This is a genomic window from Pseudoalteromonas sp. GB56, from assembly GCF_054923835.1.
In genome coordinates, this window is the sequence record NZ_JBPCHK010000001.1 from 355,001 (window position 1) to 470,343 (window position 115,343).

A 115,343-nucleotide genomic window follows, 5' to 3' on the forward strand; every position below is an offset into this window, starting at 1 on the left:
ATGTTGAATTTATGACAATATCCCATGTTTGTTCCTTTTTGGCTTCCAAACCCGCATAAGTCACATTTTGATACTGGCGAATATTGGCGACTAATTGCTGTGCTTTTTCAGCAGTTCTATTTACAACATGCAGATGTGCAATACCTGCTTCTAGTAAAGGAAGCGCTGCGCCTTTTGCCGCGCCACCAGCGCCAATGAGCAAGACTCGTTTTCCGGCAATGCTGCCATATATCCGCTGCAAATCAGTAACCAAACCAATGCCATCGGTGTTATCGCCCAATAATGTTCCATCTTCGAGCATAACTAAGGTGTTCACCGCGCCTGCTAAGCAAGCTCTTTCACTTAGTGTGTTCGCCATTGCAAAGGCTTGCTCTTTAAATGGCAGTGTGACATTTGCACCACAGCCGCCTTGCTCAAAAAATGACTTAACACTGTCAACAAAGCCATCTAGCGGTGCTAAAATGCGCTCATATTCAATTTGCTCACCAAGTTGCATTGCAAACGCTTGGTGAATCAATGGTGATTTTGAGTGCGCAATGGGGTTGCCAAACACCGCGTATCTATCCATTGTTCTTTCCTTTACTTAGGCACGTCATGAAGCAGTTACTAAAACGCATCTTTAATAAAGATGCAAAAATTTCTCAGCCCGCTGAGGGTGAACACCCGACAACGGATCGCACTCCTTACGAAATAATGGGCGGCGAAAAAGGTGCTCGCGCACTTGCAAATAGATTCTATGACATTATGGCCAGTGATGAATACGCTAAACCCTTATATGATATGCACCCACAACCATTAGATAGAATCAGGCAAGTATTCTTTGAGTTTCTATCCGGCTGGTTAGGTGGACCTGACTTGTTCGTAGAAAAGTATGGCCACCCAATGCTTCGAAAACGCCATATGCCTTTTGCAGTCACACCTGCTTTGCGAGACCAGTGGATGTATTGCATGAATAAAGCATTGGATATCGAAGTAGACAATCCCGTATTACGCGAGGGTTTAAGGCAATCACTGACCCAGTTAGCAACACACATGATTAATTCGGATGATTAAAAAACGCGGCTAGTTGCCGCGTTTTTTAATCAATTTAAGATAGCCACTGTTGAGGCTTTAGATAGTGCGTATAAAGCTCAGCTTCTGGCGAATTAGGCTCTGGGTTGAAGTCATACTCCCAACGCGCTAATGGTGGCATCGACATCAATATAGACTCAGTCCGCCCACCTGTTTGCAAACCGAATAAGGTTCCTCTATCCCATACTAAATTGAATTCAACGTAGCGACCACGTCGATAAAGCTGGAATTGGCGTTGTTCGTCACCATAAGGTGTATCTTTGCGTTTCGTGATGATAGGTAAATATGCATCAAGGTAACCATTGCCTACCGCTTGCATAAACGCAAAACTGCGCTCAAAACCCCATTCGTTAAGATCGTCAAAGAATAAGCCTCCTACCCCACGCGTTTCACCCCGGTGTTTTAGGTAGAAATATTCATCGCACCACTTTTTATATTTTGGATACACATCATCACCAAAAGGCTCGCAAAGATCATGTGCAACCTGATGCCAATGTTCCACATCTTCACGCTGAGGGTAGAACGGCGTCAAATCGAAACCGCCACCAAACCACCAAATAGGCTCTTCTCCCTCTTTTTCAGCGATGAAGAAACGTACATTAGCGTGACTTGTAGGGATATGAGGGTTTTTAGGGTGGATTACTAAAGACACGCCGCAAGCATGAAAACTACGCCCTGCGAGCTCTGGACGATGCGCAGTAGCAGACGCCGGCATGGATGTACCAAAGACATGAGAATAGTTCACACCGCCTTGTTCAATCACATTGCCATCACGTATCACTCGCGTACGACCACCGCCGCCTTCTTCACGCTGCCACGCATCTTCAACAAATTTGGCACCACCATCTGCTTTTTCTAACTCAGCGCAAATTTTATCTTGTAGCGCCATTAAGTATGCTTTGACTTGAGTCAGTAACTCAGAATGCATGGTTATCCTCTTAGAATTTGGCCTGTCATTGCATCTTTGATAATGCTTGGTTGCTGCGCACCACCCAGTGGCTCGTCGACATAAAATCCAATTTGCTCACCAAACACTTCTTGCCCTTGGGCAATACTTGTTACTGGGTCTTGACCACTCAAGTTCGCACTCGTTGAGACAATAGGGCCACCAAATTCTTGGCATAGACGTTTCACCGTTGGATGGGCAGTCACACGTACAGCGATTGAATCGAACGCACCTGTTAACCATTTTGGTGTAGTAGCAGCTGCGGGCATCACCCATGTTACGCCACCAGGCCATTGAGAGAAGATATCTGCACGCTTATCCATCGGGATTTTGTGATCGGCAACATACGGTAGTAACTGACCATAGTTATCTGCGATAAGAATCAGGCCTTTTTCAATAGGGCGTTGCTTAATGGCTAACAGCGCTTCAACTGCTGCTTGATTCATTGGATCACATCCCAAGCCATACACAGCTTCGGTTGGATAAAGAATTACGTCGCCTTGCTGTAAACTGCTTAGCGCGGTTTTTTCTTGCACTGAGTCGCTCACTCTGAGGTCTCCAAATTATCGGGCTGCTTGTGCCCACAGGTCTTTTGCGGACATTGTAACATAGGTCCTTCGGCAAAGTTGCGCTTCATCATCACCGGCCATTGGCACTGCTCGCAAGTTACTGCAACAGGCGGATAATTAATACTGTATTTGCATTTAGGGTAAGCGTCGCACGAATAGAATGCTTTACCATACTTACTACTGCGCTGCGTTAAGGTGCCTTTGTTGCACTTCGGACATGTCGGCAAGGTGACTTCATTCTCTTCTTGCTCACGTTGGTCGGCAATGTAGTGGCACTCAGGGAAGTTTGTACAACCAATGAACATACCAAAACGACCGTTTTTAACAGCTAATGGGGCTTGGCATTGAGGACAAGGGTTATCATCCAAGACTTTGATTGTGCTGGTATCATGCTGATGCAGAGGACGAATAAAGTGACATGTTGGATAGCTTGCGCAACCCAAGAACGCGCCCGACTTTGAATGACGCATGACCAGTTCACTGCCACATTCGGGGCACACCTCATACTCTTTTTCTAAAGCATGCTTATCAGCATTAAATAATGAATGGTCTATTTTCGTCATGCGCGCCCCCTGATGGGATACCTTTTAGGACAACCTATTGGCCAATGTGGGCCAATATACTGACAGCGCAGCGAAGATCAAGCTTAATGCAATGTTGGGTTTGGATCGTCAAAGATGAGATCTTCCATTTGCGCGTAGGCATGCTCTTTTCCGGGTACACTCAGTAGTACCATCAACACTACCCATTTAAGATCATCCAGCGCTATTTGAATGTGATCAAGCGCCATTGCTCTATCAATCACCATTTCTCGGGTGGTCGCATCGACTACGCCCACTTGTTCCAAGAACAGCAAGAATCCTTGGCATTGTACGTCCAATTTAATGTTTTCTTCGTCAGTGTATATGCGACAGGCCGTTGTCGGCGATGTATGCAGGTAGGGACTTTCGTCACTGTATTGAAGTTGAGCGAGCTGCTCCAACCAATCCAATGCTTTGTATATTTCGGGGCTATTAAAACCCGCTTTTAGTAGCTCATCTGTAAGAGCATTCTCTTCAACGAATATCTCACTTTCACTGTGGATATAGTTTTCGAACAAATACATTAGGATATCAAACATGTCACCCGCCCCCTATTTTCGTATACCCGCCCGAAGTACTCATAATTAAGCCCTCGAGTTCTAAGTCTATTAATAGCGTTAATAATTGCGCGATTGGAATGTTTGAGCTGATAGCAATGTCATCGATGCTGGTCGGCTCAAAACCAATATGGCGAAGTAATGGTTTGTCACCCTCTTTTTGTTCAGCTTGTTTATTAATATATAGACCCTTTTGCACTGAACAACCTAATTCATTGAGAACATCTTCACTATTTTCTACCAAAGCAGCTCCTTGCTTGATTAAAGCATGACATCCACGGGTGTAAGGGTTATTCACCGCCCCAGGCACCGCCATGACTTCTCTGTTGTAATCCATTGCCAATTCAGCAGTGATCAAGGAACCACTCTTTTGCTCCGCTTCAACAACGACAGTTGCCAAGCTCAAGCCAGCAATGATGCGATTTCTACGTGGGAAGTTTTGTGCTTTGGCTGCGGTAGATGGCATAAATTCACTGACCAACAATCCTTGCTCAACGATTCGCTCCCACACACTCTGGTTTCTTTTTGGATAACAGATATCAACGCCAGTACCCAACACCGCAATGGTTGCACCTGATTGTGATAGAGCCCCTAAATGGGCCTGAGTATCAATTCCTACTGCCAACCCTGATGTGATTACCAACCCAGAAGAGCATAACTCGGAGGCAAGCCTAAAAGCCTGTTGTTTACCCCCTACTGATGCGCCTCGACTCCCCACAATCGCCACCTGCTGTTGCTCTAACAAAGTTACGTCCCCGCGACAAAACAGCAGCAGGGGTGGGTCAGGTAATTCACACAGTAAACTGGGGTAAAATGGACTAGCCATACTGATGATATTGATACCCGAATCTCGATATCGACAAAGGCGTTGCTTCACTTTATCTAATGAAATTGAAATCAACTTTTCGATGGTATCAGTGGCTAATCCAATATCTCTGAGATGTTGAGCATCATTACAAAATAGCTCAGCAATAGAAAAGCGCTTTAGAAGCTTGTTTGCGGACTTGAGGCCGAGACCTCTCACTTCAGACAGCGCAAGTAAGCACATGTCTGCATAATGTAAATCGGCCTCAGAAGAGGCCGATGGAACTGGATACCTCTGCGTCATGCTCCCTCCTTGAGCACAACCCAAAATCTTTAGGTGATAAGCGTTGCTTTACTCAACGCTTACTACATCGCCAACACGAATGGGCTGCATTGTCTTCGTAATAATTGCATAACTCACTCGATCTTCGACTTTCAGAATCATAAGTTCGCCGACTTTTTCCTTTGGCATGTGCCAAGTACGATTCTCAGCGTCATCTTCCATACCTAGTGTTTCTTCCATGTTTGACATAAATTTTTCGTATGTGCTTGAATCTTCCTTGTATTGTGGTCCATTACGGCCATCAACAACTGTTGGTGACTCACGGCGTATATCGAACATATGACCAGCTTTAAGTTCATCAACTAATCCGCGGTTTACAACCACTATGTCCATTTTACTGAACTCACGCATCTCATTAGAAGAAGCGATGATTTCGCCTTCTACTTCTGACTCAGGGCGTTTCATGGTGAAGCTTGCAGGTAGACTTTGTCCTTGGCTCACAGGCATAAGGAAGTCACCAGCATTGATTTCACGCTTAACACCGTCAACAAAGACGGATGAAGGCACACCAGAGTCAATGTCTCCGCTTCTAAATGCTTTGGCAGTCGCAACCAGCTTCACTTCATATCCCAATACTTCTTTCGTTTCAGGGTCGATGTACGGTCTGTTTTTGTGATATATCGCGTAACTACGATTGCGCTCTAAGTTTCCTTTAACGTATAAAATATGGTCCTGAGTAGAACGTTTGACGTTCTCATCCGCACCTAACACATAGGGTTGCGCATTAATTTCGTCTTCACTTAACGCTTGCTCGTACGTTAAAAACGGACGCAAAAGCTCGAGTGAGATAGTTGGAACGGCATCACGTTTGAGCGTTTTACGACCATGAGGAGATAATTTTTGATAGTTATCAGGACGTTTACCTACAAGACGCGGTCTGCCCTGTGCATCGTACACAAGGTAAAGCGTATCACCCGGGTAGATAAGGTGTGGGTTGTCGACTTGCGGGTTCATTTGCCAAAGCTCTGGCCACAGCCAAGGCTTATCCAAATAGATAGCAGAGATATCCCAAAGTGTATCTCCCTTTTTCACCACATACTGTTCCGGAGCGTCTTCTTTGACGGCTAAGACATCTGCTAATGATGGAAAAGCAACCGCAAGAGCAAATACGGCAGCTGATAGCTGTTTAATCATTGTAATGAGCTTCCTAAAGCTTGTTTTATTATAATTATTACCCAATAACCTGTTAAAGGTGCACACGAATGGCTAAAATAAAAACATAACACAATACCTGATATTTAGCACAATTTTTAATAAGGCAATTATGGCACTTTTAGAAGTACTTAGGTTCCCAGACGAACGTTTACGCACAATAGCAGAGCCTGTTGAACAAGTTGATGACAGCGTGAAAGAAATCACGAAAAACATGTTAGAAACCATGTACGACGAAAATGGCATTGGCTTAGCTGCGACCCAAGTTGATATTCATCAACGCATCGTGGTTATTGACGTATCAGAAGATCGCAATAAACCAATCATCCTAATAAACCCTGAAATAACACATAAAGATGGCTCCACGGTTAGCGAGGAAGGCTGTCTATCTGTTCCCCACTCATACGCCAAGGTGGATCGAGCGGAGACAGTGACGGTAAAAGCGCTAAACGAAAACGGCGAAGAATTCTCTTTGGATGCAGATGGCCTACTTGCTATTTGTATTCAGCACGAATTAGATCACCTTAAAGGCACGCTGTTCATCGATTACTTGTCGCCTTTAAAACGCCAGCGCATTCGTAAGAAGCTTGAGAAAGAAGCTCGACTAGCAGCCAAAGCTTAAAAGGAATGACCGTGACACACCCCCTTCGCATCGTATTTGCCGGTACTCCGGATTTTGCTGCACGCCACTTACAGGCCTTAATTGACTCAGAACATGAAATTGTTGGTGTATATAGCCAACCAGATCGCCCTGCTGGGCGTGGAAAAAACTCAAAGCCAGTGAGGTAAAAGAGCTCGCTCTTGAGCACGGCTTACCGGTTTTCCAACCAGAAAGCTTGAAAAGTGAAGACGCGCAACAAGAGCTGGCGTCTCTAAACGCAGACATCATGGTAGTGGTTGCGTATGGCTTGCTGCTACCTAAAAGCGTTTTAGACACACCCAAGCTAGGTTGTATCAATGTTCACGGTTCAATACTGCCTCGATGGCGTGGCGCAGCGCCGATTCAACGTGCAATTTGGGCGGGGGATGAAGAAACGGGTGTGACTATTATGCAAATGGATGAAGGGCTCGACACTGGCGATATGCTGTCAATTAGTCGCTGCCCTATTGCGAGCGATGAGACATCTGCCTCATTGTACGCGAAGCTCGCTGAGCTTGGGCCTCAAGCGCTTATCGAAACACTGGCAAGCATCACAAGCATTCAAGCGCAAAAGCAAGACGACGAATTAGCTAACTATGCGAAGAAGCTGTCCAAACAAGAAGCTTTGTTAGATTGGCAACTTGATGCAGTGCAACTTGAGCGCAATGTTCGTGCATTCAATCCTTGGCCAGTAAGCTACACGGAAATGGCTGGCAACACCGTCAAAGTGTGGCAAGCAAAAATTGTTGCTGAAAGTGGTGTGCCAGGCACAATATTGCGAGCAGATAAAAACGGCATCGTCATTGCTTGCGCGCGTGATGCGCTTTGTATCACCCAACTGCAGCCCCAAGGCAAAAAGCCGATGTCGTGCCAAGATTTTCTCAATGGCCGTGCGTCCTGGGTCGAAGTTGGTTCATCTTTAGTGCCTGTCGAAGGCACCAACGATGAGTAATGTGCGCGCCCAAGCGGCGCACACCTTGTTTCAAGTAGTCGATAAAGGCATTTCGCTTTCAGTGGCACTGCCGCGCTATAGCCGTGACTTAAGCCCCCAAGATAAAGCGTTAATGCAGCAAATGTGCTTCGGCGTATTGCGTTATTTACCGAGCTTGGAGTTTTACTGTCAGCAGTTACTAGAACAACCTCTTAAAGGTAAAAGTCGCGTCTATCAATTCCTGTTGTACGTTGGTTTATACCAGCTACAACACATGCGCGTACCTGAGCACGCCGCAGTAGCAGAAACTGTTAACGCATTGAAATCGATGCGTGCGCCAGGCTTAAAAGGCTTAGTCAACGCTGTTTTACGTAACTTCCAACGCCAGCAAGATGAGCTCGAAAAGCAAGCGAATGAAATTGACGCATGCAAATATAACCACCCAGGTTGGTTTATTAAAAAGCTCCAACGCGATTATCCCGAGCAATGGCAGACTATTATTGAGAACAATCAGCAGCAAGCGCCCATGTGGTTGCGTGCCAATAATCGACTCAATGACCGTGAAACCTACGCTGAAAAACTCAGTAAAAAAGATATTGAGTTTGTTCTCGAAGCGCAATTTTTAGATGCAATCCGTTTAACCAAAGCAATGGACGTATTTGCCCTACCAGATTTTGAAAATGGTGCATGCTCAGTACAAGATGCAGCAGCACAGCAAGCGGCTAGGCTTTTGGCTCCAAAGGACGGTGAGCGAATTTTGGATGCCTGCGCAGCGCCGGGTGGAAAAACGTGTCATATCCTAGAATTAGCGGATGCCAACGTTGTCGCTTTAGATGCCGATGCACAACGTTTAGAGCGCGTGCGTGACAACTTGAACCGTATTAACTTAGATGCGGAACTCATCTGTGCACAGGCACAGGACACACAAACGTGGCACAACGGCGAACTATTTGATCGTGTACTTCTTGATGTTCCGTGCTCTGCTACTGGTGTTATACGTCGTCACCCTGATATAAAGTGGTTACGTCGTGCATCAGATATTGACGAATTAGCCAAGCTACAAGCACAAATACTTGAAGCTATTTGGCCATTGGTAAAGTCAGGAGGTGTATTGTTGTACGCAACATGCTCAGTGCTTAGTGAAGAAAATCAGGATCAAATTAGGTCTTTTCTTGCAAACCACACTGACGCAGTACACGTACCTTTGCACGATGCTGACACAACAGAGCAACCAGGCTGGCAAATGCTTCCAGGGTTAACCGACGGCTTTTACTACGCAAAAATAATAAAACAGTGATATTGCCATGAAAATTATCATCTTAGGTGCAGGCCAAGTGGGCGGCACGCTGGCAGAAAACTTAGTTGGCGAGCAAAATGAGATCACCGTGGTCGATATCGACGGTGATCGCTTAAGGGAACTGCAAGACAAGTATGACTTGCAAGGGGTTAACGGCCACAGTGCCCACCCCGACGTATTGCGCAAGGCTGGCGCCGAAGATGCTGATATGATCATCGCAGTAACCAGCTCCGACGAAGTCAACATGGTCGCGTGCCAAGTTGCTTACAGTATTTTCAATACACCAACCAAAATCGCCCGAATTCGCTCAGAGCAGTACTTAAGATACCGCCAACAGTTATTCCACAATGACGACTTACCAGTGGATCACTACATCGCTCCTGAGGCTTTGGTTACTAAATATATTCGCCGCCTCATTGATTATCCGGGTGCACTACAAGTTTTACAGTTCGCTGATGGCAAATTGTCGCTCGTGGCAGTAAAGGCCTACTACGGTGGGATGCTGGTGGGTTATGCATTGTCTGCGCTCAAAGAGCACATTCCTAATGTTGAGACTCGAGTGGCTGCGATTTACCGCCAAGGTAAAGCGATCAAACCTCTTGGCACAACAGTGATAGAAGCGGATGATGAAGTGTTTTTCATCGCAGCAACAAAGCATATTCGCGCGGTGATGAGCGAACTGCAAAAACTCGAGCGCTCTTACAAGAAGATCATGATTGCCGGTGGGGGTAACATTGGAGCAGGTTTGGCCCGTTCTTTGGAGAAAAACCACAGCGTAAAACTCCTGGAACGCAACCCGAGTCGCGCAGAGCAGCTTTCCGAGATGCTTGATGACACCGTGGTGTTCTGTGGTGATGCTTCTGACCAAGAGCTGCTGTCTGAAGAGCATATTGAGCAAGTGGACGTGTTCATTGCCGTAACGAATGATGATGAAGCAAACATCATGTCGGCCATGTTAGCTAAACGCATGGGCGCACAAAAAACAATGGTACTAATCCAGCGTGGGGCCTATGTAGACTTAGTGCAAGGTGGTGAGATAGACATCGCTATTTCGCCGCAACAAGCAACTATTTCGGCGCTTTTGACCCACGTTCGCCGCGGAGATATTGTTAACGTTTACTCGCTTCGTAAAGGTGCAGCTGAAGCCATTGAAGCCGTTGCACATGGTGATGAAAACACCTCAAAAGTTGTCGGACGAGCAATTTCGGACATCAAACTACCGCCAGGCGCAACAATTGGTGCGATAGTCCGCAATGACGACGTATTAATTGCTCATGATGATACGGTTATTCAAAGTGGCGACCATGTGATCATGTTCCTTATCGACAAGAAACATATTCATGTTGTCGAGAAATTGTTCCAAGTTAGCGCGATGTTCCTGTAAAAAAACTCATCGGAAACAGCATAAAAAAAGCAGTCTTAGTAATTAACTAAGAACTGCTTTCGTTGCTCTGATGGGTCTGGTTCTTATTCAGCGTGAGCAAACTCTTCTTTTGATAGCTCACCATTGCCGTCAACATCAAGCTCATCAAATTTAGTTAGCACTGACGCTTGTGCTGTTGCTTCTTCTTTACTGATGCTACCGTTGCCATCAACGTCTAAAGTTTCAAAAGTCGTTGCCTCTGTTGCAAAAGCTGCTGAAGAAGAAGCAAGGATTGCCATCGCTAATAAAGTGTTCGTTGTTTTCATAATGTTCTCCAAAAATAGGTTTTTAAGATTATTGAGCGCCAGCGAACTCTTCTTCGCTTAGTTCGCCATCTTTGTTAGTGTCTAGGTCTTTAAATTGCTGCATCAATTCTGGGTATTTTGCAGCTTCTTCCATGCTGATAGCACCGTCACTGTCTACGTCCACTGTATTGAATTCTAAATCCATAGCGAATGCTGAAGACGCGCTTACTAGACCCACTAATGCAATTGCTTTTGCCGTTTTGCTCATTACCATCTCCTTATTCAGCCGCCGCGAATTCGTCGCGAGAAAGTTCACCGTCAGTGTTTACATCAAGCTCTTTAAACTGGCTCATAAGCTCTGGAAGCTTTGACGCCTCTTCCATGCTGATGCTGTTATTGCTGTCTAAATCGACACTCTCAAAAGTAGCGTCTAAGGCGAATGCCGCTGTAGCACTTGTTAATGCGACAAATGTAATTACGTGATTGACCTTTTTCATAACAGTCTCCTCGTTAACAATGGATGGACTAATAGTTACTCAGCTTTCTCGAATTCAGCTTGTGAAAGCTCACCGTTACCGTCAGTGTCTAATTGTTCGAACTGCTCTGCGATTGTCATGTCAGCTGCCGCTTCTTCAATCGAGATTGCACCGTTGCCATCTGCGTCTAGTGCGCTGAAATCAGCAGCAAATGCTGCGCTTGATGCTGCAAGAGTGATAAGAGCTAAAGTTGAAGTGATACGTTTCATAGTTTTTACCTTCCTAATAATGAGTGTGAACTCGTGACGAATCATTTCGCCTCACATATTTAAGTCACAGTCACTATTACAAAAGCAGTGCCAAATTTTTAAAAACCATAAAAAACAATGTGTTATATTGAAATTCGGTCAAATTTTGAATTTTCACCTGGAATTTTTGTTGCTGTTTGGCAACACAACCCATGAAAAGATTAAAAAGTCACTAAAAAACAAGTGATTATGTGAGTGCGGATTGCTGTTTCTGACTAACCAAAAGTGAGTAACTAGGTCAGTAACTGACAAGTAACTGAACACCCGCCGATATTGAGCAACAATGAGAAATAAAAAAAATTATTAAACCATTTAAAATCAATGCATTATTAAAAACATTAGAATTTAATGGGGCATTATCTCGGCGAAAAGGCCGGTTATTTGTTGATCTGTTGCTTTTTGGCAACAAACGGCACAAGGAGCCTATGAAATCCTTTCATGGTGTATTGAAGTGTATTTATTTTGCAAACACGGGCCTAGGTTTAACGAGCAGTTCGACACTCTAAGAGTGAGCTCTGTAGTACGCGAAGTGGATGTTAGTGATAACAAGTCTTCCTGACGTTTGAGCCCGGCTCGGGCATCCACGCCCTCGCGTTCGACACTCTAACAGTGAGGTTAAGTCACTCTTAGTCGCATAAGCGACCGTGCCTTACCCACGCCAGAATGTTGGGGTGAAGAGCACGAGTAATGTGAAGATCTCGAGTCGGCCAAACACCATGGCCAATGTGAGAATCCATTTAGCGGTATCGCTAATATCGCCGTAATGAGCAGCGACTTCTCCTAAGCCTGGACCTAGGTTATTTAAGCATGCTGCGGTCGCAGAAAACGCAGTGATATTATCAAGACCGGTGCCCATGAGGCTGATCATAATAATCACGAATACAAGAGCATACGCAGAGAAGAACCCCCAAACTGCCTCAACGACTTTATCTGGCAATGCTTTTCTGCCCAACTTAATTGAGTAAATTGCGCGCGGGTGTACTAAACGGTTGAGCTCACGAATCCCCTGAAGATAGAGTAAAAACACCCTCACTACCTTCATGCCGCCCCCTGTTGACCCCGCACAACCACCAATAAAGCTTGAGAAGATAAGCAATATAGGCAGGAATAATGGCCACGCTGAGAAGTTATCAGTCGCGAAGCCAGCGGTCGTACTAATGGACACAGCTTGAAACATAGCTTGGTCTAGGGTTTCGTCGCCATTCGCGTAGATGTTGTTGGACGACAGCACAGCGAAACACACAATAACCAGTGCCGCCTGAATGAGTAAGAACGCTTTAAATTCTGGATCTCGCAAATATATTTTCGGGCTACGTGAGGCCACCGCAGCGTAATGCAGCGAAAAGTTAACTGCCGCTATAAGAAGAAAGACCACGCAAATGATGTTGATCACCGGACTGTCGAAATAACCCATCGACGCATCGTAAGTGGAGAAGCCACCAATAGCGATGGTAGAGAAGGCATGACAAATAGCATCAAACCAACTCATTCCTGCAATCCAATACGCAAAAGTACACGCTAAGGTTAACGACACATAGATATACCAAAGATGCTTTGCTGTATCGGCTATTCGGGGCGTCATTTTTGAATCTTTAACTGGGCCTGGAGTTTCCGCACGATAGAGCTGCATACCACCAACACCAAGCATGGGCAGGACGGCAACAGCAAGTACAATGATACCCATACCACCAAGCCACTGTAGCTGTTGGCGGTAAAACAATACTGACTTCGGTAAGTATTCGATCCCTGTCAGCACGGTCGCGCCAGTGGTAGTTAAGCCTGAAAAGGCTTCAAAAACAGCATCTGCCAACGATAACTTCGGCGCATCCAAGAAAATAAGAGGTAAGGATGCAAACGCACCCAGTACCAACCAGAACAATACGACGATTAAGAAGCCTTCACGGGCTTTTAAGTCCCCGTGCTCACGGCGGTTAGGATAGTATGCAAATAAACCAGCGATAACACTAAATATAAACGCAAGAATAAAGGGTAAACCACCACCGTCTTTGTAGATTAATGAGACGAGTGCCGGTGGAACCATAGTGATACTAAATAAGGCAACAAGTTGACCGAGTATCTTTATTATCGTGCGGTATTGCATTTAGCGCATCATCATAGTTTTTATATGCATGTTATTGTCTTACTGTTTTATTTTTAACTCAACAGTACCATGGCTTAAATCAAAAATATCTTTTATTGCTTGTTGCGCTTGGCGCTCATCAATCTCGATGCACCAAGCAATATTACCGCCATATTCTTTATCAATTTTTAAAACTTGGTAGTTGGAGTTAAGGCATTGTTCTATTTGCCCTTGTAGAGCATAGTCACTGTCACCCATTAACTCCACACTCGGTACTTTGATACATGTTTGCAGCTGCGCCAGCGCATTATTGAGCGAGCCACCATAGGCACGAACTAGGCCGCCTGTGCCTAACTTTATACCGCCAAAATAGCGCGTTGTCACAGCACATATTTCGCCAAGCCCACTGCCCTGCAGCACATTTAACATCGGCTTACCCGCAGTGCCATTTGGTTCACCATCATCAGAAAAGCCATAAACATGACTGCCTCCGGGCGCCCCAGCTACATAGGCCCAACAATTATGTCGAGCGTCTGGGTATTGCTGATTGATGTGGGCAATAAACGCTTTTGCACTGTCGACATCAGGGGTGTGTGCAATATGCACAATAAAAGTACTTTTTTTTATTTCTTCTTCATGGCTCAGGGATTGAGCAGGATAAGCGTATTCAGACATAATGCATTGATTGGTAAAGACGGAGCATAAAAGCTCCGCCAAAAACAGTAGGTTAGCCTAGCGATAACTCGCGGGTCATATTTTCTAGACTGTCGGCATGAACAATAATATTGTCTTCAATACGGATACCACCGTAAGGTTTCAATTCGGCAATTTTATCCCAATTGAGGTATTGCTTATTGTCTGTTGCAGCCAAATCACCAAGCAGTGAATCAATAAAGTAAAGTCCAGGCTCTATTGTGAACACTTGATTTGCTTCAATTTTACGAGTGCAACGTAAGAACGGGTGCCCTTCAGGTGGCGCTTGATGCGTACCAGACTCATCTGCCATAAAGCCGCCCACATCATGCACCTGCAATCCAATGTGGTGACCAAGACCATGCGGGAAGAAAGTTGACGTAATGCCCTTTTCAATAATTTGATCCGCAGGCAACTTAACAATATTAAAATCACTCAATACTTGGGCAACACGTTGATGACATTCTAGATGCAGTTCACCGTAAAGTTTACCTGGCGCCAATAAATTGCACAGCGCAATTTGGTGATCATTCATAACGTTAACCAATTCGGCGAATTCGCCTTGGCGAGCAAAGTCATAAGTGCGCGTAATGTCTGCTGCATAGCCATTAAAGTTTGCACCCGCGTCAATTAAGAACGAGCGATGTTGCTCAGGCGCACGCTGGTCAAAGTGGGTGTAATGCAAAATCGCACAATTTTCATTGAGCGCAACGATATTGCCATAGGGTGTGTCGTTTTCACTATGTTGCGTTGCCAATAAGTAAGCATGCTGAATTTCGAATTCTGACTTACCCGCATAAAATGCATCACGCGCGGCCTTATGCCCAGCCACTGCCAATTTGTTGGCTTCACGCATGCACGCTAGTTCGTATTGGGTTTTATATGCTCGATGGTAATGCAGGTAGTTCATGACTGGCTCTGGATTCATCAATTCAAAACCCAGCGCTTGTGCTACTTCTAAATATTCGCCGATATAAGCGTAACGCGCCTTGTCATAAGGTAATAATTTCTCAACCTGCTCGGGCTTAACCAACAACTCAATATCAAAGTAGTCAGCCCAATATTCACTTGGCTCGTCAGGCACTTTGTGCCAAAAATCAACAGGACGATAAAAAATCAGTTTGGGCTTATCCGTGCCATTGGCGACAATCCAGCAGTGCGGATTATCAATCACTGGCAACCATGCTTTGAACTGTGGGTTCACTTTAAATGGATAATACATATCATCCAAAAACTGACGCTTTGCTTGGCCAGAATGAATAACCAATCCGTCTAAATTCTCACGTTCAATAATGTCACGAGTGCGCTTTTGCAGGGTCGCAATGTGTTCAGCGTATAAAACCGCTAATGTATTCATGTATCACCCACTTTGGTATTTATTATTCTGACCAGTCTAACATAGCCCTTACTCGGGGGGCTAACCGCCAATGCTCATATCCAAAATCGTGGCAAGGATATTCTCCTCTTTGCCTTGTTTCGCCAAGTAAACTTGACGATATGCGAAGACATTCTTCACGTAATTTCGGGTTTCTTTGTAAGGAATTAATTCAATCCACAGCTCGGCGGGCATAGCCTCATCGGGTATCCATTTTTTTACTTTATGGTAGCCAGCGTTATAAGAAGCGGTCGCCAATATTTGATTGCCACGATTTTTTTCTTCCAAATAATTTAAATACTTAGTTCCTAAATTAATATTGGTGCTCGGATCATAGAGTCGATTCGAGGAAATAGAGTTGCGATTAATGTATTTGGCGGTACTCGGAAGCAGTTGCATCAACCCCCGAGCATTGGCGCTTGACCTCGCATCAGAAGCAAATGAGCTTTCTCTTCGCGCTATGGCAATACTCCAATCAAGATCAACCTTATTGCGGCGGCTATAACGCACAAATAGATCCAAATAGGCTTCAGGGAAACGTAAATCAACATAATCCCACGCTTCCATACGTGCCAAAGTAAAAATTGCGTTGTCATGCCAGCCCTGCTCGTTCGCCAACACAGATGCAGCAAGCTTCTCTGCATTGCTGGATGTATCGACGAGATAATTCCACTCTCTGCGTGCACTTGTGGTACGTTCGAGCTCGTAAAAAGCTCGGGCTCGTTTAAACCCTGGCGCTTGTTCTACCTTTTCTTTAAGCCCAGGAGGCAACGTTAATTTTTGATTGTTTAAGCTAATAGGTAAGTCCAATCTAGCAGCAGCCAAGAAACCATAATAGTCACGTTCTTGAGCTAACTTTAACCAAATATCATTGGCCAGCTGCATGTTGCCCTGACGGTAATAGCTATAAGCTAACCAGTACTGATGGCCTGTGCTCAAAGTGCTTTTATCTTTTGGGGTGAAGAATGCAATAATACCCGGCCAGTCTTGCTCTCGAAGCATATTTGCGAGATGCCATTGGACTAACTTTGCATCTTGCTTGTCGTGAGACACTTTATTCAGCCAAAATCGCGCTTCATCATGGCGTTTAACGGCGAGCGTGTAAGCAAATGCATAATGAACTTCGCTTTGCTGTTCACTAGAGAAGTCGAACATGCGTACCAACTTCACCCAGGCACGAATCGCTAAATCAGGGTCTTTCCAAACTAAACGCTTCACGCCATATAGAGCTATTTCAGCCTCTTGGGGGGATTTATTTTTGAAGCGATATAAGCCTGCCGCTGCACTAGGATCTCTTTTTACTTCAGAGTACAAGTCTGCTAAGTAGCGTTGCTTTGCTGGCAGTTGTGTTTTTAAGTAGCCAACTAGGCGGTGTTGACCCCCTTGCGCTGCCAAGCCTAGTCTTTTCCAAACAAGCTCGGGGGTTTGCTTACCCGCTTTGCGCCAGTGAGAAAATAGATTATCACACTCTTTGGGCTGTGATTTACCGGCTACCCAAATATCATCCACCTGCTTCAATATGGCATTTTTAGGTGCCCCAAGTTGCCATTGATAATCCAAGTATCGGCAGGTCAGTTCTGTATTCTCTGTCTCTACATAGTTGGCTACATATTCCGCTTTACGACCTGTCGCAGCTAAATAATTTAACCACGCTTTACGTACAGGCCACTCCAAGGGGGTATGTTGATAAACTTGAAGAAATTGCTCAATTTCCTTTTGGTATTTGATATGCGGGTGATATTTATAAAAAGCCAATTCGACATATGGCTTTAAAGGATGGTCTAACTGCCCATTAAGTTTAGAAAATTCTCTGTAATTCCCAGAACGGGCCACTTTTTCTGCAGCCAAAAAGGCATCATTGTCACTGCTAGCAAACACTGCATTAGGCAAATGCAAGAAGGAGACGGCCAGCAAGCTATGAAGAATTCGTTTCATGATATCCCTAACTGTATTTCGTGAAACATCAACAGTGAAAAAGCCAACAAGGACTAAAAAGGCGCACTGTCATAAATAAGTCTGTGACTCCTTACTAACTGTACTATATATGAGTATGTTTTGAGCTTTAATAACCGCGTATAAACGTGTTTTTATCGCATCCTTTTTCCAAATTGAGTTTAACCGTATGTAAATTTTAACTTTAAATTTTCATTGCAATTTGCATTTAAAGGCGCGACACTGATCTGACAACCAACTCATCGTACCAGTTTCATGTGAAACAAAGGGAGATACCCATGATATTTCAGAGCGATTCCTTTGTAGTCTCTTTTATAAAGGACCAAATTGCTGAGTTTAAGTTCACTGTACCAGGTTCAGTAAACAAGCTATCTCAGCAGACGTTAACTGATTGCCACCAGGCAATTAAAGAATTAGCCCAACGTGAAGACATCAAAGGTATGGTGTTCACAAGTGATAAAGATCACTTCATCGTTGGCGCTGATATTTTCGAATTTTTACCTACTTTCCAGCGTCCAGAAGAAGAATTAATCGGGTGGATCAAAAATGCTACTGACGTTTTTGACGCACTGGAAGACTTACCTTTCCCTACTGTGAGTGCCGTAAATGGTATGGCTCTCGGCGGTGGCTGTGAATGGATTTTAGCAACAGATTTTCGTGTTGCCAGTGAGACAGCAAAAATCGGCTTACCAGAAACTAAACTGGGTATCATGCCAGGCTTTGGTGGCACAGTACGCCTACCTCGCTTAATCGGCGCTGACAACGCAATGACGTGGATCACGACAGGCCAAGAAAACCGCGCTAATGATGCATTAAAAGTCGGTGCTGTTGATGCGGTTGTTGCAGGTGACAAACTACTCGATGCCTGTATCGGTATGCTAGAGCAAGTTATCGCTGGCAAAATCGATTGGCAAAAACGTCGAGCGCAAAAGCAAGCTCCACTAAAAATGAATAAAGTAGAGCAAGGTATGAGCTTTGCTATGGCCGAAGGTTTGGTCATGGGCAAAACCAAGGGTCATTACCCTGCTCCAGTGATGGCCGTTAAAACCATCAAAGCAGCTGCAAACATGAGCCGTGACGAGGCAATGGCACTTGAAAATGCGAACTTCGCTAAGCTAGCTAAAACCAAAGAAGCTGCAGCCTTAACGGGTATTTTCTTAAGCGACCAATACATCAAAGGCAAAGCTAAGAAGCTTGCGAAACACAGTGATACCGAAATCAAACAAGCCGCAGTGCTAGGTGCGGGTATCATGGGTGGCGGTATAGCTTACCAATCAGCCTATAAAGGCACGCCTATTATCATGAAAGACATCAACCAAGGCGCACTAGACCTTGGCATGGGTGAAGCGGCTAAGTTGCTGGGTAAAAAAGTCCAACGCGGCCACATGAGCATGGATAAAATGGTAGGCGTTCTGGGCAAGATTAAACCGACACTTAACGATGCAGATATAGCCGCAGCAAATATTATCGTTGAAGCAGTCGTCGAGAATCCAAACATTAAAAAAGCGGTATTAAGCGACCTTGAAAAATCAATGCCAGCGGGCACTGTGCTTACTTCAAATACCTCAACTATTCGTATTGATGAGCTAGCAACCGCTCTAGAGAAGCCAGAAAACTTCTGTGGTATGCACTTCTTTAACCCTGTTCCGCGTATGCCTTTAGTGGAAATCATCCGCGGTGAAAAGACTTCGGAAGCAACCGTGAATGCAGTTGTTGACTACGCATTAAAGCTTGGCAAGTCACCAATTGTTGTGAACGATTGTCCTGGGTTCTTCGTAAACCGCGTGCTATTCCCTTATTTCGCGGGCTTCAGCAAAATGGTTAGCGAAGGTGTGAGCTTCAGCAAAATCGATAAAGTCATGGAAAACATCTTCGGCTGGCCTATGGGCCCAGCTTACCTACTCGATGTTGTGGGTATTGATACTGCTTTCCATTGCACAGGTGTGATGGCTGATGGCTTCCCTGAACGTATGGCGCGCCAAGAGAAAGACCCTGTTACCATCATGGCGAACGCTGAGCGTTACGGTCAGAAAAACGGTAAAGGTTTTTACAGCTATGCGCCAGATCGCCGTGGCCGCTTGAAGAAGAACCAAGATGCACAGGCACTTGAGTTACTGGCACCATTGTTCGACGGTGAAAAAGAGCTGGATAAACAAGAGATCATTGACCGCTGTATGGTGCCAATGATCAATGAAGTACTTCTTTGCCTACAAGAGAACATTGTTGCATCACCACAAGAAGCTGACATGGCACTTGTATACGGTATCGGCTTCCCTCCATTTAGAGGTGGTGTATTCCGTTATCTAGACCAAATCGGTTTAGCTAACTTTGTTGCTGCAGCTGATAAATACGCGCATCTAGGCGCGATTTACCAAGTGTCTGATGAGACACGCAAGTGGGCTGAACAAGGCCGAGTGTTCTATCAAGTGGAGGGACAATAATCATGAAAAACGCTGTTATTGTAGATTGCATTCGTACACCGATGGGCCGCTCTAAAAACGGCGTGTTCCGTCATAAACGTGCTGAAGATTTAAGTGCACACTTGATGAAAGGCCTACTTGATCGTAACCCTGCTGTAGACCCAGCATCGATTGATGATATTTATTGGGGCTGCGTACAGCAAACACTAGAACAAGGTTTTAACGTAGGTCGTAACGCGGCCTTACTTGCAGGTATTCCACACACAGTGCCTGCAGTGACGGTAAACCGCCTGTGTGGCTCGTCGATGCAAGCGCTTCATGACGCCGCTCGTGCAATCATGACTGGTGCAGGTGATACTTACATCATCGGTGGTGTAGAACACATGGGCCACGTGCCGATGACGCACGGTAATGATTTCCACCCAGGTCTTGCTACTTCGGTAGCGCAAGCAGCTGGCGTAATGGGCTTAACTGCTGAATACCTTGCAACACTGCATGGTATTAGCCGTCAACAACAAGATGAGTTTGGTGCCCGTTCACATCAACGCGCTCACGCGGCAACCGTTGAAGGTCGCTTTAAGAAAGAAATCTTACCGATGGAAGGCCACGACGAAAGCGGTGCACTCACATTGGTCGAAGATGATGAAGTGATTCGCCCAGAAACAACTGTAGAAGGTTTGTCACAGCTTCGCCCTGTGTTCAACCCTGCTTCTGGTAGTGTGACTGCCGGTACCTCTTCAGCACTATCAGACGGCGCATCAGCTATGTTAGTGATGAGCGAGGACAAGGCCAACGAACTTGGATTACCAATTCGCGCTCGCGTTAAATCGATGGCTGTAGCGGGTTGCGATCCTTCAATTATGGGATACGGTCCTGTACCAGCGAGTAAGAAAGCACTACAAATGGCCGGTATCACCATTGATGACATCGACGTAGCTGAACTGAACGAAGCGTTCGCAGCGCAGTCGCTACCAGTACTCAAAGATCTTGGCTTGCTTGATAAAGTAGACGAGAAAGTGAACTTAAACGGTGGTGCAATCGCACTCGGTCACCCACTAGGTTGCTCAGGTTCACGCATCAGCACCACCCTAATCAATCTCATGGAAGAAAAGGACGCGAAATACGGCCTAGCGACTATGTGTATTGGTTTAGGACAAGGTATCGCGACGGTTTTCGAGCGCCCTTAAAAACCATTTTTGGTGACAAAAAGGCGGGACGCACACTGTGCTCCCGCCTTTTTTCTTACTCTGAATTTGGGTAAAATAGCCGTTTTACTAAGCAAGCAACTTTCATTATGACTTTCGATAATGCCGATCACGTTTTAGATGCTATGGGTCTGCGCTGCCCTGAGCCCGTTATGATGGTTCGTGGTACAGTGCGTAAGATGAACGATGGTGAAACCTTGCTTATCACCGCAGATGACCCATCTACGACTCGAGATATCCCAAGCTTTTGTCGCTTTATGGACCACACCTTAGTGGCGCAGCAAACAGAGCAACTACCGTATCAATACTTGATCAAAAAAGGGCTTTAACAGCCCTTTTAAGTTAAATTCATATTGTTATTCAAACACTTGGTTTATCGTTACCAATGGCTTGCTGAAGCGTGAAAAGTTAATTGACACCTTGTACCAACCTTCTTCCGCTGGAGTAAAGCTAAAATAGTTATACACGCTGTTGCAGTCTGCTTGTACAGGTAAGCCCACTTCCAACTGCTTGTCTAGCCCTTCATCTAGATAACCACAGTTGTAGTTTTCACTCCAATCAGCATCTGCAATTTTAAATTCGTACGCTTTACCTGGCGTTGATAACTTGATTTTAGTTTCATAGATAGCCGGCGCAACTTTCTGCATTTGGTATTCAGGTTGAGCATCCCACAACGAAAAATCACCGCGCAAGAACAAAGGTTTTTGCACATCCTCTGCAGGCACAATGTCGTTGATACTTACAGAGCTTGAACATGCGCCCAACATCAGGGTCGCTAATACGAGAGAAATTCTTGTCTTCATTATTATTGTTTCCAAAATTGACGCACTTTTCACCAGTCTAAGAAATTAGTGCAATCGCTTCAATGGAAAAAGCCAGCTTTATGCTGGCTTTTGCGTTAAACGTGAGAAATATTCACTATTTCTGTAGCACTGAGATATCAGCTACTTGTAGGAATAACCCTTGTAACTGAGACAATAGTGCTAGACGGTTGCGTTTAATCGCTTCATCGTCAGCCATAACCATCACGTTATCGAAAAAGTCATCAACAGTTTGACGAATATTCGCAAGTTCACTTAGCGCTTGCTGGTAATCACCTTGCTCATACATAGGAGCAAGTTTGGCTTGATAAGATGCCACTTCCTGCGCCAACGCTTTTTCAGGTATTTCCACCAATATGCTTTGATCGATTTCACCCGCTTCACGCACATCATTCTTACTAAGGATGTTGCCTACACGTTTGTTCGCGGCTGCTAATGCTTCTGCAGGCTCAAGTGTGCGGAAGTGACTTACTGCTTTAACACGTAAATCAAAGTCCAAAGGCTTTGAAGGACGACGCGCGAGTACCGCTTGAATAACGTCCACTTCAATCCCCTGCTCTTGATACCAAGTACGGAAACGACCTAGTAAGAACTCGAAGACGTCTTGAGCAACTTTTTCATTGCTTAGCTTATCGCCGAATAAGGTTTGCGCTTTAGCAACCACATCGAGCACATCAAGAGGCAATTGCTTTTCAACCATAATACGAAGTGCACCGATAGCAGCACGACGAAGTGCAAACGGGTCTTTGTCACCTTTTGGCGCCTGACCAATACCAAAAATCCCTACAAGTGTGTCGAACTTATCGGCAAGTGCAACAGCACAACTGATCAAAGAGTGAGGTAAAGCATCGCCAGAGAAACGTGGCATATATTGCTCGTTCATCGCAACAGCAACCGCTTCATCTTCACCGTCGTAACGAGCATAGTGCATACCCATCACACCTTGTACGTCTGTGAATTCCATGACCATTTCGGTCATTAGATCAGTTTTGCTGAGAAGACCTGCACGCTCAGCTAACGCTTTGTCGGCACCGAGTTGCTCAGCAATGTAGCCAGACAATGCACTGATGCGCTCAGACTTATCTTTCAGGGTACCAAGCTGCTTCTGGAACAATACTGTGCCCAGTGATTCTAAACGACTCTCTAGCGTCTTTTTCTTATCGGTTTCGAAGAAGAACTGTGCATCCGCTAAACGAGGACGTACCACTTTTTCGTTACCTGCGATAACTACGCTTGGATCTTTACTTTCAATGTTGGAAACGAATAGGAATTTATTAATCAAATTACCGTCTTGGTCTAACAGAGGGAAGTACTTTTGGTCATCCTTCATAGTGTAGATCAAAGCTTCATCAGGCACGGCTAAGAAGCTTTCTTCAAAAGATGCAGTCAGCGTTACTGGCCATTCCACTAATGATGTTACTTCTTCAAGTAAATCTTCATCCATCGCTACTACGGCACCTAATTGCGCTGCTGCAGCTTCGATTTGATTGCGGATCATAGCTTTACGCGTTTCATAATCAGCGATTACATACGCCTTTTTCAGTTGCTCCAATGCTTCATTTGCATTGTTAACCGTTACCTTTTCAGGGTGGTGGAAACGGTGGCCTTGCAGTTGATTACTCACCTGCTTACCAAGAATTTCACCTGCCACCAACGTATCACCGTAAAATACCGTCGCTGTATGCACAGGTCGAATAAATTGCGTTTTGTTTGCACCCCAGCGCATCGGTTTAGGGATAGGAAGCTTTGCAAGAGCAGCTGTAACAGCGCCAATGATCAGTGACTCTACATTTTGACCTGGTACATTCGCAGAATGCATTAACCACTCGCCTTTGTCAGTAACATGGCGACCCGCTTCACTTACGTCAATACCACAACCACGGGCCCAGCCCATTGCTGCTTTAGTTGGATTGCCATCAGCATCGAACGCGGCTGCGATAGCTGGACCACGCTTTTCGACCACTTTATCGGCTTGCTTTTCGTCAAGCTGTAATACCATCAAGCCTAAACGTCGTGGTGATGCATACCACTGCACGCCTTCGTGAGATAAGTCCAGTTCTTCAAGTTGGTCTCTCAGCCCTTGCGCAAATGCTTCTGCTAACGCACGCAGTGACTTTGGTGGTAATTCTTCCGTACCAATTTCTACTAATAGATTTTGCTTTAACATCTTAATTCTTAATCCTTACACAGCGGGAAACCAAGCGCTTCACGCGCCGCGTAGTAACTTTCAGCACATGCTTTTGACAATGCGCGTACACGTAAAATGTAACGCTGACGCTCTGTTACAGAGATAGCATGGCGAGCATCCAGTAAGTTGAATGCATGTGATGCCTTCATTACTTGCTCATAAGCAGGCAGTGGTAAATTTGCCTCAATCAACTTTTGGCTTTCTTTTTCACACTGATCGAACTGTTTGAATAACGCATCAACATCTGCATATTCAAAGTTATATTTAGATTGCTCTACTTCATTTTGGTGGAAGACATCGCCATAAGTCACTTTACCCATTGGGCCATCAGTCCACACTAGATCATAAATACTATCTACGCCTTGGATATACATGGCTAAACGCTCAAGACCATAGGTGATCTCGCCAGTCACCGGTGAACACTCTAAACCACCGACCTGTTGGAAGTAGGTAAACTGTGTTACTTCCATGCCGTTTAACCATACTTCCCAACCTAAGCCCCACGCCCCTAACGTTGGTGATTCCCAGTTGTCTTCTACGAAGCGAACTTCGTGCTTGAGGGTATCGATACCCATAGCAGCTAAAGAACCTAAATAGAGCTCTTGAATATTGTCTGGAGAAGGTTTCAACACGACTTGAAATTGATAGTAATGTTGCAAACGGTTTGGGTTCTCGCCATAACGACCATCAGTTGGGCGTCGGCATGGTTGAACGTAAGCGCTCGACATTGGCTCAGGGCCAACTGCTTTTAAAAATGTCAGTGGGTGGAAAGTCCCGGCGCCCACCTCAAGGTCAAGTGGTTGGGCAATGACACAGCCTTGCTGCGCCCAATAGTCTTGAAGTGCAAGGATCAATCCCTGGAATGTTTGTAAGTCGTATTTTTGCATAATGACGTTAAATTCTGCTGCTAGAGTGCGGTTTTATTGCTCACAGTATACCCGTTGCTAGAGCTGGTTTTAAGCAGTTTCTGCGTTTAGCACAGACTTCTATGCCCTTTTACTGACGAGCATGCCTAATACAGTAAATAGTAAATAGTTGGATTCTTTTTTCGCTATCTAATATTTAGTTCGTATTTTTATCTTCTAGGATTTGCTTTTTGTATCATTTGGCCTAAATTGTAAACTCAGTGTTAACAAACACTGAGTTTAAAAATAACGATTATAAAGGAAAACCAATGAACAAAACTCTCATCGCAACTGCTGTACTCGCAGCTTCAACAGGTTTCGCTCAGGCACAACCGGCTCCAGACTTTTCAGGAATGGCCGTGGAAATGGAAGTGGCTAATACTTGTATCGTGCGTTTCAATGATGACATCTCAAAATTCGACGTTGAAGGTAAAGCCCGTGGCATGCTGATGAAAGCACAGGCACAAGCAAAGCACATCTACTCTAATTCTATTAAAGGTATGGCTGTAAACATGAGCTGCGATAAAGCTCGTGCAGCGTTTGGTGATAACGCTGATATTATGCGTTTTACAGATGATGGAATTGCCTATGCCTCGCCTTCAGCTAAAAAAGGTAAACCAGGCAGTGGCGGTGGTAGCCAATCACAACAAACTCCTTGGAGCGTAACGCGTGTCGGTGGCCCAGTAGACGGTTCTGGTTACACAGCTTGGGTGCTTGATACAGGTATTGACCTAGAGCATGCTGACCTCAATGTCGATACAAGTAAGGGTTTTAGCGCGTTTACCAGTGGTCGTAATGCGGGCATGGATGACAACAATGGTCACGGCACTCACGTTGCAGGAACTATTGCTGCGCTTAACAATGGTATCGATGTAGTTGGTGTAGCAGCTGGCGCCACTGTAGTGCCAGTTAAAGTATTAGATGCTCGCGGCTCAGGTAGTTGGTCAGGTGTACTTGCGGGTATCGATCATGTTGGTGCGAATGCTTCTTCTGGCGATTGCGCAAACATGAGTTTGGGTGGAGGCTTCAACCAAGAGCTGAATGATGCTGTTGAAGCAGCCTCACAGCAATCAGGTGCATACTTCGTTGTAGCAGCAGGTAATGAGAGCCAAAACTCTAACAATGTATCTCCTGCCAGCGCAAATGGCCCACGTGTCTATACAATCTCAGCAACTGATAGCAGCGACCGATTTGCTAGCTTCAGTAACTTCGCTAATCCACCTGTTGATTATGCTGCGCCTGGTGTGAGCATCCTTTCTCTACGTGCTGGCGGTGGCACAACAACTATGTCAGGTACCTCAATGGCATCACCGGCTGCGTGTGCTGTAATAATGATGCGTAATGGCAACCCTAGCACTGATGGTAAGGCGATCAACGACCCAGACGGAAACGCTGATAGCATTATCCACCTGTAAGGTTTCTATACTTTGATGATATAAAAAAAGCCCTCACTATGTGAGGGCTTTTTATTTGTAGTAATTACTTACTATACGTCTAGATTCACTACTCGCAGAGCATTTTGTTCGATGAATTCTCTACGAGGTTCAACTTGGTCACCCATTAGAGTTGCGAATAATTGGTCAGCGGCAATCGCGTCTTCAATGGTGACGCGTAACATGCGACGAGCACCTGGGTCCATTGTCGTTTCCCACAACTGATCAGGGTTCATCTCACCCAATCCTTTATAACGCTGTGTATATAAGCCTTTCTTAGAATCCGTGATTAACCATTCTAGCGCTTCAACAAAGCTCGAAATTGGCTGTGTCTTCTCACCGCGTTGCACATAAGCGCCAGCGCCGATAAGACTACCGACTTTTTCACCCGTAACGCAGATACGTTGATAATCTTTCGACGTCAGGAAGTCATGATTTAGCACGTACTTCTTATCAACACCGTGTTGGCGAATATTGACCATTGGGTAATAAAGCTTACGCTCGTCGTCATAGTGCGTATGAGCGCTATAAATTGCTGCATCTTCATCACGTACAATCAAATCTTTAACCAACTCTTCAGTCCATTGCTGTACTGTTGATTCATCGCCGAGATGATCTTCATTGATACACGAACGATAGATTAAGCTGTGCATCATTGCCGAAGGATATTTACGAGATAGACGTTCAATTACCTTTTCCGTACTCTGGTAGTCACGTACAAGGTTTTCTAACTCATTACCTTCAATGGCGTTTGCACCTTCACTTGCGTAAAGCATTGAGCCATTAAGCGCTAATGATGTGAGGTATTCAACAAGCGCATTGTCATCTTTAATGTAACGCTCTTGCTTACCTTTCTTAATCTTATAAAGAGGTGGTTGAGCAATATACACATAACCACGCTCGATAATTTCAGGCATTTGACGGTAGAAGAAAGTCAGTAACAGTGTACGAATGTGAGAACCGTCGACGTCAGCATCCGTCATGATGATGATTCGATGATAGCGAAGCTTTTCAGGATCATATTCATCACGGCCGATACCACAACCCAGTGCAGTGATAAGCGTTGCAACTTCTTGTGAAGAAAGCATCTTATCGAAACGCGCTTTTTCTACGTTCAGGATTTTACCTTTTAAAGGCAAAATTGCTTGGTTTTTACGGTTACGCCCTTGCTTTGCAGAACCACCCGCAGAGTCACCCTCCACTATGTATAGTTCTGATTCTGCTGGGTCTTTTTCCTGACAATCAGCAAGCTTACCTGGTAAACCAGCTAAATCCATCGCCCCCTTACGGCGAGTCATTTCACGTGCTTTACGTGCTGCTTCACGCGCACGCGCTGCATCAATGATTTTACCTACAACTGTTTTTGCATCCACTGGGTTTTCAAGTAAGAACTCAGTTAGCTTTTCAGCCATAGCTTGTTCAACTGCAGACTTAACTTCACTCGATACAAGCTTGTCTTTCGTCTGCGATGAGAACTTAGGATCAGGCACTTTAACGCTAACAACTGCTGTCAAACCTTCACGAGCGTCATCACCCGTGGCATTACTGGTTGTTTTTGCTTTTTTGTTAAAGCCTTCTTTTTCCATGTAGTTGTTAAGCGTACGAGTTAATGCTGCTCTAAAACCAGCAAGGTGTGTACCACCGTCACGTTGTGGAATATTGTTGGTAAAGCAAAAGATGTTTTCTTGGAAACCATCGTTCCACTGCATTGATACTTCAACGCTAATGCCATCTTCCTCACGCTCATGTGTGAAGCTAAATACATTTTGATGAACTGGCGTTTTCTTACGGTTTAGATATGCAACAAATGCTTCGATACCACCCTCATATTTGAAGTGGTCACGCTTATCTTCCTCACGCTCATCGGTCAAAATAATTGAAACGCCTGAGTTTAGGAATGACAGCTCACGTAAACGTTTAGCTAGAATATCGTAATGGAAGTTTGTGTCGCTGAATGTCTGAGCGCTTGGCCAGAAACGAATCTCTGTGCCCGTTGAGTCTGATTCACCTATCTCTGCTAATGGCGCATCTGGCTCACCCATTGAGTAGGTTTGCTTGTGAAGTTTACCGCCGCGGCGAATTTCCAGAGCCAGTTTTTCTGACAGTGCGTTTACTACCGAAACACCAACACCGTGAAGACCACCTGATACCTTATATGAGTTGTCATCAAACTTACCTCCTGCATGGAGTACCGTCATGATAACTTCTGCAGCGGATACACCTTCCTCAGGGTGTAATTCTGTTGGGATCCCACGGCCATTGTCACGTACTGACACTGAGCCATCGGTATGAATCGTGACAAAAATATCGTCACAGTATCCCGCTAACGCCTCATCGATAGAGTTGTCGACAACCTCGAATACCATGTGGTGTAGGCCAGTGCCGTCATCGGTATCACCGATATACATACCTGGTCTTTTTCGTACAGCGTCTAGTCCTTTTAGTACTTTAATACTGGATGAATCGTAATTTTCAGACATGGTTCTTCCATTTATCTTGTTATTAGTTCGCCATGTTTCACGTGGAACAATGCGGTTGGTTTATCCAAGGCATCTAACACAGCGGAGACACTTTCTGGTTCAATCGTAGTGATGAATATTTGCGATTCGCAATGAGCAAGAAGTTTACCTACTTTGCCTTTTGTATCTTCACTTAGCTCTGACGGTAAGTCGTCAATGAGCAAAATAGACTGTTTACCTGTCTCTTGTTCTATTAGGCTATTTTGCGCTACTTTGAGCGCATATAAAAGCAATTTTAACTGCCCTCGTGAGAAGGCATTTTCTACCAAGCCGAGCGATGTTTTTATCGTTAGGTCGGCCTTATGTGGACCTTTCGAGGTGTAACCCCTCATCAAGTCACTTTCCCTATTTTGATTCAATACTTCAAGCAGGGATTCACTAGTTTTCCAACCTCGTTCAAAGACGATTCTCGAGGTCAGTTAGTAACTCTAATTCTTTACACAGTCTATCAAAAAAAGCGCCTTAAACCTCTCTATATAAGACTCCCTTAACTGCGATATTTTCTCGGCAAGTCGAACAAACTCTTTATCCCACACATTTAGCATGGTGTGTAGATCTCTGGGTTTACTTTTTAACAATGCGTTACGTTGCTTAAGGACTTTATTAAAGTTTTGCCAATGCACGAAAAATTCGTGTTCCACGTGGAACACCCCTAAATCAACAAATGCTCGTCGCTCTTTAGGGCCACCGAAAAAAAATGAATAACTGTCAGGAGTTATAACCTGCACAGGTAATACTTGTGCTAGATTTGAAATGCGACGACTGGGTTTTCCCTGAATTTTTATCAGCGTTTCACCTTGCGCACTTTTTTGTAAGCCAAGAGGAATCGTTAAATTATTAGCGCGTTTTTTTGCGTGGAGGACGAATTTATCCGAGCCGTCACGGATAACTGTACGATGTTTACTGGTTCGAAATGAACGTCCGTGGGAAAGAAAATAAATGGCTTCAAGTAAACTGGTTTTACCGCTGCCATTCTCGCCGAAAATGATATTGATAAATTCCGGCGAAAATGACGCAGTCTCAATATTTCTAAAACTATTGAGACTAAAAGAAGTAATGCTCATCGCAACCTACAGGCGCATAGGCATAACTACGTATAGCGCTTCGCTATCACCCGCCGCTTCCATAAGCGCACTGCTATTAGAGTCAGCAAGCGTAATCGACACGTCTTCAGTCTTAATAGTGTTAAGCACATCAAGCAAGTATGACACGTTAAAACCAATTTCCAGGTCATCACCCTGATACATGACTTCAATTACTTCTTCAGCTTGTTCTTGCTCTGGGTTGTTAGCACTGACTTTGAGCATGCCCGAACGCAAGTTTAAACGAACACCACGAAACTTTTCATTGGATAATATAGATACTCGATGCAAGGCGTTACGCAACCACTCGCGATTGGCAATAATCACCTTGTCTCCACCTCTAGGTAAAACACGACGATAATCAGGGAAACGACCGTCTACCAATTTACTGGTAAATGTAAATTCAGCGTCTGTAATACGAATATGATTCGCACCGAATTGAATTGTAACCGGCTGATCGTCCGCAGGCATCAAACGCATGATTTCCTGAACGCCTTTACGCGGAACAATTAGTTGGCGCTGACTGTTTAGCGACTGAGGTAATTTCTTTTGTGCCAGGGCTAGACGGTGCCCATCTGTCGCCACAGTTTTAATTTCATCATTTTCCAATTCAAAAGACATACCGTTTAGATAATAACGGACGTCTTGGTTGGCCATCGAGAAATGTGTGCTTTCTAATAGCTTTCTCAATTCTAAACGGCTCAACTGGAATTCGACTTCACCATCCCACTGTTCCAGATTTGGAAAGTCTTCTGCGGCGAGTGACAACAATGCAAATCGGCTTTTTCCTGAGGTGAGAATCACTTGGTGTTCTTGGGAGCTGAGCGTGATATCACTGCCATCTGGTAAGCTTTTACAAATGTCTAAAAGCTTCTTCGCTGGTAACGTGATTTTGGTATCTGCACTAGGTTGCTCTAAAACAACCGACGCAACCAACTCAATTTCCAAATCAGTTCCGGTCATGAACAGCTGCCCGTCACGCACTTCAAGAAGTACATTAGACAATACTGGCAAAGTGTGTTTACGCTCAATAGCGCCAGACACCTGCATTAACGGTTTTAAAAACTGATCTCTTGCGATAGTAATTTGCATTAGGGTGACCTTAAGATGACAAAGTTCTTATTAGATTTTGGTAGTCTTCTTTTACTTCATGACTTTCATCACGCAGCGATTTTACTTTACGGCATGCATGTAAAACCGTGGTGTGATCACGCCCACCGAAGGCATCGCCGATTTCCGGCAGGCTATGGTTAGTTAATTCTTTTGATAGCGCCATGGCTACTTGGCGAGGACGAGCAACAGAGCGGCTACGACGCTTAGACAGTAGATCAGAAACGCGAATACGGTAATACTCCGCTACAGTGCGTTGGATATTGTCTATCGTCACGAGCTTATCTTGAAGCGCCAATAAGTCACGAAGCGCTTCTTTTACGAAATCGATAGAAATTGGGCGCCCAGTAAAATTAGCATTGGCGATAACACGGTTTAAAGCCCCTTCTAACTCACGCACATTTGAACGCAACTTCTTAGCAATAAAGAAGGCAACTTCGTGAGGTAGATTAATTTTACTCTGTTGTGCCTTTTTCATCAGAATGGCAACTCGCGTTTCCAACTCTGGCGGCTCAATCGCGATCGTCAAACCCCATCCAAAACGCGACTTAAGTCTATCTTCAACCCCTTCAATTTCCTTTGGATAACGGTCAGAAGTCAAAATAATCTGCTGATTACCCTCAAGTAAGGCATTGAAAGTATGAAAAAATTCCTCTTGTGAGCGTTCTTTATTGGCAAAGAATTGGATGTCGTCGATAAGTAATGCATCAACACTGCGATAATAACGTTTAAATTCCTCGATAGCGTTGTTTTGTAACGCTTTAACCATATCTTGCACAAATCGCTCTGAGTGCATGTAGACGATTTTAGCGTTTTCTTTCTTGGCTAAAATTCCATTACCTACAGCGTGCAGAAGGTGAGTTTTACCTAAACCTGTGCCGCCATATATAAAGACCGGATTAAAAGCTGAACCAGGATTGTCAGCGACTTGTGTGGCCGCAGCCTTCGCAAGCTGGTTGGATTTACCTTCTACAAAGTTATCGAAGGTGTAATTTTCTTTGATATTAGACTTATGCTGCGATTTAGGCGCAGGTTCGACCACAGCGGGTTGAACTGGCGACTTTACAGCAGCGGCAGCAGGTCTTACAGCATTTGCATGTCCACTGCTATCTATAGCAGAACCATTTGAAACGCCTTGGCTAGTCGCAGCAATAATAGGCTTACTACCAACATCGAAACGTAATTCTGGAGCTTCATCACCACAGATTTCAATAAGTAATTCATTGATTCGGTTTAAGTATTTCTCTCTGACCCAATCAAGTACAAAACGGTTTGGAGCATATATAGTTAATGTATCATCTGTGCTTTCAGCCTGAAGGGGTCTAACCCACATACTAAACTGCTGAGATGGCAATTCATCCTGCAACACATATAAACAACTTTGCCAAACAGACAGATACACAGTGTACTCCCGAAAAAGAAATATTATGATGCTCGTTCATCACGAATTGGCTAAAAATTAGCTCTTCTTATCATCCGAAATTCGCACTTTTGGCGATCCGGTCGTCCATTATGACGCCTATTTATCCACAACTTCAATATTGATTTTTAATTAAAATCTGCTCCTCATACCAAAAAAGAATAACACTTTGATTTGATTAGATATTTATTTTAAAAAAAGAATCAAAATTAACGCTTTACAAAAGCTTGATCTTGATTAAGAGAGAGGATCTTAAAGGGTTATTCAGTGGATTTATGCACTTTTTGAACAAGCCCTGTGGAAAACTTTATATTAAAGCTGATTCTTTTTTGGATCTAAAGGTATGATCCGTCTCCTGGGCAGCAACAAGATTGGCTTAGAGGCGAACAATAAATCGTACAAGGTATGTGCGAATACCATTGACTTTACCTCCTTCTCTCTATAGAATCTCGCGCTCGCTAAGGCACCATTGAATGTCCATTGGAATCTCTCGGTGAGAAGACTTGGCATTTTGTGTTGTGTTAGCGTCTGAGTGAGGATCGCGACCCACACAGAGAATTTAAACCTTAACCGATCGGATGGAATTGTTATGAAAAGAACTTTTCAACCAAGCGTATTAAAGCGTAAGCGTACTCACGGTTTCCGTGCACGTATGGCTACAGCTAACGGCCGTAAAGTACTAGCACGTCGTCGTGCTAAAGGCCGTAAAGTTCTTTCTGCTTAATATTTAGTGGAAGACTTTCGCTTTAGCAGGGAGTTACGTCTGTTAACTCCCTCGCATTACTCCCGCATTTTTAATGAGCCTGCTCGGGCTGCAACTTCTCTCTTTACTCTTTTAGCTAAACCTAATTCTGTAGAACATGCACGTTTGGGTCTCACTGTTGCTAAAAAGAACGTAAAAAAAGCCAACCAGCGTAATCGCATCAAGCGTATTGCTCGTGAAAGTTTTCGATTGCATCAACATAAACTCGATAACATAGATATCGTCCTTATGGTGAAGCGCGGCATCGATGAGTTACCAAACGAGGAAATCCGCAAAGATCTTGATAAACTTTGGCGCAAAATTAATGAACGTTGTAAGCCAGGTTACAAGCCGCCACCGCGCAGACATCACAAAAAGCGCGACAATACTTCGCAAAAGCGTGGTAGATAATAGAATTTACCTAGGTTTTCAGGTATCTTTAGCTCACCTTTTAATCGACTAACTGAGTATTCATTACATAGACTCAGTGTTGCGGGCATTTATGTTAGCTTTCATCTTAGCAATACCTAAAAATACCCTCATAGCTGTAATAAAAGTCTATCAAAAGTGGATCAGCCCGATGCTTGGGCCAAATTGTCGCTTTAATCCAAGCTGCTCTTCATACGCCTTGCAAGCTATAAAACTGCATGGTGCAATAAAAGGCAGTTGGTTGGCAGCGAAACGAATAGTAAAATGCCACCCTTTACACGCCGGAGGGGATGATCCCGTTCCAGGCAAACGTAACCACCATTAATCTTAATAACGAGAAATAAGAGCTGTTATGGAATCGCAACGCACGTTTTTATTTATCGGTCTGTTGTTAGTGTCATTTTTATTGTTCCAAGAGTGGAACAATGATTATAACCAACCGGCAAACAGTCCAAGTGCTCAAACACAAACCAATACCCAGAATGATGCTGGGCAGTCGGATGTACCAAATTCAGATATTGCTGAGCCATTAGCATCGACCTCTGCGAGCCAAAAAGTTATCACGGTAACGACGGATGAATTCGCAGTTAAAATCGACACGCTTGGCGGTGACATCATTGAAGCTAAATTACTTCAACACGCTGAAACACATGGTAGCGATGAACCATATCTACTACTTGGCAAATTCGAAAACAACGAATACTTCGCACAAAGCGGATTGATTGGCCTAAATGGCCCAGACGCGAATAAAGAAGGTCGCCCAGTTTACGAAAGTGCGCAACAAAGCTACACAATGACCGGTGATACCCTAGCCGTCCCACTTACGTTCGTTGATAGCCAAGGTGTTAGCTTCACTAAAACCTACACTTTCTACAAAAACCGCTACGATGTGACTTTGGATTACGACATCCAAAACAACACGGCGGCACCTGTACAAGTGCAACTTTACACCCAAGTAAAGCGTACCGTACAAGACAAAGGCAGCTTAATTGACCAAAGTTATTTAGGTGGTGCTTACGGTACTGATGAAGTGAACTACGAGAAATACTCGTTCGACGACATCAAAGATAAAGAATTAAAAGAAGTCACACAAGGCGGCTATGTGGCCTTCCTTCAGCACTACTTTGTAAGTGCGTGGGTGCCAGCACAAGACCAAACCAACACGGTTTACATGCGTCTGCCAACTGCCAGCTTCGCGCAAATTGGTATCAAATCAGAGCCTGTAAATATTGCACCAGCGAGCTCAGCGAATTTTGAATCGACCTACTACATGGGTCCAAAAGACACTGCAGCACTTGAAGCAATTCACCCGAACCTTGACCTAGCCGTAGACTATGGTTGGTTATGGTTTATCTCTCAGCCGCTATTGTCGCTATTGAAATTTTTATATAGCTTCCTTGGTAACTGGGGTCTAGCAATCATTGCTATCACAGTATTGATGAAAACAGCCCTTTACCCGCTAACCAAAGCGCAATATACATCAATGGCAAAAATGCGTGCATTACAGCCTAAGATGCAAGCGCTGAAAGAGCGCTACGGTGATGACCGCCAAAAGTTCGGTCAAGCAATGATGGAAATGTACCGCAAGGAAAAAGTGAACCCTATGGGTGGCTGTTTCCCACTGTTACTACAAATGCCAATTTTCCTTGCCTTGTTCTATGTGTTCCTAGAGTCACCGGAACTACGTCACGCTGAGTTTGGTTTATGGTTAACAGACTTATCATCAAAAGACCCGTTCTACGTACTACCGATTCTATTCGGTGCAAGTATGTTCTTGATGCAAAAGCTTCAACCAATGACAGTTACCGACCCTATGCAGCAGAAGATGATGACATGGATGCCGGTATTCTTCTCAGTATTCTTCCTATGGTTCCCATCAGGTCTAGTACTTTACTGGTTGGTTTCAAACCTTATCTCTATCGCCCAGATGCTTATCATCTACCGCGGAATGGAGAAAAAAGGCATTAAAGTGCGCGGCTAACGGTCCACACTTAATGCACCAATAAAAGCGGCTTCATAGCCGCTTTTTTATTGTTTATTGCCACATTAGGTTACAATACACACATTAACGCTTTAACGAGTTTATCCATGCATTCTCAAGATACTATTGTTGCTCAAGCCACCGCTCCCGGCCGAGGTGGTGTAGGTATAATTCGCGTTTCTGGCACCCTAGCAACTCAGGTAGCCGAACGCATTATTGGCCACTGCCCTAAAACCCGTTACGCCGAATACGTGCCTTTTCATGGGTTAAACAAAGCACAATTAGACCAAGGCATCGCGCTATTTTTCAAAGGCCCAAATTCGTTTACTGGTGAAGATGTACTTGAGCTTCAAGGACACGGCGGCCCAATCATTCTCGATATGTTACTGAGAGAAATTGCAGAACTTGACGGCGTGCGTCTGGCCAAGCCGGGTGAATTCTCTGAGCGTGCTTTTTTAAACGATAAACTCGATTTAACCCAAGCAGAAGCGATTGCTGATTTAATCAATGCCACCTCCGAGCAAGCCGCTAAAAGCGCCCTGCACTCGCTTCAAGGTGAATTTTCAAACCACATCACCCAACTAGTGGAACAAGTGATTCACCTACGCATGTATGTAGAAGCCGCGATTGATTTTCCAGATGAAGAAATCGATTTCTTGAGTGACGGCAAAGTTGCCGGTGATCTGCAAAAAATCCTCGACCAAGTCCACAACGTGCAACAACAAGCGAAGCAAGGCAGCATTATTCGCGACGGGATGCGCGTGGTGATAGCGGGGCGACCAAATGCGGGTAAATCGAGCCTGTTGAACGCCCTTGCAGGTCGTGACGCTGCAATCGTAACTGACATCGCAGGCACGACCCGTGATGTGCTTAAAGAGCATATTCACATAGATGGCATGCCATTGCATATTATCGACACAGCGGGGTTACGTGAAAGCCCAGACAAAGTCGAACAAATAGGTATTGAGCGTGCCTGGGAAGAAATAAACCAAGCTGACCGCGTGTTATTCATGGTAGATGCCCAAGATACCGATGCCTGTAAACCTGAAGAAATCTGGCCGGAATTTGTTGCACAGCTACCAGATAACATGGGCATCACGGTTATTAGAAACAAAGTAGATATCAGCGGTGAAGCAATTGGTTTTGACGACTCAGGGGAGTCGCCAGTGTTACGTCTGAGCGCCAAAGAAGGTTTGGGCATAGACTTAGTTCGTGAACACTTAAAAGCATGTATAGGCTTCGAAGGCACTCAAGAAGGCAGCTTTATGGCCCGCCGCCGCCACCTCGACGCACTAGAACGTGCGCTTCATCATTTGGTTATCGGTCAAGAGCAATTAGAAGCACATATCGCCGGCGAAATACTGGCAGAAGAACTACGCTTAGCTCAGCAATACCTCAATGAGATCACAGGTGAATTCACTTCTGACGACCTTCTCGGAAAAATATTCAGCTCGTTCTGTATCGGTAAGTAACTTATTAATTCGCAGTGGGTCATTGTGGCCCAATGCGACTTCCAACATTAACTCCTCACATTGATATCAAGCATTTGACTGAAAACGCCTAATTGACCTTTTTATTTCTCAAATAATTAGGGCGTGTTGACCTTTGCTGTTTGATTTTGCAGCAGTCATGGGGGTATTTTGGCAAGGCAGAGCCTGCGTCGCAGATTCTATGTCAGTCAGGCGATAACGCAGACAAAATACCCCAATGGCGCTTCCCAAAGAGTTCAACCAAAGGCGTACACTGCGTTGTCATGGGCCATGAACATAGTTCACCATGCACCATGACCCATTCCTAGCATTGAAAGCCTTTGATTTGAACAAAATTCATACCTAGGAGGTCAACACGCCCTAATAAAAGCAATAATATAAAATGTAGTAACAAGCTCTAGTTGGAAGGCGGAGTCGCTCTAGTGAAAAAGGAATATCGTATTATCAGTCCCTATAAACATACAACTTCGTTGTTGTGAAACTGTTGTATTAGTATTAATGTGGACAATAAAACTAAAAGCGGTAGGGACGACCGAATCGAGCCTCGTGTGACGTAATCAAAAGGAATTGATTGTTCAAGCTATGCAAACACCCCCTGTGCTTGCCCTCAGCCAACAACACCCATTTCCCAATAACGTTAAGCCGCAAAATAAAATTACTTGATTCTGTACCCGATTTATTTGCTCCTATTTACACATAAGGGCAAATCTGAAGAACAGTCCACCAAACCAGGGTGTTTACATTAATAAGGATGAATAAATGGAGTCTTTCTTAAACGAAGTATTTTCGTTTCCGATGATCATCTTCACATTGCCGCTAATATTTTTGCTGATGTATTGGGCACTAGCCCTATTCGGCTTACTGGATATCGAATTACTGGACCTAAATGCTTCAGACAACGAGGGTGATGTTACCGGTGGTGGCAACTGGCTATCATTCTTAGGATTAGAGGGTGTGCCACTAGCCGCATCTATGCTGTTTTTAGATTTCTACGCTTGGTTATTCACGTTCGCGGGTAAAAAGATAATTACCCATCTTTTTGATGGTTCGCTCACCGGTGCTGCAATGGGAAGTATCGTGGCACTTGTCGCGCTAATCGTCGCAATACCACTAACAGTCCTTTCTATAAAACCACTAAAACGCATGTTTAAAATGCAGTTGGGCCCAAATAAATCAGAACTCACAGGCAAAGTATGCGTGTTAACAACAACGAAAGTGACAAAAGACTTTGGTCAAGCTGAATTGGAAGACGGTTCGATGATTCTAAACATTAGAGCAGACGAGCCCAATAATTTAAAAAAAGGAACCAGGCTTGTATTGCTTGGTTATGACGAACAAACAGACCGTTATGATGTTATATCGGAAGACAAATTTTTGAATAAGATTGAAGGAGAATTCGAATGTCTGTAGGTAGCGTAGGATGGGAATTCTGGGTTGCGCTGGTAGCCGGAATATTTATATTTTTTATCGTAGTCACGCTGTTAATTGCAAAACTTTATCGCAAAGTAGAGCAAGGTAAAGCCATGATTGTAAACACCATGAGAGCTGAGCCAAGTGTCACATTTACCGGCTCGTTGGTCATTCCGGTTTTCCACAAAATGGAGATTATGGATATCTCCCTCAAAACCATCGAAATCGACCGCCAGGGTATGGATGGTTTGATTTGTAACGACAACATTCGTGCAGACATTAAAGTCGCCTTCTTCGTTCGTGTAAACAAAAGTCGCGAAGACGTTATGAAGGTCGCACAAGCAATTGGCTGTGAACGTGCGTCAAATCAAGCGACATTAGAAGCCTTGTTCAGTGCTAAATTTTCAGAAGCACTTAAAACAGTGGGTAAGTCGATGGATTTCGTTGATCTCTATAACGAGCGCGATGATTTCCGCGACCGCATTGTTAAAAATATTGGCACCGATCTGAACGGCTATATCCTAGAAGATGCGGCCATCGATTATCTAGAACAAACGCCTGTTGAAAAGCTCGACCCAGACAATATTTTAGATGCCGAAGGTATTCGTAAAATCACGCAACTAACGGCTGAACAAAACGTCCAAACCAACATCTTAAAACGCGATGAAGAAATGAAAATCAAGAAAAAAGATGTTGAAACTAAAGAAGCTATTTTAGCGCTCGAGCGCCAGCAAGCGGATGCTGAAGCAAAACAAAAGCGCGAAGTTGAATCAGTTAAAGCGCGAGAAGAAGCTGAAACCAAACGCGTTCAAAGTGAAGAATTCGAAAAGGCTGAAACAGCGCGCATTAAAGCTGAAGAAGCCATTCAAGTTCATGAACAAAATAAGCTTCGTGAAGTTGAAGTTGCCGAAAAGAACAAAGAAAGAGCGATTGCAGTTGAACAAGAACGTGTAGTCAAAGCAAGAGATCTTGAAATCGTTGAACGTGAAAAAGTAGTGACTCTAACAACGATTGAAAATGAAAAGCTAGTTGAGCACGAGAAAAAAGAAATCGCTGAAGTCATCAGAGCGCGCGTCGAAGTTGATAAGACCGTGGCGCAACGTGAAGAAGAAATCAATGAGTTACGTGTTGTTGCTGAAGCAGATCGCAATAAAAAGGCACAGATTATCGCCGCCGAAGCACAAGCTGAGGAAGATTTGGTTAAAGACATCAAAGCAGCCGAAGCAGCAGAAAGAGCCGCTGAACACATTGCCAAAGAAAAAGCGATTAATGCCCAAGCTGATTTAGATGTTGCAGAAAAAGACGCAGAAGCCAAACGCCGAGAAGCAGAAGGTATTCAAGCCGTCTCTGCTGCGCCAGGACTTGCAGAAGCAAAAGTAATGGAAGCAAAAGCATACGCGACAGAGCAAGAAGGCATGGCGGAAGTTCGTGTGATGGAAGCAAAAGCGGATGCAACAGAGAAAACCGGTATGGCTGAGGCGAAAGTGCTTTCAGAAACTATGGCAGCAGAAGCCGATGGTATGACGAAGAAATTTAAAGCCATGGACTCTATGTCTGATGAGCAGCGTGCACACGAAGAGTTCCGCATGAAACTGGATAAAACGCACATCGAAAACATGGAATCAATTACGGCAAATGTTGATGTCGCTAAAGAACAGGCACTGGTATTGTCTGAAGCACTTAAGCAAGCAAATATCGATATTGTCGGTGGTGACACAGCGTACTTCGATAGCTTTGTAAAATCATTGTCTGTTGGTAAATCTATCGATGGCACAGTGAATAAGAGTGACACGTTGCAAGTCGCCTTCAAAGAGCACCTCAACGGTGATAAAAGCTTTGTAGAAGACGCAAAAGGCTTGCTCTCAAGCTTAGGTACGTCAAGCGCTGAATTACAAAATATGTCAGTTACTGCGTTTATCACTAAATTAATGCAAGACCCAAGTCCACAAAGTCAAAACCTTTTAGCCACGCTAAAAGGAACACTCGACACTAAGGCTTAACTGAAAATGTGAAACACTCGCCCGTCATTGGTGCGAGTGTTTTTGATGTATTTTTTCGTCTTGTTATGTGAGCAGGGAAATCATGTCTGACAACACAACCACCGAACAACCAAATAATGCTATAGATAAAGCAGTCACCGATGGCGGCGCCTACGAAGTCATATGTGCGCGTCTGCAACAACAGTCGTCCAATCTAAAAGACAAAGTTGATGAACTAAACAATAAGCGTATTGACGAATTTGGCCAAACTCAGATGGAAATCATAGGTCGAGTTCGAGTACGCACGGAAAACAACTGCAATGCCCGCGATATTGCCCGCGTTGGCGATTATTTGGTTTTTGGTTACAACGTATTCATTGGTTTAAAGAAGGAAACCAGCATCGCTGATGTATTTAGTCTTTATCGACTAGAACAAAGTGATGAAGGGTATGAAATTAAAGAGGAATCCCTGCAAAATACCTTTTTAGATGATACCAATTTCAGACAAGAGTTTAATGAGCTCTACACCTATTACAAAGATGCCAAACTCATCCAGCTCACCACCCGAAATGAAAAACTCTTTGCCGTGTTTCAAATTGGCCGAGAAGTCACCGACGTGCGGGTATTTCGCTGGCACATAGAAAAAGATGGCGCTGCCAAATACATTGATAATCGTGGCGAACGTGACCTTCCTGAGCCAAATAAACATGATTTTGAATGGCATAAAGTAGGGCGTGAACATCATGTCTCTGGGCAGCATCCACATATCAATATTCTCGATACCGTATTTGTGGAAACTATCAATGGTAATTTCACCATAAAGGTCGAAAACAACACTGAGGATGGTTTGGGTATCTTCCAAGAGCCCGTTACAGAGAAAAACCAATCCCTCGCTGATGCAAATATTGAATTTACCCAAGTAGGCGTTTTGATCATATTGAAAGTGACGCCCTACAAGGAATTAGAAACACGCTACTATGTCTTCAATACCCGAAATCACCAAGTAAACAGAATTGATGCAATCAAAGATGCGTGTATTCAGTTACCAGAAGATCACGGCATCATTTTTCCAGGGGGTTATTATCTACAAAACGGAGAAACGAAGTCCTTCCCAGATAACATCAACGGCCTAAAGTTCAAGCGAGAAATAAGATCTCCCAATGGCGAAGACGTTTTGTATGTATTTTATGAACCAGAAGGTGGTCACATTGGCTTGTATTCATACAATTTGATCCGCAAAGAATTACAAAACCCAATTTACAGTCACGGTTACACCCTATTCGATGATGGTCGCGCGGTTATCTTCAATGCCGAAGCACAAGCCACTCGTGTTCATCCAATGCAAGTATGGCAAACCCCCTATTTTAGCCAACAGCACGCAGCAAAAACGCCTACAAGCCAGACGTTCTTCAGTAAAATAGGCAACAAAGAACTTGTTCGTGGTATCGCAGATTTACTGGGAATTTGCCGCTTAATCAACGATCCCACTCCAAGTCGCCACCTCTATGAAGATTTAATCAATGATAGTAAGCGCTTATTCGATTCATATTTTTGGCTGCAAAGTGAGGAACTGAATGGTTTAGGCGAGATACTCAAAACAATCACTAAAACCTCCGAATTAGTGATTGATGAATTCGAAAAAGTTGAATCCATCCGCGCACAGGCTACAAAAGCGCTCAGCAATGCCCAGCAGCAAAAGCAGCAATTACTGGCACAGATCCGCCCCACTGATTGGCATGACCCAGCGCAATACATCAATCATTTAGGGGAGTTGCGAAAGCTTCGTGGTCACCTTATTACGCTCAAAGAACAAAGGTATATTGATAACGACCTTCTGGCGCAATTAGACGATGCGGTTTTAGATGCATTTAATGACTTAAGTGAACAAACCATCTCATTTTTATCCAAAGAGAAAGCGCTATCGCCCTACTTGGATAAGATTGATGAGCTCGAGCAAAATATTGCTACCGTCGAGCAAGTGCTCTCGATAAAACCCATCGCTGAAGAACTAGAACAGCAATCAAGCGGACTTGATCTGCTCAGTGAAATATTAAATTCTCTTAAAGTCGAAGACGCAACGCTACGAACCGCCATTCTAGATGATATTTCTGAAATCTACGGCAAACTAAACAAAGTCAGAGCACTCGCTCGAAACAGACAAAAGGAACTCGGCTCTAGCGAGGCAAAAGCAGAGTTTGCGGCACAATTTAGGCTATTTTCTCAAAGTATCACCAATGCCTTAGGACAAGCTGACACCCCAGAAAAAACGGATGAGCAGTTATCGCGGTTGTTGGTACAACTCGAAGAACTAGAAAGTAAGTTTGGCGAATTTGATGAGTTCCTCGGCGACATCATGTCTAAACGCGAGGAGCTGCACGAAGCATTCGAATCTCGTAAACAAACTTTAATGGACCAACGCCAAAAGCGCGCAAGTAAACTAGGCGATGCTGCGAAGCGCATAGTCGAAGGGGTAACACGACGTACAAATTCATTCACTGATGCAGACCAACTGAATACCTATTTTGCATCTGACCCCATGGTCTCCAAAATCGCACAATTGGCGCAGCAACTACGGGAGCTAGATGACCAAGTTAGGGCTGATGATATCGAAGCTCAGCTCAAAGCTGCCAAAGAGCAGGCCATACGCTCGCTTAGAGATAAACAAGACATCTATGAGTCTGGTGGGGCCGCTATCAAGCTCGGTAAACATCGATTTAGCGTTAATACCCAACAGTTAGATCTAACGCTACTCGCTAAAGATGGCAAAATGCTTGCTCACCTTATCGGCACTGATTACTACGAAGAGTTGGACAGCGCTGAACTAGTGGAGTTAAAGGAATTCTGGGAGCAAGACCTAAAATCCGAGAACGCTCGGGTAGCGCGATTTGAATACCTCGCGTTCCAAATTATGAAAGATGCTGAACAGGGCATAGGCGGCTTAACGTTGGCAACTTTGTTTAACGCCATCGCCACCACTGATGCTGAGGAAGATTTAAAGAAAGTAGTGCAAACCTATGCTTCACAGCGTTATCAAGAGGGGTATGAAAAAGGTATTCACGATGCCGATTGTATTGCCTTGTTAAAAGGCCTATTGCCTGTTTATAAACATGCAGGGCTACTGCGATTTTCCCCTATTTCGCGCGCACTTGCTTTGCTCTTTTGGAGTAAAGGTTGTAACCAAACTAAGCGTAAAACACAGTGGCAACAGCAAGCGCGAAGTGCCCAACTACTCTATGAAACGCTCGGCAGTAGCAACGGATTTACGCACCTAAATGAATTGGTAAGCGCTGAAATATCAGTGTTTTATCGCGATATTGGTTTAGAAGTGACTACGGCAGACATTAAAGACGCAGCTCACTACTTGTGTGAAGAAATCACTGCCGACTGTGTCAAATTTGTGACCAGTAACAAGGCGCAAAAGCTCAAAGATGTATTGGAAAAACAGTTATCCAAACATTCCCGCACTATTGACGATATCGTCGATGCAACGGGGGGGTTGGCACAACAATGGCATTTATTAGAATCTTGGGTCAGCGCGCTGATTGAACAAGCAAAACTTGAAGGCTTTGCACATTATATTCCCGAAGTGATTGCTTTACTGCTTAAAAACGTCAATACAGAAATTCAGCGCAGCAGCGCCAATCTGGATATTGAGCTAGATAATTTATTGAGCGATCACGACAACATCAAGCAAGGGAAAATGGTCATTCACCTTGATGAATATACACAAAGACTCAGCACCTTTTGCGAGCACGATGTCAAAGGCTTTGAAGCCTATCAACGCAACCGCTTAAACGTCATCGAACGCACTAAATCATCACTCAAGCTGGAATCATTTAAACCTAAGCCGCTGAGCTCTTTTGTGCGAAACCGTCTAATCGATGAAGTCTATCTGCCCATAATTGGCGATAATCTCGCAAAACAAATGGGCACCTTAGGCGATAACAAACGCACCGACCTTATGGGGTTACTGTTGCTTATCTCTCCTCCAGGTTATGGTAAAACCACGCTAATGGAATACGTGGCAGACCGTTTAGGATTGATTTTCATGAAGATAAATTGCCCATCACTGGGCCATGAAGTCACCTCCATCGACCCAGCAAGTGCGCCCAATGCGACTGCCCGCCAAGAATTAGAGAAACTTAATCTGGGGCTTGAGATGGGCAATAACGTGATGCTGTATTTGGATGACATCCAACATACGGATCCCGAATTCTTGCAAAAATTCATATCCTTGTGTGATGGTACAAGACGGATAGAAGGTGTGTGGAAAGGACAAAGCAAAACATACGATATGCGCGGCAAAAAATTCTGCGTATGTATGGCTGGTAACCCTTATACGGAATCCGGTGACGTATTTAAGATCCCAGACATGCTGGCCAACCGTGCTGATATCTACAACCTCGGCGATATTCTCGGCGGTAAAGAAGAACAGTTTGCCCTTAGCTACATCGAAAATGCACTGACCTCAAATGAGGTTCTTGCCAAATTAGCACTTAGAGATATGCAGGATGTTTATAAACTAGTGGCGATGGCAAAAGGACAAGAAGTCAGTGCCTCGGATCTAAGTTACAGTTATTCAACTGCAGAGATAAGCGAGATGGTCGCCGTGCTTAAGCGCCTATTGGAAATACAAAAAGTGGTGCTAAAAATAAACCTTCAGTACATAGAATCCGCCGCACAGGCAGACGAATACCGCACCGAGCCGCCATTCAAGCTGCAAGGCAGCTATCGAAATATGAATAAAATGGCAGAAAAGGTCTCGGCAGTCATGGACGAAAATGAGTTAATGCAGCTCATTGCCGACCATTATATTGGAGAAGCGCAAACCTTGACCTCAGGTGCACAAGAAAACTTGCTAAAATTAGCTCAATTACGTGGACGCATGACAGAGCAGGAACGGCTACGATGGCAAGATATTACCGCTAAATACCAGCGAAAACAGGAGGTTGCAGGTGCAACTGATCCAGCAATGTTGGCCGTGACTCAACTGTCTAAGCTCGCAGCGTCAATAGATGATATTGGTAAACGCTTTATTAGTAATAAATCGATTGATAACAATTAAATGATCAAAATAATAAACTCAAACTGAGCCCACAAACTGTGGGCTTTTTTTACTGACCAAAAATATTTCCTTTTATCCCTATTCAGTGATGAATACGGCCAGCTCCCGCTTACTCATTCTCTTACAGTAAATACTCATTTATTAGTAAGGGTTTCAAATGTCATCTTCACATCTATTTAGAGAATTACATACACAACCTCAGCCGTTATTGATAGCTAACTGTTGGGATCCATTATCCGCATTAGTGATTGAACAATCTGGCGCGCAAGCAGTGGCTACAACAAGCTGGGAATGTCCAATCACCAAGGGCTGGTGGACGGCGAACAACTCACATTCGAGCAGGTATTCAATGCCGTAAAAGCCATTTTAAAGGTGATCAACATTCCGTTGAGCGTCGATATTGAAGCGGGTTATAGCCTTAATCACCATGACATTATTAATAACGTGCTAGCGTTGGCGAAGTTGGGAGTAGCTAGTATTAATATCGAAGATAAACCCAGCCAAGATAACGTATTAAGAGATATAGAGGAGCATACAAGGTTATTAAAAACATTGAAAAATGCGCTAAGCGATCATGGCTTTGCTGATTTTTTTATTAATGCGCGATGTGATTCTGTGTTTCCAAGAAAGTTGGCATAAGTCACAATTACTTACTCGTGCCAAAGCATATCAAGAGGCCGGCGCGGATTGCTTCTTTATACCGGGATTAACGGATCCCACTGTCCTTAAAGAATTAACCCATGCATTGATTATCCCCGTTAATGTGATGGTGCTACCACAATTTTGCGACTTGGATCAGTTCAAACAACTAGGGATAAAACGCATTTCAACGGGAAACGCCCTGAGTGACTTCCTCCTAACACAACTTGAATTAGGAATTCATACGATCAATCACTCACAAAACCTCAGCTTTTTATTTGAAAATACCGTCAAAACCCATTTTATTTCAGCCTAACGACACTGCGGATCATTGTTTTTACCCACAAAAACACATGATCCGCTGAATTTTTTGAACGTAAAAACAGCAAACGTGTAAAAAACGTAGTGTTTATAGATATTTTAGATCTAATAAAGTTCTTTTTAGATTTAAATAAAACGCGATTTTCTGCGGATATGATCATTATCCACATGCATTTCATGCACACCCCAACCTCTGCTACTAAAAGTCCTTAAAACACCCAATATGATGAACGGGTTTACCATTTTAACCTTAGCTTATCGACTTTTTATCAACAGCTTAAATTAAAATTAAAACTATATATATCATATGGTTATTATTTTAATGAACAGTATTGTGATGATTAAACAATTCACAATCTATGAGATCAATTGAGCATATTTACAGATCAGGTATCATGAGCGGCAATTATTACAGAGCGTAACAAGCATGAGTCAGCTGGAAATTATTATTGGAAGCCAAATGGGCGGCACTGAATATGTCGCAGAACATCTTGATAACTTACTAAAAGATCAAGGTATTACTAGCCAATTACACGAACAGCCTGATCTCAATGACATCAACATTGATGCGACTTGGTTGATCTGCACATCCACTCACGGCGCTGGTGACTACCCAGATAATTTACTGACGTTTATTGATCAGCTTACAGCACACACAACCTTAAATCAGATCCAATTCGCAGTTATTGGCGTCGGTGATTCAAGTTACGATACCTTTAATTATGCAGCTAAGAACTTAGTAGCGTTATTAAAAAGCAAAGGTGCTAAAGAATTACTCCCGCATTTAGAAATAGATGTATTAGCAGATGATTTGCCGGAGGATACAGCAGAAAATTGGTTGCCTGAGCTAATCAATGTGCTTGAAAAAGGTAAATAGATCTTACCCAAAAGTTATTCACAAAATATGTAGAAGTTAGATCTGATTGTGGATAAAATCTTAGTATCTTGCGATCTGGTATATGATTATGCACTTGATAAGATCTAACGCGATTTGGCCTGTGAATAAAAGGGCGAGTTGATCAGAGGTTTTAAGCCCGTAGATCCGATCATATCTACAGGTGATTAGATCGGATAACTTAATGGTTAATATATGTTTTTTATGGTTATCAACAGATATGGGTGACCTTAATAGTAGATCTAATTAAAGATTTCTTTAAAGATCCTTTATTTTATATATGATCACCTTTTAGATCTTGAGTACTATTTAACCGTTTCCCTTCCCTCAATTTCTAGGTAAAATAGCTCCCCTTTTGAATTACACCGGTTGTAGGAAAACGTTTAATGATCTTCCATGAACATTTTGATGTCATTGTTGTAGGCGGCGGCCATGCTGGAACTGAAGCGGCATTAGCTTCTGCACGTATGGGTATGAATACCCTTTTGTTGACTCATAACATGGATACTTTGGGGCAAATGTCTTGTAACCCTGCGATCGGCGGCATTGGTAAAGGCCACTTGGTCAAAGAGATCGATGCGCTTGGCGGTGCAATGGCAAAAGCGATCGATAAGGGCGGCATTCAATTTCGCACACTCAATTCATCGAAAGGCCCAGCTGTGCGAGCTACTCGTGCACAAGCGGATCGCGCTTTGTATAAAGCTGAAATTCAAGCTATCTTACAACGCCAAGAAAACCTCAAGATCTTCCAACAATCGTGTGATGATCTCATCGTTGAAGGTGAAACCGTTAAAGGTGTGGTAACCCAAATGGGTCTTAAGTTCAGCGCTAACAGTGTTGTGCTTACAGTTGGAACTTTCTTAGGTGGCCAGATCCATATAGGGTTAGAAAACTTTAAAGGGGGTCGCGCAGGTGATCCGCCTTCAATTGCATTGGCACAACGTTTACGTGAATTGCCATTTCGTGTTGATCGCCTTAAAACAGGCACACCACCACGTATTGATGCACGTACGGTTGATTTTTCAAAGATGCAAACTCAACCAGGTGATACACCAACACCAGTATTTTCATTCATGGGCAAAGTGGAAGATTACCCACAGCAGATCCCGTGCTATATCACCTACACCAATGAAAAAACCCACGAGATTATCAACAATAACTTGCACCGCTCACCTATGTATTCCGGTGTGATTGAAGGCATTGGTCCACGCTACTGCCCTTCGATTGAAGATAAAATTGTTCGTTTTGCTGATAAAGATAAACACCAAATTTTCGTTGAGCCTGAAGGCTTAACGTCTTATGAGCTATACCCTAACGGTATTTCTACAAGCTTACCGTTTGATGTGCAGATGGATATCGTGCGCAGCATTACCGGATTTGAAAATGCACATATTTGTCGTCCTGGTTATGCCATAGAGTATGACTTTTTCGATCCACGCGATCTCAAGCCGTCACTAGAAACTAAGTTTATCAATGGTTTATTCTTTGCCGGCCAGATCAACGGTACTACAGGTTATGAAGAAGCCGGTGCGCAAGGCCTAATCGCAGGTATGAACGCAGCACTGCAGGTTCAGGGCAAAGATGCGTGGACACCACGTCGTGATGAAGCCTACACGGGTGTACTAATCGATGATCTCGCTACTTTAGGTACCAAAGAACCGTACCGTATGTTCACATCGCGTGCTGAATATCGTTTGTTACTTCGTGAAGATAACGCGGATCTACGTTTAACGGCTAAAGGTCGTGAGCTAGGTTTAGTGTGTGATGAACGCTGGAGTGCGTTCAATGAAAAGCTTGAAGTGATGGAACAAGAATCTCAGCGTATCCGCTCTACATGGATCCATAAAGATCATCCAGCGCTTAATGCAGTAAACGATCTGCTGAAAACGCCATTAACTCGCGAAGCTAGTTTGGAAGATTTGATCCGTCGTCCTGAAATTGACCATAAAGACCTTTACGCTATTAAAGGACTTGAGTCACCATCAGATAACGAGCAAGCGCTTGAACAAGTCGCGATTCAGACCAAATATGCGGGTTATATTGCGCGCCAGCAAGACGAGATCTCAAAGCAGATGCGTCATGAACAAACGCTATTGCCAAAAGAATTTGATTACTCGCAAGTTTCAGGTCTATCAAATGAAGTCGTTGCCAAACTTAGCGATGCGCGCCCTGATACAATTGGCCAAGCTTCGCGTATTTCTGGTATTACTCCAGCCGCTATTTCGCTATTATTGGTGTATCTCAAGAAGCAAGGTATGTTACGCAAATCTGCGTAACCAAAGGCAAGCGTGTTAGAAAACAAATTCAAACAACTGCTGGCGCAAGCCAGCATCTCTTTGAGCGAGCAGCAAATTCAACAACTGCTCGCTTATGTCGCTTTGTTAGACAAATGGAACAAGGCCTACAACCTCACTTCAGTGCGTGACCCTAAAGACATGTTGGTTAAGCACATAATGGATAGTCTTGTCGTCGCAGAACATCTCAAGGGTAAACACTACATCGACGTAGGTACCGGCCCAGGTCTACCAGGCATGGTGTTGGCGATAGCATTGCCAGATACTGAGTTTGTACTGCTTGATAGTTTGGGCAAACGTGTCACTTTCTTAAAGCAAGTAAAACATGAACTTGGCCTAAAAAATGTAACCCCAGTGCAGAGTCGAGTTGAAGAATATCAGCCAAGTGTTAAATTAGATGGTGTGCTATCTCGTGCATTTGCCTCAATTGATGATATGTTGCATTGGTGCGCGCATTTGATTGATCAGGACGGCCGCTTTTTGGCGCTCAAAGGTCAATATCCAGAACAGGAATTAGCAAATTTGCCTGATGGATTTAGTTTTGAGCAAAATATTGAGCTGTCAGTGCCTGAGTTGGAAGGCGAACGCCATCTTATAATTCTAAAAAAAGATTAATTGGCAGAGGATCACCGTGGCTAAAGTCATTGCAATTGCAAATCAAAAAGGAGGCGTGGGTAAAACCACCACAGCCGTGAATTTGGCGGCCTCTATGGCTGCGACCAAACGTAAAGTGTTGCTCATCGACCTTGACCCTCAGGGTAATGCGACTATGGGAAGCGGCGTCGATAAGTATGACGATGTAGCCACTGTGTATGACTTACTCATCGAAGAAAAGCCATTTGACGAAGTCGTTATCAAGCAAACATCAGGTGAATATCACTTGATTGCTGCCAATGGTGACGTGACTGCCGCGGAAGTAAAACTGATGGAGCTATTCGCTCGAGAAGTACGCTTGCGCAATTCACTCGAAAAAATTCTTGGTGAATACGAATATATTTTCATCGATTGTCCGCCATCTCTAAATATGCTCACTGTTAATGCGATGGCAGCAGCCGACTCTGTGCTGGTGCCAATGCAATGTGAATACTATGCACTGGAAGGGATCACCGCCCTGATGGGAACCATTGAGCAATTAGCGACATTGGTTAATCCTAAATTACAGATTGAAGGCATTTTGCGAACCATGTACGATCCGCGTAACCGCCTTGCCAACGATGTATCTGAACAACTCAAACAGCATTTTGGTGATAAGGTCTACCGAACTGTCATTCCTCGCAATGTTCGCCTTGCAGAAGCACCAAGCTTTGGTGCACCGGCCATGTATTATGATAGAGCCTCTGCTGGCGCTAAAGCATACCTTGCTTTGGCTGGAGAAATACTGCGTCGAAAAGAAAAACAAACTCCTGCAGTCGCCTAAATCTTAGAGGTAAGCAAATCAATGTCTGCTAAAAAACGTGGATTAGGACGGGGCCTAGATGCCCTACTCACGTCATCGAAGCCCGCTGTGCAAGCGTCTGCCCAGAGCACCGAAGATGGACCAAGTGAAAGCGCTGTAAAAGGCGAATTACAAAAACTGCCTATTGAATATTTACAGCCGGGTAAGTACCAGCCGCGTAAAGACATGTCGGAAGATGCGTTGGAGGAGCTTGCCAGCTCAATCCGAGCGCAAGGTATTATCCAGCCAATCGTTGTTCGCCAGATTGACACGAGCAAATACGAAATAATTGCTGGTGAACGTCGTTGGCGCGCGGCACAAATTGCTAAATTAGATGTGGTGCCTTGTTTAATCAAGGACGTGCCTGATGAAGCGGCCGTTGCTATTGCACTGATTGAAAACATTCAGCGTGAAGATTTAAATGCGATGGAAGAAGCTATTGCGCTTGAGCGACTGATTGAAGAGTTTGCACTTACACACCAACAAGTGGCTGATGCCGTCGGTAAATCACGTACTACAGTAACCAACTTATTGCGTCTGAACAACCTCAATGACGATGTAAAAATCATGTTAGAACATGGTGATATCGAAATGGGTCATGCACGTTGTTTACTTGGTTTATCAGGTGAATTGCAGTCAGAAGCGGCTCGAACTGCGGTTGCTAAAGCATTGACTGTGCGCGAAACAGAAAAATTAGTACGCTCAATCTTAGAGCCAGCTGAAAAACCCGAAAAGAAAGAAAAAGACCCAGACGTCAAACAGTTAGAGCAAAAACTCCAAGATAACTTAGGTGCTAAGGTGGAAATCAACTACAACCAAAAGGGTAAAGGTAAGTTGGTGATTTCTTATACAAATTTAGATGAGCTTGAAGGTATTCTAGAGCGTATTGACCCACAGCTAAATCAGTCCTAACGATTCCCCTCTCGCCCCCGTGTTTTCGGGGGTGAAATTGTCACAATTTCATCTTGCTCAAGTTGCAAATCAGCCAGAAATAAGTATAATTTCGCCAGTTTTAGCACCCTAATCAAAATTAACGTAATCAAGGTTAATAAAAAGTGACGCAAAGGTTAGCAGGCCCATACCGCCGCGCCGCATTAAAAGGCGTTCTTTTTCAGGGTGGCGTAGCAATCATCGCTGCAGTAATAGTTTTAGTTGGTTGGGAAGTAGATGCCGCGTTATCAGCTTTGGCTGGTGGACTGGTGGCGGTACTCCCCAATTTTTTGTTTGCTGTCTATGCGTTCCGTTATGTGGGCGCGAGCAAAGCAAAACAAGTGTATGCCTCATTTAAAAGAGGCAACGGATTAAAATTTTTGCTAACGATTTTTATGTTCGCGCTGATATTTAAGCTTTATCCGGTAGTTGCACTGCCGTTTTTCTTCAGCTTCATATTAGTGACGTTCGCACAGTGGTTAGCGCCGATTTTTTTTAATCATTAACTTTTGGGATAAAACATGGCTGCAGGTGAAGAACTTACCTTAACGGGTTACATCCAGCACCATTTAACTAACGGTCAAATTAGTATTGGCGACGGTTGGTTTTGGAAGCTGAATGTAGACACCCTCGCATGGTCAATCGGTCTAGGACTGATTTTCTTATGGATCTTTAAGCGCGCTGCAAATAAAGCAACGCTTGGCGTTCCAGGGAAATTTCAGTGCTTTGTCGAGATGGTCGTAGAATTCGTTGATCAAAACGTGAAAGACACCTTTCACGGTAAAAGTCGACTAATCGCTCCTTTAGCTCTAACGATTTTCGTTTGGGTTTTCCTCATGAACTTAATGGACTTGATCCCTGTTGATTTCCTTCCTGCATTAGCAGGTCAAATCGGCGTATTGTCAGGTGCTGTAGAGAGTTCTCACGATGTTTACATGAAGGTGGTACCAACAACCGACCTTAACCTAACGCTAGCGCTAGGTATCGGTGTGTTTATGCTTATTATCTTCTACTCGATTCGTGTTAAGGGTTTGATGGGCTTTATTAAGGAGCTAACGCTTCACCCATTCAGCTCTAAAAACATGGTTGTTCAAGCGCTATTTATTCCGGTGAACTTCGTACTAGAGTTCGTAACGCTAATCGCAAAGCCGGTTTCATTGGGCTTACGTTTATTCGGTAACTTGTATGCGGGTGAACTGATCTTCATTCTAATTGCAGCAATTGGCTTATTCCAATTACCACTGCATTTTGTATGGGCAGTATTCCACATCTTGGTAATCGTGTTGCAAGCATTCATCTTCATGATGCTGACAATTGTATACCTGAGCATGGCGTCTGAAGACAGTCACTAAGAACCGGCTCAAAAAGATTTTTTAACTTTAACTTTAATCATTTACAAATATATTGGAGACAATAATGGAAATCGTACTAGGCCTTAAATATATCGCTGTTGCCCTACTTATCGGTTTTGGTGCCCTTGGTACTGCTATCGGTTTCGGTAACCTAGGTGGTAAATTCCTAGAATCAGCTGCTCGTCAGCCTGAGCTTGCACCACAACTACAAGTTAAAATGTTCATCGTAGCTGGTCTTATCGATGCGATCGCTATGATCGGTGTAGGTATCGGTCTATACCTATTGTTCGCTGCTTAATTTTAGATAAGACATTTAACGCGAACATAAATTGACTTGTAAGGAGGAGCGGACGTGAGTTTAAACGCCACTCTAATTGGTGAATTAATCGCTTTCATCGTTTTTGTATGGTTCTGCATGAAGTTCGTGTGGCCACCACTAAACGGTGCAATCGAAGCTCGCCAAAAGAAAATCGAAGATGGTTTAGCTGCCTCTGATAAAGCTGAAAAAAATCTTGAGCTTGCTCGTAAAAAAGCAACCGAGCAACTTAAAGAAGCTAAAGCAGAAGCTGCTGATATCATTGAGCAAGCTAAAAAGCGTGCGACGCAAATCGTTGACGAAGAGACTACTCGTGGTCACGAAGAGCGTGAAAAAATCATTGCTCAAGGTCACTCAGAAATTGAAGCCGAGCGTAACCGTGCAAAAGAAGATTTGCGTAAGCAAGTTGCTTCTCTAGCGGTTATCGGTGCTGAGAAGATCTTAGAGCGCGAAATCAATGAAGCCGCACACAGCGACATAGTTGAAAAACTAGTTGCCGAGCTTTAATAGGAGGGTATGAGCATGTCTGAACTGACTACTATCGCTCGCCCATACGCTAAAGCGGCTTTTGAATTTGCCGTTGAAAAAGGCGCAGTAGACGCATGGAACGAGATGTTGTTCTTCGTTGGTGAAGTAGCCAAGAATGAACAAGTTGCTCAGTTTCTGTCGAGCAGCGCCTCTGCTGAAAAACAAGCTGAAACAATGATTCAGATTTGTGCAGAGCAACTCAACGAATATGGCCAAAACCTAGTAAAGGTGATGGCCGAAAATGGACGTTTGGTCGCCCTACCGGCGGTTGCACAATTATTCGCTGATTTTAAAGCGGATTATGACAAAGAAATCGACGTTGACGTTGTTTCTGCAACCGAACTTGCTGCAGCGCAGCAAGAGAAATTAGCCGCGGCACTTGAAAAACGTTTCGCACGCAAAGTTAAGCTGAATTGTAGTGTTGATAACACGGTTGTTGGTGGTCTGGTAATTAGAGCCGGCGACACCGTAATCGATGGCAGTATCAGCGGCAAACTGAGCCGACTGGCCACTACACTACAATCGTAATTGGGAAGAAGAGCATGCAACTTAATTCCACTGAAATTTCTGATCTGATCAAAAAACGTATTGAGCAGTTCGAAGTTGTAAGTGAAGCTCGTAACGAAGGTACTATCGTATCTGTTACTGACGGTATCATCCGCATCCACGGTCTAGCTGACTGTATGCAAGGTGAGATGATTGAGCTTCCTGGCAACCGTTATGCTATCGCACTAAACCTTGAGCGCGACTCAGTAGGTGCAGTAGTAATGGGTCCATACGCAGACCTTAAAGAAGGCGTAAAAGTACAATCTACTGGTCGTATCCTTGAAGTACCTGTTGGTCGTGGTCTACTTGGTCGTGTTGTTAACACACTGGGTGCTCCTATCGATGGTAAAGGTGCTCTAGATAACGACGGTTTCGAACCAGTTGAAAAAATCGCACCAGGCGTAATCGAGCGTCAATCAGTAGATGAGCCAGTACAAACTGGTTATAAATCTATCGATGCGATGATTCCAGTTGGTCGTGGTCAGCGTGAGCTTGTAATCGGTGACCGTCAGACTGGTAAAACTGCACTAGCTATCGATGCAATCATCAACCAAAAAGGCACAGGCGTTAAGTGTGTGTACGTAGCGGTTGGTCAAAAAGCATCTACTATCGCTAACGTAGTACGTAAACTTGAAGAGCACGGTGCACTAGAGAACACGATTGTTGTTGTTGCATCTGCTTCTGAATCAGCAGCGCTACAATTCCTAGCGCCGTTCGCTGGTTGTACTATGGGTGAATACTTCCGTGACCGCGGTGAAGACGCACTAATCGTATATGATGATCTTTCTAAGCAAGCTGTTGCTTACCGTCAGATCTCACTACTACTTAAGCGTCCACCAGGCCGTGAAGCATACCCAGGTGACGTATTCTATCTTCACTCACGTCTTCTAGAGCGTGCATCACGTGTAAACGCTGATTACGTTGAGAAGTTCACTAATGGTGAAGTGAAAGGTAAAACAGGTTCATTGACGGCATTGCCAATCATTGAAACTCAAGGTGGTGACGTTTCTGCGTTCGTACCTACAAACGTTATCTCTATCACCGACGGTCAGATCTTCTTGGAAACTGACTTGTTCAACGCAGGTATCCGTCCAGCTGTTAACGCTGGTATCTCGGTATCTCGTGTAGGTGGTGCAGCGCAAACTAAAATCGTTAAGAAACTAGGTGGTGGTATCCGTCTAGCGCTAGCTCAGTACCGTGAACTAGCAGCGTTCTCTCAGTTCGCTTCTGACCTTGACGATGCCACTCGTGCACAGCTTGAGCACGGTGAGCGCGTAACAGAGCTAATGAAGCAGAAACAGTACGCACCAATGTCTGTTGCGGAAATGTCTCTGTCGCTATTTGCAGCTGAAAAGGGCTATCTAAAAGACATCGAAATTCCGAAAATCATGGATTTCGAAGATGCTCTAATCTCTTACGCAAACAGCACATACGCAGAGCTAATGGCTCAAATCAATGAAACTGGTAACTACAACGCCGAGATCGAAGCGCAGCTAAAAGAACTTCTTGAGAAGTTCAAGTCTACGCAAACTTGGTAATTAGTTATGAACGGTGAGTTTTAATTTAAAACTCACCCAGATTCGGAGAAAGAGTCATGGCCAGCGGAAAAGAGATAAAAAGCAAGATCGGGAGTATCAAGAATACTCAGAAGATCACTAGCGCGATGGAAATGGTTGCCGCTTCTAAAATGAAGAAGGCGCAAGACCGTGTGGCTTCAAGCCGTCCATACGCTGAAAACTTACGCAAAGTGATCGGTCATGTTGCTAATGCTAGCCTCGAATATCGCCATGCCTATTTGGAAGAGCGAGAGGTCAAGCGCGTTGGTTATATCGTCATCTCTACCGACCGTGGTTTATGTGGTGGCTTAAACTCTAACGAGTTTAAGAAAGTAGCTTTAGACGTTAAAGCGTGGAAAGAAAAAGGCGTATCTGCGGATTTCGCTGTACTAGGTAGCAAAGCTGCCGGCTTCTTCCAGCGTTTTGGTGGCTCGCTACAAGCCAAAAAATCAGGTCTAGGTGATGCGCCTTCAGTACAGGACGTTATTGGTCCAGTAAAAGTGATGCTTGATGCATACAACGAAGGCAAAATAGACCGCTTGTTCGTTGTTTACAATAAATTTGTAAACACCATGAAGCAAGAACCAACAATCGATCAATTGTTGCCTTTGCCGAAAACAGAAAGCGAAGAACTAGCACACCGCTGGGACTACATTTATGAGCCAGATCCAAAAGCAATTTTGGAAACACTAATGGTTCGCTTTGTGGAATCTCAGGTATACCAAGGTGTGGTTGAAAATGCTGCCTCTGAACAGGCTGCCCGTATGGTTGCGATGAAAGCCGCAACTGATAACGCAGGCGACCTAATGGATGAGTTACAGCTTGTTTATAACAAGGCTCGTCAGGCCGCAATCACACAAGAAATCAGTGAGATTGTTGGCGGATCAGCAGCAGTTTAATGCTTCGGGCAAAGATTAACGAGAGGAATAGACATGAGTTTAGGTAAGGTCGTCCAAATTATCGGCGCCGTTGTGGACATCGAGTTTCCACAAGAAAACGTGCCAGCCGTATATGACGCACTAAAAGTAACAGATGGCGACTTAGCAGGTCTGACACTAGAAGTTCAGCAGCAGCTAGGTGGCGGTGTGGTACGTGGTATCGCACTTGGTACTACTGACGGTCTACGTCGTGGTACAGCAGTAGAAAACACAGGTGAAGCGATCAAGGTTCCAGTAGGTAAAGCTACTCTTGGTCGTATCATGAACGTACTAGGTGAAGCAATTGACGAAGCTGGCCCAATCGGCGAAGAAGAGCGTATGTCAATTCACCGCGAAGCACCTTCGTACGAAGATCAGTCAAGCTCGGTAGAACTACTAGAGACTGGTATCAAAGTAATCGACCTTGTTTGTCCATTCGCTAAGGGTGGTAAAGTTGGTCTATTCGGTGGTGCTGGTGTAGGTAAAACCGTAAACATGATGGAACTTATCCGTAACATCGCGATCGAGCACAGCGGTTACTCTGTATTCGCAGGTGTTGGTGAGCGTACTCGTGAGGGTAATGACTTCTATCACGAAATGAACGATTCAAACGTACTTGATAAAGTATCGCTTGTATACGGTCAGATGAACGAGCCACCGGGTAACCGTTTACGTGTTGCTCTTACAGGTCTTACTATGGCTGAGAAGTTCCGTGACGAAGGTCGTGACGTTCTTTTCTTCGTAGATAACATCTATCGTTACACGCTTGCGGGTACTGAAGTATCAGCACTACTAGGTCGTATGCCTTCAGCGGTAGGTTACCAGCCAACTCTTGCAGAAGAGATGGGTGTACTTCAGGAGCGTATCGCGTCTACTAAGACTGGTTCAATCACTTCAATCCAAGCGGTATACGTACCTGCGGATGACTTGACTGACCCATCTCCAGCAACTACGTTTGCTCACTTAGATGCGACAGTTGTACTTTCTCGTGATATCGCAGCACTAGGTATTTACCCTGCTGTTGACCCACTAGATTCAACTTCACGTCAGCTTGATCCGCTAGTAATTGGTCAAGAGCACTACGACACAGCTCGTGGCGTTCAGACAGTACTACAGCGTTATAAAGAGCTTAAAGACATCATCGCTATCCTAGGTATGGACGAGCTGTCTGATGAAGATAAGCAAGTGGTATCACGTGCTCGTAAAATCCAGCGTTTCCTATCTCAGCCGTTCTTCGTTGCTGAGGTATTCACAGGTTCACCTGGTAAATACGTATCACTAAAAGACACCATTGCTGGCTTTAAAGGCATTCTAAACGGTGAGTTCGACGACATGCCAGAGCAAGCGTTCTACATGGTTGGCTCAATCGAAGAAGCGCAAGAAAAAGCTAAAAGCATGTAATTAGGAGGGGAGTATGGCAGCTATGACCGTACATCTTGATGTGGTAAGTGCAGAAGGAAAAATTTTCTCTGGACGTGTAGAAACCCTTCAAGTGACAGGTAGTGAAGGTGAATTGGGTATTTACCCAGGTCACGCGCCTCTACTAACTGCCCTTAAACCTGGTATGGTGCGTTTAGTTAAGCAACTAGGTGGTGAAGAGCTCATCTACGTTGCAGGCGGTACACTTGAGGTTCAACCTCACAACGTTACCGTGTTGGCTGATACTGCAGTTCGTGCTGAAGAGCTAGACGAGCAAGCAGCAGAAGCAGCTATTCGCGATGCGCAAGAGCAAATGGATAAAGCACAAAGCGGTGAGTTGGATTACCAACAGGCTGCAGTGCAACTTGAAGAAGCGCTTGCGCAACTTCGTGTTATCCGCCAATTGCGTAATAGCTAATCGCTATCGACCGAAAAGGTTTGTAAAAACCCACGCCTCCAGCGTGGGTTTTTTTATGCCTGTTCGTTCTATGTTCACGTCATTGCAGTTACAATATTGCTAATTTGTACACAATGGTACAGTTAAAAGGTTGGTGTCTACGATTAAGTATCACTTTACCAAGACACAGGAAGTGCGGGTTTAAAACCTCTAACTAGACTAAGTGGCAGTTGATGTGAAAAAAGGATTATTAGAATGAATTTAACCACCGTAATTTTGGCTGCGGGTAAAGGCACTCGCATGCGCTCAAAACTTCCTAAAGTTTTACACCCGATTGCAGGTAAGCCGATGGTGCAGCATGTCATCGATAACGCCAAAGCGCTTGGTGCTAAACACACTAACCTCGTCTTTGGCCACGGCGGTGAGATGCTTCAAGAGCAACTAACAGGCAATGAGCTTAATTGGGTATTACAAGCCGAGCAGCTGGGTACGGGTCATGCTGTTGCAGTGGCCAAAGAGCACATTAGCGATAATGACACGGTACTCATTCTTTATGGCGACGTACCGCTGACAAAAAAATCAACTCTGGAAAAGTTATTAGCGGTGACACCACAGCAAGGTCTTGCGGTACTGACCGTCGATTTAGCAAACCCAACGGGTTATGGCCGCATGCTACGTGAAAACGGCAAGCTTGTGGGTATCGTGGAGCAAAAAGATGCCACACCTGAGCAGCTAGCTATCACTGAAATCAACACCGGCATTATGGCGTGTAACGGCGGCCTTCTGAAAAAGTGGCTTGGCAATCTTTCTAATAACAATGCGCAAGGTGAGTACTACCTGACCGATATCGTGGCTATGGCTCACGCTGAAGGTGTGGAAATAAGTTCGAGTCAACCTGACCACCCAATGGAAGTTGAAGGCGCTAACAACCGCGTACAGCTCGCTCAGTTAGAGCGTGCCTATCAAGCTTGGCAAGCCGAAGAGCTGATGATCAATGGCGCGAGTCTTGCTGACCCTGCCCGTATTGATGTGCGTGGCACCGTCACCACAGGCCAAGACGTGCAAATCGACGTGAACGTTATTTTTGAAGGTGACGTAGAGCTAGGTGACGATGTCATCATTGGCCCCAACTGTGTGCTTAAAAACTGTAAAATCGGCGATGGCGTGGTAATTAAAGCAAATACTATGATTGAAGATGCCACTGTAGCTGCTAAATGCACCCTTGGTCCTTACGCACGTTTACGCCCAGGTGCGGTCATGGAAGAAGACTCGCACATTGGTAACTTCGTTGAGATGAAAAAATCACGTCTTGGCAAAGGTTCTAAGGCGAATCACTTAACCTATTTAGGTGATGCGCAAATCGGTGAGAAAGTAAACATTGGAGCGGGCACAATCACCTGTAATTATGATGGTGTGAACAAGTCGCAAACCATTATTGGTGATAACAGCTTCATCGGTTCTAACTCATCGTTAGTTGCGCCTGTTGAGATCGGCCACACAGCGACAATTGGCGCAGGTTCTGTAGTAACCACGAATGTCGGTGACAACCAGCTCGCTGTAGCGCGCGGTAAACAACGCAACCTCGATGGTTGGCAGCGCCCAGTGAAGAAGAGTTAAGTGCCCTCGTGGTGAATTATCTGAGCCGCTTTTCTAGCGGCTTTTTCATATCTGTTGATATAACAATTGTCACAAAATGCATCAAATTGTCCTATTTGTTCCCACCTAATTGCGCGTAGTTGCATAAAACATAACCATCGGCTCGGGGAAGCCAATTAATAACCAAAATACCGGCTTCATTATTAATATAAAACAACACCGAAGGTTAAGTATGTTTAACTTGAAGAAAGTCTCCTTTATGGTGGCTTCAGCCTTATATATCGGAAGCTCAGCTGCAAGTGCAGTAAATGTTGCTTCAGATGAGTGGGTTGCACCATCATCAGACTACGCGCCTAAACCAATGATCGAAGAGATGCACTGGTCAGGCGAAGTAGCTCAAACTGTTAAAAAGCAGGGAAAAATCTTCCGAGCAGAGGAAGGCGTGCATGGTGAGCACACATATATTGTTGAGCTAGAAGATGCGCCTCTATCAGCATACGATGGACAGATTAAAGGTTTGGCTGAAACAAAATCAGTCGTAACGAGCGCGCGTACCCAGCAAGGCCAGCCTCTGAACTTAAATACTCAGGAGCTTTCTGGTTACAACAATTACTTAAACTCTCAACGTCAAAACTTCGTTGCACAAGCCAGCACATTGCAAGGGTTGAGTGTCAATGTTGAGCGTACCTACTCAGTAGCGATTAACGCGTTCACCACCACAATGACACAAGACGACGCAAAGCGCTTAGCAAAAGTGCCAGGTGTAAAACGCATCACTCGTTCGAAAGTGTATTCATTGTCGACGTTTAACACGATTGAGCAAACTGGCGCAAAACAAATGTGGGCTAACGCCTACGGTGGTGGAACTAACAAGGGCGAAGGCATCGTTGTTGGCGTCATTGACACAGGTATAAACTCTGATCACCCTTCATTTGCTGAAGTAGGTGGTGATGGTTATGTTCACGAAAATCCTTTAGGTGACACATTCCTAGGTGACTGTGCGAAGGCGTCATTCTCTGATAAGTGTAACAACAAGCTAATCGGTATTTACTCATACCCTGAAATCACTAACGCATATTCAGATCCAGTATTTGATGAGTCTCGTCCAGCGTATGGTGAAGATTACAATAATCACGGCTCACACGTTGCGGGTACGGCTGCTGGTAACATCCTTTATGATGTACCATTCAAGTTATCGCAGGGCGAGCCGCAATCTTCAGGTGTTACCACTGATTCTTGTTTTTGAAGAAGTATCGGGTATGGCACCGCACGCTAACATTATTGCATATCAAGTATGTTGGCCAGGTGGTTCAGGCGACCCTTATGCGGGCTGTCCGACAACCACTATCCTTGCAGCGATCGAACAATCAATTATCGACAATGTTGATGTGTTGAATGCGTCGCTAGGCGGTCTTGAAGAAGATCCTTGGCTTGACCCTATCGAGCAGGCTTTCTTCAATGCTGCAAATGCCGGTGTATTTGTCGCCGTTGCTGCGGGTAACTCAGGCCCTGAATTAAGCACTGCTGACCATTCATCACCGTGGGTTACTACTGTTGCTGCTCACTCACCGTCTTCAATCGTTGACTATGGCGTGAAAACACTGGAAAACTTCAGTGGCGGTGATACAGCTGCACCAAATACGATTAAAGGTTACTCTTCGACCTTTGAAGAGGTTACTGGTCTAATTGTTAAAGCAGAGGACTTTGAAAACCCAGGGACAAATGCATACAACATCATGGATTGTGATAGCGAGTTTCCTGCAGGTACCTTTGATTTAGCTGATGACCCAGCGACGGTCGATATCGATGAAAGCGCGCAGGACGTTATTGTTGTATGTCGTAGAAGTTCCCGCCCACTTTATTTCAAAGCCGCAAATGTGGCCGCTGGCGGCGCTGAAGGTGTGATTATCCACAACCGTTACAGCTTCCAAGACAATGCCACTATTCCAGTGTTGCCTCACCCTCTCCCAGCGATTCATATCACTTATGAAGACAGTGTTGATCTTCAAAACTGGTTAGAGTCAGGGTCAGGTCACATGGGCACGGTAACAAGTGCGAAAAGTGAGATAATTCCAGTAGATAAAGAGCGTGTAGCTTACTTCTCTGGTCGCGGTCCATCATATTTTGGTATTGATACCATGTTGGTTGATATTGCCGCGCCAGGCGTTGATATCTATGCTGCTGGCTCAGATGACCAGCCATTCACTAATAACCCTTCTACATCAGATTGGACAACTTTGTCTGGTACTTCGATGGCGAGCCCACACGTTGCTGGTGCGGCGGCATTGTTGCAACAATCTCACCCGGAATGGTCTGTATCGCAAATTCAATCTGCATTGATGCTTACTGCAGGAAACGACTTAAGCAATGCACAGTATTTCAACAATTATGTTGATGAAGGGTTTGACTCAGGTCTACAAGATATGGGTGCTGGCCGCATGCGTGTTGAGTTAGCGGATAAAGCTGGCCTTACATTGCATCAAGACATTGCCGAAATGGCTGACGCAAACCCTTCAACAGGTGGTCATGCTGAAGACATGAACACTGCGTATGTTGTTGATAATACGTGTCCAACAACGTGTACATTTGTACGTGAATTCACGGCAACAGAAGATGCGAGTTGGACAGTACATACAGAAGAATGGATTGGTGCATTTGAACTGAAAGCTGAGCCTGCACAATTCGATATTAAAGCGGGTGAAACACAACAAATCGTGATCACAGCAACGAGCAAGCCACATGCAAGTGCGGCAAGCTATATCGATATGAGCGGTAACCAAGGCCAAGTAACACTGGTATCAAACAACAGCGCATCACCTGTTCTTGAGCTACCTGTATGGACGTTCACAGGTGACCGTGGTCTACCTAACTACGTTAAAGTTGAGGCTCACCGCACATCGGCTGCTATCGAAGTTGGTCCGTTTAACACAGCTGAAGTAACTGACTTCACAGCCCGTACTTACGGTATGGTTAAAGGTGACGCCAAAACTATTAAGTTGTTCTCAGACCCAACTGCTGGCGACCCATTTGATCTTTCACGAAGAAGAGGGTCAGATGGTTAACGTTAACCACGTCGAGTGGACTGCCGTGCCTGAAGGCAGCAAGATGTACAGTGCGAGTGTTGTCAGTAGCGACATTACCGAGCGTGTGATTGTGTTCTCTGGTCATGATGCAAATGGTGATGGTATGGCGAGCATGGATGAAGTGCTATGTATGTCTACAAACTACAACATCAACAACTTCTGTAACATCATTGAGCCAAATGCGGGTGACTACTTCACTGTATTTATGAGCACAGCTTATATAGAGTACGGACAAGTAGATGAAGGCCGTGACATCAATATTGCTACGGGTGTTGTGAGCCAAGATAACGGTGGTCTCGAGGTTACTGCAGAACAACAGATCGCAGGCTACGAGCAATACAACGTTAATCTTGAATACAACCTGCCAGAAATGGAAATTGGTGATATTTACTTTGGTGGTTTCGACTTAGGTTCAAACCCAGAAGACGCAGGTAACCTAGGTTATGTGCCAGTGCTTATCACTCAAATCGATGACGATGTTACATTCACTTCTGACAAGCGCAAAGCGAGCCCTGGCGATGTTGTTAACTTCACGGTTGATGTGATTGCTAACAATGAAGCACAAGCACGTAACTTTGCTTTGACGACTGAATTCCCTGAAGGCATTCAAATCATTGCAGACAGTATTGTGACGACAGCGTCGACACCTTCTGCACCTGAAGTAACAGATAACGTGTTGTCTTTGGTTGGTACGCAAGAAACAACAAAAGACGTAGTACGTAACTACATCATCACGACTAATGCAACGGATCAAAGCTGTTCATTAACGGCAGGTAATTCACCTTACCCTGACTATTTGGACTTACGTGACCTAGGTTGGCGTACACTTGAAGGTGTTCAAGGTCGTTATTACAACGAATACAAGTACTCGTTTAAAGAGCTGATGCAAACAGATATGGATGTATCGTTCCCGTTCTTTAACAAGTATCACTTCGATTCAATCAAGTTAAACCCTGCAGGTCTTGTAACCTTTGGTGATACAGGTCGTACAACCCCGTTCCACGTTGAATTCCCACGTGCAGCGAGCATGCCGCCTCCGCCACCATACATGATTGCACCTTTCTGGGTGGGTGATAACACGATCCCTGAGCGTATCGATGCAAGCTCACGTGTTGAAGGCGATCCTAATGCGGGCATCACACCTACCTTTACTTATTCACGTGAGTGGTTAGTACTGGAGTGGGATAACGTAGAGCGTGCGTACACAGATGGCCAAAGTGTCGACTTTGAAATGTTCATGCGCATGGGTATCAACTATGAGCCAGGCGAATATGAACTACTGTTCGCTTATGACAACGTTAATCTAGTTGATAACCAGGGTTCTATCGGCTTTAAAGCGGCCGACGGTCGTATCCTAGTGAATGGTGACATTCCAATGGACGTGAACCTTGGTGATGGCTTCGCTTATGACAACATCGATCAAGTGCTACGTGATGGTTTAGTGGTGTGTATGGACTACACAGGTCCTGAAATCTCTAAATTCAGTGTGAGCTTTGATGCATACGTATCTGAAAAAGCAGCAAACCAAGTGCACACTCTTTATATCAACAATGGTCTTGAAGGTTCGGATACAGAGCGCTTAAGTGTTGACCTTGAAGTGACTGGTAACATCACTTTGCTTGACCTTGAAGATATGACTGTAGCTGAAAACGGCTCTATCAGCTTCGATGTTATTTACGCAGATAAAAATGGTGTAAGTAATGCAATTGAAGTAGCTGGTGACAACGTAGCTGTTGAAATCAGTGGTCATGAGTCTGGTTCAACTGTGACGTTAACACCTGTCGCAAACTTCCACGGTGAGACAGAAATTACCGTCATGGTTAAAGACAGTGTTAATGCAACTGACATGGCATCACAAAGCTTCATGTTAATGGTTGAGTCTGATGGTGAAGAGTTAGGTTGTACGGATCCTGCTGCAACTAACTACGATGCATCAGCAAACACTGACGATGGTAGCTGTACTTATCCAGTCCAAGTAACGCCTGAAGATAAAGTTAAATCTTCAAGTGGTTCAATGGCGTGGATGCTATTGTTGTTCATGCCGTTAGCGTTTATTCGTAAAGCTAAAAAGGCGTAACAATTTTCCCTAACGACGATAAAAGCCAATTGGAAACAGTTGGCTTTTTTTCTTTTGAACATAAATTTAAATTTATTAATAGAGTGTCCAAATTGTTACAAAAGTGTACATTAATTGATTTGACTGATCTTGCCCCAAGGGGGATGCTGCTTTCTCAATTTAATCGAATTTTTCCTTTAACGAGAGTCGGTAACACAGTGTTCAAGGCCAGGCTATTACTGATTGCTGCACTATTTAGTGGTACAGCATCCGCAGACGATGAAAGCATCTACGCTGCACAATCAGGATGGCAGTTTGGGCTTAGTACCGGGTATGGAAAAATCGAAAACCCTGTACATAATTCAGACGACATTCCCCTTTACGTCATCCCTAATATCGAAGCATTTTATGGTGATTTTGCATTCACCAATTTTGAGCTCTCCTGGACACCTTGGAGCAGCGACCACCATCAACTTTCCTTTGTTGCGAAAATGAACCGTGATGGTTTGTATTTTATTGATAGTCTTGCTGGAAGCTCGGTTCTCGCGGGATTAACCACATCGGCTTTGCCTAGTGCACCTCGCCCTCCGAGCGCGCAGACGCAATCAAAAGCTCAAAAACGAGTGGGCGATATCCAAAAAATACGCGATCGTGAGTTGTCATTTTTGGGCGGAGCCCAGTATTTATTTGATTGGCAACAATGGCGCGTGAGTGCAAGTGTATTTGACGAGCTCACCCATTACTACCACGGTCAACAGGCTGAACTTGCTTTATCTCGCTATCAACAGTGGAAAAAACATTTAGTTGTTGCCAGTGTGCAGCTGCAATACCAAAGCAATGAATTGACCAAATACTATTATGGTAGTCATCGCCCTGAAATTGCAGCGGGCTTTTCGGTTTACCAACCGAAACATGCTTTCAACACCAGTTTGCAACTGACATACCAATATCAATTGGATGAAAAGTGGCGATTCATCTCAGATGTAAAGTGGCAAACACTGGATGATGAAATCGCAGATAGTCCACTAGTAACCGAGCAAAACTTGCTTTCTTACTACGCTGGGGTGGCTTGGAGTTACTGATGAGCCAACGTGTAGGATTTCTATTGCTAATGACAAGCTTCTTGCTACCGGCTCACGGTAACGAGAGCGGTGTCCTTGAAAGACATTACATCAAAGCAAAACCAGAAATCTGCGTGACCATTGAAGATAAGTGTCAAGTTGACTTATTCCTCAGTTGGCAAGGTGAACCGACTACCAGCTATTGCCTCGAAATTGAAACCACCGAATTAGAACGAATTTGTGATATTCCTAATCGCGCTCACCAATTCAAACTGTCATTGGAAGTAGCTTCCGACGTTATGATTTATCTTGTCCGTCAACAGGATGCACAACGTGTCGCACACATCCCAATAGATGTTCAAAGACACTCACTCAATCAGAAACGTCGTAAAGTTGCTTGGAGTATTTTTTAATGAATGAACAACAAAAATCCATTCTTTACGTTGAAGATAATCTGAAACTCGCCGACTTAATTGCTAGTTTCCTAAATAGTAATGGCTTTGCCGTTACGCATATTAGTTCACCTCATGTGGCTGCATTTGAAATGCTGAAAAAGCGTTACGACCTGGTATTGCTGGATATCGGTTTACCAGAAAGTGACGGCTTTAAGGTCTTTGAAGAACTACAACGTCAGTATTCAGTGCCTGTCATTTTCCTCACTGCACGACAAAGCCATGTGGATCATATTCACGCGCTTGAGTTAGGTGCAGAGGATTATCTAACCAAGCCGATTACGCCGTCTATATTGTTGGCACGCATTAATCACTGTTTGCGTCGCAATGAATTAAAGTACTGTGCGAAAAACGCCGCGCAGTCGCAAACGCTGACCATTGGCAATTTGGTAATTAATCGTTACCAACGCCAAGCAAGCCTTAATGGTGATCGATTAGAGTTAACTACGGGTGAATTTGACCTCCTTGAGAAGCTGGCATTCAATGCGGGCCAAGTGGTGAGCCGTGAACACTTATTTGAGGCTGCAATCGGTCGTAAATATGATGGTCAAAACCGTACTATTGATGGTCGTGTTAGTCGCTTACGTAAAAAGTTAGGGGACGCAGACGAGCAACCAAGCCGGATTATAACAGTTTGGGGTAAAGGCTATATCTTATCACCGGATGCTTGGGTTTAAGCTAGGTGTTCAAGGTTTACGCCTACCTCTTTGGTGCACTGGTGCTTTGTTTAGGGGCTAGTGCATGGGTAATCAATACTCAGCTCAATGAAGCGCCCATCACCACTGCTGCGGAAACCGCCTTGGCCCGCGCTGTATTGCAGCCAAGCAGAGAACAACATGAGCTGGCTCATTTAATAACATCTAAACCGGTTGGGTCATTTCATTTCAGCGAGGGTATTGAAACGCGCTTAGCCAGCGGCGAAGTGGTGGCAATGCTTAACCAAGAGCAACAAGTCTACTTTTACCATTTAGATTCTAGCCGTGGTCAAGTGCGTGTGCTGGGGCCCTTAGCACGAGATGTACGCGACCCGCAGCAAGCGTTCATTAGTATGCTCTTCTATGCCAGCGTTGCGTTAGCTGTATTGCTTGTTAGTTGGCCGTTACTGCGCGATTTAAACCGCTTGCGCCAAGCCAGTAAAACCATATCCAAAGGCGATTTTTCTGCACAAGCAAAGCTGACCAAATTCAGTGTTATTTACGGTATTGGTGAAGCCTTCGATGAGATGGCCAGAGCACTTGAGAATCAAAATGATTACCAGCGGCAGTTAATTAACGCGGTATCGCATGACTTTCTCACCCCTATAAGCCGCGCCAAATTTGCCTTGGAAATTCACCGAGAGATGCCTCAAGCCAGTTTAGACGGTGACAGCGTACTTCAAGATATCACTGAGCTGGAGATGCTTGTCGAAGAGTTTTTAACATACGCTGAGCTCAACCAATGTCGCCCGGCTATCCGCCCAACCGTTCACAATGCTCAAGATTTGCTTGAGCAAGCTTGTGATAAATTCAAAATTTACAGTGATATAGATATAGAGATTCATTGCCAGTGTGATGTCATCGAAGTCGACAGGCGCAGCTTCCTGCGTATATTGCAAAACCTGATGAGTAATTCCGTACGTTTTGCCAAAACCAAAATTCATGTGCATTTAACTGAAAAAATACACGGAATAGAGCTCGTTGTTGAGGATGATGGCCCAGGGTTCAGCGAAAAGTTAAGCCCGACATTGCTACAAGCGTTCGTAAAAAACCACCAAGTGGCCCAGCGAGAGCAAACCGGCGTCGGTTTGGGTTTATCCATCGTCAGTAAGCTATGCGCGTGGAATGAAGCGGATATTCAATTAGATAAAAGCACATCCCTCAATGGTGCTTGTGTGAGAATAGTCTTTTAGCTCACTTGCTAAAACCGCACGCGCCTGTAACTATAGTTCGGCATAGTTACAGGGAAAAAGCACAAATATGACCAGCCAGCACATCGTGGTGATTGAAGACGAGCGCACCATCGCAGACACCTTAATCCATGTGATTGAACAAGCAGGTTTTGGCGTGACTTGGTGTGCAACGGCGCAGCAAGGTTTAGCGACGCTTAATAGTCAATCTACAGACTTGGTGCTGTTGGATATTGGTTTGCCCGATGGTAATGGTTTTGAACTGTGCAAACAAATACGCACTTTTAGTGCTGTGCCGATTATTTTCCTGACCGCTAGAAGCGATGAAATTGACCGTGTTGTTGGGCTTGAAATTGGTGCGGATGATTATGTGACTAAGCCATTTAGTCCACGCGAAGTGCTCGCGCGTATCAAGCTTCGTATAGCCAAACCACAACAAACGCAGGCTGAGGCCAGTACAGAGATGGGGCTCCACCCGCAGCAGTATGACTTTTTTGTCGATGCACAGGCACTGCAACTAACCGCACTCGAATTTAAGTTGCTTAACAAGTTATTCAGTCACCCAAAGCAAGTCTTTAGTCGAGAACAGTTAATGCTGGCCAGTGACATGGCCAACGGCACCCATTATGAGCGCAATATCGACTCACACATCAAAGCAGTTCGGCAAAAGTTAAAGGCGCATGATTTAGCGGATGTGATCCACACCAAACGAGGTTTTGGGTATTTCTATGAGCCAAAGTAGCCCTACTAACTCGCGCATCGACACCCTATTCCAATGGCCAAAAATCCCACTCGGATTCCGGTTGTTTTTACTCTATGTGGTAGTCGTGATCCTTACCACTTATGTGGTCAGCTCCACGGTTATACGAGAAATTAAACCGACGGTACGCCAAGTCAGTGAAGAAACTTTGGTTGATATGGCCAACTTACTGGCTACATTGGCAACGCCTTATATGCTGCAAGGGAATTTAGCCAGCAGTGAGTTTTCTGAATTGCTTGTACATTTTGGAAAACGTAACCCACAAGCTGCAATCTGGGGCATGGATAAAAGCAGCATCAACCACCGGATATACATCACGGATGCCCAAGGCACCGTGCTGGTGGATTCTTGGCAACAAGATGTGGGCGCGGATTTTTCGCGCTGGAACGATGTGTACCTAACATTGCGCGGCGAGTATGGCGCGCGTTCAAGTGCACAATCAGAAGACGACCCCAACTCTACCGTCATGCATGTGGCCGCACCGATTATCGTCAATGACACCATAGTCGGCAGCGTCACCGTAGCGAAAGCGAATCGTTCTGTGCAGCCTTTTATCGACAATGCCAAATACCGAGTCTTAACCTGGCTGGTGGTGATGAGCGTGGTGGCCTTGCTATTGGGGGCGTTGATTGCGTGGCGTATTAACCGCGCATTGGAAAAACTGGCTGATTATGCCGCCAAAATGGGCCGCGGAGAAAAGGCCAAAAAGCCGGTATTTCGTATCTTTTATGAGTATGCACAACTGAGTGATGCGCTCGGTGATATGCGTGCCAAACTCGATGGTAAAAACTACATAGAGCAGTATGTGCAAACCCTCACCCATGAACTCAAAAGCCCCCTAAGTGCGATTAAAGGCGCCAGTGAGTTGCTGCAAACGCCGTTGTCAGAGCATAAGTTACAGCTCTTTGCTGGCAATATTGAGAAAGAAAGTGAGCGTATGCAGGACTTAATCGACAATTTGCTACAACTGGCGCGCTTAGAGAAATTGCCGCAATTACAAACACGCGAGCACGTCCTATTGGCACCTATCATCACGCAAATTTGTGACTCCATGCTGGCACGGGTGACGCGAACGGGTGCGTCTGTGAGTCTTGACTGCGAGCAGCACATTTATGTGCTGGGCGATGCGTTTTTAGTCCAACAAGCGCTGTACAATTTAGTTGAGAACGCCCTCGATTTCGTCATTGAAGATGGCGACGTGCACATTTTAGTCGATAAAAACGACGGGGAAACTCGAGTCTCCGTGAGCAATCAAGGCCCACCCATACCTGATTACGCGTTAGATAAAGTGCGGGAACGTTTTTACTCTTTACCCAGAGCCGATGGCCACAAAAGCACAGGATTAGGCCTGACATTTGTGGATCAAATCATGCAGCTCCACCATGGCCAATTGCAGTTAGAAAACACCAGCGAAGGTGTATGTGTAACACTTATTTTTAAAACTCCATAAAGTCTCCACACACACTCCACCTGAACTCCAATTTAGATGAATAGGCTTAAGCCTATATCATCACATGGAGTTAAATAAATGAGACAAAAACTAGGTAATAAATTACTCATTATCGCAGGGTTAACCTTGGTACTGCTGGTGCCGATTATGCTTATCAAAGGACTTATCTTTGAGCGCTCGGCCCGACTGACAGAAGTACAGCAAGAAATAGCGCGCAGTAGCAGTGGCGAACAAACCGTGATTGGCCCGTTTTTATACGTTGAGTATTTAGAGCATAAGAAAAGCGACAATGGAGAAAGTTACTCATACGTCAAAAAACAGGTGCTATTACCAGACACCCTTAATTGGCAAGCTGACTTAACGACCTTTGAAAAATACCGCGGTATCTATAAAGCAAACCTTTATCGCTCTATGAATTCCATAGACGCGATTTTCTCAGGTGACGCTATTGCAGCCTTGGCCGACAAAGACCTAACAATGCTTAATTTAGTCATGGCGGTTGATGACATTCGAGGGATTGGTGTAGGCAGCGATATTCACATCGCTGGGCAAAAATATAGCTTCGAGCCAGGAACACAAATTAAGCAAATATCTGATGGCATACATGTGCCATTGACGCTCAACTCTTTGCAGGGGCATGACACCTTAAAAACGAAAGTAACTCTAAATTTGCAGGGAATGTCACGTTTTGCCATTTCCCCTGTGGGTGAAGAAACTCAGGTCACCATGCGCGCAGACTGGCCTCATCCGAGCTTTGTTGGTGATTACTTACCAACTGAGTCGCATGTTGAAAATAAAAGCTTCGAAGCGAATTGGCAAACAAGTTTTTTTGCGACCAATATGCAGGACTTGTTCACCAATTGTGTTCGTACCAATGGGATTTGCAATGAATTACGTGAACGGAATTTGGGAGTGAATTTGGTTGATGGTGTGGATCATTACTTAAAAAGTCATCGTGCTACTAACTATGCCATGCTCGTGCTGTTTTTAGTGTTTTCCAGCTTTTTCTTGCTGGAAATCTTGCGCAAAGAGGCAATCCATCCCGTGCAGTATGGTTTTGTGGGGCTCGCAATAGCGGTATTTTATCTCTTGTTGGTGTCGCTCAGTGAGCACTTTGGCTTTAATTTGGCGTACGCTGTGTCCGCTTTAGCTTCGGGATTATTACTCAGTATTTATGTGGCGGGTATGCTGCGTAGCACCAAACAAGGAGGTTTATTCTTTATTGGTATTAGCGTGTTGTACTGCGTGTTGTTTAGTTTACTGTCGGCAGAAGATTATGCCTTGCTGATGGGCGCGATATTAGTATTTGTGGTACTGAGTTTGATTATGATGCTTACCCGCAAATTCAATTGGTACGCATCAAACGAATAAACTCATTCACCGGCACCTATCTCGGCATTGAGTCTGGGGTAGGTGCGAAATAAAGCGCTGGTTTTAATGAACTTAGTCGCTCCGACAAAGGTCTTTAGTACACCCGTTGTGTCGAAGACATAAGGACATGTTTTTCAGAACGATTCTAATCTCACTTTTACTGCATTTAGTTGTGTTATGGCTATTATTGCGCACACCCACTCCAGCGGTCATGAACAAGGTCGATGTGAAATCAAAACCTCTAAAAGTGGTGATGATCACACACGCTAAGCTACAGCCTAAAGTGAACGCGGCTCCTCCAAGCGAAGTGGAGGTTGAGACCGTTATGTCTATGGTGAATTCTCCTGAATTACAGCAAAAATCGCCATCGGCTCACGCGGGTGAGCGTCAATCTGCGAAAAAGTCGCTAGGCGCTGTAGTATCCGAGCTAAAAGCCCCTGATTTGCCTGCGTCGCAGCCTAAGGTACTGGATGTTTACACTAACCTAGAACAACGCATAGCAAGTGCTTATGCGCAATCCCAAGCGCAAATAGGCCAGTATCAACGCCTCGATCAACTACCTGAAAACTTACCCTCTGTGCCGACGTCAACAGTAAACTCTACAAAGGGTATGACGGTACTTGAAGGTAATGTAGTTACAGGTAATTACCGCTTTGAGCAAAATGGTCGTTGTTTCGTGATGCAGGATTCCTCACCGATGTCTGACTCAGATATGCCTGCGGGTGAAGTACCTTGTGTGAGTAACAAACGTAAAAAGCAGGCCGCATTAAAAGCGGCCATGGATAAGTGGTTAAAGTAAATTATGAGCGTGATAAAAAGACTTTTAGTTTGTCGCCAATGCGTAATGTCTCTTTAGATAAGTTGTTCCACTGCTTGAGTTTAGAAACCGTCACGTCATAGCGGCGAGCTATTTTCCACAGGCTCTCACCAGACGTCACCTTGTGCTCGATTTGTTCATCTGCGAGTACAGGTAAAATAAGTTTATCACCTACTCGAATGCGATCTGATTTCAAGTTATTAAAGGCTTTTAGCTGGCTTGTGGTCAGTTCATAACGCTTAGCTATGACGCTTAGACTATCGCCTTTAGCAATGGTGTAATGATGCCATTGGCTGTAATCGCTGCTTTGTTGCTGGGCGATAATACCTTGCCATTGTGCTTTTTGATTTGCTGGAACAACAAGGTGTGGCGCATCAATTACCGCAGGGAAACGGATAACCCCATGATTTAAACTCTCAAGTTGCTGCCATTGCGATCGGTCGGCCAATATAACGGCACCTTTGACAGGTAACGTCGCAATGGCTGGGCTGTTTTCAATGGCTGGGAATACCATTTTTTGATGTTTTAACAAGTGCACTGCGGCAAGGAGTTTGGGCACGTAGTGACGTGTCTGTTTAGGTAAGTCCAAGGCAAAAAAATCAGTACTCTTGCCCGCTTTTTTATTTTTTTCTATGGCTTTTAAGACCCTGCCTTCGCCGACATTATACGCGGCAATGGTGTGATACCAGTCACCATCAAAGCGTTTGTGGAGATACTCAAGAAAATCTAAAGCTGCATCGGTACTGTTGATCACGTCTTGTCGACCGTCATACCAAGGGCTAATCTTTACTTTAAAGTATTGTGCCAACGAGGGAGTTAGCTGCCACAAACCAGAAGCATGTTTATGCGAATACGCACTGGCATCAAAGTCACTTTCAATAAGCGGCATTAATGCCAACTCAATTGGCAGTTCGCGTTTCTCTACTTCGGTCACGATATGATAGAGGTATGGCTGCGCGCGGCGGCTGATCTCTTCCATGTAGTTCGGGTGCGCCAAATACCAATCCACGCGCTTTTGCACGTCTTCATGTTGGCTGTCAGGGAAGCTTAACTGCATGCGTACACGTTGCCACACATCATCCACTTGTTGTGGTGATTTCGTTTCTTTAGCAACGTCAGAATTTTGTTCGTTAGTGGCAACAGGTTGCTGTTTAACATTTGGCTTGGTTTCTTGCTCTTGCGCTGTCTCGGTGGCTGCTGATGAAGGCGGCTGCGGCGTATTTTGGCAAGCCGCAAGCAAGGCAGCGAGAGAAATAATTAAAACTCGATACATAGAAATTCGGTACTCAATTTTACGACTAGTGTTTGCTACAAGGTGATAGCACGAAGTGTGAGAGCTTAATAAGTGCACCTGAACACAAAGTGAGCAAAAAATGAGCACAGGCTTAAGTCTATGAGCGACACCTTAATTTATAGTGTGGCACGTTGTAATTATACCAATTACTCAATGCCTTATTTGTTATAGGGATAGACCATGCCGATATCGAACAGTTCCCTGACTTGAATTTATCAATTCACGGAACATAAAAAAACCCGCATACAGCGGGTTTTGATTGGGAGCGTAGGGTTTAGTTACGTTGTTTTCTGCGTCGAGCTAAGAAAGTGATCGACAGTAGTAATGAAAGGATATGGAATGCACCAGAACTCTTTTCTTCACCTTCAGCAGCCACACTAACGGTAACATCTTGCTCTACAGAGACTTGACCATCCGATAGCGTTGCTGTGAATGTGTAATCGCCAACAGCCAAACCACTTACTTGTGTCACCAAGGCGTTCGGTGAACTAATGGTACCCGGTCCAGACCAAGTGATAGATAAGTTATCCCCATCAACGTCGAGTGACGCTGACGCATCCAATTTCACATTCGCACCTTGCGTCACCGAGAGACCCGTTGTGGCAATAGCGAGAGTCGGCGCATCATTTTCAGGTGTTACACGAAGTGTAAATTGCGCTGAATGGGCATCGGATGGGAAGTATTTATCAGCGACAGTAACCGTGACCAGAGTCTCTCCAGAGAAGTTCTCTGAAGGGATTAGGTCAAAAGTTGCGCCTGACTGGTGGCCGTTTACTGTTGCACTAATGTGCTCACCAGAAACGCTTATTACATTACTGTTCTTATCAGTGTCGTGATACACCACTTCAATGCCTTCGATAGCGCCATCTTCTGCGACGACCAGGTCGCTAATTGCGGCAACTCTGATATTACTTGGAGAGGTAATAGTGAGTGTTTCAGTGATTGATTCCATACCGTAGACATCACTGGTGATCTGAATTGGCAGACTTTGACCTGTGATTGCGTTGTCCATTTGCACTTGGAAGCTGACATTGAAGGTCGTCGATTCTGGGCCTTCATAGTCATAACACACAATCAGACCATCGGTGATGACATCCGTCATGTCACCATAGTGGAATCTGTGTTGGATCTAAACCGCCATAAGTTGGCCCGTATGTACCCCTCGGTCCGTGGAAGCCATACATGCCGATACTTGCGTCGTTTATTCCCATTAGCCATGGTGTAATAGGGAGTTTGCTTTGTTCTGCAAGCTCGATGTTATCGTAAGCCATGACAACTTCAGGTTGGTTATCACCATAGAGGTATTCAAGAGTGATATAGGTTTGGAAATCATAAGAGTCTTGCCAGCTAACCCAGTTCGTCTCACCTGTTTCCCAGTCGTACATCGGTGTCGCTGTGCGTGCATCATCCCACTCAATCAGCAACGCTTTTGGTGATTGGTTGTATACCACGGTGATACCGCTGGACTCTTGGTCAACGATCCATTCTGGCACCAACTCAAGAGGCGTGCTCAACGCGCCATCAAATGCACTGCCGCGTAACATAGGCGCAATCATGGTGTCTGGAATACCTGCGAAGCTAAGTAGATTCGCATCGAACATAAAGTGATCAGGCCAGAATTGAGGACCATAATCAAATTGTACCCAGCCTTGAGGACTGATGTTTATGCTGCGATAAGGTTGCTGTTCTTCATTTTCATAAGGTGCGAAAACATGGTCTTCACCTTGGAAGAATTCAGAAAACTTAAAGCGATATTGATCTTGGTAGTTCCCACCTAAGCTTGGCTGGAAACCTTGTTCGGCAAGGTTAATGTAACCACCATCAGCGCTCAGTGGCATGCGGCAAGTTTGGTCAGTGACATTAGTCGAAATGTTGTACTTTCGAGCCCAGTTTTCCGAGTTCTGTTGTACACCTGTAACCTTGATTTGGTTATCAGCGACCTCAATCGCACTCTCAGTGAAGCGCACATTATCGACCGATGCACTGTCACCTACGTAGTGAACACCCTCAGGCAAAATAGCTGAAAGTGTGAAGTCGCGATCTAACCCAGTGGTGTTGGCGAGTACTTCGATATTGACATCAATAATGTCGCCTGGTTTGGCTTGCGATTGACTTGCTGTAACCGTGACATCATCTTGTCCACGCGTGATATTAAGTGGAATTGATCCCATATTGCCCGCGTCATCAGGAGATGAACCAAGGTCAATCATGCTGTAGATGCGCTCTCCTTGCTGCCAATCTGTGAAATTCCAATCAACATGAACATCTACGCTGTGGGTGTTCGCATCAACAATCGTGTCGGAAGATACACTAATATTCGTTGCTGCATTGTCGGTAATAATGCCCGTAGCTACTTCGAAGGTGTCAGAGACATTGTCATCGAAATACGCATTCTTGTAGTTATGGAAAATCACCCAGTACTTACCTGGTACAGGATTGGTGATGCTGCAATAGTCGTTTTCCGTTGCAGAATAAGACCAACAAATGGTTTCATCTTGGAAGCTGACAGCACCATCATTATTGATGTCTTGACCGATAAATACATCCAGATCACCGAAGTCTACAGGTTCACTCGAAGTCGATGAAACATGTCGCACGACGTCAGCGAATAGGCGCTTTGTGCCCATAGGTACATCAATCCATTGTACGTTAGCGCCATTGAGATCACTGTCGTAGTAAGGAGAAATCGTGTCATCATCTTGCGCTAATGTCAGCGTTTCAACAGGTGTTTTTACCGCAGCAAACGCACGTCCGTTGAACTGCGCTAAGCGAGAAACCGGCATATCTTTTATCGTATATTGTCCAGCATCACGGTGCGCTTCGATGTTCAGGATTTGCGGTAAATCGCTGCGTGAGAATCGAACTTTCATTGGCCAATGCGCGTCCGGCATATCCGCAGATTGCGATGTTAACGTAACATTGCCGAATAGGTAGCTATTCTCTGGGCTGCTGTTTTGTGTAACGGCATCGAGGATTTTTGCGGTGACAATAATGGTTTGTGATTCACCCGCTTTGAGACTGAACGCCGAAGGTGTGGCCGAAATTTCTACCGAAACAGCGTCATGGTTCGGAGCTCCAGTCACAGTCCATGAGCCATCTTTAGTTGCCGTTACTGTGCGCATCCAACTACATGTTTGTGCACATGAAGTATCTACTAGAGTCGGTAAATTCAGTGTTGTAGGGTCGCCACCATTGCGAGGGTTTGCCAATGCCATATTGATGGCCGTTTCGTCCATCACGAGTCCTGCATTAACCGCTGCTGCAACATCGATTAGACCAGAGCCACCACGCAAAAATGGATCACTGCCAGAGCCATCATTCATGTTTTTGTTAGCGGTCATTTGTGCCGCAGATTGAACTTGAACAACACTCCATTCTGGGTGCGCTTGGCGAATGAGGGCTAATGCGCCAGCAACATGTGGAGAGGCCATTGATGTACCATCGATTACATTCCAATCAGCTGCTGATGGATAGGCTGTAAATGGTTGATCGTCTGACCATGGTGCAAATACTTGTACACCTGGCGCTGCAATACTTGGCGTAAGAGTGCCGTCAAACTTGGCATTTTCTTTCGCCGAAGTAAATGAAGCTATCAGATTTTGTTGGTTTTCATCGACTGCTGCAAATGCTTGCGCAGAAGAGATAGTGGCCATATGGTCTTCACCTGAGGCCATCCAAGAGAGTAGTTCATCCGCGTCATTTTTAGAGATATGAATACTGGGTAGTGGATACATGTCGGTAACCAGTGAAGCACTGTCGCCATAGGCATCACGGTTATACAAGATAAAGCCGCCCGCCCCAGCTGCTTTTACATGTTCAGCTTTGGCCATGCGCGGTTGATCAGAACGCTCACACAGCACAATGTCATCGCTAGAGAATGTATTTGGTGCGAATTCAGTATCACAACTGCGATCACCATACTCCTCAGCTGAAACCAACAAGCCAGTGAAGCCTTCAGAGATGCTTGCGCCATTGATGTCATCCGGTGCGCTCGTGTCTCCGCCGCTAAAGTCAGATAAAGTTTTTGGTTCGACACCAAAGGCACGGCCATGGTGTGTTGCAGCTACATTGAGTAACCAAGGTGAATTGTGGTTAGTCGGTGAATTAAAGCCGCCATTACCAGCCGCTGCGGCGACTGAGATACCCGCAGCATAAGCGGAGAAAAATGCCTGTTCGATGGCTTGTTCCCAAGGGAAACCATCACCACTGATTGAGTAGTTAATAACATCTACGCCGTCTAATACAGCCTGTTCGATTGACGCCAATGTGGCTTCCGTAGGACAGCCATAGTAAGGGTTGGTAACGCCATCACCGCCATAGCAGGCTTGATACATAACTACGTTTGCTCGTGGCGCAACACCTGAAACCTGCATGACATAGCCAGTATCTCGGCCATCACCCGTGTTGCCTAGGGTGTTCGGATCAGCATCGAAGCTAGGAAGCTGAAGAGGCGCCTCATATACCACGTTACCCGCAGCAGTCCCCGCGACGTGTGAACCATGGCCGTTATAATCCTCGCCAAAACGAGGTCTAATTTCTTCTGTGTTCCATGGGTTGTGATTAGGGAAACCTGGCTGGAAATAATCAGCACTGTACATGTCAGCAATGATATCCCATGTATACACGCCGATAAGCTTGTCATTACAACGTGATGCAAATTCTTCTTTCTGGCATTGGCCTAAATAATTACCACTACCTAACGGGTTTGTGTGGTCATATCCGTCATCACTGATATCTGCGAAAGACACGTGATCGGTATTTATACCCGTATCGATAATACCGATAATTTGGCCTTCACCTTTGTATTGAACACCATCATGAGAGCCTTGCCCGCTCCAAACTTGATCAGCCTTGATTACCTGAGGACCAACATCGGTGTCTATCGAGTGTAAAATAGAGCGTTGAATGCTTATTACACGGTCAGACTTTGCCAACTGTGCCGCTTCTTGCTGTGTCAGTTCAGCACTGACAGCATTAAGGGTGGCGGTGAAAGACTTTCTGATATCAAGCTGTACGCCTAAGGAATGCGCTTCGCTTACCAACGCGTTTTGTTCTTGGCGCAAGTAACTTTGATATTGGGCAATATTACTTGAGTTCGCGATAGAATTAGAGAACAGCTTATTGCTATGAGGCTGGCTAGCTGTTTGGACGCCTTGTCGAGCGCGCGTTGGCTGTAAGAATGTAGCATCTATGCCATTAATTCCACCTTGATAAGTGGCAATCGGAGCATCTTTTAGCTGAATGATATAGACATTGCGACCTGCTACATCTTGCTCAAAGCTAAACTTTTCTTCCGGTTTACGCTTTTTAATGACTCTGTTGGTGGCACTTTGACGCATCTTCGGGTTGAGTAAATCGAACTGCTGTTGTTTGTTGGCAATAGCATCTTTTCTCGCGTCTAGTTTGTGAGCCGGTATGTTTAATGGCTGCCACCCTTGGGACACTGATGCAGCTATTCCTGCTGAATATAGCGCAGCTAACGTGGCTGCTGAGACTGCTTTGAGTTTCAAAACACATCCTCCTGATTAATTGTTATTAGAATTGCTTGTGAAAGCATTTTTATAAAAGCACAGGGGATCTGCTTAACTTGTAGCAAAATGTCCAAATAAAGACTTATTTGCTACATTTTTTTTGCATTGTTTTCATGGTAACCACTTGATATTAAATGTTAATTTTTTGTTTGCCTGTAAATGTGCAAATTTGTACGAAGTGTATTTTTAATATTTTTATTCCATTAAATTCAAATAGTTAATTTTTGATGTATTGCTCGATGAGGGATAGAGATGGCTTTGAATGTATTGATTCCAATATGCACGCTTAAGTATAGTTCACAGCCACCATTTACAACCCTATATGTTATGAAACGCTGCTTATTTGTACTGCTAATGTTTTTGGCGCTGAGCCCATGGAATACCCATGCCTCAGAAGAAGATTATGTATATGTAGATAGCAATAGCTGGGTCATTGGTGCAGCTTTTGGATATGGAAAGTTAGCAAGTCCCCTTAAGAATCGCGAAGGCATTCCGCTTTATGTACTCCCTGATATTCGCTATTACGGTGAGAGGTTATCTATAGACAACCTCAATGTCTCATATGCTTTGTTAGAGAAAAAAGGTTGGGTTGTTGAACTCGTTGGTTCACAGAATATTGATGGGATCTATTTCCCAGGTAAGCATCGTCGAGAATACGGTGCTTTGACGGGGTCTTTTCCAGGCATGGTGTTAGATCTATTCGATACACCGACTGTGCCGACTCGACCATCCCACCGCTCAATGTCGTATTTAGCTGGTATAGAAGCTCGTTATTACAATTCACGGTGGGCTAATATCTATGTTTCATGGCAATCAGATGTGAGCAACGTGCATCATGGTAACGAGGCAAAAATTCGAGTGCTCAAATATCTGGAACTTCAGTCTTTGAAGTTTTCATTTGAAGCGCGATTGACCCATAAAAGCGAGCGTCTTTCTGACTACTACTATGGAGTCAAATATTCAGATGTGGTTGAAAGTGACCTTGATTTTACAGCGCGTGCTAACACTGACTTTTTGCTGGGCGTCAACATTGCCTACCCAGTGACCGAGAATCTTGCTGCAATAACCTCGTTCCATCAACAGTGGTTGGGAAGTGGTGTGAATAACAGTCCGTTATTGAGGACAACAGCACCTTACAGCTTCTTTGTGGGGCTAAAGTATGTTTTGTAAGGTATTCATCCACATTACTTTTTTGCTCAGTTTGTCGCTTTGCAAAGAAGTATTAGCTGCTGACGTAATAGAAGAGTTTTCTATCAAACCTAGCTTGTGCATCGTTGAGCAAGACGAGCAATGCCATCGTCGCTTTATTTTTTATTGGCGCTTGCGGGAGCCATTAGAAGCATGTTTGTTTGCAAAAAATAAAGAGGTAGCCATACATTGTGAGACGGCCTCAGAAGTTACAATTGTTCGCGAGATAGAACTTGGAATGTCGCAGTGGTATGAACTGCGCGCTTTGGAGCAAAACAAAAGTGAAGCAATCTTAGTGCGCCAGTTGCGTAGTGAAGTTCGACAAGTGCGTCGCCATATTTGGAGTGTCTTTTAGTGGGAACTATTGAGTACCGAATTTTATTAATTGAAGATGATCAGCGGCTTGCACGTTCTATTTGCGATTTTCTGACGAAGCACGGATTCATTGTTAAACACTTCGTCAATGGCGATAACCTCGATAATCTTGTGAGTTGTGGCAGTATTGATTTGATATTGTGTGATGTCATGTTGCCAGGCACAAATGGTTTTGAAATTGCACGTGCTATACGTGATAAATTTGATGGGCCTTATTTGTTCATGTCTGCATTAAGTGACAGTTACCATCAGTTAAAAGGCTTTAGATTAGGCGCCGATGACTACATTACTAAACCGGTCGAACCTGAGCTTCTATTAGCACGCATTAAGGCGTGTTTACGCCGAGGTTTACCTTATCAAGAAAGTCGCGATGTTATTGAAATTGAAAACCTGACTATCGATAAGCACAACCGCCAAGTCAGAGTTGCACAGCACCCCGTTTCACTTACCCGATGTGAGTTTGAACTATTGTGGATTTTGGCCTCACAGCAAGGTAAAGAAGTCAGTCGAGAGTTCTTGTTTCTCAATACCGTAGGGCGTGAATACAATGGCTCAGATCGTACGATAGACGGTAGGGTGAGTCGGTTGCGTAAAAAATTAGAGCAGTTCGAGGAGTTGCGCTGCAAAGTCGAAACTTTGTGGGGGCAGGGATACTTACTGTCGGTAAAAAGCTAACTATGTTCACACGCCTAATCCGCTATTATTTTCTCGTCGTAGTTATATTATTTTCTTTGATTATTGCGGCAGACTTTATCTTTCAAAAGACCGTCCAGCGTAGCCAATATTCAGGGCTGGAACAAAGTGTAGGTATTCTGTTGGATGTCGCAAAACATCATTGTGCCAACGACGGCTGTGACGCTCAAACGCAGTTACCTTCAGACAAATTGATATTGATAGAAGCATCCTCTTTGGCGCTGCCGGCTTCACAAAAAGATAAACTTATGCGTGGAGAAATGTTGTTAGTGAGCGAGCGTGGTGACCAATACTTTTATCACCAACTCACTAATCAGTGGGTGCTAGAAATAGGCCCCTTAAAAACGAATGAGCCAGTGAGCAGTCATTGGTACAGCACAACATTTTATGTGTTCTTGGGGCTCGCGTTTCTACTCGTATTGTGGCCTTTGTATAAAGATATATGGCGTATTAAAGAAGCCACTGAACAGTTTGCTCGAAGCAAAGAGTTATCACAATTGAGTATGCCCGACTCACGTTTTTTTAAGCCTGTAACAGATACTATCACTTGGATGCTCAACAAGATTGCACGTTTGCTCGCGTTGCAAAATGAGCTTTCAGGTACGCTTTCGCATGAATTGAGAACCAATTTAGCGCGATTGAAGTTTACCTTGGCGTGTTTATCATCAGACAACGCAGAAGAAACAAAGCAACTGCTGAAACAAGATGTAGTTGAAATAGAAAGTTTAGTTGAGCAGTACTTAAATTTTGCAAAAGCAGAGCATGAACAACCTGAATTAAGTTTCGCTCAGCATCGTTTGTCACCAACGATAGACACTTACCTCGAGCAACTCAGTACTTACAGTGAGAAATCATACGTATTTACCATTGATGCTGACCCAGAGGTTTATGTGGATCTACCGTTTTTATCTCGCGCAATAAAAAACCTGATTGATAACGCTTTCAAATACGGGGACGCCAGCATATTACTGACGCTCTACTCCAACGACAATGGCGTTGTATTGCGAGTTGAGGATGATGGGTTAGGATGTGACTCCAATCAAGTAGACGAGTTGTTCTTGCCCTACACTCGGCAAAATACGACGCAGCTGGGCTATGGTTTGGGTTTGGCTATCACCAAAAAGATTATCCTGTGGCATAGCGGCACAATCTCAGTGCGTAAAAGTGAGGAATTAGGCGGCGCATGTTTTGAGATGTTCATACCATTCAATCAGTAACATGTGTGACTAATGTGTTCGTTTTTTAATCCATTTGGCTGTTTCTTACGTTTATCTATGGGTGAGCCACTGAGGAGCCAACCCATGCAAGCAAACGAACTCAAAGCAGCCCTAGCAGACGACCAATACCGAGCCATTATTCTTAGTTATGCAGATGCAAATCATTACTTGGCTGGCGCGTTAGACCCGCAGGGAAACTACCACATTTTGGGCGATAGGCGTCAGCCCTTAAAGCCATTCAATTCCCTACGTGAGGCTGAACAGGCTTTGGCAAGCTTAGGCGCAACCCAAGCGCTACTAAAAATGCACTCTGCATACGAAGAGATAGGCCCGCATGATGGGTTAGTCGATCATACTTGTGATATGGAAATTCGTAGCTTGAGTTAACGTGCACATGTCCCGTCATTGTAAGCGACAATAGCAGCCAAATGTGTCGCTCACTAACAGCTTGCTGTTATAGCCTTTACCAAAATTGGCGATGACGGTGTCAACGATACCGTCGCTTATCGCACATGCTAGCCCAACTGAAAGGGGGCCTGCGTAGAGAATTTGCCTGTCGTCACTGAGTAGCAGCGCTGCTGGCACAGCAGGAAAAAAACGTGATATCCGTGAGGTGGAATCTAGCTCCATCACCTCCAGTCCCGCATTGCGTGCATCATTTAGCACCTTACGTCTATGCGTTTGGCTGACGTCATTGCATCGGCAATTTTGGTCAGATATTAGTAACAAAGTAGCTCGGCCGTGTTTTAGTGGTAAATTTGCATGGATTTTTTGAGGCCAGTCTGCGCCTTGAATTGTTTTTTCTGGATCAAATTCGATGGCGCGCTGTGTCGTCACCAACCACAACCCCCCTACGCAGCCAAGTAGCCAAAAGGCAGTTATATACAACCGTGCCGCTTTATTAATCTGCATGAACTGAAAAGCGAGCGATGTGTGATTTCATTTTGTCGACCGCAATAAGCATGTTGCTGATCTGTACATCAAGCTGCGCAATATTGTGTGCATCATGTTCGAAATCAGTCTTCATGTGATTACTGTAGGTAGCAATGTGCTGTGTATTCTCAGCTTGCAATGCAACAATATCATTGACGGCATCAGAGTCAGTGCGGATTTGCTCCATTGTTGTTGCTACCGACGTAATGGCACTGAGCACACTTGAGCTCAGAGATTCCACCGTGCTGACCTTGTCTATACATTCGCCCATTGAGCTCACTGAATTATTGCTATTACTTATTAGCTCTTTTAGCGTCGTCGCAATTTTGTCGGTTGCTTGTTTAGAGGTGTTTGCAAGCGCCCGAACTTCGTCTGCAACGACCGCAAACCCTCTGCCCTGTTCTCCTGCTCGCGCTGCTTCAATCGCTGCGTTGAGTGCCAGTAAGTTGGTTTGCTCAGCAATTGCATTAATATCATTGAGCAAATTGGAAATAAGCCCACAACTCGTATCGAGCTCTTTTACTTGTTGTTGGGTATGTTCCAACAAATCGCCTAGGGCGTGACTCTCTGAGTCCGTTTGTTGTACTTGCGACATAGCACCGCTTAATTCATCAGTAATGTGATTGTGCTGTGCGGCAACGCGGTCACTTTGGTCGTGAACTTGTGTAAAGCCATGGGCAACGCGTTCACCAGCGTGGGCTATTTGTTCATTCTGCTCACGTTTATGAGCGACCCGCTGAGTCAGATTTGTTTGCAGTTGGGCAAGTTCTTGAGCGCCGTTATGAAGCGTACTGTGTTCATTTTGTAGGGTTAGTAATGCACTGTTTACCGTATCTAATAGCACATTGAACTGTTGCAGTGCGCGACTTTTCTTGGCCTTCACTCGTACGGATAAATTCAACTTCATGGGGTCTTTGGCTATTTCATTCACTGCGTCTTCAAGTGCCTTGCCTCCTCGGTACTCCAGTTGCAGCATATACGCAATATAAGCCGCGATGGCAGCTTCCGCAGTGGCGTATACGGCATGAATAAGTACCGTGGAAAATGCCAGTCTATCAGGGTCAAAAACATAGACTTCAAGTTGATTGATTTGCATGAAATAAAAGCTCAAATGATGAGCTGCAACCAGTGCGAGGGCTGTGATAAAAATTTTCCAGTTAGTGAATACAATCAACATCGCCATGAGAATAAAGATCTCAAAATGCACTTCAATTAACCCAAAACTTTGATGGATATGCAGAAATGAAAACATCATCAATGCCGCAGCGCCAATGTGGTGTGTGAGTCTACTTTGCGGCGCTGTTTTGAGTAGGTAGATTGGGAGCGACGCTATGAGCAAGCCAATCAGTGTGCCCTGTGCAAGGTTGTCGTAATACAAACCAAGAGCAACAGACTCAATTAAAAGAACGACTAATAGAGATGAAATTAACGAGGACGGTTTTACCACTGAAGCACCTCACTTGAGCAAAATAGCTATGTATTTGAACTTAGTAAGAGTTCAGTCACATCGCAACTTCACAAACGTTAAACTAGGTGCCTTAATACGTGATTGTGCAAAGAGAGAATTAGTGTACCTTAACTTTCTTCAGGTAGGCCTATGTGAGCATGACCCAACTTGTAGTCAATCGTCAGCACAAAATGTTTGAGGATATCATAGCCAAGTAGACCTTCTGCCTTCACTGATTTTATGCGAGTGCCAGTAGTGGAAAATTGACTTTCTAAGTTCGCGATTTGTCCCTCTGCGGGAAAGCTCACCAACACATTTTCCAGTGTAAATGGCCCAAAAGTAAATTCCTCTATTCGCAGAGATTGTGTGGTGGCAAAGGAGTTGACCCCACGACTGAGGTTGGTACTGAATCCCTTTAATGTCTAACCAGCCAAGGTTGTCCGCGACCGAACGTTTAATCATTATGCCGCCGCTACTTCCCGTGTCTAATAGTAACCAAGCGCTACGTTCTTCACTTAATTTTACCCGTACGACAGGTCTTCCTGTACCACGTTGTGCACGCATTTTTATGTTTTCGACTTTCCCAAGATCTAGGCTGTCTCGGGTAATTAAGCGCATACGGCTGTTGGGATAGTCAAGTTGCACAATGAACTTATCGAAAAAGCCGGCTCCTAGTAGTAATCCGTTAGTATGAAAGCCCAGCTGTGCAGCAACTAATCCATCTATTTGAGTTTCGAAGCCAAATAAACTTACATTGACCTTGTTGTACGTCTTCTTGTCTTCAATTCCGTATACACCTTTGACTCGCGTTTTACCTGCCGCCACTAAGTCGAGTTTGTTCTTTAAAATAAAGGCGCTGTTGATGCCATGCACTTGTGCCCCCGTGTCGAGGATTGCTTGAGTTTCAATACCTTCTACAATGACAGGGATTTTTATATGGCCTCGATCTTGGCTAAACTGCACCCAGTTGGATATTGCAGCGTGTGCATGAAAATTAAATAAAATCAGGGTGATGAATAATAGAAAGCGCATAGTATTTACGTCCTTGTATACTAATTTATTACATTCAAAAGAGTACCCAAAATCTTCACTGATGTAAAAACAATCAAGTTATTACATAAAGTAGGAACACAAGTAGTTGAGATCCGCATAAAGTTTCGACTATACTGCTTATCTTTCGAATCGAAACTTATGTCTTTCAGATGACTAAACGTAATACCCAACAACGCCGCCATACTATCTTGTCTCAGGTTAATGAACAGGGCGAGGTGTCTGTTGAGGCCCTAGCTGAGCAATTGCAAACATCTGAAGTTACGATTCGAAAGGATTTGGCATCCCTTGAACAAAGTGGTCTCTTGTTACGCCGTTATGGTGGGGCTATTTCACTGCCGAGCGAAATCGTCGCTTCTGAAGAGCCACAAGATTCAGCGCGTAAAGTGGCCATCGCCAAAGCGGCAGCAAATCTGATTAAAGATCATCACCGCATTATCATTGATAGCGGTAGAACCACCGCGGCGATGATACCTGAACTTGCAACAAAGCGTGGTCTAGTGGTTATGACGAACGCCATCAATGTAGCCAGCCGCTTGTTGGCGCTCGAAAATGAACCAACATTATTGATGACCGGTGGCACATGGGATCCCCATTCAGAGTCGTTTCAAGGGCAAGTGGCTGAGCAGGTGCTGCGCTCTTATGACTTCGATACCTTGTTTATCGGCGCTGATGGCATCGATGTTGCCCGAGGAACAACGACCTTCAACGAGCTTATTGGCCTTAGCCAAGTAATGGCTGAAGCCGCTCGAGACGTGGTGGTGTTGGTTGAATCAGAAAAAATTGGCCGCCGAATCCCTAATTTAGAATTACCTTGGCAACGCGTGAGCACGCTTATCACCGACAACAACTTGGCTGCGCATTTGCGTCAAGAGATAGAAGCTCATGGCATTACAGTGATCTGTGCTGAGGCTAACGAATAACACTCGGCCGACAACACCGAGTAAAACTTAAGATTGAACACATACTGTGCAAATGGAGATTTTATGTGTGGAATAGTAGGGGCCGTTGCAGAACGCCCAGTAAACAAGATTTTAGTTGAAGGCTTAAAGCGCCTTGAATACCGTGGTTATGACTCGGCAGGTGTTGCGCTGTTGCAAGGCAGCACATTAAACAGTGTGAAATCTGTGGGTAAGGTGGCGGCGCTTGAAAGTGCATTAAATGAAGCAAATGTATCGGGCACAACAGGCATTGCGCACACTCGTTGGGCAACACACGGTGGTGTAACCGAAGCAAACGCGCACCCTCACCTATCAAACAGCGAATTAGCACTCGTTCACAACGGTATTATTGAAAACCACGCAAGCCTGCGTGAAGCGCTCAAAGGTGATGGCTACACTTTCCTGTCAGAAACCGATACAGAAGTGATGGTGCACCTAATCCACCAGCTTCGCCAACAACATGACTCGCTTTTACATGCAGTGCAAGCAGCGGTGAAGCAGCTTGAGGGTGCTTACGGTACGGTTGTATTTGATAAAGCGAACGACAATGAAATCGTGGTCGCCCGCTCGGGCAGCCCGCTTGTAATCGGCTTGGGTTTAGGTGAAAACTTCATTGCTTCTGACCAATTAGCTCTTTTACCTGTTACACGGAGCTTCATTTTCTTAGAAGAAGGTGATGTGGCACGTATTACCCGCGACAGCGTCGAAATTTTCGATGTAAATGGTCAGGCTGTTGAACGTGAAGTGGTTGAATCAAACATTACTCAAGATGCCTCGGGTAAAGGTGAATATCGCCATTACATGCTTAAAGAAATTTATGAGCAACCTATGGCGGTGCGCAACACGCTTGAAGGCCGTTTGCAAGATGACCGCGTTGCGGTAGATGCCTTTGGTGAGAGCGCCACGCAAATCTTCAAAGATGTGAAGCATGTGCAAATCATCGCCTGTGGTACGTCGTATCACTCAGGCATGGTAGCGCGCTACTGGCTTGAGCAATACGCAGGCGTGAGCTGTAATGTTGAGATTGCCTCTGAATTCCGTTACCGCGAATCTTTCGTGCATGAAAACAGCTTGCTTGTGACCATTTCACAATCAGGTGAAACTGCGGATACCTTAGCTGCCCTGCGTTTAGCGAAAGAGCAAGGTTATATGGCGTCAATGACCATCTGTAATGTACCGGGTTCGTCATTAGTACGTGAATCTGACTTGGCATTTATGACCAAAGCTGGCGCGGAAATCGGTGTGGCATCGACCAAAGCATTCACCACGCAACTTGTGGGTTTATTGATGCTAACCGCCTCAATTGCGCAAGAAAAAGGCCTTAACCAAGCTGAGATTGTTAATGCGATTAAGACGTTACCAAACAAACTAGAAGAAGCTTTGCAGCTCGCTAGCGGTATCGAGCACTTAGCGGAAGAGTTTGCCGATAAGCACCACTCACTGTTCCTTGGACGCGGTTCGCAATACCCAATCGCAATGGAAGGTGCGTTGAAACTTAAAGAAATCTCATACATTCACGCTGAAGCATACGCTGCAGGCGAATTGAAGCACGGCCCACTGGCACTGATTGACGCAGACATGCCTATCATCGTTGTTGCACCTAACAACGAGCTGTTAGAAAAGCTCAAATCGAATGTTGAAGAAGTGCGTGCTCGAGGCGGTATCATCTATGTATTCGCTGACAAAGACTCACACTTTGCATCTGATGAAACAATGCGTGTAATCAACGTTAATCACGTAGAGAACGTGATTGCGCCAGTTGTATATACAATCCCATTGCAACTGCTTTCATACTATGTAGCGGTAATTAAAGGCACGGACGTTGACCAACCTCGTAACCTAGCCAAATCGGTTACGGTGGAGTAAGTCCACAAAATAGAGAAGATGTCGGGGAAGAATGAAGTTTCATACCGATATTGATCAAAGAAGCCGACCTAGAGTCGGCTTCTTTATGTGTGATCATGCTGACAAAGAAGGATTACAATAGGCAAGCGATTTGGAATCCTTTTTTGCACACTACGTCAAAATTTATACTTACCATTGAGTGCTTAGAATGGGTCTTATCTATTTTTAATTAGTTGATTGTTGCTACATTAATTATGAAAAATACTATATTCAACGTTAAAAAAATTGATGCAGTAACCAACAATATCAGCGAAGCCTGACAGGCTTCCGTTAATTCTTCATCGTTGTGTTTCTTATATTCTTTATTGTAGAGATATTTAAAGAACAGCATGTTGTTCCTTGGGGTACTGTTCCAGAGCAGAGTAGGCCTTTCGATGCGCTCATAATCAGCATTGTACTTTTCCCTTAATTGTTTCATTAAATCTTGAAAAATATACAAATAAGCTACAACAACGACTACAAGAATAATGCTGATAAGTGCAAGTATTAAACTATTCATATTTAGCCTCCTTAATTTATTTGAACGTGACCCATAAACGGAAATCATGGTTTATTTTACAGCGCTAAATAAGGGCATAGTCTGTTAGATAGAGCCTATTAGAGTGGATGTCTTGTTTAACTCTTCTGTTTAACTAATTCAGGTAATTCTGATAATTCCAAGTTTGCACCACGCCGTCAGAGCTTAGCGTTACAAGATTGCCTTCCTTATTAACTGCGAGGCTGATTACGGTAGCGTTGGCTGTGTATCGTTTGATTTTCCATGAAACTATTTCTTCGCCTGACGTTGTGTTCCACATAGTCACAACATCTTTTGGGGAAGTAGTAAAAAGATATTGGCCTTGCTCAACGAATAGTCCATGACGAAAAAAACGAAATTGTTCAAAAAAGTCTAATTCAACTAGTTTGTTGCCATTGCGTTTATCTAATATCCAATTGGTTTGCAACGCATCAGAAACAAACATTTTATGAGATTCTTCATCTAAAATTAACGCGGTTATTCTAGAGCGAAAATTGTGCTGATAGCTAATTTGCCCATCTTGCGTTCGCCAATAAGCCAAGTTTTTGTCGGTTGAGCCAGATACTGCATATTCGCCATCATCTGTATATGCCAGTTTAGTAATCATTAAGGAGTGGTGGTCCAGCTTAAGCGCTTTGCCGGATGAAAAATCTCCAGATAGAACTGTCCCGTCAGTCATACCAACAAGAATTTGATTACCTCTGTCGCTGGCATAAAGCGCAGAGATGGTTGCACTCGCTTCAAACCCCAAAACGTCCCATGTATACTTAACAGAGCCATCTTGAATACTCAATACAGTGACGGTCCAAAGTCCGCCAACCACTAATACTTGTTTGTCTTTGGACAATACCAGTTGATTTATCTCGAAATCGAACTCTGAAAAATCCCAGCTTTGTAATTGTTTCTTCTTGTTTATATCCCAAATATTGATTTTTTGGTTTGAGGTTAGAACGGCGGCAAGTTGAGAATCCTCAGACAAAGATGCTGAGATTAAGCTGGCATCGACAATTCGATAAGATGAGTTTGATGTCATTTGTTTGACATCGGTACGGCCATCGCAGCCAATTAATAGTGCACTGTGTAACAACGTGATAAGGGTCAAGATAAGGCGTTTTGAAAGTGGTTTCATAATCGGCTCGGAAATTTAGAAAAATCACAATCGACTTTTATGATACATTTCATCGGCTTACTAAACTATTAAATAATGCTGTAGGTTAAAAAGAATAAATTGTTGTAAGCACCGGCTGTTAAGAGCGTGAGATCCTATCCAATATAATGCGATTACTATGAGTGCCTCCTTGTAATCGTGTCATGCTTTTAAATGTCTAAAAAGAGGCGCATTACGCGCCTTTTTTTTTGCCTATAAGGTCAGAAGTTTAGTGCTTTTCCTCTGCTTCTTGTGCCGCAACCTTAGCTTTAGCTTGTTCTAGCAAGGTTTGAATTTGCTGTTGGTTATAAGCCTTGCCACGGCTGAATACTGTGGCGATATCGCGGGTGTTGTTGATATCGTCCAGCGGATTGCTGTTTAACAGTAACAAGTCTGCTTTTTTACCTGGTGCCACCGCACCATATTGCGCTGATTTGCCCAACCATTTCGGCCCAGTGAGAACGGCGCTTTGTAAAGCTTGCAGTGGTGTCAACCCACCTTGCACGTATATGGCCAGTTCGTCATGCAGTGCTTTACCCGGGTAAATGTAAGAGTTGAGGTAACCTGTGTCGGTACCCGCCATGATGGTGACATTGGCTTGAGCCAGTAGCGGCAGTAAATCGCGGGTAGCAGCGAATCGCGCTTTGCGCTCGGTCACTTCATTTGGGTCAGCTGCTGCTTTTTGCTCAGCACGTTCCACTCGCCAGCTGTAGGTAGCCTTTAAACCTGGGCCTAGCAGTGCAAGTTCAGGGTCGCTTTGGTGGTTGTCTTCATCGATATGGGCAATGATTTGGCTGCCGATAAGCGTGGGCACAACGGCGGTGTCGTTTTCGGCCAGTACGCGGTATTTACTGAGCGCGACTTGCTCATCAAAGTTGGCGCGGATTATTGGCAATGCACTCCAATAACCTAACTCTCCGCTTTTCACTTTAGCGGAAATTTCCGCTTCGTTGCTGGCACCGGCTTTGAGTAGGTACGGCATGTGTTCAATACCATCTAGCCCAGCTTCTGAAACATCGGTAACAGACAGCGCAAAAGGAATATGGCCACTAATGGGTAAGCCGCGCTTTTTCACTTCTTTCACGGCTTTAAGATAAAGCTCTGGCGTCAGCGCGCTGTCTGTTATCTTAATAAAATCCACATTCATTGCTTGCAGCTGATCGAGTGCGGCATTCATTTCTTCTTCGGTCTCAACCTCGAGGTCACCAGCCCAAATCGACCCTTTCCCTTCAAGCTTGGGACCAGACGTGTACAGAGTCGGGCCAACAAGTGTGTTGTTGTTGATTTGTTCGCGCCACTGTAACACTGACTCACTGATATCTGCCGCGGCATCGCGCACTGTGGTTACGCCGTATGCGAGATACAATGGCAATAAGTCGCGGTTCTCTGTGATGAGTTTTTCGCCACCACCAAAGTGCACATGCATGTCCCATAAGCCAGGCATAACAAATTTATCAGTGCCATCGAGCGTGTTGAGCGCTTGGACATGCTCTGCGTTGTCGCCAACCCAAATAATCTCTTGCTCACGAATAGCGACGTATTGATCTGGGCGTACCTCGCCATTTTGCACATCAATGATATCGACCTCGGTGATAAGTGTGTCGGCGGTAATAGAATCTGGCGTATTCGAGCAGGCTGCCAAAATCAGCGAAGCGCTCAGCACAGGGAAAAGTTTAGTCATGTGTGTCTCCTCATTTTTTTCGAGACTACCAATGAAGTGTAGGTGCAGATACCGCGTTGCGGCCAAGTGCAAAAAGATGAGCTAAAGCGATTTTTCCAGAGGAAAAACTAGGAATAAAAGAGTATGCCAACATGGATCTCGATGAATGAGTAAGGTGACAACCGTATTACTGTTGGCTTATTTGCTTCTTTACAATCTTTGTGACGCGTGAATACGTAATTTGCGATAAATTCCAGTCGTACCCTGCTAGATCCGTGGTGTTAATCGACTGCACAATAACAGCATCAATATCTTGGTGATATTTCACATAGCTTTGATACCCCGGCAACAGGCCGCCATGCTCAAACTCATAAAGGGTAATGTAGATGTTTTGTGCTTTTGCATTTAATAGTTGGCCCGTACTCAACGCACGCACGAAGATGGCAACGTCTTTAACGGAGGCGAGCATTGAACCATAGTTATTAGATTTGATGTCTTGTTCGTAACCAACGTAATAACCGCTCATTACTGTGCTTAATTCGACATCGTTCAAGCTGGTAAATGTGTGCGTTAACCCTAAAGGATTCAGAATGTTAAGCCGTAAGTATTGATCAAAGCTTAGCTGTGAAACCTGCTCAATAACTTTCTTGAGAAAAAAGTAATTTGAATTTGAATATTCATAACTCGAATCAGGTTTAAAACGAGCTGGCCTATCTAAAATAAGGCTAAGCTTTTTTGCCGGCTCATGCATCGGTGTTTCCCAGTAGCCAGGTGTGTCGGTGTAATTGGGTAGTCCGCTTCGATGCTGAACCAACATTCTAATGGTGATTAAGTCTGAGAATTCAATGCGATGCTTAAAATCGGGGAAGAATTGAGTAAGAGGAGCATTTATGTCAAGGCGCTCCTGCGCTGCTAGTTGGGCAATTGCTGTTGCAACATATAGTTTTTCGATGCTGGCAATCTTAAATAAAAGATTTTCACTAGCCCTTGTTTGTAGATCCCTATCACTGTAGCCGGCAGTGAAGAAATGTGTTGTTGCAAGTGGTGAATCTACATACACAACAATGCCATCTGCACCCCGCTCAACGGCGCTTTCTAACTCCTGATCAAGGGACTCTGGTAGCGGTGCAAGCCAGGTAAAGACAAGAATCCATGGTACGAAGAACAGCGAAATAACCGTGCTAATTAGTAAGCTTATTCTAATAACGAACTTGGTACGTGGAGTCATAGTGATGCATCGTCTGGTTGGTGATGTAACCCCCTATAATGCCTACTCAGTCTGTGGCTGAAAAGGTATTATTTAATTCTGTTTGAGTCACTCACATTAGAGATGATGACTGCTACCATCTTATTGGATATATGAAGCAAAGCGTGTAGATGCCTCGTTTTATTTTTTTGCGTTAATTGCTGCTGGCATCAAGCGTTGTATCGTCTAGGTTCTCTAATGGATATGGGTATCTGCCTGAATCAATTAGCTCTTGTCGTTTCTCGTCAATTGACACATCATCGGGCGGTAAAAGAAAGTCGCCGTTTGACATCATGATTCGACGTTGTTTCACCCTAACAGGGGTGCGCTCTGGATTACTTTGCGTGGGTAGATACTTTCGATGGGCATGATTAATTGTGGTAAATTCCTCTTGCGTTATGAGGTTGTCAGGCACGGTTCGCAGCAATCTCACATTAAACACATCACCATTTGAGTCAATTTCATAGTCAAACTCAACAATGTTTAAATGACCTCCTGCGGCCAACTTTTGAAGTATCATTCGCCTCGCGGCATTTTTAGTTCTGACTCTTTCTGGAATTGGCTGCCAATAATCGAAGGCTGCCATATAACCCACATCAACAATAGGTTGGGCATAATAAGGTTCATCTGGCACTGATTGACAGGCACTTAAGGCGTAGAGTGCGCCAAGGAGTAGGGCTTTTTTGATCATATTATTTTTATTATTTATCGTTTTGGGTGGAATATGCATCGCCAATTATTAGCAATGCATACAAGGCTTCTAGGTGACGATTAACTGCATTCGGCTTGAGACTGTTTTAAGCACATTTCTACCACTTCACTGCGACTGGCCACCTCTTCAAGGCAGTAGTCAAGGCGCATAGTGAGCTCGATTTCTTGCTCTTGTTCAGGCCATTGCCAATCGCGTAATAGTTGCTTGGTCGCTTGTCTCAAAGCGCGTGAATAGCGTTTTGGATCGGTAGCTTGGATATCGAAATCTTTGGCCATGCCGCTTTGTGAAATCGTAAAGCGTGTTATCGCGCAGCCTTTGCCCTCTACATTTAATAACTCTAGCGGGTAAGCACGATTAGGAATACTCTGTAAACGCAGCCAGTTTCCCTGCGGGTCTAAAATTTGAGCCTGAATATCGCCAGTTGGGCGTTTGTCAGAGATGTCGGTATTGTTTGCTTGCGCAGTGGCGGCTGCCACCATCAATGCGCACCATAGAATCTTTTTCATACACTTCCTTGTTATTTTGTGTGACAAGTTACTTAACCATAAAGACTACACGGCACTAACTCAAGCCTAAAAATTGTACCAAAGTGTCTGCTCGGTTTTTCCATAACACTTGATGTTGAAACGAATTTAGTATTTAAAATAGGGAATTAATGATACTGCGCAAAGCAAAATCATTTTCTTCTACTAGCATTAGTAGAGACACCAAAATAAAAGCAACAAAAGGAAAACAATATGCGCATAAATCAAGCAATGGTTGATGAAATGGAATTGCTGGCAAAATTTCCACGAGCCAGCCACATGCAAGGGATCAAAGTGCATAGCGACGCTGACGACGCGATGCGTGAAGCGGCCATGCGTTTGTTTGAAAAAGGCATCACCGACAGCCCCGATGGCGGCTACTTAACTGATCTCAGGTCTCGACCTCGTTACCCATCTCGATACACTGCATTCAGCACTTCGATAACGCTTTCTCGGGGGCAATTTTTATTAATTGCCTCAATTAATTTTCTACAAAGGCTTGCCTTGGAGTTAACTCCAAGGTTTATGCTGTATGAAATTCACATCTTTCTTTGAGGCGACGATGAATTTCACACAAGCCATTCAAATCCCAGTGCTACGAGAACTTGTAAAAGCTCGCCAAGCAAGGCAATTAGGGTTGTCGGCGGTACAATTCAGCCATTATGAAAATGCGCATGTGCTTGGGCAGGAATCTACTTACTGGCACACCTACACACATTGGCTGATGCTGTGTTGGGGCTGGCAGCACAGGGTTTATCCTGAGGTTGCTGGGCAGATTTTACGAATTGTGGGTGCTGTCACTAAAACTGCAATCGGTTTATTACCGCACGGCAATACAGGGGGGGCTAACGTGAGCCCATTCAAACCTATGACACTTTCTTGTGCACACAAGCGCGCTATCTTGAGCGCTAAGCGCAAGATGGTTAGAGAGCGATAAATAGTTTGGTGAACAAAGTAAAAGCGAGCAAAAGTAATAGCCAATTCATCACCTTAACAAACTTTTTTGTGTCAAAGCGCTGCTGAATACGCACTCCTAACCAATTGCCTGCAATAGCGATGGGGGTAAATGCCAAGGCGGTCAGCAATATATCCAAAGTAAAGAAGCCTTGAGAGACAAATGCTACCAACTTAATGGCATTCATAAATGCGAATAACGCCGCAGCGGTTGCAACATAGTGCAATGGTTTCAAATGCTTGGCACTAAAATACATGATGAGAGGCGGGCCGCCAGCATGCACTAAGGTGCTGGCAATGCCTGAAAGCAAGGCCATCGCTCTGGCGCCCCAATTGCTTGCCAATAAGGGGTATTGAGCATTGCCTAAGAACAAGCTGCGAACAGCAAATAAGATACTAAAGGTGGCGATTGCCGCGGTGAGCATGGTGGGCGAGAGAACCGTTATAAACCACTGGGCGACGACGACCCCAATAAAAATGCCCGGCATGAGCAAGCGTACCAGTTCAGATCGCCATTGGCGCCAATAGCTTCTGAGGCTAAACACATCAGCAATAATCAGAATGGGTAACATCAAGGCGATAGCATCAATGGCAGGCATCACCAGCAGTAACAGGGGTACTGCAAATACCCCTAAGGCACCGGCAAATCCCGACTTGGATATGCCGGTAAGTAATACCACAAGGGCTATTACTGCAATGGTAGTAAGCGTCATTATGCTAGCTCAAACCATAATGCGATAAGAGGTTCACTTGCGTGCAATGTTACAACCTCATTTGAGTCAATAGCAAAAGCATCGCCACTGCTAAACGTTGCATCTGCAGCTTCAGCTGAGCCAGAAATGATATGCAAATATCCAGTCCCGGGTGCCACTTTAAGATCAACCGTTTGGCCAGGCTCCAGCACAATGCGCGAGAGCGTTGCATCTTGGTTGATGCTCAGCGTACCTTCTTCACCCGATGGCGTAACCAGTGGCGTTATTACTCCTCGCTGAGCAATTGAAAGCTGTTCATAGCTTGGGGTAATACCACGGAACTTCGGCTGAATCCATATTTGCAAAAAATGCGCAGCTTCTTCAGTCGAAGCATTGTATTCACTGTGCATAATGCCACTGCCAGCGCTCATGCGTTGCACGTCACCAGCTTTAACAACAAACTCATTGCCGCGGCTGTCTTTGTGTTTCAGCGCGCCGCTTAACACGACCGAGATAATTTCCATATCGCGGTGGCCATGGGTGTCAAAGCCTTTACCCGGCTGTACTTTGTCTTCATTGATCACACGTAATGTCGACACACCCATATGTTTGGGGTCGTAATAATGGCCAAATGAAAAACTATGTTGGCTGTGCAACCAACCCAAGTCCACGGTGCCACGTTCGTTTGCTCTGCGAATATATTTCATGATTTAGCTCCTAGGGTCTGTTGACCTTTGAAGTATGAATTTTGTTCAAATCAAAGGCTTTCAATGCAAGGAATGGGTTATGTTGCATAGTGAACTATGTTAATAGCCCATGACAACGCAGTGTAAGCCTTTGGTTGAACCCTTTGGGCAGCGCCATTGGGGTATTTTTTCGGCGTTATCACCTGACTTACATAGAATGACTATGTGACGCAGGCTCTGCCTTGCCAAAATACCCCGATGACTGCAGCAAAAACACACAGCAAAGGTCAACAGACCCTATTAATCGATGAAACAAGTTTAATAGCCTGCAAGGTAGAACAAAATGAGTAAAAAAAGGACATAACATTCCATTGAAACGAATGAATCTGCGTACTTTTACACCCGGCTACGTAGCTCACCCAATAAAGCACGCGCCGCTGGACCAAGGTTATCACCATCTTTAAATAATAAATAAAGCGGATGGGCGCGCTGCCCTCCCGACACTAGCGGCAGTGGTTTGAGTGACCCAAGATTCACGTGCTCAGCAATGGCATGTTTGGGTAACCAAGCGAAGCCAAGACCGTTGGCAATCATATCGATGGAGGTATTGATTTGGCTCACTGTCCAACGTTGATCAGCCCCTAACCAGCCTGCATCTTGCTTGTCTTGTTGTGCCGAGTCGCGGATGACAATTTGCCGATGGGCCTTTAAATCCTCTGGTGTGAGTTCGCGTCCCATGTGATGCAGTGCATGCTGTGGATGAGCTACCGCAATAAACTCTATGCTACACAGTTGCTCGCTGAATCCTTCTCCTGAAAAGGGCGAAATAGCGAGTTCAACTTGGTTTTTAGTCAGTAACTCATTAGCGCCTTTGAGCACAGACTCAATGAGTTCTATGCGCAGCAGAGGATACTGTGCGCTGGTGGCATCGAGCACATCGTAAAGAAGCGTTTTTGGCAGCGTTTGGTCTATTGCAATACGCAGTTGTGTTTCTACACCTTCCCCTAGCGTGTTACCAATGGCTTCTATTTTTGCGGCTTCTTCTAATAAGTACTCTGCTCGGCGCAACATCATTTCGCCAGCTTCAGTTAGATGAGTTCGCCTACCTTCAACATGGAACAACTTCACCCCTAAAGAGGATTCAATTTTGGCCACCGCGCTGTGAATACTGGATTGGCTTTTGTGCACGCCTTGCGCGGCTTGGTTAAATCCACCGTATTCAACAACGGCACGGAACATGCGCCATTGTTCTAACGTGATGCGTAGCATGGGACTTCCTCAAATCGATGTGATGACAACAGTGTACTCTTTGCGCCTTGAGTGGCAAAGAAACGCAAAAAAGCGACCTCATTGTTGAGGCCGCTTTATGTATTTGTATAGCTTAGGCTTTGTTACGGCTTAGTAGCCATTGGTCAAGGCTAAACTTGCCTGCGCCTGATGCTGCTAGGGCTAGGAAACCACCCGCAATGGCGATGTTTTTGTAGAACATTAAAAACTGAGTTTGGTCGTCCAATTGGAAGTGGAACACCAGGGCGCTTACGACGCTGAATCCAGCAAAAGCAAGCGCCGTTAAGCGGGTAAACAAACCGGCGATAATCATGATGCCGCCGAGTACTTCAAGCAGGATCACCAAAGGTAATAACATGCTGGGTACGCCAACCGACGCCATGTATTGTGCGGTTGCATCGTAGTATTCAATTTTGCTTAAGCCTGTTAGTACAAACAGTGCGCTTAAACCAAAGCGAGCAAATAGCGCGCTGATGTTAGAAAGAGTGTCGTTGCTAGAAATTACGTTAGTTAAGTTCATTTTCATTTCCTCAATTAGGTTGCTGTTTCGCTGACAAGGAAATAGTAGTATCAATTTAAAAGAATAAAAATTAGTAAAAATCGCACTTATCATTCTCTAAAAAAGAATGATAAGTAATGATTGTCGTCCTTGTAGAATGAGTTTAGTTGCAGCTATGCAGTTACCGGCCTTCTTGCTCGATAAAAATCTTGCTCGCTTGTGTGCGATTACTGACACCCAATTTCGCAAAAATGGCGGAAATATGATTCTTGACCGTCTTTTCTGAGATATTCAACGCTGACGCTATTTGTTTGTTGGCATCGCCATTCGCCATCAAATGCAGCACCTTAAACTGTGACGGGGTAAGGCTTGCGAGTAGCTCGTAATGCTTTTGCTGTGATGAAGGTATTGAAGCAGCGCTAAACGGGGTTGGGAATTGGTAATCACCCGCAAAAATACGCGTCAGGCTCGAAACCAAATCATTAATGTCTACCGACTTTGACAAAAACTCGGATGCACCTGCTTGTAAGCACTCTTGGCGCACATCTTGGCTATCATGGGCGCTCAACACCACAATGGGCAACTCCGGATAAGTTTGGCGTAGGAAGTAGATACCGCTGGCGCCGGTGGCACCAGGCATGTTCAGATCCATAATGACTAAATCAAGCTCACCATCATCTTCTTGCAGTTTGGAAAAGAGCGCGAGATAGCTGTCGGCGCTTTCAATGTAGGTGTCGTGTAGGCGGTTAAGCAATGCGCCTTTGAGGCCAGCTAAAAAAAGCGGGTGATCATCGGCAATCAGAATTTTATTCATTGTTTGGTCCGTCTCCAAGCTGCTGGATAAGCCATGATAAGCGGCTGTATTTTATTGGCTTATTTAAAAATCGATAACCAAAGTTTAGTTTTATTTGGTCTCTCACGCGGATGTCTTCCGACATGATGATGATGTTATTTTGCGACAGTGAGAAGCGCTCCGCCAGTTGCTCTGCGATGTCGCTACCCGATGATCCATTATCGAGGTGATAGTCACTGATAATGAGTTCTGGTTTCGGACCATTGTAAGCCAATGCCTGTTCGCTACTAAGTGCAACTTCGGGTTTTAAGCCTCTTCGCTCAACCATATTGGCGACATCATTGGCGTAATTCGGGTCGTCATCAATGATCAGCACGGTTCTGGACGCCAATGCCGCCACGGCGCTGTCTTGGCGCTGGCTATTGTTTGGTATTGTCAGCGTAAATGTGCAGCCTGAAGAAGAGTTTTCTAGTTGTATAGACAACTGCAGTATGGTGCAAATATGGTGCACTATGGTGAGTCCTAAGCCGCTTCCTGCATAGCTTCCTGTGCCGCGCACAAAGCTGTTAAATACTTTCTCTTTCAGTGCTTCATCAATGCCCGTTCCAGAGTCTTTAATCGCAAGCGTATAGTGATCGTCAGCCGCACAGAGAATCACATCTATGTGGCCGTTCTCTGGGGTGTTTTTTATGGCATTGTCGATAAGGTTATTAATTACCCGAGCCAGTAAAAATGGGTCGATATGCACCCACGCGTCAGCTATATCAGTTTTGAGCGCCAAGCTCTGTGCTTTGCGATTGGCCATGTCGCTAAAGCGTTGCAAGCTTTGCGTGATGAGAGCGCACAGTTCCACATCTGAGTTCGCAGGCTTCACCATGTTGGCGTCAAACTTGGATAGGCTCACAATTGAGTCAACGAGCTGATCAAGCAAGGTAATTTCGCCTAAGATTGCGTCGCTGTTAGGGCTGTGAGCAGGCAGAGTATCGAGTAACTTCAAGCGAATCGCATTCAATGGCGCCCGTAAATCGTGACTGGCAGAGGCAATGAAGCGGGTCTTGTCCAAGTTGGCTTTAACCGCAATTTGTTGTTGTTCTTTGTACAACTGAGTTTTGGCTTCAACTTGCTGAGCCAGTTCTTGCGCGTAGGACTTTTGCTCTTGGTGTTTGAGCTCTGAAACCGCTAATTCAGCGTTTTTCAAGCGCAGTTTAAAGGCAAACCCAAGCGCCACGGCAATAAATGTCAGTGTAACGTAGATAGCTATCATTGACGGGCGCAAGTAAAAGGGCGGTTGTACGTGAAAATAAGATTCAACGTACGCTTTTTGTGCGCCATCATAGCCAATGACTTTGGCTTGAATCACGTACTTACCGGGCTTGGGCTTGATTAATGTCACATAGCGAGAGCGACTGGGTAGCCATTGCGACGATTTTGAGTGCGTGCCTTGCAATCGATACAGCAACAGATCACCTTCGGCGGGAGGGAGTGATGTACTCATCGCAAATTCGATGACGCTGGGGTCAATGATTTCAATACCATCTTGTAATGGCGATGACTCACCATCAATGCTGAGATTGGTGAGCGTTAACTCGGACTGTATGTTGTGACGATTTAAGCTATCTGGGTCCACCAACAGCAGGTCTTCGCTATTGGCAAAGAAGATTGATTGGCCTACTCGGCCACAATAATCTGTGGCTGGAATAGCGCCCAAACCATTGGCGCCAGTGTAGCTATGCAGCTTTTTCGTGGTTGGATCATAGGCACTGACACCATGGCGAGAGCTTATCCAAATGCGCTGTTTGGCATCTTCGGTAATACAATTCGCTGATGGGATAAATCCACCCTGTGACAATTGCAGTGGTGCCATTTGTGCCAGTGGATCGGTGGTATCTAAGGTATAAACGCCCTCATCGAGCGTGGTGATCCACAGCTGTTCAAGGCTGTCTAAGAACAAACTGGTTACCGCTTGAGCGCCTTCAAGGGGGCGCAGTGTTGAATCATCACCTTGGCCTATTTGCGCAAGTGAGAGACTCATCACGCCGTGTCGTTGACTGGAAAGATAGAGCTGACCGTTGGCATAGACTGTATCGATGACGGAAGCAAGTTCCAATGGATAACTTTGCTCAGTGTGCAGTGCACCCTCTTGCATGCGTGCAATGTGTAGGTATTTATCATCAACCAACACGAACAAGTCGAGAGGTGGTATATAAGCCGAGTATGTAAGGGGGGCATTGTCATCTGGGCGAGAGCTGAGCGTATAGGACGCATACTCGTCATTAAAAATTGCGATTTCACTAAAGTTTTTTACCGCATTTGCATGCCCAGGAAAATAGCGCAAATTTGGCGTTGCAAGGTGGCTTTTTTGCGAGCGCCAACCGAGCGTATCGGAAAATCGTAGTTGCTGGTTGGGCGTTAAAATGACCAATTCATTGTTGTCGATAAATTGCGTCAGAATTGGTGGCGTAAACTCGGCAACGTGCTCGCCAAGAGATTGAAACTCATAAGCCAATGGAGATATATGGTAAAAGCCGTTGGTAGTGCCAATAAATAACTCTTTATTCGCGCCAATATGCGCAGATAAAGCCATGCTAGCTTGGCGGTAACTGTCATTAACGCTGGTGGGGAGGATATGCTGCATGGGCATTGCTGAGGCGCTGTCCAAAATCACCATACCACGTTGAGTTACTGCATAAATATGCTCTGCCTTTACCTCTAGGCTTGAGATCATATTGGAAGGCAGGGTGTTTGTTTGCTCGCTTAAATGTGTTTTTAGGCGATTTTGTTTATCGTAAACATAGATACCCTTGTTAAAAATGCTGATCCACACATTTTGGTTAGTTAAATCAACGGTGAGCGCGCGTATATCTTCCTTACCGCGTGCTAAGTTTTCTAAGTTGAAAAGGCGATGTTTACCTGATTGCCAATTGTAAAGAACCAAGCCGTTGGTGGTCATTAACAAGATGTGGGCTTGGTCATATCGCGCGAATGAATTGACTTGCACGCCCTCGTACAATTCGCTGGAAACAACGCGTGCGGTTTTATGTGAAAGTTCTAGCCTTACAAGTTGCCTATTGCTGATGACATACGCTAACGAATCATCAATAAACAGCATATTCGTGACGCGCTGAAGGATGCCGTTTGGATCAGGAAAGGGCGATGCTTTGAGGCTTCTTGGGTCAACGAGTTCGATACCTCCAAGCCCTAATAGCCATACATATTGATCTCTGGCGTGAATTTGTGTCACGGGATTAAATCGGATCCCCTGTCCTTTTTGAGCACTTTTTTTGAGTTGAACGACACCTAAGCCGTCGACAATGCTTACCCCTCCTGGACCCGCTAACCATAATCGTCCAAAGGCGTCTTTTTCAATGTCGTAAACGCTGTTGTGGGTGAGGCCTTTGGTGGAATCCCAATGAGTTGCATAGGGAGTGAGTTGCTCAATTCCTTGAACATTGCATACCCAAAATAAACATAAAAACAGTAGGCGCGACAACATAAGCAAATGAGCTCCCCTGCGGGGAGCTCCAGAAAGGGTTTAAATAAACTTTCGTCTAACTATGACTGGCGTCATAAGAATTAGCAACCAAATGAGACTACCTGACGATGAGCGGTTCGCCACGTCAACATTGACTGTTGATGTTGAGGTGAATTCGCCATCGCTCACAGTGACTTGGAATACCAGTGTCGCATCGCGTTCAACGTCAGGTGTATCCACCGTAAGCTGGGCACCTGAAGTGCTTGATGCCAACGCCGATGGGCCTTGCAGTTGTTGCCATGTTATGTGCAGCTCGTCACCATCTGGGTCAGCGCTTTGGCTCGCATCGAGCGTAAAGCTTTGACCTTCTTCAACGCTGATAGACGCATTGGCTATCGTCGCTGTCGGAGCGTGGTTCGGATTAACGTGCACTAAGTTACCTGTGTGCTTATCACCTTTGGAGTTGGTTAGTTCAAACTGATGGGTGAACTTACCCTCTAACGGAGTGGCGAGTGTTACAGTCACAGGGATAGTCAGCGATTCGGTGCTCTGCGCGCTTTGCAGTGCATTTATTGTGATGGTGTTATCCATTACTTGCACCTGAGCATCCTCTGAGCTGGCAGTAAAGCCTGGTGCGAGTGTCACCTTCGCTTGATAACTTACATCCTCGTTAAGCGGGTTTGGCGCAACAGTGAAGGCCAAGCTCGTTGGCATTGCAGTGGTTACGTCAGCGCTGTCTGCAGCTAGCGTCATAGCGTCAGTTAGCTGATTGATGATCAAGCTAGTTGTACCATGCGACACCGATGTCCCCGCGTATTGGTCTTGCTCGAATACTTCGATGCTGCCGTAGTAGTTGGTATTGGCCTCGAGTCGTTTATCCCACAAAATGTTGAAGGGCATGTCGCCAAATGCACTGCTACTGTTGTCAGGCAGTACGTTCATTGATACGCGATTTTCAGGTGTGTTACGCACTACGTCGATAGCAATAATATCTTGCTCTTTTTCTGAGCCTGCGTAGTTCCATGCCATTACCCAGTATTGACCAGGGGCGTCACCCGAAAGCGTACATTGCTCACCCACATTGCGTGTTGAAGCAGCAACACACACGCGCTCAACGGCTTGAGGTTGGCCATCACCGTTGGTATCTAAACCAACAAATAAATCGGCATCAATTGCTTGTGAACGACCAATAACAATATCCAGTGGCTCACCTTCGGTGACGTCGAGCATGAAGAACCCTGCGCCTTTTTCAAAGCTATCGAACGGCGTGTTGTTGTCATCCGCAGCGATTAAAAGCTCAGTAGTAATACCTTTCACTAGCGGGCTATGAGTCACATAAATTTGCTCAGGACGACGAAATGCATATTCCGTGATATCGAAACCAGCATTTTGCCAATAGTACTCTTGAGCATATGAAACTGGCACGCGCGCAACGAGAGGTTTGATACGCAGTGGCAGTGTTAGCTCAGGTTGCTGTGATTGTCCTGAAGTGATGCGCACGTTGCCATCAATCCATTCATCAGCAGCCCATTCGCTAATAGTCGCAGCGATGGTCACGGTCACCTCTTCACCAGCTGTCAACGTGACTTCTGCCGGTGTAAAGGTCATGTCACTGAGGTAGTAGTTGGAGCCTTTTTGACTAAAGCGATAGGTACCCGCTTGGGTTGCTTTAAAAGTGCGCTCCCACGTACAGGTTCCAGGGCAGTTGCTATCAACAAGGTAAGGCACATTCAACGCTTTTACATCGCCCTGAATATCAGGGTTTGCAGCTAAGAAGGCTTCCGTTGTAACTGGCATCACGAGCCCTGCGTTTGCCGCTTTGTCGACTTGAATCATGCCTGCACCACGGTCCCAAATATTTGCTACTTGGCCATCTTCCGCGCGAGTCATCTGACTGTTGGCAGTCATCATCAAGGCTGATTGAATTTCCGCAGCACTCCACTGTGGATTAAGTTGCTTCAACAGTGCAGCGGCACCTGCAACATGCGGTGATGCCATCGATGTGCCTGATAAGAAACTAAAATCACTCGGCGCCGGATTAGCGCTAAATGGTTGCTCATCTGAATACGCTGCGTAAATATCCGTGCCCGGTGCTGCAACATGTGGCGATAAGAGTTCAGGCAGGAAGCTTGTTGGTCCGCGTGACGATGACGCATTGACGATGTTGCCTTTGTTGCTTTGGCGCGTTGCTAAACCAGCGGTGATGTTGATCACAGGCGACGTTTCTGCGCGCGCCCAGTCTAGCAGCTGTTCACCTTGTGATTGCGTCACCTGCATGCCTGCAATTGGGTAAGGAATGGAGTATTGCTCTGTATTGCTGCCTTCCACGTTGCGGATAATCACACCCACACCGCCTAGCTGGCGGATACGGTCAACCTTATCGTACAGGCTGATACCACCGCGGTCACAAAGCACTATCTTGCCCTCTAGATCAGGGTAGTCACGCCATGTGAAGAAATTACATTGCTTACGTAAGCTATCTACGTCGCCCGCATACACCATCTCTGCACTCACCGCTTCACTGAAGCCGCCGAGCCCTGTAATGTCGGTAAAAGTCGCAGTCACAGCGTCGCCTGCGCTGATGGTTTTCTCTACCACGCGGTCATGGCTGGCGTTAGCAACTTGTGTTGTCCAAGGTGCAAGGTGACCTACGGTATTGCTACCCGGTCCCGAGTTACCTGCCGATAAAGATACGAACACACCGGCCTGCGTTGCCGATAAAAATGCCAGATCAAGCGCTGAATTCCAAGGCTGTGGGCCTTCAGCACTTGGTCCGATAGACATGTTGATAACGTCAACACCCGCGTCAATTGCATCTTCAACCGCTTTGACCATCGCACCCATGTCACAGCCTGACACAGGCAAACAGACTTGGAATGAAACGATATTGGCGTGTGGCGCAACACCTGACACTTGTGCAAAGTTAGAGCCAGCAATAGGAGTGCCGTCGCTCATCTCGGTGTTGCCCGGTTTGTATACCGCGACATTGGTAAGAATGTTGCCTGCCGCTGTGGATGCTACGTGGCTACCGTGACCATTGTAGTCTTCACCCACGTGCGGGCGCACATCGCCGAAATTATCAGTAATGCTGTCGTAACTAAATACACCGATGAGTTTGTCGTTACACAGGTTTGTATTTTCAACACAATCACCGAGGTAATTGCCGCTACCCAATGGGTTGATGTGGGTGTAACCGTCCCCACCCGTTGCTTGAAATGAGGGGTGATCGGTATTCACGCCTGAGTCGATGATACCTACAACCACCCCCTCACCTTTCGCGCCTACCGCTTGAATGGTCTGGGCGTTCCAAATGGGTTTTGCGCCAATAAATTCTGGGCCCACATCGGTTTGCATTTCATAGGCTATTTGGCGCTCTACTTTTAATACATTCGGTAGGCTTAATAGCTTTTCTGCTTGCTGCTCGGTCAATTCCATCGCCACACCGTTGAATACGGTGTCGTAGCTGTATAGGATTTCTTTTTTCTCACCCAACGCACTTTGGGCTGCTTGCATAAACGCTTGCTGCTGGGTTTTTACTTGCGCTTTAAACTGCTGCGCAAACTGTGTTTGCGTATCGAGCTTGCCTTTGAAATTTGGCTCGCTTTGCGCCGCAAATGCTAAAGGTTGGCCGCGAAGATGCACAAAATAGCGGTTCGTTGCGCCTTCATGATCTTTGTTGAGTACGGTATTGACCTTGTCTTCAAATGAAAATGGCTTACTGAAAAGAGCGGGTGCCGTTGATGCGCTGGCAACACAACTCATCGCCATACTGATGGCAATTAATGACTTCTTCATAATAATTCTCTTCACTGGTTACTTCATACGGCGTGGACGACGGCATAACAGCATGCCAAATAGCGCCATTAGGCTCAGGCCAAATGAACCACTCGACTCGTTGTTCGTTACTGTGACTTCGACTTGATGCGTTGCGGTCTCACCGTGAGCATCAGTCACACTGATAGCCAACGTCGCTTGCTCCTCGCCATCGACAAAGGGGGCACTACCTTGAGTCACCAAGGATTGTGGATGGCTTAATGTGATAGCTGGGCCACTTAATTGCTGCCAAGAGATAGACACTGGGCCTTTTGCTGCGCTTAGCGATAAGTCGATGTTGAAGTTGTTTCCTTCCTCTACACTGATATTCGCTGTGCCTGATAAGCTCGGTTGTTTGTCGTTGGTAACCGATACTGTGGTATGCGCTGTCGTTGTCGACTCGCCATCAGCGACAATCAATGAGAAGGCCAAGTCGACTTGCTCATTCACCACTGGGCTAGTGAAGCTAAGCTCCATAGCTGAGGGGTCAAAATCAACCGCAGGCCCGCCCGTTTGCTGCCACTCAATGTTTAATGACGTGTTGTCTGGGTCGGTTACTTCGGCTGACACAATGACAACCTCATCTTCGCCTGCTTGCACTTGTTCAGGCATAGCAATGATGGGTGCATCGTTGATTTGTGCGACATTGAGTGTGTAGGTCATGCTGTACGCACGGTTGTTATCTTTGTCATCCGTAAGCGTCACAACAAACGGTAGAGTTCCTGAAAACTCTGGTGCAGGCGTGATGTTCACTGAGACTGAGTCGGTGCCAATTTCCGCACTGTATTGAGAACCATCATCGGCATTTGCACTGGCTACATTGATGCTGTAACTGCTTTGTTGATCATCTACAAATGGCAGGTTTAGTGAGAACGCTTCATCTTCATTGGTGTGTAATGGGCGATTTGGCCAGGCGAGGCGTAAACCTTCTTCGATGCCTACATCGCCACTTTGCTTGATACTCTGCACTTGCACTTCGGCGTCTCTATCGAAGGTGGTGCGTAAGCTGGCAATGGTTTCACCAAACGGTGAATGAGCGATGCTTTCGCCGTTGATCACTTGGTCAACTTTCGCTATTACTTGGTCACCGATAACGGTGCCGTCGGCTTTGAAATCGACACGATAAAGGTTTTCAGTCTGCGACGTGTAGTCTTCAGATTTCAAATACACGTACGAGAACGTATCGTCATAACGGCTCAAGTACCCAGCAGAGTAATAACCCGAATCTTGTTTGTCGCCATACAGGATAGGCGCCAAAGCGACAGGTTCAGAACCGAGAGTGAGGGTACCGTCGTGTGCGATGTGCTGCATGAACAGGCCATAGTTCCCAAAATTCGTATTTGAGTATTGGGCAGCCCATGTGATGACATAACCATCATCCGTTGCGACCAATGATGGTGAAGCGACATTATTAAATTCAAAATCATCACCATGAGAAATGCGCAGACCTGAGTTTGGAAATTGCAAATTGCCATCCGCATCAATGTGCTGGAATAAAATGTTGCTGTTGAATAACGTCGGGTGTGACCAAGCCAAGGTGACACCACCATGACCGTCTGCAACAAGGGATGCACCGCCAGATGAGCGGGCAGGAAGGCTGACTTCACCAAACATGATGGGCTTTGGTGATTCACCCCATTGTGGCTGACCGTCGAAGTCGTACTTTTGCACAAACATGGCGTTTTCACCGTCTGCACGAATGCCGCTGAACAACACAACTAAGCCATCTTTCACAGGAGTAAACGATGAGAAACGCGTTGTTTGCATTTGCTCTGTGGTATGCCAAAGCTCATTGCCGTCTTTGTCTAGCATACCTACGGCAACCTTAGCTGAGCGACTTTTGGTGTCGTAGTCCAACGCGTAGAATAGCTTATCACCTGCACTCGTTAAGTGAATTGGCAGTGTGCGACCAGCATCTTCAGGTGCTGGAATAAACGGTGTTTCCCACCCCGCACTGCCGTCAGCATTCGTTTTGAACACCATGGTACCGTGAGGAAATACACTTAAATCCTCGAATCCTGTGTAGATAGCCCCTTCGTTATCCAGCATCATCGACCAAGTGAGGATGAATGACTGTTGGCGGTCGTACAGTGTTTTAGCACCTTGCTCCCACGCAAAGTCGCCATTTCGGTCAAGCTTGTTGACCATAAAGTCATAGCCAGTGCTTGGGTCTGAGTAGCCAATAATGATATTGCCTTGGTGATCGACCATGGTTTTATGTGATGCAGAACTTGCTGTTGCAGTCACAAATGTGGAGGTGTCACTCCCCCATTGTGCTGCAACCGGTGCTGCCATGCTCATACTCACGGCTAGTGCCGTGGCTGATAGAAGAAACCGCATAGATACTCCTGTTGATGACTTGTTGTAATGAGATCTGAACGATTATTCATCAGCAGCAAAACGGATGTAATCGATCAAAGGTCCCAAATCATCTGGGAAATAAGTCCTATGCGGCGTTAACTAATTGTCATGAACGTGAGTTAAAAACACGACGAAATGTTAGTGACTAGTAATGGATTCAGTGTTTGGCGAGTACAGAAAAAAGTGGCACGCGGGGCCAATGATGTGCACTAATATCTTGTTATATATAGGATTAGTAAGTTGGGGATGACAAACGCCATCACCAAATACACAGTAACATGGGATGAACAAGTGGATAAGCGTACGGCGCAACTAGGGCGGCGGATGAGGTAAGTGAGTACACAGGCTTCAATTGCCGCAACAAGGACAATGGCAAAGCTCGGTGCTGATGACAGCATCATCATGTACAGGCCAATACTCATACCGATTGCCGCAAACCATTTGGCGCGGGTCGGTACCACTTTATGCGCGCGCCACGCAACCAAACTCGGACCTACATTAGGGTGGTTGAGAAGCCAAGATTCTAAACGTGGCGAAGAATGGGTAAAACAAGCCAGTGCGAGAATAAAAAAAATGGTGCTGGGCATAACCGGAAGTGCCACGCCAATAATGCCTAGCGCGACAAAAAGCAGGCCAATACCTTGCAATGCAAGACTTTTATAGCGCTGAAAAAACGATGCACTAACAGCAGATTGAGACACAGGGCGCCCCTAATAACCTTGGTATTTTTAAGTGTACTAAAGGACAGGCTAAGCCGCTAATTTTTAAGTGAGAATTAAAAAGGCCGGCGATGCGGCCCCAATACATTGAAGGGTTAAGCAAATGGCTTGAATGCATCATCCAACGGTGTTTTTGCGATGTGGTTCACATAATTACTCATGACCTTTTGGCTAAGGGCAAGAATGATCTCGAGTAAGTTTTGCTTACTGTAGCCAGCATTGAAAAATGCTTTGGTTTGTTCGTCACTTAAGCGCCCGCGTTCGCGTACGATTTCGAGTGTGGTTGCGCGTAGCACCTCCAGTTTATCATTGCCTAGCGGTGCAACATCCCTCAGTGCTTGGTTCAGCGCTTCATCAACTTTCATCGCTTTTGCGATAGCAGAGTGAGCTGGCACACAATAATGGCACTCGTGTTCTACGTTAATGCTTTGCCAAACAACCGTTTTTTCTTCGTTGTTGAATGAGCTGTTTAGAAAGGCTTCGTGCAGCACTTGATAACCATGCAAGTGCTCTGGAGATTCAGCCATCACTGCGTGCAAATTAGGAATACTGCCAAAGGCTTTTTGAGATTTATCGAGCAGAGCCTTGCTTTTTTCTGGCGCCGAATCCGGTGTGTGTAAAGTGTAATTTATCATGGGTTCCTCCTGTTAGTGGCAACAAGGTTAGAATCATTTGAATGATTGTTCAAATAAAGGTTTGTTATGAAATGGAGCGAGAAGTTCTAAGTGCGAATGAAATTTAAACCCGCTTTTGTTGTTCGAGGTAATGCGCATGCAGGAATGAAAAAAGGGCCGTTTGGCCCTTTTTTTGAATCTAGAAGTAGTATCCCAAATTAATGTTGAATCTACGCTCGGTTTCGCCACTGTTGCCAGCAATCGAGCCGCCCACAAAGGGCTGGCTTTTGGCATGCACTAAATCAATGTAAGTAAATAAGCCGCCAGATGCGACTGAAAATCCAGTCACGTTCATCCAGGTATCAGCACTGTTATCAGACTTATCATAAATAATGCCGTAGTCATTGTAGAACTGCAGGCCTGTTACAGCGCCCCACTCTACTGGCAAGCTGTAAGCGATGTTGGCGTTGGTCATCGTCGCTTCAGCAGCGATACTGTCGTAAAATGAATAGGCTCCGACCGCCATGCGGTTTACGTCGTCGATGTCATAATTGTATTCGCCATGTTGCAGTTGGAAGTTCCAGCGGCCAATCGTGCTATTTAGGTGTACCGCCCAAGCTTGGTAATCCCCTGCGCGATCATTGCCATCGTGCAACCCACCTGCAAGTCCAGAGAGTCCGAGCTCGGTTTTACCCCCTTCATGTTCTAAATGGTACGCATAGCGACCTGAGAAGGTATTGTATTCACCGATTGCCTGTTCAGGTTCTGCGTATACGCCTTCATCTGCCGTGCGCCAACCGACCACGTCATATGAATAGCGATCACTGCGGTTATCCACATAACCATCAACGCCGCCAAGCTCATCATTTTTGAAAAAGCCTAGGTCTAACTGCCAGTTGTCTGCCAGCTCACGTTTGAATAAGACGCCCATGTCATGATCATCTTCCAAGCCAACATAATAGGTTGTGCCAAAGAAGTAGTTATGGGAGTTATAAGGCCAGTTGCCAAATGGCACTTTGGTGATACCTGCTTGAACTTGCCAGTCTTGCGCGAAGTCATAGCCTACGTAGGCATATTTAACGGCAGTCATGTAATCAAAGAAGCGAATTTCTGCGTTTAGGGATACATCGCCAATCTCCCCTGCAAAGTTGACGCGAAAGATATCAAAGTCGAAGTCACCGCCACGGTTTTTGCTGTCGTCATCATACGAGGTGTGGCTGAAGTTGGTGCGAACAGCACCGCCGACTCGAATACCTTCTTTCTTTTCTTCGCTGTGCTTCGCTACAGTTTCTTCAAATTTCTGTTCTTGTTTGGCAATGCGGTTTGTGATTTGCTCTTGTTGCTTCGCTTGCTGTTGGTCTTGCTCTTTTGCCTTTACTTCGGCTTGTGCAAGTTGCTCCTGAAGCTGTTGCATTTGCTGTTGCAACTGTTCGAGCTGTTTCTTCATCGCCTCCAATTCTGGGTTAGCCAGTGCTGAGCTTGAAACCAAAGCTAAAGCCACCGCAACCGTTATGCTGTTTAATTTAGTCATAATAACCTTATGTTTCTTGGGTTAACCCTTAGCCTAGTCCAAGAGTGTTAACTTTTCGAAGATGTTGAGCTGTAAATAGGTACGGCTCATGGGTCCATGCACGCTCGCGCCGTCTGATGCGAGTTCACATAAGGTTATTTAGTCTAACAAAAGCAGAAGGTTAGTGTAAGTGTACCTGAATTGGGTGGCGTTATTCGGCTTTGGTTGGTTCGGCAGCTTTGGTGATTGCACCCACTTCAAGCAGAGGCGAAGCATCAATATTATCTGCGTCCATCATGGCGGCGATGCGCTGCATTGATGAGAGTAAAAGAGTTTGTTCCCATTCATCTAAGTTGCTGAATTTATGAATGAAGTGTTCTTGTAGAGGTTGTGGCGCTTTGTCTAACAAGGCTTGCCCTTGATCGGTAAGGTACAAGCTGACGCGGCGTTTATCTAATTCACTGCGAACGCGACTCACCAGTGCGCGACTTTCTAGTCGATCGAGAATGTTAGTAACCGTTGCGGGGCTTAAATTCACGTTTTGAGCAATGCGGCTTGCGGTAATACCGTCCGTTTGTGCAACTTCATGCATGATTAGAAGCTGAGGACCAGTGAGACCTGATGTTTTGTTGAGCTGCTTTGAATGCAGATCAATCGCACGGATCACTTTGCGCAGGGCAATCAACAATTCATCGTATTTTTGCATTTCTAAGCTCCAACATTTTTTACCCCGCCATTATATCGCTAATTTTGACTGTAAACACAACCGTGACGTTTATATGACCGTTTGCTCATTCATATTCCTGAAAACTTGCCGATTTAGAGCGGCTATTACTAATGTATGAATATGAATAATTTGCGATGACAAACTATGAGTATCAGAAGCAAACTTTTAATGGCGCTAATAAGCGCGATTATTATTCCTTTGGGTATTGTCGCTGTGATTGTAATTAGCCAAGCTCGAGAGCAGGCTTTGAATCATTTTCAGAATCTTACCAACCGCGAAGTTGTCCAGATTGATAGGGGGTTGAGCACTTTTTTCGCTGAAGTGAGCAAGGATGTGGATTTCTTAACGTCAGATCTGCGAGTCATTGATGCTCAAACAGATGTCACGCTTTATCGTAATAGCACTCAGGCCAGCCAGTTAGCAGCAGAACAGGGCTCTGAAACGGAGCGCGCAGCTTACTCGCTATTTAAACACTTTGGGGAAACTCATAACGGCCTGGCGTATGTGTACATGGGCAATGAGGAAGGTGGATACATTCAGTGGCCGCAATCTGAGGTGGGCGCTGGTTACAATCCAATAGAGCGGCCATGGTATCGGCGTGGGGTGCAAGCACAGGGCCGTACTGTAAGAACCAATGCATATTATTGGGAGCCGGACGATACCGTCATCGTGTCCACCGTGAAAGCGATAAAGGACAACGGACGTGTTGTTGGGGTGCAGGGCATGGATGTATCGCTAAAAGCACTCACCGATATGGTCAAAGAAATTACGCTCGGAGAGTCGGGGTATTTGATGCTTGTGGAGGACACTGGCACAGTGTTGGTAAACCCACAGCAACCGAGTCACAACTTTAAAGCGCTCGACAGTATTGCAAACGGCGCCTTCAAAGAATTAGCAAATAACAATAATGGCGACTTTGAAGTGCGAGTCAATGGCCAAGATTACTTTGCACATTTGTACACGTCAGAACAACTAGGGTGGAAGTTTATAGGCCTAGTTCCACAGCAGGAGGTGATGGCTTCCGCAAATCGCATGACATGGATAATCCTCGTCGTATGCATCATTCTAGCCGCGATATTTGGATTTTTAGGAAACACAATTTCAGGGTTGATAAGTA

At 45.0% G+C, this 115,343-nt stretch carries 96 protein-coding genes and 5 pseudogenes (2 of these 101 running past the window's edge); 55 read left to right on the forward strand and 46 right to left on the reverse strand.

Going from position 1 to position 115,343, the window contains the following annotated elements:
* Window positions 1-568: the 5' portion of a shikimate dehydrogenase gene (gene aroE / locus ACH19P_RS01680; protein WP_462156796.1), read on the reverse strand. Its footprint begins 257 nt before the window's first position; the window shows 568 of its 825 coding nt (coding positions 1-568); its start codon is at window positions 566-568; its stop codon lies off the left edge, out of view.
* A 26-nt stretch (window positions 569-594) separates the two neighbouring features.
* Here aroE and ACH19P_RS01685 point away from each other — a divergent pair, with 26 nt between their 5' ends.
* Window positions 595-1,053, forward strand: a complete 459-nt coding sequence (locus tag ACH19P_RS01685) for a group II truncated hemoglobin (protein ID WP_462156797.1) — start codon at window positions 595-597, stop codon at window positions 1,051-1,053.
* 34 nt (window positions 1,054-1,087) lie between these two features.
* On the opposite strand, the gene hemF is transcribed toward ACH19P_RS01685, so the two are convergent.
* From hemF to ACH19P_RS01715, 6 genes are all read right to left on the reverse strand, one after another.
* Window positions 1,088-1,999: an oxygen-dependent coproporphyrinogen oxidase gene (gene hemF / locus ACH19P_RS01690; RefSeq protein WP_462156798.1), complete on the reverse strand. Its 912-nt coding sequence runs from the start codon at window positions 1,997-1,999 to the stop codon at window positions 1,088-1,090.
* A gap of 2 nt (window positions 2,000-2,001) precedes the next feature.
* Window positions 2,002-2,565 carry an L-threonylcarbamoyladenylate synthase type 1 TsaC gene (gene tsaC / locus ACH19P_RS01695; RefSeq protein ID WP_462156799.1) on the reverse strand — a complete coding sequence of 188 codons (564 nt, stop codon included), beginning with the start codon at window positions 2,563-2,565 and terminating at the stop codon, window positions 2,002-2,004.
* Window positions 2,562-3,149, reverse strand: a complete 588-nt coding sequence (locus tag ACH19P_RS01700; RefSeq protein WP_462156800.1) for a DNA topoisomerase family protein — start codon at window positions 3,147-3,149, stop codon at window positions 2,562-2,564. The genes tsaC and ACH19P_RS01700 overlap by 4 nt, the downstream gene beginning before the upstream one ends.
* 83 nt (window positions 3,150-3,232) lie before the next feature.
* On the reverse strand, window positions 3,233-3,706 hold the full coding sequence (locus tag ACH19P_RS01705) for a DUF494 family protein (RefSeq protein ID WP_462156802.1): 474 nt from the start codon (window positions 3,704-3,706) through the stop codon (window positions 3,233-3,235).
* A gap of 1 nt (window position 3,707) precedes the next feature.
* On the reverse strand, window positions 3,708-4,832 hold the full coding sequence (gene dprA, locus ACH19P_RS01710) for a DNA-processing protein DprA (protein ID WP_462156803.1): 1,125 nt from the start codon (window positions 4,830-4,832) through the stop codon (window positions 3,708-3,710).
* A 48-nt stretch (window positions 4,833-4,880) separates the two neighbouring features.
* On the reverse strand, window positions 4,881-6,005 hold the full coding sequence (locus ACH19P_RS01715; protein WP_462156804.1) for a LysM peptidoglycan-binding domain-containing protein: 1,125 nt from the start codon (window positions 6,003-6,005) through the stop codon (window positions 4,881-4,883).
* Between the two features lie 130 nt (window positions 6,006-6,135).
* On the opposite strand from ACH19P_RS01715, the gene def reads away from it, so the two are divergent.
* From def to trkA, 4 genes and pseudogenes are all read left to right on the forward strand, one after another.
* Window positions 6,136-6,645 (forward strand): peptide deformylase, encoded by a 510-nt coding sequence (gene def, locus ACH19P_RS01720; protein WP_462156805.1) that lies wholly within the window; start codon window positions 6,136-6,138, stop codon window positions 6,643-6,645.
* 11 nt (window positions 6,646-6,656) lie between these two features.
* Window positions 6,657-7,615 (forward strand): annotated as a pseudogene (fmt, locus tag ACH19P_RS01725) (methionyl-tRNA formyltransferase).
* Window positions 7,608-8,891, forward strand: coding sequence for a 16S rRNA (cytosine(967)-C(5))-methyltransferase RsmB (rsmB, locus tag ACH19P_RS01730; protein WP_462156806.1), 1,284 nt, complete (start codon window positions 7,608-7,610; stop codon window positions 8,889-8,891). The pseudogene fmt and the gene rsmB overlap by 8 nt, the downstream one beginning before the upstream one ends.
* A gap of 7 nt (window positions 8,892-8,898) precedes the next feature.
* Entirely contained in the window at window positions 8,899-10,275 is a 1,377-nt protein-coding gene (trkA, locus tag ACH19P_RS01735; protein WP_462156807.1) for a Trk system potassium transporter TrkA, read from the forward strand.
* 83 nt (window positions 10,276-10,358) lie between these two features.
* Here trkA and ACH19P_RS01740 read toward each other — a convergent pair whose 3' ends face one another.
* The 8 genes from ACH19P_RS01740 to ACH19P_RS01775 all read right to left on the reverse strand — a co-directional run bounded on the left by ACH19P_RS01740 (window position 10,359) and on the right by ACH19P_RS01775 (window position 17,426).
* Window positions 10,359-10,580, reverse strand: coding sequence for an EF-hand domain-containing protein (locus ACH19P_RS01740; RefSeq protein WP_462156808.1), 222 nt, complete (start codon window positions 10,578-10,580; stop codon window positions 10,359-10,361).
* A 28-nt stretch (window positions 10,581-10,608) separates the two neighbouring features.
* On the reverse strand, window positions 10,609-10,827 hold the full coding sequence (locus tag ACH19P_RS01745) for an EF-hand domain-containing protein (protein ID WP_462156809.1): 219 nt from the start codon (window positions 10,825-10,827) through the stop codon (window positions 10,609-10,611).
* Window positions 10,828-10,837: 10 nt separating this feature from the next.
* Complete coding sequence (locus ACH19P_RS01750; protein ID WP_462156810.1) at window positions 10,838-11,056, reverse strand: EF-hand domain-containing protein; 219 nt, start codon at window positions 11,054-11,056, stop codon at window positions 10,838-10,840.
* Window positions 11,057-11,091: 35 nt separating this feature from the next.
* Entirely contained in the window at window positions 11,092-11,304 is a 213-nt protein-coding gene (locus ACH19P_RS01755; RefSeq protein WP_462156811.1) for a calmodulin, read from the reverse strand.
* 688 nt (window positions 11,305-11,992) lie between these two features.
* Window positions 11,993-13,444, reverse strand: a complete 1,452-nt coding sequence (locus ACH19P_RS01760; RefSeq protein WP_462156812.1) for a TrkH family potassium uptake protein — start codon at window positions 13,442-13,444, stop codon at window positions 11,993-11,995.
* Window positions 13,445-13,483: 39 nt separating this feature from the next.
* Window positions 13,484-14,098, reverse strand: a complete 615-nt coding sequence (locus ACH19P_RS01765) for a YigZ family protein (RefSeq protein ID WP_462156813.1) — start codon at window positions 14,096-14,098, stop codon at window positions 13,484-13,486.
* A 52-nt stretch (window positions 14,099-14,150) separates the two neighbouring features.
* Entirely contained in the window at window positions 14,151-15,473 is a 1,323-nt protein-coding gene (gene pepQ / locus ACH19P_RS01770; protein WP_462156814.1) for a Xaa-Pro dipeptidase, read from the reverse strand.
* Window positions 15,474-15,533: 60 nt separating this feature from the next.
* The gene (locus tag ACH19P_RS01775; protein WP_462156815.1) at window positions 15,534-17,426 is read right to left on the reverse strand and encodes a transglycosylase SLT domain-containing protein; all 1,893 of its coding nucleotides are present in this window, start codon (window positions 17,424-17,426) and stop codon (window positions 15,534-15,536) included.
* Between the two features lie 296 nt (window positions 17,427-17,722).
* Between ACH19P_RS01775 and fadB the strand changes: the two genes are divergently transcribed.
* From fadB to tusA, 3 genes are all read left to right on the forward strand, one after another.
* Window positions 17,723-19,885 carry a fatty acid oxidation complex subunit alpha FadB gene (fadB, locus tag ACH19P_RS01780; protein ID WP_462156816.1) on the forward strand — a complete coding sequence of 721 codons (2,163 nt, stop codon included), beginning with the start codon at window positions 17,723-17,725 and terminating at the stop codon, window positions 19,883-19,885.
* 2 nt (window positions 19,886-19,887) lie between these two features.
* Window positions 19,888-21,051 (forward strand): acetyl-CoA C-acyltransferase FadA, encoded by a 1,164-nt coding sequence (gene fadA, locus ACH19P_RS01785; protein WP_462156817.1) that lies wholly within the window; start codon window positions 19,888-19,890, stop codon window positions 21,049-21,051.
* 107 nt (window positions 21,052-21,158) lie between these two features.
* A complete protein-coding gene (tusA, locus tag ACH19P_RS01790; protein WP_462156818.1) occupies window positions 21,159-21,398 on the forward strand; it encodes a sulfurtransferase TusA in 240 nt (79 codons plus the stop codon).
* Between the two features lie 27 nt (window positions 21,399-21,425).
* Here tusA and ACH19P_RS01795 read toward each other — a convergent pair whose 3' ends face one another.
* The 3 genes from ACH19P_RS01795 to glyQ form a co-directional block, all read right to left on the reverse strand.
* On the reverse strand, window positions 21,426-21,872 hold the full coding sequence (locus tag ACH19P_RS01795; protein ID WP_462156819.1) for an early set domain-containing protein: 447 nt from the start codon (window positions 21,870-21,872) through the stop codon (window positions 21,426-21,428).
* Window positions 21,873-21,987: 115 nt separating this feature from the next.
* On the reverse strand, window positions 21,988-24,057 hold the full coding sequence (gene glyS / locus ACH19P_RS01800; RefSeq protein WP_462156820.1) for a glycine--tRNA ligase subunit beta: 2,070 nt from the start codon (window positions 24,055-24,057) through the stop codon (window positions 21,988-21,990).
* An 8-nt stretch (window positions 24,058-24,065) separates the two neighbouring features.
* Window positions 24,066-24,965: a glycine--tRNA ligase subunit alpha gene (glyQ, locus tag ACH19P_RS01805; RefSeq protein WP_347391417.1), complete on the reverse strand. Its 900-nt coding sequence runs from the start codon at window positions 24,963-24,965 to the stop codon at window positions 24,066-24,068.
* Window positions 24,966-25,252: 287 nt separating this feature from the next.
* On the opposite strand from glyQ, the gene ACH19P_RS01810 reads away from it, so the two are divergent.
* Window positions 25,253-26,398 carry a S8 family serine peptidase gene (locus ACH19P_RS01810; protein WP_462156821.1) on the forward strand — a complete coding sequence of 382 codons (1,146 nt, stop codon included), beginning with the start codon at window positions 25,253-25,255 and terminating at the stop codon, window positions 26,396-26,398.
* Window positions 26,399-26,469: 71 nt separating this feature from the next.
* Here ACH19P_RS01810 and gyrB read toward each other — a convergent pair whose 3' ends face one another.
* From gyrB to dnaA, 4 genes and pseudogenes are all read right to left on the reverse strand, one after another.
* On the reverse strand, window positions 26,470-28,896 hold the full coding sequence (gene gyrB / locus ACH19P_RS01815) for a DNA topoisomerase (ATP-hydrolyzing) subunit B (RefSeq protein WP_462156822.1): 2,427 nt from the start codon (window positions 28,894-28,896) through the stop codon (window positions 26,470-26,472).
* Between the two features lie 11 nt (window positions 28,897-28,907).
* Window positions 28,908-29,999: pseudogene (recF, locus tag ACH19P_RS01820) on the reverse strand (DNA replication/repair protein RecF).
* Window positions 30,000-30,005: 6 nt separating this feature from the next.
* The gene (gene dnaN, locus ACH19P_RS01825; RefSeq protein WP_462156823.1) at window positions 30,006-31,109 is read right to left on the reverse strand and encodes a DNA polymerase III subunit beta; all 1,104 of its coding nucleotides are present in this window, start codon (window positions 31,107-31,109) and stop codon (window positions 30,006-30,008) included.
* Between the two features lie 10 nt (window positions 31,110-31,119).
* Window positions 31,120-32,529: a chromosomal replication initiator protein DnaA gene (dnaA, locus tag ACH19P_RS01830; RefSeq protein WP_462156824.1), complete on the reverse strand. Its 1,410-nt coding sequence runs from the start codon at window positions 32,527-32,529 to the stop codon at window positions 31,120-31,122.
* A gap of 607 nt (window positions 32,530-33,136) precedes the next feature.
* Here dnaA and rpmH point away from each other — a divergent pair.
* From rpmH to ACH19P_RS02010, 36 genes and pseudogenes are all read left to right on the forward strand, one after another.
* Entirely contained in the window at window positions 33,137-33,271 is a 135-nt protein-coding gene (gene rpmH / locus ACH19P_RS01835; protein WP_008488847.1) for a 50S ribosomal protein L34, read from the forward strand.
* Window positions 33,272-33,277: 6 nt separating this feature from the next.
* Window positions 33,278-33,700: a ribonuclease P protein component gene (rnpA, locus tag ACH19P_RS01840; protein WP_462156825.1), complete on the forward strand. Its 423-nt coding sequence runs from the start codon at window positions 33,278-33,280 to the stop codon at window positions 33,698-33,700.
* A 91-nt stretch (window positions 33,701-33,791) separates the two neighbouring features.
* Window positions 33,792-34,043, forward strand: a complete 252-nt coding sequence (yidD, locus tag ACH19P_RS01845) for a membrane protein insertion efficiency factor YidD (protein ID WP_347391424.1) — start codon at window positions 33,792-33,794, stop codon at window positions 34,041-34,043.
* A 27-nt stretch (window positions 34,044-34,070) separates the two neighbouring features.
* A complete protein-coding gene (yidC, locus tag ACH19P_RS01850) occupies window positions 34,071-35,699 on the forward strand; it encodes a membrane protein insertase YidC (RefSeq protein WP_462156826.1) in 1,629 nt (542 codons plus the stop codon).
* Between the two features lie 107 nt (window positions 35,700-35,806).
* A complete protein-coding gene (gene mnmE / locus ACH19P_RS01855) occupies window positions 35,807-37,171 on the forward strand; it encodes a tRNA uridine-5-carboxymethylaminomethyl(34) synthesis GTPase MnmE (RefSeq protein WP_462156827.1) in 1,365 nt (454 codons plus the stop codon).
* A gap of 777 nt (window positions 37,172-37,948) precedes the next feature.
* Window positions 37,949-38,599: a hypothetical protein gene (locus tag ACH19P_RS01860; protein ID WP_462156828.1), complete on the forward strand. Its 651-nt coding sequence runs from the start codon at window positions 37,949-37,951 to the stop codon at window positions 38,597-38,599.
* Complete coding sequence (locus ACH19P_RS01865) at window positions 38,590-40,599, forward strand: flotillin family protein (RefSeq protein ID WP_462156829.1); 2,010 nt, start codon at window positions 38,590-38,592, stop codon at window positions 40,597-40,599. The genes ACH19P_RS01860 and ACH19P_RS01865 overlap by 10 nt, the downstream gene beginning before the upstream one ends.
* Window positions 40,600-40,681: 82 nt before the next feature.
* Entirely contained in the window at window positions 40,682-45,643 is a 4,962-nt protein-coding gene (locus tag ACH19P_RS01870) for a DNA repair ATPase (protein ID WP_462156830.1), read from the forward strand.
* Window positions 45,644-45,800: 157 nt separating this feature from the next.
* Window positions 45,801-46,282: pseudogene (locus ACH19P_RS01875) on the forward strand (isocitrate lyase/phosphoenolpyruvate mutase family protein).
* Window positions 46,218-46,598, forward strand: coding sequence for an isocitrate lyase/phosphoenolpyruvate mutase family protein (locus ACH19P_RS01880; protein ID WP_462156831.1), 381 nt, complete (start codon window positions 46,218-46,220; stop codon window positions 46,596-46,598). Before ACH19P_RS01875 ends, ACH19P_RS01880 begins: the two are co-directional and overlap by 65 nt.
* A 432-nt stretch (window positions 46,599-47,030) precedes the next feature.
* Window positions 47,031-47,480: an FMN-binding protein MioC gene (gene mioC / locus ACH19P_RS01885; RefSeq protein WP_462156832.1), complete on the forward strand. Its 450-nt coding sequence runs from the start codon at window positions 47,031-47,033 to the stop codon at window positions 47,478-47,480.
* Between the two features lie 404 nt (window positions 47,481-47,884).
* Window positions 47,885-49,774, forward strand: a complete 1,890-nt coding sequence (gene mnmG / locus ACH19P_RS01890) for a tRNA uridine-5-carboxymethylaminomethyl(34) synthesis enzyme MnmG (RefSeq protein WP_462156833.1) — start codon at window positions 47,885-47,887, stop codon at window positions 49,772-49,774.
* Window positions 49,775-49,786: 12 nt separating this feature from the next.
* A complete protein-coding gene (rsmG, locus tag ACH19P_RS01895; RefSeq protein WP_462156834.1) occupies window positions 49,787-50,407 on the forward strand; it encodes a 16S rRNA (guanine(527)-N(7))-methyltransferase RsmG in 621 nt (206 codons plus the stop codon).
* A 16-nt stretch (window positions 50,408-50,423) separates the two neighbouring features.
* Window positions 50,424-51,209, forward strand: coding sequence for a ParA family protein (locus ACH19P_RS01900; RefSeq protein ID WP_347391431.1), 786 nt, complete (start codon window positions 50,424-50,426; stop codon window positions 51,207-51,209).
* A gap of 21 nt (window positions 51,210-51,230) precedes the next feature.
* A complete protein-coding gene (locus ACH19P_RS01905) occupies window positions 51,231-52,139 on the forward strand; it encodes a ParB/RepB/Spo0J family partition protein (protein WP_462156835.1) in 909 nt (302 codons plus the stop codon).
* 143 nt (window positions 52,140-52,282) lie between these two features.
* Window positions 52,283-52,663: an ATP synthase subunit I gene (locus tag ACH19P_RS01910; RefSeq protein WP_462156836.1), complete on the forward strand. Its 381-nt coding sequence runs from the start codon at window positions 52,283-52,285 to the stop codon at window positions 52,661-52,663.
* Window positions 52,664-52,678: 15 nt separating this feature from the next.
* Window positions 52,679-53,509: a F0F1 ATP synthase subunit A gene (gene atpB / locus ACH19P_RS01915; RefSeq protein WP_462156837.1), complete on the forward strand. Its 831-nt coding sequence runs from the start codon at window positions 52,679-52,681 to the stop codon at window positions 53,507-53,509.
* A 64-nt stretch (window positions 53,510-53,573) separates the two neighbouring features.
* Window positions 53,574-53,807 carry a F0F1 ATP synthase subunit C gene (gene atpE, locus ACH19P_RS01920; protein WP_105201180.1) on the forward strand — a complete coding sequence of 78 codons (234 nt, stop codon included), beginning with the start codon at window positions 53,574-53,576 and terminating at the stop codon, window positions 53,805-53,807.
* Window positions 53,808-53,861: 54 nt separating this feature from the next.
* Window positions 53,862-54,332: a F0F1 ATP synthase subunit B gene (atpF, locus tag ACH19P_RS01925; protein WP_462156838.1), complete on the forward strand. Its 471-nt coding sequence runs from the start codon at window positions 53,862-53,864 to the stop codon at window positions 54,330-54,332.
* A 15-nt stretch (window positions 54,333-54,347) separates the two neighbouring features.
* Window positions 54,348-54,881 (forward strand): F0F1 ATP synthase subunit delta, encoded by a 534-nt coding sequence (gene atpH / locus ACH19P_RS01930; protein ID WP_462156839.1) that lies wholly within the window; start codon window positions 54,348-54,350, stop codon window positions 54,879-54,881.
* A 14-nt stretch (window positions 54,882-54,895) separates the two neighbouring features.
* Entirely contained in the window at window positions 54,896-56,437 is a 1,542-nt protein-coding gene (atpA, locus tag ACH19P_RS01935) for a F0F1 ATP synthase subunit alpha (protein WP_462156840.1), read from the forward strand.
* A 56-nt stretch (window positions 56,438-56,493) separates the two neighbouring features.
* A complete protein-coding gene (gene atpG / locus ACH19P_RS01940; protein ID WP_462156841.1) occupies window positions 56,494-57,354 on the forward strand; it encodes a F0F1 ATP synthase subunit gamma in 861 nt (286 codons plus the stop codon).
* A gap of 33 nt (window positions 57,355-57,387) precedes the next feature.
* On the forward strand, window positions 57,388-58,773 hold the full coding sequence (atpD, locus tag ACH19P_RS01945) for a F0F1 ATP synthase subunit beta (protein ID WP_462156842.1): 1,386 nt from the start codon (window positions 57,388-57,390) through the stop codon (window positions 58,771-58,773).
* A 13-nt stretch (window positions 58,774-58,786) separates the two neighbouring features.
* Window positions 58,787-59,209, forward strand: coding sequence for a F0F1 ATP synthase subunit epsilon (locus ACH19P_RS01950; protein ID WP_462156843.1), 423 nt, complete (start codon window positions 58,787-58,789; stop codon window positions 59,207-59,209).
* A 234-nt stretch (window positions 59,210-59,443) separates the two neighbouring features.
* Complete coding sequence (gene glmU / locus ACH19P_RS01955) at window positions 59,444-60,805, forward strand: bifunctional UDP-N-acetylglucosamine diphosphorylase/glucosamine-1-phosphate N-acetyltransferase GlmU (protein ID WP_462156844.1); 1,362 nt, start codon at window positions 59,444-59,446, stop codon at window positions 60,803-60,805.
* Window positions 60,806-61,016: 211 nt separating this feature from the next.
* Window positions 61,017-62,030: a S8 family serine peptidase gene (locus ACH19P_RS01960; protein ID WP_462156845.1), complete on the forward strand. Its 1,014-nt coding sequence runs from the start codon at window positions 61,017-61,019 to the stop codon at window positions 62,028-62,030.
* Window positions 61,960-63,846, forward strand: coding sequence for a S8 family serine peptidase (locus ACH19P_RS01965; RefSeq protein WP_462156846.1), 1,887 nt, complete (start codon window positions 61,960-61,962; stop codon window positions 63,844-63,846). The genes ACH19P_RS01960 and ACH19P_RS01965 overlap by 71 nt, the downstream gene beginning before the upstream one ends.
* Complete coding sequence (locus ACH19P_RS01970; protein WP_462156847.1) at window positions 63,839-65,944, forward strand: Ig-like domain-containing protein; 2,106 nt, start codon at window positions 63,839-63,841, stop codon at window positions 65,942-65,944. The genes ACH19P_RS01965 and ACH19P_RS01970 overlap by 8 nt, the downstream gene beginning before the upstream one ends.
* A gap of 197 nt (window positions 65,945-66,141) precedes the next feature.
* Window positions 66,142-67,005, forward strand: coding sequence for a MipA/OmpV family protein (locus ACH19P_RS01975; protein ID WP_462156848.1), 864 nt, complete (start codon window positions 66,142-66,144; stop codon window positions 67,003-67,005).
* Window positions 67,005-67,397 carry a DUF3019 domain-containing protein gene (locus tag ACH19P_RS01980; protein WP_462156849.1) on the forward strand — a complete coding sequence of 131 codons (393 nt, stop codon included), beginning with the start codon at window positions 67,005-67,007 and terminating at the stop codon, window positions 67,395-67,397. Before ACH19P_RS01975 ends, ACH19P_RS01980 begins: the two co-directional genes overlap by 1 nt.
* A complete protein-coding gene (locus ACH19P_RS01985) occupies window positions 67,397-68,113 on the forward strand; it encodes a response regulator (protein ID WP_462156850.1) in 717 nt (238 codons plus the stop codon). The genes ACH19P_RS01980 and ACH19P_RS01985 overlap by 1 nt, the downstream gene beginning before the upstream one ends.
* A 5-nt stretch (window positions 68,114-68,118) precedes the next feature.
* Window positions 68,119-69,324, forward strand: coding sequence for an ATP-binding protein (locus ACH19P_RS01990; RefSeq protein WP_462156851.1), 1,206 nt, complete (start codon window positions 68,119-68,121; stop codon window positions 69,322-69,324).
* Window positions 69,325-69,391: 67 nt separating this feature from the next.
* Window positions 69,392-70,063 carry a response regulator gene (locus ACH19P_RS01995; RefSeq protein ID WP_462156852.1) on the forward strand — a complete coding sequence of 224 codons (672 nt, stop codon included), beginning with the start codon at window positions 69,392-69,394 and terminating at the stop codon, window positions 70,061-70,063.
* Entirely contained in the window at window positions 70,050-71,531 is a 1,482-nt protein-coding gene (gene creC / locus ACH19P_RS02000) for a two-component system sensor histidine kinase CreC (protein WP_462156853.1), read from the forward strand. The genes ACH19P_RS01995 and creC overlap by 14 nt, the downstream gene beginning before the upstream one ends.
* 78 nt (window positions 71,532-71,609) lie before the next feature.
* Window positions 71,610-72,902 carry a cell envelope integrity protein CreD gene (gene creD / locus ACH19P_RS02005; protein ID WP_462156854.1) on the forward strand — a complete coding sequence of 431 codons (1,293 nt, stop codon included), beginning with the start codon at window positions 71,610-71,612 and terminating at the stop codon, window positions 72,900-72,902.
* Between the two features lie 127 nt (window positions 72,903-73,029).
* A complete protein-coding gene (locus ACH19P_RS02010; RefSeq protein WP_462156855.1) occupies window positions 73,030-73,701 on the forward strand; it encodes a hypothetical protein in 672 nt (223 codons plus the stop codon).
* A 1-nt stretch (window position 73,702) separates the two neighbouring features.
* On the opposite strand, the gene ACH19P_RS02015 is transcribed toward ACH19P_RS02010, so the two are convergent.
* The 3 genes from ACH19P_RS02015 to ACH19P_RS02025 form a co-directional block, all read right to left on the reverse strand.
* Window positions 73,703-74,992 carry a LysM peptidoglycan-binding domain-containing protein gene (locus ACH19P_RS02015; protein WP_462156856.1) on the reverse strand — a complete coding sequence of 430 codons (1,290 nt, stop codon included), beginning with the start codon at window positions 74,990-74,992 and terminating at the stop codon, window positions 73,703-73,705.
* 295 nt (window positions 74,993-75,287) lie between these two features.
* Window positions 75,288-76,115 carry a PKD domain-containing protein gene (locus ACH19P_RS02020; RefSeq protein ID WP_462156857.1) on the reverse strand — a complete coding sequence of 276 codons (828 nt, stop codon included), beginning with the start codon at window positions 76,113-76,115 and terminating at the stop codon, window positions 75,288-75,290.
* Window position 76,116: 1 nt separating this feature from the next.
* Window positions 76,117-80,523, reverse strand: a complete 4,407-nt coding sequence (locus ACH19P_RS02025) for a S8 family serine peptidase (protein WP_462156858.1) — start codon at window positions 80,521-80,523, stop codon at window positions 76,117-76,119.
* 348 nt (window positions 80,524-80,871) lie between these two features.
* Between ACH19P_RS02025 and ACH19P_RS02030 the strand changes: the two genes are divergently transcribed.
* The 5 genes from ACH19P_RS02030 (at window position 80,872) to ACH19P_RS02050 (ending at window position 84,404) form a co-directional block, all read left to right on the forward strand.
* On the forward strand, window positions 80,872-81,714 hold the full coding sequence (locus ACH19P_RS02030; protein ID WP_462156859.1) for a MipA/OmpV family protein: 843 nt from the start codon (window positions 80,872-80,874) through the stop codon (window positions 81,712-81,714).
* The gene (locus ACH19P_RS02035; RefSeq protein ID WP_462156860.1) at window positions 81,704-82,087 is read left to right on the forward strand and encodes a DUF3019 domain-containing protein; all 384 of its coding nucleotides are present in this window, start codon (window positions 81,704-81,706) and stop codon (window positions 82,085-82,087) included. The genes ACH19P_RS02030 and ACH19P_RS02035 overlap by 11 nt, the downstream gene beginning before the upstream one ends.
* Entirely contained in the window at window positions 82,087-82,782 is a 696-nt protein-coding gene (locus ACH19P_RS02040) for a response regulator transcription factor (RefSeq protein WP_462156861.1), read from the forward strand. The genes ACH19P_RS02035 and ACH19P_RS02040 overlap by 1 nt, the downstream gene beginning before the upstream one ends.
* Before the next feature lie 2 nt (window positions 82,783-82,784).
* Window positions 82,785-84,017, forward strand: a complete 1,233-nt coding sequence (locus tag ACH19P_RS02045) for a sensor histidine kinase (RefSeq protein WP_462156862.1) — start codon at window positions 82,785-82,787, stop codon at window positions 84,015-84,017.
* 84 nt (window positions 84,018-84,101) lie between these two features.
* Complete coding sequence (locus ACH19P_RS02050) at window positions 84,102-84,404, forward strand: DUF6482 family protein (RefSeq protein ID WP_462156863.1); 303 nt, start codon at window positions 84,102-84,104, stop codon at window positions 84,402-84,404.
* A gap of 15 nt (window positions 84,405-84,419) precedes the next feature.
* Here the strand turns inward: ACH19P_RS02050 and ACH19P_RS02055 are convergent, their stop codons facing one another.
* From ACH19P_RS02055 to ACH19P_RS02065, 3 genes are all read right to left on the reverse strand, one after another.
* A complete protein-coding gene (locus tag ACH19P_RS02055) occupies window positions 84,420-84,854 on the reverse strand; it encodes a DUF6436 domain-containing protein (RefSeq protein WP_462156864.1) in 435 nt (144 codons plus the stop codon).
* Window positions 84,855-84,918: 64 nt separating this feature from the next.
* On the reverse strand, window positions 84,919-86,397 hold the full coding sequence (locus ACH19P_RS02060; RefSeq protein ID WP_462156865.1) for a methyl-accepting chemotaxis protein: 1,479 nt from the start codon (window positions 86,395-86,397) through the stop codon (window positions 84,919-84,921).
* 204 nt (window positions 86,398-86,601) lie between these two features.
* Window positions 86,602-87,429, reverse strand: coding sequence for a pepsin/retropepsin-like aspartic protease family protein (locus ACH19P_RS02065; RefSeq protein WP_462156866.1), 828 nt, complete (start codon window positions 87,427-87,429; stop codon window positions 86,602-86,604).
* A gap of 170 nt (window positions 87,430-87,599) precedes the next feature.
* Here ACH19P_RS02065 and ACH19P_RS02070 point away from each other — a divergent pair, with 170 nt between their 5' ends.
* Together ACH19P_RS02070 and glmS are read left to right on the forward strand one after the other, a co-directional pair.
* Window positions 87,600-88,370 (forward strand): DeoR/GlpR family DNA-binding transcription regulator, encoded by a 771-nt coding sequence (locus ACH19P_RS02070; protein ID WP_462156867.1) that lies wholly within the window; start codon window positions 87,600-87,602, stop codon window positions 88,368-88,370.
* A gap of 63 nt (window positions 88,371-88,433) precedes the next feature.
* Window positions 88,434-90,254 carry a glutamine--fructose-6-phosphate transaminase (isomerizing) gene (gene glmS / locus ACH19P_RS02075; RefSeq protein WP_462156868.1) on the forward strand — a complete coding sequence of 607 codons (1,821 nt, stop codon included), beginning with the start codon at window positions 88,434-88,436 and terminating at the stop codon, window positions 90,252-90,254.
* Window positions 90,255-90,462: 208 nt separating this feature from the next.
* Here glmS and ACH19P_RS02080 read toward each other — a convergent pair whose 3' ends face one another.
* The 6 genes from ACH19P_RS02080 to ACH19P_RS02105 all read right to left on the reverse strand — a co-directional run bounded on the left by ACH19P_RS02080 (window position 90,463) and on the right by ACH19P_RS02105 (window position 96,081).
* Window positions 90,463-90,792 carry a hypothetical protein gene (locus ACH19P_RS02080; protein ID WP_462156869.1) on the reverse strand — a complete coding sequence of 110 codons (330 nt, stop codon included), beginning with the start codon at window positions 90,790-90,792 and terminating at the stop codon, window positions 90,463-90,465.
* 133 nt (window positions 90,793-90,925) lie between these two features.
* A complete protein-coding gene (locus ACH19P_RS02085) occupies window positions 90,926-91,939 on the reverse strand; it encodes a WD40 repeat domain-containing protein (protein WP_462156870.1) in 1,014 nt (337 codons plus the stop codon).
* Window positions 91,940-92,186: 247 nt separating this feature from the next.
* Window positions 92,187-93,638, reverse strand: a complete 1,452-nt coding sequence (locus ACH19P_RS02090; protein WP_462156871.1) for an amidohydrolase family protein — start codon at window positions 93,636-93,638, stop codon at window positions 92,187-92,189.
* A 166-nt stretch (window positions 93,639-93,804) separates the two neighbouring features.
* Window positions 93,805-94,845 (reverse strand): serine hydrolase domain-containing protein, encoded by a 1,041-nt coding sequence (locus ACH19P_RS02095; RefSeq protein ID WP_462156872.1) that lies wholly within the window; start codon window positions 94,843-94,845, stop codon window positions 93,805-93,807.
* Between the two features lie 172 nt (window positions 94,846-95,017).
* Window positions 95,018-95,554, reverse strand: a complete 537-nt coding sequence (locus ACH19P_RS02100) for a hypothetical protein (RefSeq protein WP_462156873.1) — start codon at window positions 95,552-95,554, stop codon at window positions 95,018-95,020.
* Between the two features lie 80 nt (window positions 95,555-95,634).
* A complete protein-coding gene (locus tag ACH19P_RS02105) occupies window positions 95,635-96,081 on the reverse strand; it encodes a hypothetical protein (protein ID WP_462156874.1) in 447 nt (148 codons plus the stop codon).
* A gap of 231 nt (window positions 96,082-96,312) precedes the next feature.
* Here ACH19P_RS02105 and ACH19P_RS02110 point away from each other — a divergent pair.
* Together ACH19P_RS02110 and ACH19P_RS02115 are read left to right on the forward strand one after the other, a co-directional pair.
* Window positions 96,313-96,544, forward strand: a pseudogene (locus ACH19P_RS02110) (TIGR02647 family protein).
* Window positions 96,545-96,631: 87 nt separating this feature from the next.
* Complete coding sequence (locus tag ACH19P_RS02115) at window positions 96,632-97,036, forward strand: DUF3703 domain-containing protein (RefSeq protein ID WP_462156876.1); 405 nt, start codon at window positions 96,632-96,634, stop codon at window positions 97,034-97,036.
* Here ACH19P_RS02115 and ACH19P_RS02120 read toward each other — a convergent pair.
* The 12 genes and pseudogenes from ACH19P_RS02120 to ACH19P_RS02175 all read right to left on the reverse strand — a co-directional run bounded on the left by ACH19P_RS02120 (window position 97,023) and on the right by ACH19P_RS02175 (window position 114,205).
* A complete protein-coding gene (locus ACH19P_RS02120) occupies window positions 97,023-97,766 on the reverse strand; it encodes a sulfite exporter TauE/SafE family protein (RefSeq protein WP_462156877.1) in 744 nt (247 codons plus the stop codon). The two genes, ACH19P_RS02115 and ACH19P_RS02120, sit on opposite strands and share 14 nt — an antisense overlap.
* A complete protein-coding gene (locus tag ACH19P_RS02125) occupies window positions 97,766-98,452 on the reverse strand; it encodes a pirin family protein (protein WP_462156878.1) in 687 nt (228 codons plus the stop codon). The genes ACH19P_RS02120 and ACH19P_RS02125 overlap by 1 nt, the downstream gene beginning before the upstream one ends.
* A 375-nt stretch (window positions 98,453-98,827) precedes the next feature.
* Window positions 98,828-99,700 carry a LysR family transcriptional regulator gene (locus ACH19P_RS02130; RefSeq protein ID WP_462156879.1) on the reverse strand — a complete coding sequence of 291 codons (873 nt, stop codon included), beginning with the start codon at window positions 99,698-99,700 and terminating at the stop codon, window positions 98,828-98,830.
* A 112-nt stretch (window positions 99,701-99,812) separates the two neighbouring features.
* Window positions 99,813-100,238, reverse strand: a complete 426-nt coding sequence (locus tag ACH19P_RS02135) for a DoxX family protein (protein WP_462156880.1) — start codon at window positions 100,236-100,238, stop codon at window positions 99,813-99,815.
* Between the two features lie 160 nt (window positions 100,239-100,398).
* Window positions 100,399-101,031 carry a response regulator transcription factor gene (locus ACH19P_RS02140; RefSeq protein WP_462156881.1) on the reverse strand — a complete coding sequence of 211 codons (633 nt, stop codon included), beginning with the start codon at window positions 101,029-101,031 and terminating at the stop codon, window positions 100,399-100,401.
* Window positions 101,024-104,503, reverse strand: a complete 3,480-nt coding sequence (locus tag ACH19P_RS02145; RefSeq protein WP_462156882.1) for a hybrid sensor histidine kinase/response regulator — start codon at window positions 104,501-104,503, stop codon at window positions 101,024-101,026. The genes ACH19P_RS02140 and ACH19P_RS02145 overlap by 8 nt, the downstream gene beginning before the upstream one ends.
* A 39-nt stretch (window positions 104,504-104,542) precedes the next feature.
* On the reverse strand, window positions 104,543-108,277 hold the full coding sequence (locus ACH19P_RS02150; protein WP_462156883.1) for a S8 family peptidase: 3,735 nt from the start codon (window positions 108,275-108,277) through the stop codon (window positions 104,543-104,545).
* 18 nt (window positions 108,278-108,295) lie between these two features.
* Complete coding sequence (locus tag ACH19P_RS02155) at window positions 108,296-110,635, reverse strand: hypothetical protein (RefSeq protein ID WP_462156884.1); 2,340 nt, start codon at window positions 110,633-110,635, stop codon at window positions 108,296-108,298.
* A 332-nt stretch (window positions 110,636-110,967) separates the two neighbouring features.
* Window positions 110,968-111,303, reverse strand: a pseudogene (locus ACH19P_RS02160) (YbaN family protein); the annotation flags it as partial.
* A 167-nt stretch (window positions 111,304-111,470) separates the two neighbouring features.
* Entirely contained in the window at window positions 111,471-112,010 is a 540-nt protein-coding gene (locus tag ACH19P_RS02165; protein WP_462156885.1) for a carboxymuconolactone decarboxylase family protein, read from the reverse strand.
* 178 nt (window positions 112,011-112,188) lie between these two features.
* Entirely contained in the window at window positions 112,189-113,520 is a 1,332-nt protein-coding gene (locus ACH19P_RS02170) for a carbohydrate porin (RefSeq protein ID WP_462156886.1), read from the reverse strand.
* A 190-nt stretch (window positions 113,521-113,710) separates the two neighbouring features.
* Window positions 113,711-114,205, reverse strand: a complete 495-nt coding sequence (locus ACH19P_RS02175; protein ID WP_462156887.1) for a MarR family winged helix-turn-helix transcriptional regulator — start codon at window positions 114,203-114,205, stop codon at window positions 113,711-113,713.
* 189 nt (window positions 114,206-114,394) lie between these two features.
* Here ACH19P_RS02175 and ACH19P_RS02180 point away from each other — a divergent pair, with 189 nt between their 5' ends.
* On the forward strand, window positions 114,395-115,343 hold the 5' end (the start) of the coding sequence (locus ACH19P_RS02180; RefSeq protein WP_462156888.1) for a methyl-accepting chemotaxis protein. Its footprint extends 989 nt past the window's final position; only the first 949 of its 1,938 coding nucleotides appear in the window; it begins with the start codon at window positions 114,395-114,397; its stop codon lies off the right edge, out of view.

What these genes read in the sequence shown, in the direction of transcription:
- ACH19P_RS01685 (WP_462156797.1), top strand. Translation starts at nt 595, where the DNA reads ATGAAGCAGTTACTAAAACGCATCTTTAATAAAGATGCAAAAATTTCT.
- hemF (WP_462156798.1), bottom strand. Translation starts at nt 1,999, where the DNA reads ATGCATTCTGAGTTACTGACTCAAGTCAAAGCATACTTAATGGCGCTA.
- ACH19P_RS01700 (WP_462156800.1), bottom strand. Translation starts at nt 3,149, where the DNA reads ATGACGAAAATAGACCATTCATTATTTAATGCTGATAAGCATGCTTTA.
- ACH19P_RS01705 (WP_462156802.1), bottom strand. Translation starts at nt 3,706, where the DNA reads ATGTTTGATATCCTAATGTATTTGTTCGAAAACTATATCCACAGTGAA.
- dprA (WP_462156803.1), bottom strand. Translation starts at nt 4,832, where the DNA reads ATGACGCAGAGGTATCCAGTTCCATCGGCCTCTTCTGAGGCCGATTTA.
- ACH19P_RS01715 (WP_462156804.1), bottom strand. Translation starts at nt 6,005, where the DNA reads ATGATTAAACAGCTATCAGCTGCCGTATTTGCTCTTGCGGTTGCTTTT.
- def (WP_462156805.1), top strand. Translation starts at nt 6,136, where the DNA reads ATGGCACTTTTAGAAGTACTTAGGTTCCCAGACGAACGTTTACGCACA.
- rsmB (WP_462156806.1), top strand. Translation starts at nt 7,608, where the DNA reads ATGAGTAATGTGCGCGCCCAAGCGGCGCACACCTTGTTTCAAGTAGTC.
- trkA (WP_462156807.1), top strand. Translation starts at nt 8,899, where the DNA reads ATGAAAATTATCATCTTAGGTGCAGGCCAAGTGGGCGGCACGCTGGCA.
- ACH19P_RS01740 (WP_462156808.1), bottom strand. Translation starts at nt 10,580, where the DNA reads ATGAAAACAACGAACACTTTATTAGCGATGGCAATCCTTGCTTCTTCT.
- ACH19P_RS01745 (WP_462156809.1), bottom strand. Translation starts at nt 10,827, where the DNA reads ATGAGCAAAACGGCAAAAGCAATTGCATTAGTGGGTCTAGTAAGCGCG.
- ACH19P_RS01750 (WP_462156810.1), bottom strand. Translation starts at nt 11,056, where the DNA reads ATGAAAAAGGTCAATCACGTAATTACATTTGTCGCATTAACAAGTGCT.
- ACH19P_RS01755 (WP_462156811.1), bottom strand. Translation starts at nt 11,304, where the DNA reads ATGAAACGTATCACTTCAACTTTAGCTCTTATCACTCTTGCAGCATCA.
- ACH19P_RS01760 (WP_462156812.1), bottom strand. Translation starts at nt 13,444, where the DNA reads ATGCAATACCGCACGATAATAAAGATACTCGGTCAACTTGTTGCCTTA.
- ACH19P_RS01765 (WP_462156813.1), bottom strand. Translation starts at nt 14,098, where the DNA reads ATGTCTGAATACGCTTATCCTGCTCAATCCCTGAGCCATGAAGAAGAA.
- pepQ (WP_462156814.1), bottom strand. Translation starts at nt 15,473, where the DNA reads ATGAATACATTAGCGGTTTTATACGCTGAACACATTGCGACCCTGCAA.
- ACH19P_RS01775 (WP_462156815.1), bottom strand. Translation starts at nt 17,426, where the DNA reads ATGAAACGAATTCTTCATAGCTTGCTGGCCGTCTCCTTCTTGCATTTG.
- fadB (WP_462156816.1), top strand. Translation starts at nt 17,723, where the DNA reads ATGATATTTCAGAGCGATTCCTTTGTAGTCTCTTTTATAAAGGACCAA.
- fadA (WP_462156817.1), top strand. Translation starts at nt 19,888, where the DNA reads ATGAAAAACGCTGTTATTGTAGATTGCATTCGTACACCGATGGGCCGC.
- tusA (WP_462156818.1), top strand. Translation starts at nt 21,159, where the DNA reads ATGACTTTCGATAATGCCGATCACGTTTTAGATGCTATGGGTCTGCGC.
- ACH19P_RS01795 (WP_462156819.1), bottom strand. Translation starts at nt 21,872, where the DNA reads ATGAAGACAAGAATTTCTCTCGTATTAGCGACCCTGATGTTGGGCGCA.
- glyS (WP_462156820.1), bottom strand. Translation starts at nt 24,057, where the DNA reads ATGTTAAAGCAAAATCTATTAGTAGAAATTGGTACGGAAGAATTACCA.
- glyQ (WP_347391417.1), bottom strand. Translation starts at nt 24,965, where the DNA reads ATGCAAAAATACGACTTACAAACATTCCAGGGATTGATCCTTGCACTT.
- ACH19P_RS01810 (WP_462156821.1), top strand. Translation starts at nt 25,253, where the DNA reads ATGAACAAAACTCTCATCGCAACTGCTGTACTCGCAGCTTCAACAGGT.
- gyrB (WP_462156822.1), bottom strand. Translation starts at nt 28,896, where the DNA reads ATGTCTGAAAATTACGATTCATCCAGTATTAAAGTACTAAAAGGACTA.
- dnaN (WP_462156823.1), bottom strand. Translation starts at nt 31,109, where the DNA reads ATGCAAATTACTATCGCAAGAGATCAGTTTTTAAAACCGTTAATGCAG.
- rpmH (WP_008488847.1), top strand. Translation starts at nt 33,137, where the DNA reads ATGAAAAGAACTTTTCAACCAAGCGTATTAAAGCGTAAGCGTACTCAC.
- yidD (WP_347391424.1), top strand. Translation starts at nt 33,792, where the DNA reads ATGTTAGCTTTCATCTTAGCAATACCTAAAAATACCCTCATAGCTGTA.
- yidC (WP_462156826.1), top strand. Translation starts at nt 34,071, where the DNA reads ATGGAATCGCAACGCACGTTTTTATTTATCGGTCTGTTGTTAGTGTCA.
- mnmE (WP_462156827.1), top strand. Translation starts at nt 35,807, where the DNA reads ATGCATTCTCAAGATACTATTGTTGCTCAAGCCACCGCTCCCGGCCGA.
- ACH19P_RS01860 (WP_462156828.1), top strand. Translation starts at nt 37,949, where the DNA reads ATGGAGTCTTTCTTAAACGAAGTATTTTCGTTTCCGATGATCATCTTC.
- ACH19P_RS01865 (WP_462156829.1), top strand. Translation starts at nt 38,590, where the DNA reads ATGTCTGTAGGTAGCGTAGGATGGGAATTCTGGGTTGCGCTGGTAGCC.
- ACH19P_RS01870 (WP_462156830.1), top strand. Translation starts at nt 40,682, where the DNA reads ATGTCTGACAACACAACCACCGAACAACCAAATAATGCTATAGATAAA.
- ACH19P_RS01880 (WP_462156831.1), top strand. Translation starts at nt 46,218, where the DNA reads ATGGCTTTGCTGATTTTTTTATTAATGCGCGATGTGATTCTGTGTTTC.
- mioC (WP_462156832.1), top strand. Translation starts at nt 47,031, where the DNA reads ATGAGTCAGCTGGAAATTATTATTGGAAGCCAAATGGGCGGCACTGAA.
- mnmG (WP_462156833.1), top strand. Translation starts at nt 47,885, where the DNA reads ATGATCTTCCATGAACATTTTGATGTCATTGTTGTAGGCGGCGGCCAT.
- ACH19P_RS01905 (WP_462156835.1), top strand. Translation starts at nt 51,231, where the DNA reads ATGTCTGCTAAAAAACGTGGATTAGGACGGGGCCTAGATGCCCTACTC.
- atpB (WP_462156837.1), top strand. Translation starts at nt 52,679, where the DNA reads ATGGCTGCAGGTGAAGAACTTACCTTAACGGGTTACATCCAGCACCAT.
- atpE (WP_105201180.1), top strand. Translation starts at nt 53,574, where the DNA reads ATGGAAATCGTACTAGGCCTTAAATATATCGCTGTTGCCCTACTTATC.
- atpH (WP_462156839.1), top strand. Translation starts at nt 54,348, where the DNA reads ATGTCTGAACTGACTACTATCGCTCGCCCATACGCTAAAGCGGCTTTT.
- atpA (WP_462156840.1), top strand. Translation starts at nt 54,896, where the DNA reads ATGCAACTTAATTCCACTGAAATTTCTGATCTGATCAAAAAACGTATT.
- atpG (WP_462156841.1), top strand. Translation starts at nt 56,494, where the DNA reads ATGGCCAGCGGAAAAGAGATAAAAAGCAAGATCGGGAGTATCAAGAAT.
- atpD (WP_462156842.1), top strand. Translation starts at nt 57,388, where the DNA reads ATGAGTTTAGGTAAGGTCGTCCAAATTATCGGCGCCGTTGTGGACATC.
- ACH19P_RS01950 (WP_462156843.1), top strand. Translation starts at nt 58,787, where the DNA reads ATGGCAGCTATGACCGTACATCTTGATGTGGTAAGTGCAGAAGGAAAA.
- glmU (WP_462156844.1), top strand. Translation starts at nt 59,444, where the DNA reads ATGAATTTAACCACCGTAATTTTGGCTGCGGGTAAAGGCACTCGCATG.
- ACH19P_RS01960 (WP_462156845.1), top strand. Translation starts at nt 61,017, where the DNA reads ATGTTTAACTTGAAGAAAGTCTCCTTTATGGTGGCTTCAGCCTTATAT.
- ACH19P_RS01965 (WP_462156846.1), top strand. Translation starts at nt 61,960, where the DNA reads ATGATGTACCATTCAAGTTATCGCAGGGCGAGCCGCAATCTTCAGGTG.
- ACH19P_RS01970 (WP_462156847.1), top strand. Translation starts at nt 63,839, where the DNA reads ATGGTTAACGTTAACCACGTCGAGTGGACTGCCGTGCCTGAAGGCAGC.
- ACH19P_RS01980 (WP_462156849.1), top strand. Translation starts at nt 67,005, where the DNA reads ATGAGCCAACGTGTAGGATTTCTATTGCTAATGACAAGCTTCTTGCTA.
- ACH19P_RS01985 (WP_462156850.1), top strand. Translation starts at nt 67,397, where the DNA reads ATGAATGAACAACAAAAATCCATTCTTTACGTTGAAGATAATCTGAAA.
- ACH19P_RS01995 (WP_462156852.1), top strand. Translation starts at nt 69,392, where the DNA reads ATGACCAGCCAGCACATCGTGGTGATTGAAGACGAGCGCACCATCGCA.
- creC (WP_462156853.1), top strand. Translation starts at nt 70,050, where the DNA reads ATGAGCCAAAGTAGCCCTACTAACTCGCGCATCGACACCCTATTCCAA.
- creD (WP_462156854.1), top strand. Translation starts at nt 71,610, where the DNA reads ATGAGACAAAAACTAGGTAATAAATTACTCATTATCGCAGGGTTAACC.
- ACH19P_RS02010 (WP_462156855.1), top strand. Translation starts at nt 73,030, where the DNA reads ATGTTTTTCAGAACGATTCTAATCTCACTTTTACTGCATTTAGTTGTG.
- ACH19P_RS02015 (WP_462156856.1), bottom strand. Translation starts at nt 74,992, where the DNA reads ATGTATCGAGTTTTAATTATTTCTCTCGCTGCCTTGCTTGCGGCTTGC.
- ACH19P_RS02020 (WP_462156857.1), bottom strand. Translation starts at nt 76,115, where the DNA reads ATGACGGATGTCATCACCGATGGTCTGATTGTGTGTTATGACTATGAA.
- ACH19P_RS02030 (WP_462156859.1), top strand. Translation starts at nt 80,872, where the DNA reads ATGAAACGCTGCTTATTTGTACTGCTAATGTTTTTGGCGCTGAGCCCA.
- ACH19P_RS02035 (WP_462156860.1), top strand. Translation starts at nt 81,704, where the DNA reads ATGTTTTGTAAGGTATTCATCCACATTACTTTTTTGCTCAGTTTGTCG.
- ACH19P_RS02045 (WP_462156862.1), top strand. Translation starts at nt 82,785, where the DNA reads ATGTTCACACGCCTAATCCGCTATTATTTTCTCGTCGTAGTTATATTA.
- ACH19P_RS02050 (WP_462156863.1), top strand. Translation starts at nt 84,102, where the DNA reads ATGCAAGCAAACGAACTCAAAGCAGCCCTAGCAGACGACCAATACCGA.
- ACH19P_RS02065 (WP_462156866.1), bottom strand. Translation starts at nt 87,429, where the DNA reads ATGCGCTTTCTATTATTCATCACCCTGATTTTATTTAATTTTCATGCA.
- ACH19P_RS02070 (WP_462156867.1), top strand. Translation starts at nt 87,600, where the DNA reads ATGACTAAACGTAATACCCAACAACGCCGCCATACTATCTTGTCTCAG.
- glmS (WP_462156868.1), top strand. Translation starts at nt 88,434, where the DNA reads ATGTGTGGAATAGTAGGGGCCGTTGCAGAACGCCCAGTAAACAAGATT.
- ACH19P_RS02080 (WP_462156869.1), bottom strand. Translation starts at nt 90,792, where the DNA reads ATGAATAGTTTAATACTTGCACTTATCAGCATTATTCTTGTAGTCGTT.
- ACH19P_RS02085 (WP_462156870.1), bottom strand. Translation starts at nt 91,939, where the DNA reads ATGAAACCACTTTCAAAACGCCTTATCTTGACCCTTATCACGTTGTTA.
- ACH19P_RS02090 (WP_462156871.1), bottom strand. Translation starts at nt 93,638, where the DNA reads ATGACTAAACTTTTCCCTGTGCTGAGCGCTTCGCTGATTTTGGCAGCC.
- ACH19P_RS02095 (WP_462156872.1), bottom strand. Translation starts at nt 94,845, where the DNA reads ATGACTCCACGTACCAAGTTCGTTATTAGAATAAGCTTACTAATTAGC.
- ACH19P_RS02100 (WP_462156873.1), bottom strand. Translation starts at nt 95,554, where the DNA reads ATGATCAAAAAAGCCCTACTCCTTGGCGCACTCTACGCCTTAAGTGCC.
- ACH19P_RS02105 (WP_462156874.1), bottom strand. Translation starts at nt 96,081, where the DNA reads ATGAAAAAGATTCTATGGTGCGCATTGATGGTGGCAGCCGCCACTGCG.
- ACH19P_RS02115 (WP_462156876.1), top strand. Translation starts at nt 96,632, where the DNA reads ATGAAATTCACATCTTTCTTTGAGGCGACGATGAATTTCACACAAGCC.
- ACH19P_RS02120 (WP_462156877.1), bottom strand. Translation starts at nt 97,766, where the DNA reads ATGACGCTTACTACCATTGCAGTAATAGCCCTTGTGGTATTACTTACC.
- ACH19P_RS02125 (WP_462156878.1), bottom strand. Translation starts at nt 98,452, where the DNA reads ATGAAATATATTCGCAGAGCAAACGAACGTGGCACCGTGGACTTGGGT.
- ACH19P_RS02130 (WP_462156879.1), bottom strand. Translation starts at nt 99,700, where the DNA reads ATGCTACGCATCACGTTAGAACAATGGCGCATGTTCCGTGCCGTTGTT.
- ACH19P_RS02135 (WP_462156880.1), bottom strand. Translation starts at nt 100,238, where the DNA reads ATGAACTTAACTAACGTAATTTCTAGCAACGACACTCTTTCTAACATC.
- ACH19P_RS02140 (WP_462156881.1), bottom strand. Translation starts at nt 101,031, where the DNA reads ATGAATAAAATTCTGATTGCCGATGATCACCCGCTTTTTTTAGCTGGC.
- ACH19P_RS02145 (WP_462156882.1), bottom strand. Translation starts at nt 104,503, where the DNA reads ATGTTGTCGCGCCTACTGTTTTTATGTTTATTTTGGGTATGCAATGTT.
- ACH19P_RS02150 (WP_462156883.1), bottom strand. Translation starts at nt 108,277, where the DNA reads ATGAAGAAGTCATTAATTGCCATCAGTATGGCGATGAGTTGTGTTGCC.
- ACH19P_RS02155 (WP_462156884.1), bottom strand. Translation starts at nt 110,635, where the DNA reads ATGCGGTTTCTTCTATCAGCCACGGCACTAGCCGTGAGTATGAGCATG.
- ACH19P_RS02165 (WP_462156885.1), bottom strand. Translation starts at nt 112,010, where the DNA reads ATGATAAATTACACTTTACACACACCGGATTCGGCGCCAGAAAAAAGC.
- ACH19P_RS02170 (WP_462156886.1), bottom strand. Translation starts at nt 113,520, where the DNA reads ATGACTAAATTAAACAGCATAACGGTTGCGGTGGCTTTAGCTTTGGTT.
- ACH19P_RS02175 (WP_462156887.1), bottom strand. Translation starts at nt 114,205, where the DNA reads ATGCAAAAATACGATGAATTGTTGATTGCCCTGCGCAAAGTGATCCGT.